We start from the raw sequence: 96,464 nt of genomic DNA on the forward strand, positions 1-96,464 counted from the left end.
TACATCGCTGCAGGAATATTAGGGCCTTTGTTTTTTTTCAGAGCACGCTAGAATGCGCCCCGAACGAGCGGAGAACTGTATGTGGCAACAGACTCTGATAACCCTGCGGGCAAGGCCCCGGGGCTTTCATCTGGTGACGGACGAGTTGCTCGCAGGCTTGCCTGAACTCAAGACCTGTCGGGTCGGTCTGTTGCATTTGTGGCTGCAGCACACGTCGGCATCGTTGACCATCAACGAGAACGCCGATCCGGCAGTTCGTCGCGACTTCGAACGATTTTTCAATCGTCTGATCCCACAAGGAACAGACGGCTACGAGCACAACGACGAAGGCCCGGATGATCTCCCGGCGCACTTCAAGGCCAGCGTGCTTGGTTGCCAGGTCAGTCTGCCGGTTGCGGCAGGGCGGCTGGCCCTGGGTACCTGGCAAGGGATTTATCTGGGCGAGCACCGTGATCATGGCGGTGCCCGTAAAGTCCTCGCCACCTTGCACGGTGAACAGGCATGAGCCGCTGCCGGGCAGCGGCAGAAGATTTTTCAACGGCGGCTTCGACAGCCGCCAAAGCTGGTCTATAACTAATCTGCTTTTGGCAAGTCATGAGGTAGAACATGAGCGACGATGATCTGGAAAACGACGACCTCGAAGTAGGCGACGAAGACGAGGCCGAGGAAGGCCTGGAAGCGGCAGCGGAAGACGTTGCCGAAGACGATGGCGGTGACGACACGCCGGCCCCGGCTGCCAAAGGCAAAGCCAAGGCTGCGGTCTCGGTCGACGAGTTGCCGAGCATCGAAGCCAAGAACAAGGAGCGTGACGCCCTGGCCAAGGCCATGGAAGAATTCCTTGCGCGCGGCGGCAAGGTGCAGGAAGTGGAGGCCAACGTGGTCGCCGATCCGCCCAAGAAGCCGGATAACAAGTACGGCAGCCGCCCTATCTGAGGCGCGTCGCTCGCTTGCTGAAAAAGCCCGCCGTCGCTGCGGGCTTTTTTATGCCTGAAATCAATCAGTTGAAAACAAATGCAGTCCCCTGTGGGAGCGAGCCTGCTCGCGAAGGGGGCATGTCAGCCGACATACATGTTGGATGACACACCGCATTCGCGAGCAGGCTCGCTCCCACAGGGCTGTAGATCAGTTCGAGGAGGCATTCCAGCGGGAGAGCACGGCGGGCAATTCGGTCAGGCTGCGAATCTCCGCATCCGGCAAGCGCTCCGCTTCCCAGATCTTGCTCGTCGGGTTGAACCACACCGCGCGCAAGCCTGCCTGCTGAGCGCCGGCAATGTCATCGCCAGGATGATCGCCGACATGCACCGCCGCTGCGGGGCTTACACCGCCGCGCTGCAACGCTTCATGAAACAGCCGCGCATCCGGTTTGGCGATGCCGATGTCTTCGGCGCACAAGGCGAACTTGAAGTAATCCGCCAGCCCCAGCCGACGCACGTCGGCATTGCCATTGGTGACCACGCCGAGGGCATAGTGATTGGCGAGCAGCTCCAGCAGCGGCTCGACTTCGGGAAACACTTCGATCTGATGCCGCGCATGCAGGAACACTTCAAAAGCCTTGTCAGCCAGCTCCCACGCTTCGCCGTGGGCGTACCCGGCTTCCTCCAGCGCATGGAACAGCACACGTCGGCGCAGCGCGCTGATGCGGTGTTTGAGGCCCGGTTCGGCCGTCAGCACTCGCTCGCGAATCGACCACAAATGCTCCACCGGCACCGCGCCCAGGTTCGACGCATGCTCGCTCAGCCATTCGCGCAACACGGTTTCGGCGCTGGCGATCACTGGAGCGGTGTCCCACAGGGTGTCGTCGAGGTCGAAGGTGATCAACTGAATGCTCATGAATCATCGCCTTTCATGCGTTTGGCCCGGGGATGGGCGCTGTCGTAGACCGCCGCCAGATGCTGGAAGTCGAGGTGGGTATAGATCTGTGTGGTTTTGATATCAGAGTGACCGAGCAATTCCTGCACCGCGCGCAGATCCTGCGAGGACTCGAGCAAATGGCTGGCGAAGGAGTGCCGCAGCATGTGCGGATGCAGGTTCTGCCCCAGCTCGCGCTCGCCAGCCAGTTTGACCCGCACCTGAATCGCCCGGGGGCCGAGACGCCGACCTTGCTGGCTGACAAAAACCGCATCGTCCGCCGGGTTGGTCATGGCGCGAAGCGGCAACCAGTGTTCCAGGGCTTCGCGGGCCTTGGTGCCAACCGGCAACAGCCGGGTCTTGCTGCCCTTGCCGAGCACCTGAACCATGCCGTCGGCGAGGTCGAGTTGATCGAGATTGAGCCCGGTCAGCTCGGACAGGCGCAGGCCAGAGGAATAGAACAGCTCGAGAATCGCCTGATCGCGCCGGGCGAGAAAATCGTCCTCGACCGCACCTTCCAGCAGCTGCAATGCGCGGTCGGTATCAAGGGTTTTCGGCAGGCGCCGTTCGCCTTTCGGCGGGGCCAGGCCGGTGGCCGGGTCGTGGTCGCACAGGCCTTCGCGATTCAAGTAGTGATAGAGCCCGCGCACTGCCGAGAGCAGGCGGGCGAGGCTGCGCGAGGACTGGCCTTGCGCATGCAATCGGGCAATCAGGCTGCGCAGGCGCTGGATGTCCAGCGCGGCCCAGCTGCCGATGTTCTGCTTGACGCACCAGCCGAGGACTTTATCGAGGTCGCGGCGATACGCCGACAGGGTGTGCGGCGACACCTGTCGCTCACTGCGCAGATGTTCGCAGTAAGCGTCCAGTTGTCGTTCCATGGTCAGCGTACCGAGCGCAGCGAGCTGTTGACCCGTGGCAGCACGCGGCCCATGACCTCGGCGATGTAACTGAGGAACAGCGTGCCGACCGAGCTCTTGTAGTGCTGCGGGTCGCGGCTGGCGATGGCCAGAATGCCGTGAATGCCCTGATGACTGACGGCAACCACGGCGGTCGAGCCGATCTGCTGGCGCTGTTCTTCGCCGAAGAGGAAGTCCAGCTCATGTTCACGCAGGCTGCCGCTGACGCTTTTGCCTTCGGTGAGCAGGCCGCCAATCGCGGTTTGCGCATCGGCGTGGGTTACCCAGCGGCCGACCGGGGCCGGGTTGTCGCCGAGCAGGATCAGGCTGACGAAGGGCACCTGGAAATCCTGACGCAGGCTGTCTTCAACGCTGATGACCACGTCTTCCAGGGTCGATGCATCCATCAGCGCGAGAATCAGGCGGCGGGTCTTTTCGAACAGGCGATCGTTGTCGCGGGCCACGTCCATCAGATGCGAAAGGCGATGGCGCATCTCGATATTGCGGTCGCGCAGGATGGTCATTTGCCGCTCGACCAGCGACACGGTGTCGCCGCGTCGGTGCGGGATGCGCAACGACGGCAGCAGCTCTTCGTGCTCGACGAAGAAGTCCGGATGAGCCTCCAGGTAGGCGGCAACCGCGGCTGCCTCGAGGCTCTCGGACGCTGATTCGTCGACTGGTCGGGCGGGTACCTGTGGCTTGTCGGTCATGATTTCTGCTCGCTCAAAGACGCACTTGTCCTTCGTATACACGCACTGCCGGACCGGTCATCAACACCGGTTCGCCCGGGCCGGCCCACTCGATGGACAGACGTCCGCCGGGCAGGTCGATCAACAGCGGCGAATCCATCCACCCCTGACTGATGGCTGCCACCGCCGCCGCACAGGCGCCGGTGCCGCAGGCCTGGGTTTCCCCGGCGCCGCGTTCCCACACGCGCAATTGTGCGCGGTGGCGATCGATGACCTGAAGGAAGCCGACATTGACCCGCGCCGGGAAGCGTGGATGGTGTTCGATCTTCGGCCCTAACTCATGCACCGGTGCGCTGTTGATGTCGTCCACGCGGATCACCGCATGGGGATTGCCCATCGATACGGCGGCCAGTTCGACCGTGGTGCCATCGACATCCAGCTGATAACTGGTGGCCTGGGCGGGTGCCTGGAATGGAATGTCTGCCGGCACCAGGCGCGGCGCGCCCATGTTGACGCCGATCTGGCCGTCGTTACGCACGTCCAGCTCGATGATGCCGCCCTTGGTCTCGACCCGGATCTGCCGCTTGGCAGTCAGACGCTTGTCGAGCACGAAGCGGGCGAAGCAGCGCGCACCGTTGCCGCATTGCTCCACTTCCGAGCCGTCGGAGTTGAAGATCCGGTAGCGGAAATCCACATCCGGGTTGCTCGGCGCTTCGACGATCAGCAACTGGTCAAAACCGATACCGGTGTGGCGGTCGCCCCATTGCTTGGCGTGTTTGGGCTGAATGTGCGCGTGCTGGCTGACCAGGTCGAGGACCATGAAGTCGTTGCCCAGGCCGTGCATTTTGGTAAAACGCAGCAGCATGGGTTACTCCGGCAGCAGGCTTTCGCCGGCAAACAGCTCGGCCACGGTTTCGCGGCGACGCACTTCAAAAACCTGATCACCATCCACCAGCACTTCAGCGGCACGGCCGCGAGTGTTGTAGTTGGAGCTCATGACAAAACCGTAGGCACCGGCCGAATGCACTGCCAGCAAGTCGCCTTCTTCCAGCGCCAGCTCGCGGTCCTTGGCGAGGAAGTCGCCGGTTTCGCAGATCGGGCCAACGATGTCGTACTTGCGTGCAGCGCTGTCGCGCGGTTTCACCGCGGTGACGTCCATCCACGCCTGATACAGCGCCGGGCGGATCAGGTCATTCATCGCCGCGTCGACGATGGCGAAATCCTTGTGCTCGGTGTGCTTGAGGTATTCGACCTGCGTCAGCAACACGCCGCCATTGGCAACGATGAAGCGACCCGGTTCGAACACCAGCGCCAGATCACGCCCGTCGAGACGCTCGCGCACGGCTTTGATGTAGTCGGCAGCCAGCGGCGGCTCCTCATCGCGGTAACGCACGCCCAGGCCGCCACCGAGATCGATGTGGCGCAGGTGAATGCCGCAATCGCCGAGGCGGTCGACCAGATCCAGCAGGCGATCGAGTGCATCAATGAACGGCGGCAGGGTGGTCAGTTGCGAACCGATGTGGCAGTCGACACCGACCACTTCCAGGTTCGGCAGATGCGCGGCGCGCACGTACACGTCTTCGGCGTCGGCAATGGCGATGCCGAACTTGTTCTCTTTCAGACCGGTGGAAATGTACGGGTGGGTGCCGGCATCGACGTCCGGGTTCACGCGCAGCGAAACCGGGGCGCGAACACCCAGCTCGGCGGCGACCACTTGCAGGCGCTCGAGCTCGTCGGTGGATTCGACGTTGAAGCAGTGCACGCCGACTTCGAGGGCGCGGCGCATGTCGTCACGGGTCTTGCCGACGCCGGAGAAAACGATCTTGTCGGCGCTGCCACCAGCGGCCAGTACACGTTCCAGCTCACCACGGGAAACGATGTCGAAACCGGCGCCGAGACGGGCCAGGACATTCAGTACACCGAGGTTGGAGTTGGCTTTGACTGCGAAGCAGACCAGATGCGGCATGCCGGCCAGCGCATCGGCGTAGGCCAGATACTGCGCTTCGATGTGGGCGCGCGAGTAGACATAGGTGGGCGTGCCGAAGCGGTCGGCGATGGCGGACAGCGCCACACCTTCCGCGAACAGCTCCCCGCCACGGTAGTTAAAAGCGTCCATGGCGATCCCTTAGTAAACGTCGTGCTTGTGAGCCTTGGATGGCTGCTTCTGCGAAGACTGGGCTTGTTCGGCCGGGTCCTGGTCGTCATCGGGCAGGTACAGCGGGCCTTTTTGACCACAGGCCGAAACCAGGCAGGCAACCGCGACGAGCGCAGCAAGGGAAGAGATCAGGCGCTTCATGGCGAAATCCTTGAAAATGCGTTAATTGCGCCGGAGTATACCGGCCACCCGGCAGCTTGCCTATGCGAGGGGGTTCCCGTCCGGCGGGGCTCCTGTGATGCGCATCATCCCTGTGGGAGCGAGCCTGCTCGCGAAGGCGTCGGCAAATTCAACAGGCTCGTTGCCTGACACACCGCTTTCGCGAGCAGGCTCGCTCCCACGGGGGGCGGTGTTGGATGGGCCGACAGGTGCTTGGTCGTTAATCTTTGCAATCGGCCGGCAGCGTCCGTATCTTTCGGCGCTTGAGCCTGATCAGACATTTTTGAGGTTGCCGCAATGAGTTTGTCCGAAGCCCGTTTCCACGATCTGGTCGATGAAACCCAGGAAAAACTGGAAGACATATTTGACGAAAGCGATCTGGACATCGATCTGGAAAGCTCGGCAGGTGTCTTGACCGTCAAGTTCGAAAACGGCTCGCAGCTGATCTTCAGCCGCCAGGAGCCATTGCGTCAGCTGTGGCTGGCCGCTGTGTCCGGTGGTTTCCACTTCGACTATGACGAAGAAAGCGAGCGCTGGATGTGCGACAAGAGCGAAGAGCAATTGGGCGAAATGCTCGAGCGCATCGTCAAACAGCAGGCTGGCGCCGAATTCGATTTCGAAGGTCTGTGATTCGTGACTGATGCCGCGCCTGTTCGCCCGCCGAAACCGCTCTACAGCAACGTCAGCCCGGCGGTGCCTTCGCCGTGCACGGGCGTATGTCGATTGGACGAACAGAAAGTCTGTCTAGGCTGCGCGCGTCACGTCGAAGATATTCGCGAATGGCGTTCGGCGGATGATCAACGGCGCCGGGTGATTTGCCAGCAGGCTGCCGCACGAAAATCCCAAGCCTGTTGATATCGTGGCGAGGGGATTTATCCCCGTTGGGTCGCGTAGCGGCCCCAAAATCTATACGGCTGCTGCGCAGCCGAACGGGGATAAATCCCCTCGCCACAAGGGTTTCACCCGGGCAAAAAGTGGGTGACTTGTATATTTTTTGAGCTGTGATAGTGTCCGCGAACGCCTCAAACCACCGAGGCACGGTGAAAACCCCGTCTTTTTTGGCGGGGTTTTGCTTTTTTTGTGCAGAAGAAAGGAGTCTGCCTGGATCATGACCGCACCTTCCATCACCCTTACCCGTCTGGACGTGCAACGTCTGGAGCGCCTGATCGACAGCCTGAGCGAGAAAGACCAGGCAGCGCCGGGCGTGATTGCGCTGCAAACCGAGCTGGACCGCGCCGATACCGTGGTCGGCCACGATGAAGTGCCCGCCGATGTCGTGACCATGAATTCCCGCGTGCATTGCCGCGAAGAAGGCAGTGGCAAGGATTACCACCTGACGCTGGTCTATCCCAAGGACGCCAACGCCGATGAAGGCAAGATTTCCATTCTGGCGCCGGTCGGCAGTGCGCTGCTGGGCCTGAAGGTCGGCCAGCACATCGACTGGCCGGCGCCGGGCGGCAAGTCGCTGAAGCTGACCTTGCTGGAAGTGGAATCGCAACCGGTCAACGGTGGCGCCTTTCCCGAATAAATCCCCGCTTCAAACCTGTTCGAGCGCTTCATTCAACGAGCGCTCCAGGTCCGCCTTGTAGCGCAGATACAGATTGCTTGAACTGTGCCCGTCACCGAGCAGCCCCGAGAGATCGAGGTCGGTGATGTAGCAGCGATAGCGTTCGGTCTCGCGGCGCTGCTCGACGATCTCCCGGGCGACCACGCTGAACAACTGGTCGCCATGCTCCAGCTCGCTGAATTCGCGCTGATTGCAATACAGGGTGACCTGCACTTCGCCGGGTGCGGCTTTGCCGATGATTGCCTGTACGTCATAGAACGGTTTGTTCACCGGGGTCTGCGGTGCCGAGCGGGTTTCGACCCTGCGCGCGCGTCCCGGGCCTGACGGCAACAGCTGGTAATACAAAGTCTCGGGGCTGCCCGCAGGGCCACCGTCCATCGGCAATTGCGCTTCACGGCGGTACTGGATCGATTGCAGAAAACGCTGCAGCGGTACCAGCAGACTCTGCTCGTCGTGGTACGGCAGTTGCTGCTGCCACAGCGCATTGAATTCATCCAGCACGTACAGCTCGGCCTGCTGCTCGCTGATGCGGTAGAACACCTGAATGCACTCCGGCTGACCCATCGGCAGGATCAGCGCCAGGTCGTGATCTTCGAGTGCCATCGGGTCCAGGTGCAGCGGGCTGTAGCGCGGTTGTTCTTCGCCCAGATAGTCGAGCAGTGCCGGCAGAGTGGCGAGGGCGACATGGTTGACCTGACCCGGCACCAGCTCCAGCACGTGATAGTGCTGCTGCACTTGAATCAGGTAGCGATGATTCAAATTGCTGAGCAACAGGGTCTGCGCGGTGTCGACGATTTCCTCGACGCGGCGGGCAATGAACTGCGCGCGGTTGTGGCAGAAGCAGCGTACTTTCAGGGATGGCTGCACAGGCCCGCGCGGCAGGTTGTTGAGGTAATCGCGCAGGCAATCGAGCAGCGCATGCGGGCCGTCGAAACGATTGACCAGCACTTCGTTCCAGCTGTTGAGCGTGACCTGATCGAGGGTCAGCACCAGGTTTTCGCGCACGCCGGCATAGCTCAGCGAGTCGGTGCGCTCGGTGGTCATCAGGATGTTCAGATCGCGATGATGCTTGAGCGGGTCGACGCCGACGTTGATCAGCAGCAGCACTTCGCTGGGTACGGCAGCACGCAGCAATGGCTCTTCGGCAACGGTGGGCAAGGGCAGAGCGATGCACTGCTGCAGGCTGCCGAGCAGGTTGAACAGCTCGAACTCGCTCAAGTCGCTGGTGCCCGGATGCAGGGCCAGGCGGGTGCTGCTGTCGATCACGCCGTTGCGGTGGCACCAGGTCAGCAGTTCAAGCAGTTCGCGACTGCGCTTGATCGGCGCAAAGTTTTCCCACTCCAGCGCCGTCAGGCTGCCGTTGTACAGTCCCCACTGGGTCTGCCCCGGCTCTTTTTTGTTCGGGGACTGCACCAGGGTCAGGGTGTCTTCGGCCAGGTCCGGGGCGATGCCCGGATTGATGAACTCGACCTTGTCGGCCTTGCGCTCGAATGCCGCGTAGAGTCGACGGCCGAGCACATTGAGGTCGCGCTTGTTGATCAGGCTGACAGTCTGTTCGCTGCGAGCGAACTGGGTCAGGAAGCGATAGCTGTAGTTGAGTTCATTGACCAGCGCGCGGCGCTCGGCGCTGACCTGGCGGACTTTCCACTGACTGCGGCTGTCGAGCAACGCCAGTTGCCGCTGATCCCAGTGCCACTCGCCGGCCAGGCGTTCAAGCAATGTGCGTTGCCAGCCCTGGCTGCGGCTGTTGCCGGTGAGCTTGCGGTTGACCTTCAGATACAGCGCGCGGCGCACCAGCTCAAGACGTTCCGGTTCGTTGCGGGCAATCAGGTATTCCTCGATACGCCGGTAAACGACCATGTACGGGTCCAGCTCATCGAGATCGAGCTGATTGGCGAACACGGCTTTCTTGAAGCGCAGGCTCAGGCACTGCACCTGCGGGTGTTCGCTGGCGTACACCTCGGTCAGCAGCAGTTTGAGCACCGACTTATAGGGCGACTCGATGCCTTTGAACAACTGCCACAACCCGGCGCCGATGAATTCTCCGGGCGGAATGGTTGCCATCGGCCCGAGATCGAGGGTTTCGTCGGCGCGAATAAAGCGTTTGGACAGCAGGGTGTGGGTGTAAGCGTCGTAGGCCGTTTCTTCATAGACCGGCACCAACCACCAGATCGGCGTGCGCCCGGCCAGCCAGATCGCCGTGCGATAAAACTCGTCGAGCAGCAGATAGTGCTGGGTGCTGCCGCAGTTGTCCGAACTGAGCTTGGAATCGCGTTCGCCTTTGACAAAGCGCGCCGGGTCGATCAGGAAGAAATGCGCTTCGGCACCCTGGCTCGCAGCCCAGGCTTCCAGCACTTGGCACTTCTTGCTCAGCTCGGCGAGCTCGCTTTCGCTCAGATCCGGCCCATGGCAGACCCACACGTCCATATCGCTCTGATCGGCCTGGGCCAGCGTGCCGAGGCTGCCCATCAGGAACAGGCCGTGGATCGGTCGCGGCGGGTTGCTGCCGTGGCGCGGCCTGTAAGAGAACGAGCGAGTCAGGCGCTGCGCCTCGGTCAGCGCATTGGCGTCCGGCTCATAATTCGAGAGACCCGCCGGCGTACTGCCCGAGACATAGCCGGGCAGCAACGGATGATTGACGTGAAAGAACAGCGGCAACAGCGTCAACACGCTTTGCTGGCGCGTCGACAAGCCTTCGAGGGCGCGGCCGAGGCGGCCTTCATTGAGTTTGAGAAAACGTGCGCGCAGTTGGCTGAGAACCTTGCGGTCGATGCCTTCGTCCAGGTCGGGGCGGATTTCGTGGGTGCGGGTCATGTCAGCTCAAACCGGCTTGCAGGCTCGGACGTAGAGGGTCTCGGAATGGCCGCAGTTTAGCCGCTGCGCGGCAGGACGTTTAAGCTGAATTTGTTTTTTGCCGTCAGTTTTTTATCGACAGCGATCGGGCGGGCCCGCGGAAATCCCGTGGCAGGAGTTCCCGTGGGCAAAGTCAGAGAAATCAGGCGGTTTCCTGTTCTTTCAAAATCGTCAGTACGGTCTGCACGTTTTGCGCGGCATCGCGACCGAGGCTGGTCAGATAACCGCCATCGGGCTGGTCGGTGAGTTCTTTTTCAAAGAGGCGCTGGGCAGCAGCGATGTGTTTCGGGGCAGCGGTCTGGTGAATTTTCAGACCTTCCTGGGAACTGTCCAGGTTGAAGAGTGCAAGGACTTCCAGTTCGGCAACCAACTCAGGGGTAAGCGACATAAGGACTCCAGACTTTCTAGGAATTGGACGACAGCGCCTCTAAGGTGAACCCGCTGGTGCAGCATGTCCAGTGCTCGGATCAGGGGATTTTGTCTTGAGGCGAATTCCAGTGTAGTCGGGCGGCAGCAGATGGCTGGATGGATGCGTAACAAACCCTGTGGGAGCGAGCCTGCTCGCTCCCACAGGAATGATGTGGTTACTGCTTTTCCGGTGGCAGCTCTGGCAAAGCGCGCAGTGCTGCTTCGTACCACTGGGTGTCGAACGGGCGATCTTCATCGAGCATCGCGTCAATTTCAAAAGCCAGCACGTGGGCCATCAGATTGAGGATCTCCTCACGGTCCATGCCGACCAAAGTCAGCTTGTTCAACGTCGCCTTGGCCGCCGGCGGGTTGTCGCTTTCAATCTGGTTCTCGATGGCTTCGATCAGCGTCGCTTCGGTGAATGCTTCTTCGTCGTCATCGTTGACGATATCTGTCGGCTCGCTCATGGCAGGCTCCTCAGGGAAAGGCGCCAGTTTACCCGCATTCAGCGGCGTGATGCTGCTGGCGGGAAACGCCGCGGCGATCTATAAACAGGCACTGCCCACCCCGCACGGCCTGGAGGCTCTGTGATGTTCAAGCTCTACGGATTTGCTGTCAGCAACTACTACAACATGGTCAAACTGGCGCTGCTGGAAAAAGGCCTGCCCTTCGAAGAGGTGACCTTCTACCCGGCGCAAACCCCGGAGTCACTGGCGATCAGCCCGCGCGGCAAGGTCCCGGTACTGGGCGTCGACGCCGGTTATATCAACGAAACCGCGATCATCCTCGAATACCTCGAACAAGCACAAAAGGGCACGCCGCTCCTGCCCAGCGATCCGTTCGAGCGCGCGCAGGTATTGGCGATTGCCAAGGAGATCGAGTTGTACATCGAGTTGCCGGGGCGTGCCTGCTATGGCGAGGCGTTTTTCGGTGTGACATTGCCGGAGGCTATCAAGGAGAAGACCCGGACCGAGCTGCTGCTGGGCTTCGCCGCGCTGGGCCGTCATGGCAAGTTCGCCCCTTATGTGGCGGGTGACAGCCTGAGCATTGCCGACTTGTATTTCCTCTACAGCGTGCCGCTGGCCTGTGCGGTCGGGCAGAAGCTGTTCGGGATTGATCTGCTGGCCGAGATGCCGCAGGCGAAAGCCTTGCTGGAGCGGCTTGAGCAGAATCCGCATGTGCAGAAGATCGCGGCGGACAAGGACGCGGCGATGCCGGCGTTTTTGGCGATGATTGCTGCCAAGAAGTGAATTTTGTAGCGCTCTGAAGGAAGCCTTCGCGAGCAGGCTCGCTCCCACATTGGGCCGGTGGTGAACACAAATTTTGTGAACATCCAGAATCCCTGTGGGAGCGAGCCTGCTCGCGAAGCTCTTGGCTTTTAGCGGCTGGCGATCAGGGCCTGACCGCGCGCCACCGCAGCCTTGACCTGCGCCGGCGCAGTCCCGCCGATATGGTCGCGGGCATTCACCGAGCCTTCGAGGGTCAGCACGGCAAACACGTCCTGCTCGATCTGATCACTGAACTGACGCAGTTCTTCCAGGCTCATCTCCGCCAGATCCTTGCCGCTGTCGACGCCGTATTTCACTGCGTGGCCCACGATTTCGTGGCAATCACGGAACGGCAGACCACGGCGCACCAGATAATCCGCCAGGTCAGTCGCAGTGGAGAAACCGCGCAGTGCCGCTTCACGCATGATCGCGTGTTTCGGCTTGATCGCCGGGATCATGTCGGCGAACGCGCGCAGCGAGTCGCGCAGGGTGTCGGCGGCGTCGAACAGCGGTTCCTTGTCTTCCTGGTTGTCCTTGTTGTAGGCCAGCGGCTGGCCTTTCATCAGGGTCAGCAGGCCCATCAGCGCGCCGAAGACGCGGCCGGTCTTGCCGCGCACCAACTCAGGCACGTCGGGGTTTTTCTTTTGCGGCATGATCGAGCTGCCGGTGCAGAAGCGATCCGGCAGATCGATGAACTGGAACTGCGCGCTGGTCCACAGCACCAGCTCTTCGGAGAAGCGCGACAGGTGCATCATCGCGATGCTCGCGGCCGAGCAGAATTCGATGGCGAAGTCGCGATCGGAAACGTTGTCCAGCGAGTTGCCGCCGACGGCGTCGAAGCCGAGCAGTTGCGCGGTGTATTCGCGGTCGATCGGGTAGGTCGTGCCGGCCAGCGCGGCGCTGCCCAGCGGCATGCGGTTGGTGCGCTTGCGGCAGTCGACCAGACGCTCGTAGTCGCGGCTGAGCATTTCGAACCAGGCCAGCATGTGGTGCCCGAAAGTCACTGGCTGCGCGGTCTGCAAGTGGGTAAAGCCCGGCATGATGCTCGCGGCCTCACGCTCGGCTTGCTCCAGCAGGCCTTTTTGCAGGCGGGTGATCTCGGCGAGGATCAGGTCGATTTCATCGCGCAGCCACAGGCGGATATCGGTGGCGACCTGGTCGTTGCGGCTGCGCCCGGTGTGGAGCTTTTTACCGGTGACGCCGATGCGGTCGGTCAGGCGCGCTTCGATGTTCATGTGCACGTCTTCGAGGTCGACGCGCCAGTCGAACTGGCCGGCCTCGATTTCGCCCTGAATGGTCTTCAGGCCATCGATGATGCTGTCGCGCTCGGCATCGGTCAGCACGCCGACCTTGGCCAGCATGGTGGCGTGGGCGATCGAGCCCATGATGTCGTGGCGATACAGGCGCTGGTCGAAAGTGACGGAGGCGGTGAAGCGGGCGACGAAGGCGTCGACGGGTTCACTGAAGCGGCCGCCCCAGGACTGATTGGTCTTGTCAGTGCTCATGAATTCGCTCGTATCGGCTTGAAGAAATGGCGTGAAACGCTGGCGCGGATAATAACAGGGTTGCCAATCCTGTCGCTGACACCGGTCGATACGTTTTTTCGCGGATGTGTCAGGCATGTCCGGCGCGGTCTGCAGGGAATTTACAAAAGGATATTTTTTGATTGAGCAATATCGTTCCGACGAACGTCTACAGTGGACATAAGGGTCAGTGCGAATGCGGATCATGCAAAGGTCCGGCCACTGGCTATAAGAAAGAGGGGGCGGGTGAGTTGTACAACGGTCACCCACCGTGAGAAACGCAGGAAACACTGGGCTCCGCGCGGTACGACCCGGACGCTGGCAAATATTGCTGGCCGACGTACGGCACTTTTTGGCGCTCGGGCTAGTCTTAGCGTGGATCGCGGTGACGGAGGTCACTACACCTGTCTACGCTATCCTTGTGCGAGACTCACGCAGGAATCCAGCGCAATATGAATGTCCTGATCGTTGATGACGAACCCTTGGCTCGCGAGCGCCTAAGCCGTATGGTGAGCGAGCTCGAGGGTTACACAGTCCTGGAGCCCAGTGCCACGAATGGCGAGGAGGCGTTAGCGCTGATCGACAGCCACAAGCCGGATATCGTGCTGCTCGATATCCGCATGCCGGGCCTCGATGGCCTGCAGGTTGCTGCCCGACTGTGCGAACGAGAGACCCCGCCGGCCGTGGTGTTTTGCACCAGTCCCGATGAATTTGCCGTGGAAGCCCTGCAGGCCAGCGCCGTGGGCTATGTGGTGAAACCTGTGCGAACCGAACACTTGAATGAAGCCCTGAAGCGGGCTGAACGTCCCAACCGGGCGCAACTCTCGGCCCTGACCCGTCCCGCTGCCGAAAGTGGCAACGGCCCACGCAGCCACATCAGCGCACGGACCCGTAAAGGCATCGAGCTGATTCCGCTGGATCAGGTGGTCTACTTCATCGCCGACCACAAGTACGTGACCCTGCGTCACGAAGCCGGCGAGGTGCTGCTCGACGAACCCCTCAAAGCCCTTGAAGACGAATTCGGCGAACGCTTTGTGCGTATCCACCGCAACGCGCTGGTCGCTCGTGATCGCATCGAGCGATTGCAACGCACGCCACTGGGACATTTCCAGTTGTTCCTCAAAGGCCTCAATGGCGATGCGCTGATTGTCAGCCGGCGGCATGTTGCCGGTGTGCGCAAGATGATGCAGGGGCTTTGACCCGGGTCTCACCGGTCTTTTCGTGTTCTTTTATCCGGCATGGCAGGCCAGGGAGGCCGCGCCGGTTCTGATTCAGGTCAAAGCGAAATTGACTGAGCTGTTATTATCCGCCGTATCTATTCAGTACGGATTGTTCCATGTCCCCTCGCGAAATCCGCATCGCCACCCGTAAAAGTGCGCTGGCCCTCTGGCAGGCCGAATACGTCAAAGCCCGTCTCGAGGCGGCCCACCCGGGCCTGCTGGTAACGCTGGTGCCCATGGTCAGTCGCGGCGACAAGCTGCTCGACTCGCCACTGTCGAAGATCGGCGGCAAGGGGCTGTTCGTCAAGGAACTGGAAACCGCGCTGCTTGAAAACCAAGCCGATATCGCCGTGCATTCGATGAAAGACGTGCCCATGGACTTCCCGCAAGGCCTGGGTCTGTTCTGCATCTGCGAGCGTGAAGACCCGCGCGATGCATTCGTTTCCAACACCTACGCCAGTCTTGAAGCGCTGCCTGCCGGGGCCATCGTCGGCACCTCGAGCCTGCGTCGGCAGACGCAATTGCTGGCGCGGCGTCCCGATCTGCAGATCCGTTTCCTGCGCGGCAACGTCAACACCCGTCTGGCCAAACTCGACGCCGGCGAGTACGACGCGATCATCCTCGCCGCGGCCGGTCTGATCCGCCTGGGTTTCGAAGAGCGCATCACATCGGCGATCAGTGTTGATGACAGCCTGCCGGCCGGTGGCCAGGGCGCGGTCGGCATCGAATGCCGCAGCGCCGACCACGAAATCCACGCCTTGCTCGCGCCTTTGCATCACGCCGATACCGCTTCGCGGGTGAACGCCGAACGCGCCCTCAACAAACATTTGAACGGCGGCTGCCAAGTGCCGATCGCCTGCTACGCCGTGCTTGAAGGCGAGCAGTTGTGGTTGCGCGGTCTGGTCGGCGAGCCGAGTGGTGGCAAGCTGCTCAGCGCCGAAGCCCGGGCGCCGCGTGCCGACGCGGAAACCTTGGGTGTGCAGGTCGCTGAAGACCTGCTCAAGCAAGGCGCCGATGACATTCTCAAAGCGGTGTACGGCGAGGCGGGTCACGAGTGACGGCCTGGCGCCTGCTGCTGACTCGCCCGGCAGACGACTGCGCGGCGCTGGCCGAACAGTTGGCCGGGCACGGGATTTTCAGCAGTTGCCTGCCGCTTCTGGACATTGTTCCGCTGCCGCTCTCTGACACTATTCGCCAAGCGATTTCGCGATTGCCCGCCTGTAGCGCAGTGATTGTGGTCAGCAAACCGGCGGCGCGGATTGCGGTGGATCTGCTCAAGTCCGAAGGCACGGCGCCATTGAGCATGCCGTGGTTCAGCGTCGGTGCGGCGACCGCAGGCATTCTTCGCGAACACGGGCTCGATGTCAGCTTCCCGGCTGACGGCGATGACAGTGAAGCCCTGCTGCAATTGCCGCGTCTGCGCGAGGCGCTCGACCAGTCCGGCGCGCAGGTGATGATCCTGCGCGGCGAGGGCGGTCGTGAACTGCTCGCCGAGCGCCTGCGCGCGCTTGGTGCTAGTGTCGAGTATCTGGAGTTGTATCGCCGCGATCTGCCAGCCTACCCGTCAAACGAGCTGCCACGGCGGATCGAAGCGGAACGCTTGAACGGGCTGGTGGTCAGCAGTGGACAGGGTTTCGAGCACCTGCGGCAGATGGCCGGCGATGCCTGGCCGAAGATCGCGCAGTTGCCGTTGTTTGTTCCAAGCCCGAGGGTCGCCGAGCTGGCACGTGCCGCCGGGGCTCAAACAGTTGTGGATTGCCGCGGCGCGAGTGCCGCGGCTTTGCTGACGGCGTTACGGGAATATCCCGTGCCGTTTTCTAATGCAAAGGATGGATACGTGAGCGAAACAGCCTTGCCAAAAGATGACGTCCAGCCTGCGCTCGATGCCCAGGTTGAAACTCCACCACCGGCCAAAGAGCCGCGCCGAGGCAATGGACTGGCGATTGTCGCCCTGCTGCTCGGTGCCGCCGGTGTCGCCATCGGCGGCTGGGGTGTCTGGCAGGTGCGCCACCTGCAGAACAACACGCAGCAACAGTCGAGTCAGGTGCAGGCATTGAACGATCAGGCACAGAGTCTGAAGCTCAACGAACAGCGTCTGACCGAGCGTCTTGCACAGTTGCCCGGTGCTGACGAGCTCGCCGAGCGCCAGCGTCTGGTGACGCAATTGCAGGGCGATCAGCAGCGCCTCAATCAGCGTCTGGAAACCGTCCTCGGCGCCAGCCGCAAGGACTGGCGTCTGGCCGAGGCCGAACACTTGCTGCGTCTGGCCAGCCTGCGTCTCTCGGCATTGCAGGACATCAGCAGTGCGCAGGCGCTGGTGCAGGGCGCCGATGAGATTCTCCGTGAACAGAACGATCCGGGTTCCTTCGCCGCGCGCGAGCAAGTGGCGAAAACCCTGGTCGCCCTGCGCAGCACCGAACAGCCGGATCGCACCGGGCTGTTCCTGCGTCTCGGCGCGCTGCGCGATCAGGTCATTGACCTCACCGAGCTGGCGCCGGAGTACAAGGATCGCGGCGAGTCACTGCTGGGCCTGACCAGCGATGGCGATGGCGCCAGTCGCTGGGCGCAATGGTGGGACAAGGTGTCGCGCTATATCCGCATCGATTTCAACGCTGACAAGAACGTCAAACCGCTGCTGGCCGGGCAAAGCCTGAGCCAGGTGCGCCTGGCCCTGAGTCTGGCGCTGGAGCAGGCGCAGTGGGCGGCGCTCAACGGTCAGGCGCCGGTGTACACCCAGGCGCTGGCCGAGGCACGCGATGTACTCAAGGGCAATTTCAACCCGGACAATCCGCAAAGCAAAGTCATGCTTGAACAGGTCGCCGAGCTGAGCAAGGAACCGGTCACCGTCAAGACGCCGGATCTGGCCGGCACCCTGAGTGCGGTGCAGGGATATCTGGAGCGACGTAACGTCAATGCCGAGGAATCGGTGAAACCGTTCGCCAAGCCTGCCGCCAATGCTGCGCAGGAGGCGACTCCATGAAGCGCCTCTATGTAATCGTGTTTCTGGTCATCGCCGCGACGGCAGCGCTGGGCCTGGCGATTGCCGAGCATTCCGGTTACGTGCTGGTGGCGTACAAGAGCTTCCGCTACGAATCGAGCCTGTGGGCGACACTCGCGGTGATCGCGGTGCTGTGGCTGCTGTTCTGGGGCATCAAGGTGCTGGTCGAGCTGGTGATGACCTCCACCGGCGTGGTCAATCCGTGGTCGCGACGCAATCGCAGCCGCCGCGTGCAAGTGGCGATCGAACACGGACAACTGGATCTGGCTGAAGGTCGCTGGGCCAGCGCGCAGCGGCACTTGACCCGCGCAGCGGAAGCCGAGCGTCAGCCACTGCTGTATTACCTCGGCGCCGCCCGTGCGGCGAACGAGCAGGGTCAGTACGAAGAAAGTGATCGTTTGCTCGAACGCGCGCTGGAGCGTCAGCCGCAAGCCGAATTGGCGATCGCCCTGAGTCACGCACAATTGCAGACCGATCGTGGCGACACCGACGGTGCGCTGGTGACCTTGCAGGCAATGCATGAACGGCATCCGCGCAGCGTTCAGACACTGCGTCAATTGCAGCGTCTGCATCAGCAACGTGGCGAATGGTCGGCGGTGATTCGTTTGCTGCCTGAGTTGCGCAAGGACAAAGTGCTGCCGCCGGCAGAACTGGCCGAGCTCGAACGGCGCGCCTGGGGTGAGAACCTGTCCTTGGCAGCGCATCGCGAAGAAGACGGTACGGTGGGTCTGCAATCGCTCAAGCGGGCGTGGGAACAGCTGACTTCGGCGCAGCGTCAGGAAGCACCTTTGGTACTGGCCTATGCCGAGCAACTGCGCCAGTTGGGCGCTCAGGTCGAAGCCGAAGAAGTGCTGCGCACAGCGCTCAAACGCAAGTACGACAGCCATCTGGCGCGGCTTTATGGTCTGGTTCGTGGCAGTGATCCTGCGCGTCAGTTGCAGATTGCCGAAGGCTGGCTCAAGGAGCACCCCGCCGATCCGAGTCTGCTGCTGACCCTCGGGCGGTTGTGTCTGCAAACCAGTCTGTGGGGCAAGGCTCGCGACTATCTGGAAAGCAGTTTGCGTGTGCAGCGCAATCCGGAGACCTGTGCGGAGTTGGCCCGTCTGCTTGCACAGCTTGGCGATACCGAGCGCAGCAATCAGTTGTTCCAGGAAGGTCTGGGGCTGCTGGACGAGCGTCTGCTGGCGGCACCTTTACCGGTTGCGGCAAAGGTCTGAAGGGCGGGGGAGGATGCTCCCTCGTGAACCTCGATGACCGAAAATTCCCCTTCTTCGCGCTCTGGAGACAAAGTCCTACAGAGCGCTTCACCGTTTCCTATCGAGCCTGTCGGGTTTTCCCTACACCTGCGGTGAACTGTCGGCAGGCCCTTGCCTTGAAAGGCTGACACGCTTTCCTCTACCGTAACCGTCTGTCTCTACTGTTACGGAAAAGCCATGTCGTTGGCCTGCTCACGCTCCTTGTTCTTCATGGCTTTCATTGCGGGGGCCTTTGCTCTGGGAGCTTCCTATTACCTCGAATACGCGGTCGGCCTGACGCCTTGCAGTCTGTGCCTGGTGCAGCGGTTGTTCCTCACATTGCTGTGCATTGGCTGCGGCGTGGCGGCGGTGCATGGCCCCCGGCGTGTTGGCTTATGGTGGTACTGGCTGTTTGCGCTCGGCGCCAGTCTGGGGGGAACCACCGCTGCGTGGCGGCAGGTGTTGATCCAGAGTGACTCGATGCTGCAACTGGTCAAATGCTCGCCAACCGTGGAATCACTGTTCAGCGACCTGCCGTGGATTTGCGCCTTGCAACGGATGTTCAACGGCGGCGCTGATTGTGCGGACATCTCCTGGACACTGTTCGATTTGAGCATCCCGGAATGGAGCCTGCTGTTTTTTGTCGGCGTGTCGATCCTTGCGGTTTATCAGTTGTTGCGTCTGATCTGGAGCGCTCTGCAACGACCGGTCAGCGACGAAGCGTCGCACCACCTGCTGGTCAGGGATTAAACACTTGTATGAACTTTATCTCCTGCGTACCTTGAAGCCATAGGCGTGCGGGCATAATCTGGCCGGCACGTGTCATTGGATTTATGTTGCTCGATGACGCTCTGCCCGATCGTCCACCAGTCAAATCAGAACAGGGGCGCGGGTGTAGAGCAGCATGACCCACAAGGGAAGAGAGATCGCCATGCTCGAAAGTTGTCAGAATGCTCAGGAACGTTGGGGTGGGGTTCATCTGCTGATCGACCGCTGGTTGCAGGAGCGTGAAGAGCTGATCGGCGCCTACGACAAGCTCGGTGCGCAGCCTGAGTCGCTGTCCGAGAGCCGCAAGCCTTTGCAGGAATTCTGCGGCGTGCTGGTCGATTACGTATCGGCGGGGCACTTCGAAATCTATGAACAGCTGACTGGCGAAGCCAAGGCGTTCAACGACAAGCGCGGTCTGGAACTCGCCGAGACCATATACCCGCGCATCGACGTCATTACCGAGAAGCTGCTCGCGTTCAACGACCTGTGCGACGAAGGCAAATGCGTTGCGGAGAAATTCAAGGAGTTGGGCGGCTTGTTGCACGAGCGCTTTGAACTTGAAGATTGCCTGATCGAAGTGCTGCACACGGCACACAAGGCAGAAGATCCGGTTCAGGCCTGATCCACGTCCTTCATGAAAAACGGTGCGCCCGAAAGCGCACCGTTTTTTTATGCCTGATCAGCTCGTCGCGCCACGCAATTCCACTTCGAAAACCAGAGGTGTGAACGGCGCGATCAGGTCGCCGGCACCGTCGGCGCCATAGGCCTGATCCGATGGAATCACCAGCCGCCATTTCGCCCCCACCGGCATGTTCTGCAAGGCGGTGCGCCAACCGGCGATCACGCTGTCGAGGTTGAACCATTGCGGCTGGGTGTTCTGATCGAACACGGTGCCATCCGGCAGCTTGCCGACATACAGCACCTGCACTTTGCCGTCCGGGCCGGCCTTGGCGCCGGAGCCTGGAACCAGTTCAGTCAGGAGGATGCCATCGGCCAGTTCCTTCACCCCCGGTTTGGCTTTTTCCGCACTGAGAAAGCGTTGCTCGTTTTCCATCGCAGCATCGCTCGACTGCCGTGAAGCCTGCTCGGCGTTGCGCGATTCGTGGTCGGCCAGAATCTGTTCGATACGCGCTTCACTCAGCGCCAGTGGCTTGCCCTGATACGCCTGCTGCAGACCTTCGATCAGCGCCTGGATCTGCAACTGCGGCACCTCCTGACGCAGCCGTTCGCCGAGGCTGGCACCGAGGCTGTAAGCCAGATCATGAGCATCGTTCGCCGTGTTTTTTTCATCGGCATACGCCGTCGAAAAAAACACGCAGAGGGACAAAATAAAGTAGCGCGACATGGGCACTCTCCGACCTGGGATGCGGGGGATTATGCCAGTGCAAACGTCTGCATCGGTGAACTGCTTTTTCCCGCGCGCAGAACATTTCGGCTTCGGTGCAACGCAACGGTGCAGATACTGTCAACATGCCCTAGCGGCGGTATCAGCAGAGGTCTAGTATGAGCCGCACTCACGTCAGCCAGGAGGTAAACCATGTCGGCCACCAAGAAGCCTGTAAATACTCCGTTGCACTTACTCCAACAGTTGTCGGGCAGCCTGCTCGAGCATTTGGAAAACGCTTGCTCGCAAGCCTTGGCTGATGCTGAAAAACTGCTCGCCAAGCTGGAAAAGCAACGCGGCAAGGCGCAGGAAAAACTGCATAAATCGCGCACCAAATTGCAGGACGCCGCCACCGCCGGCAAAGCCAAGGCACAGAACAAAGCCAAGGCTGCCGTGAAAGAACTCGAAGACCTGCTGGACGCTTTGAAAGATCGTCAGTCCGAAACCCGCAGCTACATTCTGCAACTCAAGCGCGATGCCCAGGAAAGCCTGAAACTGGCCCAGGGTGTCGGCCGCGTTCAGGAAGCAGTGGGCAAGGTTCTGTCGTCGCGTTCGGCCAAACCGGCAGCAGCACCAGCGAAGAAAGTCGCTGCCAAGCCTGCTGCAAGCAAAGCCCCGGCGAAGACCGCTGCGGCGAAACCTGCTGTTGCGAAAACCGCCGCCAAACCAGCGGCCAAGGCGCCAGTGAAAGCGGCTGCCAAACCAGCGGCGAAAACTGCAGCGAAGAAGCCGGCGGCGAGCGCGGCAAAACCGGCGGCTAAAACCACCGCAGCCAAACCTGCTGCAGCCAAGCCAGCAGTGAAAGCCACCCCTGCCAAAGCCGCTGCAAAACCGGCCGCGAGCAAAGCTGCACCGGCGAAAACCGCAGCCGCCAGACCTGCTGCCAAAGCAGCAGCGAAACCAGCAGCGAAACCAGCAGCAAAACCTGCTGCGAAGACCGCCGCTGCGAAGCCTGCTGCCAAGACTGCGGCCAAGCCGGCCGCCGCCAAACCTGCTGCGAAAGTGGCGGTAAAACCGGCTGCCAAACCAGCCGCAACATCGGCAGCAAAACCTGCGGCAAAAACCGCTGCGAAACCGGCCGCCAAGCCAGCTGCGAAACCCGCTGCTGCAAAGCCGGCCGCCAAGCAAGTCGCAAAACCAGCGCTGAAAAAGCCCGCAGCTGCCAAGCCAGCCGCGACCAAACCGGCTGCCGCTCCAGCAGCCAAGCCTGCACCTGTGGCGACCCCGGCTGCTCCAGCTGCCTCGGCACCGTCGTCCGCCAATCACTCGACCCCTTCGACTGCGCCAGCGCCAGCCGCTTCGTCTAACGTCAGCAGCACCCCGACCAGCGCTTCCTAAGTGCCGGTTGCCGCGACGCGCAGCACTTGCAGCGCGTCGCGGTTCAGGCTGGCGGCATTGCCGGCCAAGCCCTCAAGCCAGGTCACCGAACCTGCATCGTTGCGCGTCCACTCCTGCGCCACACCTTCGAGCCGTGACAGCAAGGTGCGCTCAGCTTCAAGCTCCAGTGATTTGATCTGCTCGCGCATGCCGGCCACCACCGCATCGTCGACGGCCCGCGCTCTCCATTGCATGCGCAGGGTCCGCAGCGGCTGCACCACTTCGATATCCCACGGCGCGGTCAAGGCCTTGAGCAGACGTATGCGCGGTTCATCGCAGGCCACCGCGCGCTGCTCCAGCCATAAACCGCAGAGCAGCAGGCAGACATTGGCGCCCGCCGTTTGCAATTGCAGGCAGGCATCTTCCACGCCCGGCCGGGCGTAGACATCAAGGGCAAAGCTCCACAGGTCAGAGGACATCGTGCTACTCGCGCCAGTTGTGAGCGAAGCTGGTAGACTCCGCCGCCATTATGATCCGACTTCAGAACCTGACTTTACAGCGTGGCCCGCAACGTCTGCTAGAAGACGCCGAGCTGACCCTGCACGCCGGCCACAAAGCCGGCCTCATCGGCGCCAACGGTGCCGGCAAATCCAGCCTGTTCGCCCTGCTGCGCGGCGAGTTGCACCCGGACTCGGGCGACTGCCTGCTGCCGGCCGACTGGCGCATCGCGCATATGCGCCAGGAGGTCGACACCCTCGAACGCCTGGCGGTCGATTATGTGCTCGATGGCGACCTGCGTCTGCGCGAGGTGCAACGCGAGCTTGCCGCCGCCGAAGAGGCCCATGACGGCACCGCACTGGCGCGCCTGCACGCCGAACTCGACAGCGCCGACGGCTACACCGCCGATGCGCGGGCGCGCAAGCTGCTCGCCGGTCTTGGTTTCACCAATGAGCAGATGGACCGTCAGGTAGGAGATTTCTCCGGTGGCTGGCGGATGCGTCTGAATCTGGCGCAGGCACTGATGTGTCCGTCGGATCTGCTGCTGCTCGACGAACCGACCAACCACTTGGATCTCGACGCGATCATCTGGCTCGAAGAGTGGCTGAAGAGTTATCCGGGCACCTTGCTGCTGATTTCCCACGACCGGGATTTCCTCGACGAAGTGGTCGATCACGTCGCCCATGTCGATCAACGCAAACTGACCCTTTACCGGGGCGGCTACACCGCGTTCGAGCGCGCCCGTGCCGAGCGTCTGGCCCAGCAGCAACAGGCCTACGAGAAGCAGCAGGCGCAGCGTGCGCACATGGAAAGCTACATCGCCCGCTTCAAGGCGCAAGCGACCAAGGCCCGTCAGGCGCAGAGCCGGATCAAGGCACTGGAGCGCATGGAAGAATTGTCGGCGGCCCACGTCGATTCGCCGTTCGACTTTGTTTTCCGCGAGTCGACCAAAATCTCCAGCCCGCTGATCGACCTGTCTGATGCGCGTCTGGGCTATGGCGACAAGACCATCCTCGAGAAGGTCAAGTTGCAACTGACCCCGGGTGCGCGGATCGGCCTGCTTGGGCCGAACGGTGCGGGTAAGTCGACGCTGATCAAGAACCTCGCCGGCGAGCTCGAACCGCTGGCCGGGCGCCTGACCCGTGGTGAAAACACCGTGGTCGGCTACTTCGCCCAGCATCAGCTCGACTCGCTGGACTCCAAGGCCAGTCCGTTGCTGCACTTGCAGCGCTTGGCGCCGGGCGAGCGCGAGCAGACCCTGCGCGACTTCCTCGGCGGCTTCGACTTCCGGGGAGCGCGCATCGATGAGCCGGTGCTGAATTTCTCCGGTGGCGAGAAGGCCCGTCTGGCTCTCGCGTTGATCGCCTGGGAGCGGCCGAACCTGTTGCTGCTCGACGAACCGACCAACCACCTCGACCTGGAAATGCGTCTGGCGCTGACCATGGCGCTGCAGGAATTCAGCGGCGCGGTGCTGGTGGTCTCTCACGATCGGCACTTGCTCAAGAGCACCACCGACAACTTCTATCTGGTTGCCGACGGCAAAGTCGAAGAGTTCGATGGCGATCTCGAAGACTACGCACGTTGGCTGGTGGAATACCGTCAGCGCAATGCGCCGGTCAGCAACACGCCGGTCAACCCGGACAAGACCGACAAGAAAGCGCAACGCCAAGCGGCGGCAGCGTTGCGTCAGCAACTGGCGCCACACAAGCGCGAGGCCGATAAGCTCGAAGCCGAACTCGGCAAGCTGCACGAGAAACTGGCCAAGGTCGATGCCAGCCTCGGTGACAGCGATATCTACGAGCCGGCGCGCAAGAATGAATTGCGTGACCTGCTCGCCGAACAGGCCAAATTGAAGGTTCGTGAAGCCGAGCTGGAAGAAGCCTGGATGGAAGCCCTGGAAACCCTGGAAAGCATGCAGGCGGAGCTGGAGGCGTTGTCCTGATGGAAGCCTTCAAGCTGCCCTTTGCGGCGGTGTGGGTCGAACCGTTGTGGTTCACCGCGCAGATTCTGCTGATTCTGCTGGCCGGTTACCTGACCCAGCGTTTCGTTGCCAAAGGCCTCACTCGCCTCGGTGAGCGCTATCCGTTCCCACCGCAGTTGCTGATGCCGCTGCGTGGCGTGTTGCGCTGGCTGATCATGGGCAGCGCGCTGCTCTTCGTGCTCGAGCGCCTCGGCGTCTCCGCCACGGTGCTGTGGACGGCGCTGTCGGGATTTGTCGCGGTGGCGGCGGTGGCGTTCTTCGCCATGTGGAGCGTGCTGTCGAACCTGCTCTGCGCCATTCTGATCTTCACCGTCGGGCCGTTCCGCCTCGGCGACGTGGTCGAGCTGGTCGACACCACCGACAAGCCTGGCGTCAAAGGCCGGGTGATCGCGATCAATCTGCTCTACACCACGCTGGTCGAGGCTGAAGAACTCGGCACCGGCAGCGCCATGGTGCAGGTGCCGAACAGCCTGTTCTTCCAGCGATCGGTGCGGCGTTGGCGCGGGACCGATGTGTTGCCGTCGAGCGGGTTCGAGAAGTAGCTTTTTCAGCAAGATCGCAGTCTTCGGCAGCTCCTGCATTTGGAATACGATCCCTGTAGGAGCTGCCGAAGGCTGCGATCTTTTGCTTTTAGCCCCAAACGGCATTAGTTTTGACGACTTGTCACAAGCATCAGCCGAGGTATGCGATGGAGCTTCAAACATGGCTGGCATTTTTTGCCGCCTGCTGGGTGATCAGCCTGTCCCCGGGCGCGGGCGCCATCGCGTCGATGTCCAGTGGTCTGCAATACGGGTTCTGGCGCGGTTATTGGAACGCGCTGGGCCTGCAGATCGGTCTGGCGGTGCAGATCGCGATTGTCGGCGCGGGGGTTGGCGCTGTGCTCACCGCTTCGGCCACAGCATTCCATGCGATCAAATGGTTCGGCGTTGCCTATCTGGTTTATCTGGCGATCAAGCAATGGCGGGCGCTGCCCATGGACATGAGCGATGACGCTGCAGTGCGGCCGATCGGCAAGCCACTGGCCCTGGTGTTTCGCGGCTTTCTGGTGAACATCAGCAACCCCAAGGCGTTGGTGTTCATGCTTGCGGTGTTGCCGCAGTTCATCAATCCCCATGCGCCGCTGCTGATTCAGTATGTGGTGATCGGCGTGACCATGGTGGTCGTCGACCTGATTGTCATGGCCGGCTACACCGGGCTGGCGTCGAAGGTGCTGCGCCTGTTGCGCACGCCCAAGCAGCAGAAACGCATGAACCGCACCTTTGCCGGGTTGTTCATCGGCGCAGCGGCATTCATGGCGACGTTGCGCAAAGCGGCGGCGTAAAACGCTCGGGCAAGAAAAAAGGCGACCTCAAGAGGTCGCCTTTTTCATTTCTACCGAGACATCGGGGCAAGCGAGCTTTTCTTGAATCAATAGCGAGGGCCGCTTCGCGACCCAACGGGGATAAATCCCCTCGCCACAGAGCTCTTCGCCACAAAAGTCCTCAGATCCGGCTCAGCGTAAAATCACCGGCGCCGTATCACGCGGCAGATTGTTACGCTGCGGCGCTTCACGCGGCTGCTCATAACCGTCACCACCACCGAGCTGCATGCTCAGCTGCCCGGCCACGTCTTCGCCCAAGGCCTTCGACACCTCACGCACCACCCGCGGACGATTCAGCGAGATCTTGATGTCGCGATGGTTCACCAGTTTGGTGTCCTGCGCTTCGCCCATCGCCGTGAAGGCCGAGGTGATCTCGTAGGTCTTGGTGTTGATCAGACTGAAATCCGCCACCAGCGTCAGGCCCAGCACCGCCGAATAGCTGTCGGTGTGCGCCAGCTCGTTGATGTCCTGGGTGAAGTCGATGTCGGACACAGTGCCGAACAGCACGTAGTCGGCGCCTTTGAAGTTGCCGGCCTTGATGCGCTTGATCACGTCATACACATCGCCTTTGGATGAGGCGGTATACGGCGTGCCCTGCACCAGCTGGAACATGCCGGTACGCAGGATTTCACCCTTGATGTCGCCGGTGAATTTGCGCAACTCGCCCTGTTCGATGTAGCTGGTGGTCGCTTCGATCTCGTTGTAGCTCGAAGAGCCGCTGGCGCTGTAGTAACTCTCGCGGTGATTGCTCTGCGCCGAAACGATGTGGATGTATTGCTCCACGCGCTCCTGATACGCCAGATCCGTCACCGCCACTTTCGGGGCCGCCTGCGCGCTGAACGCGCAAGCCAGGGCCATCATGCCAATCCATGTGCGCATCAATCAACGCTCCGTGGTTTTGCGGATCTCTTTTTCGTCCATCCACTCGGCCAGACCGCTTTCGACGTCGATCAACTGCAGGCTGAATTTGTAGAAGACGTCCTTGTAATCACTGCTGCGCTTGACGATCGAGCTGATCGAACCTTCGATGCGGTACTTGGCGGCGATCATGTTGCCGGTCTTGGCCACGGTGCTTTTTTTGTACAGGCCGCTTTGGTTTTGCAGCTTGAGCTGGTCAACCTGGCTCTGCATCGCATTGTTGTCGCTGGCGAAGCGCGCGACACCGGTCTTCATCAACTGAGTCTTGATGCTGGTGGTGATTTCGCGGGTGTCGATGTACTCGCTGGTCTTGTTCTTCACATCGTAGACCTGAACCACCGGACGGCCCTGCAGAATGCCGGACTGGGCCAGCGAGCGGGTCATCGACTCGGCGATCATTTGCAGGTCGGTCGAACCGAATTCGTTGGTCACGGTTTCAACCGCTTTGGTGTCGCCGTAGCTGATGTTCTTGCTGCCCAGGGTCGGCGAGGTGTTGGCGCAACCGGAGGCGAGCAGGGCGATGACGGCGATGCAGGAAAAGCGTGCAAACATGAGAAAGCTCTCTCAATCAGAAATAGGGTGGCGGGCTTAAGGCGTCTTGATTTCCAGACGGAAATCCACGGCTTTCGGGGTCGGCGCGATGGCCTGAATGAAGCTGGTCTGGGCGCCGTACATCATCTGGCTTTTCCACACTTCTTCTTCGGCAACCGGGAAACCTTCGGCGCCAAGCCAGGCGAAGCGGTAGTAGAAAATCTTGTTGCTGTTGAGGGTATTGCTCAACTGCACGTTGACGGTCATGAAGCCGTTTTCACGAGCCACGCGCATGGCGCCGACGACGATGTGTTTCTGCGGGCCCATGGCCACGACTTTGCTCGCGGCGCTGCCCGGCTCCGGCGGTGGCGGGGTGGCGCAGCCTGCCAGCAAGGCGAGGGCGGCGACGGCGATGATCTTCAAGCGCATTGCAAAGACTCCGTTCTTAAGGTTGTTTGAGGCTGGCGACGTTGGTCGCGGCAGCGCTCGGCATTACGTGAGCAGCGATGCCGCCAGCGAATACCTGGTTGCCTACGGCACGCAGGCTGATCACTTGGTAGCGCTGGTCGACGGTGACCTTGACCACCGAGCCGCCGACGGCGCTCGGCAGGGTAACCTGATGCTCACCTTTTTTCAGGCGCAGACGCACCACTTGGGTGTTGTCCGGCAGGGTGCGCCATGTACGGGTATCGGCACCTTCGAGCACTGCTGAAGAAATCCCCACGGCGAGACCGGCCAGCGGGTTGGTTTCGTTGATCTGCTTCTGCGCCACACCTTTGGTGATCGCGCGCACGGTGGTGCGCACGATGATCCCCGGCATGTCATCGCGCAGGGCGCGGCGGGACATGGCGGTGGTGCTGTTCAGCGCGGTCAGGTCGACCTGCTTGCCGTCGACACCGATCTGCGCAAACGGCGCGGTGGAGGTGTCCGGTTTGATGATCGGGAACGACAGCGGAGTGATCACCACGTTGTTGGAAATCGGCAGCGGCAGCGGCACGCGAATCGAGTCGCGGGCCGGGGCCAGACCGCTCTGCACGACGATGAGAATGTCGCTGTCATCGGATTTGGAAGGCTTGTCGAGATTGACCAGCGCCTGCTCGAGCAACGGCGTGTTCGGGCGCAGTTCGGCAGCCTTGCGATAACCCGGCGCGGCCAGATCCTTCTCGCCCAAAGCTTCGTAAACGAAACCGGCCAGGTAATGGCTGAACGCACTCTGGTAGCTGTTCTTCAGGCCGACCACTTCCGGCGCGTCGAGGCTGGCCACCGGATAACCCTGCAAATCCTTGTACTGGGTCTTGATGCCTTCTTTCTCGGCCTGTTCTTCGCTCTTGAGGTATTCCTTGTCGCGCAGGTCGGCGATCACTGCTTCGCGTTCGTGGGTCTTTTTGATCGCCGTGCGGGCGCCATCGAAATCGTTGACCGCCAACAGGTTCAGGGCCATCTGCGTGGTCAGCATGACTTTTTCGTAGTCATAGCCTTCGTAGCGACGCACCTTGTCGTTGACGATGAAGCTGCCGAACTGTGCCAGGTACTTGGCCGAGTCGAGCTTGACCGCGTCTTCCCACTGACCGACCACCTGATCGGCGCTGCCCCAGGCGTTCTGGCTGCCCGACAGGTCGCCCTTGGCGCGCAGCAGTTCACCTTTCTCGAAGTAATAGAGCAGGTCTTTGTCGGTGCCAGTGTTGTTCTTTTCCAGCAGGGTCAGCGCCGCGTCGACGTTGCCGGAAGCCAGTTGCTGATTGGTCTGGGCCAGTTCGGAGTCGTAGTTGCGAAACGCTGCGCAGCCGGACAACAGCGTGACAGCGCTGAGCGCGAGCAGCATGGGAGCGCGGAATGCCATGGGTACTTCTTCCCTGAGTAACAAAACTTGCAGCCGCGTGTGCTGGTCGGGCTGGTGTGACCTATCGACGGGGCGCTGGCCTCCTGCCAATTCCTCATGCGTGAGGAGCTTTTGATGCCGGCTCGCTGGGCGAGGGCGCGGCATTATAAGCGCGTGGTGATGGCGATGTAATGTCTTTTTAGTGGCCTGCCGAAAGGTCGTGCCATCATTTAGTCAAGTTGTTCACGACGCGTTCGGCCGCTATTTTGCCAGGCCCGAACGCGCTGCCATTGGCAAAAATCCGATCGCCGAGGGAACGCAGGGTAATGACCTGGCGGTTCTGATCAATCCGGATCTTCAGCGGCGCGGCGTTGTTGACGTGGGGCAGGGTGATTGCGTGTTCACCTTTCTTCAGGCGCAGGCGCAGTACCTGAGTCAGGTTGGGCAGTGTGCGCCACGTACGCGTATCGGCCTGTTCGAACCCATCCCAATGGGTCACGTACGATGCTTTGCTCGGGTCGCGGCGGTTGTCGGTGGCTTGCACATCGGCTGCCAGAAAGGCTCGGTAGGTGGTGCGCTGGATGATGCCGGGCATGTCATCGCGCAGCGTGCGCAAGGACATGTCGGTGATACTGTTGACCGGGATCAGTTTCTTCTGGCGTCCATCGATGCCGATCTGATTGAACGACGGCGTTGAAGTGTCGGGCACCATCACCGGGAACGAGATGTTGGCGACAATGACCTGACCGTCTGCCAGCTTCACCGGGTACGGCACACGCAGCGAACTGCGTGCAGGGGCGAGGCCGCTTTGCACGATGATCAGCACATCGCTTTCGTCACCCTTGAGGCCGGGACTGTCGAGGTCACGCAATGCCTGCTGAAAGAACGGCAAGTCCGGGCGCAATTCGATGGCCTGGCGATAGCCGGGCGCGGCGAGATTCTTTTCCCCTAGCGCTTCATAGGTAAAGCCCGCGAGGTAGTGACTGAACGCGCTTTGGTAGCCGTTCTTCAAGGCGATCACCGCCGGCGCGTCCAGCATGACTACCGGATAGCCCTGCAGATCCTTGTAGTGCACACGCACGCCCTGCTTTTTCGCTACCTCTTCGACGCGCTCATATTCGAACTCGCGCTGCCGGGCGATCAGCGCTTCGCGCTCATGGGTTTTCTTGATGTCGGCGCGGGCGCCGTCGAAATCATTCACGGCCAGTTGGTTGAGGGCCATCTGCGTGGTCAGCATGACTTTTTCGTAGTCATAGCCATCGTAGCGGCGCAGCTTGTCATTGATGATGCTGCCCCAGTGATTACCCATGGCAGCCAAGAGTTTGTCGCCGGTGGTTTCAATGGTGTCCTGGCGCTCGACCACCATTTGCTCGGCACTGCGCCATGCCGCCTGACTCTGCGGCAGTTCGCCGCCCGCACTCAACACCGCGCCTTTTTCGAAGTAATAGAGCAGATCCTTTTGCTCGTCCGGGTTATGCGCTTCGATCAAAGCCAGTGAGCCGGCGACATTGCCTTGCTTCAATTGCTCGGTGGTCTGTTCCAGCTCCAGATCGTAATTGCGATAAGCCGCGCAACCCGCCAGTTGCGTAATAGCGGTCAGCAGCAGGGCAAGCAGAAGGCAAGGGCGCATTGAGTGGGGTCTTCCTTGAACAAAGCGAGAACATTTACGTTATTGGAGCTGATGGTGGCACATCGCTTCAGCGATATGAATCATTCCCTGCAGGCACCGACAAAGCTTGAGAGAAACGTCTGCGAAGTGAACAATATGTAACTTCGCATTTCCATTTGAGATTCGTTCATGACTGCCTCGTCCCGATTGCTGGCCTGGCTGCTGTTCCCGTTATTGTCCCTGAGCAGCCTGCCGCTGCTGGCCGATACCGTGGAAGGCGCGCCGCAAGCGTTGCACCTGCTCGATTACATCAGTGCCGATTACCCGCCAACGGTCGCGGCAGGCAAAGTCATCGACGATGGCGAATACCGCGAACAGCTGGAATTCACCCAGGCTCTGCAAGGCTTGATCACTGCATTGCCAGCCAAACCGGAAAAAGCCGCGCTGGAACACGGCGTCGAGTCTTTGCACGCCGCCATCAGTGCGAAGCAGAACGGTGCCGATGTCGCCCGTCAGGCTCGACAGCTGGGGGCGAAACTGGCGGTGGCTTATGAAGTCAGCCAGGCACCGATCATCACCCCGGACCCGACACGCGGTGCGCCGTTGTATGCGCAGAACTGCTCGGTGTGCCACGGCGACACTGGCGCTGGCGACGGCCCGGCCGGTGTCGGTCTGACCCCTGCGCCAGCCAACCTGCGCGACGCTGCGCGCATGGATCACCTGAGCCTGTACGCGATCTACAGCACCCTCGGCCAGGGTGTCGAAGGCACCGACATGCCGGCGTTTGCCGATCAGCTCGATGATCGCCAGCGCTGGGATCTGGCCACCTACATCGCCGGCTTCAGTGCCGATGCGGCGGCCGCCAAGTCCGACAAGGTCTACAACATCGCCGACCTGGCCCGGCAGACCCCGGCCGAGGTGCAGGCGGCGGAGGGCGCAGAGGTCGCGGCAACGTTCCGTGCCCAGCGCGCACAACCGCCGCAGGTCAAACGCGGTCCGGCACAGTTGCTCGATTACACCGCCGCCACGCTGGACAAGAGCCTCGCGGCCTACCGCGCCGGGGAACATGATCAGGCCTATGACCTGTCGGTAGCGGCATATCTGGAAGGCTTCGAGCTGGTCGAAAGCTCGCTGGACAACGTCGATGCCAACGTGCGCAAGGACACCGAAAAATCGCTGATGGCGTACCGGCAGTCGCTGCAGGACGGTCTGCCGGTCGAACAGGCCGAACAGCGTCTCGACGCGGCCAAGGCCAAACTCAAGGAATCCGCCGGCCTGCTGGGCAGCGACGGCCTGAGCTGGTCGCTGAGTTACATCTCCGGTCTGCTGATTCTGCTGCGCGAAGGTCTGGAAGCGATTCTGGTGCTGGCGGCGATCCTCGCCTTCTTGCGCAACACCGGCCAGCAATCGGCCGTTCGCAGTGTCAACGTTGGCTGGGGCCTGGCCTTGCTGGCGGGCTTGGGCACCTGGGCGCTGGCGGCGTATGTGATCGACGTCAGCGGTTCGCAGCGTGAGTTGCTGGAAGGCGCCACCGCGCTGTTTGCCAGCGTCATGGTGCTGTGGCTCGGCGTGTGGATGCATGACCGCCGTCACGCGGCGGCCTGGCAGGATTACATCAAAAGCAGCCTGGTCGGCGGCGGTGGACGTTTCGGCTTTGCGATCCTGGCGTTCTTCTCGGTCTATCGCGAGTTGTTTGAAGTGATCCTGTTCTACGAAACCCTGTGGCTGCAGGCCGGGCCTGCCGGGCACAACGCCGTGTTGGCCGGCGGTGCGACGGCGCTGGTGCTGCTGGTCGGTCTGGCGTGGGTGATCCTGCGCGGCTCGGCAAAACTGCCGCTGACGCTGTTCTTCAGCATCAACGCCGCGCTGTTGTGCGCGTTGTCGGTGGTATTTGCCGGGCATGGTGTGAAGGCCTTGCAGGAAGCCGGGATCTTCGGCACACGGCCGGTGGCGTTCTTTGAATTCGACTGGCTGGGGATCCATGCCGATGCCTATTCGCTGACCGCGCAGGTGGTGGCGATTGTGGCGATTGCTGTGCTGTATGGGCGCAGTTGGGTGGCGGAGAAGCGCCGGGTTTCGGCTGCATAAAGGCATTCGCTGCGCTCATATTCGCGAGCAGGCTCGCTCCCACAGGTTCGGTATGTATCCTGTGAGAGCGAGCCTGCTCGCGAATTTTTTGGAGGCAAGAACATGCGTGTATGGATCGATGCCGACGCCTGTCCGCGGGCGGCGAAGGATCTGGTGGTGAAGTTCGCGTTAAAGCGCCAGTTCGAAGTGGTGCTGGTGGCCGGGCAGCCGCAGATCAAACCGGGGCTGGCGATCGTCAAATTGATTGTCGTGCCGAGCGGGCCGGATGCGGCAGATGATTATCTGGTCGAGCATGCGGTGCCGGGCGAACTGGTGATCTGCAGCGATATTCCGCTGGCCGATCGGCTGGTGAAGAAGGGCGTGGCGGCGCTGGATCCGCGCGGCAAGGAGTTCGATGCGCAGAACATGGGCGAACGCCTGGCGGTGCGTAACCTGTTCACCGATCTCAGAGAGCAGGGCCAGATGAGCGGCGGGCCGGCGCCGTTTGGCGAGCGGGAGAAGCAGGCGTTTGCCAATGCGCTGGACCGGATTCTGACCCGGCTCACCCGCAAGCCCTGAAAAGATCGCAGCCTGCGGCAGCTCCTACAGGGGCGGTGTATGCCGCAATATCACGGCGCGACACGAAACCTGTAGGAGCTGCCGAAGGCTGCGATCTTTTGATTTCAAGCGTCGTTTTCGTGAGTCAGTTCGAGCACGCGGTCGACCAGTTTGTTGATCCCCGAAGCCGCTTCACTGATGGTCTGCGCCAGCATGTACGCTGGGGTGGTGACCAGTTTGCGCGCCTTGTCTTCGACGATTTCGGTCACAGCGCACTCTTCGTGGGTGGCGCCCATCTTGTTCATGGCCGCAGCGGTGTCGGCGTCGTTGCCGATGGTGCAGGTCACGCCCGGGCCATAGATTTTTGCCGCCAGCGCAGGGGAGATGCAGATCAGTCCGACCGGCTTGCCCGCTTCGGCAAATGCTTCGGCCAGGGCCAGCACTTCGGGTTGCACGGTGCAGCCGGCGCCTTCGATGGCGAAGTTCGACAGGTTCTTCGCTGCGCCGAAACCGCCGGGCACGATCAGCGCATCGAAGTCTTCGACGTCGGCGTCGCGGATATCCTTGACGTTGCCCCGGGCAATGCGCGCCGATTCCACCAGCACGTTGCGCGATTCCGGCATTTCTTCGCCGGTCAGGTGGTTGATCACATGCAATTGCGCGATGTTCGGCGCGAAGCACTGCACCTGTGCGCCGCGCTGGTCGAGGCGCAGCAGGGTGATGACACTTTCCTGGATTTCGGCGCCGTCGTACACGCCACTGCCGGACAGGATCACTGCAACTTTTTTGCTCATGGGCTTCTCTCCAGATTCATGGCGCTCAATGTCCCTCAAATCGTCGCGCGTGGCCATAGGGGCATGGCTGACGCACGCGGGTGCAGAGCGCTCTCTCAATGGATCGCAACGGCGGCGGGGTGTTCATTATTTGCCTGGACTGCGTGTGGCAGCCGCCAGCGAATGGCTTATTCGGCTGGCGTTTTCGGCTCGGCAGGAGGGGTCGTTTCGGCCTGGCGCAACTGCTCTGCCTCGGCGGCCTTGGCGAGTTGCTCGTCCTGATAGATTTTCTTCGCCAGTTGCGCATTCTTGAAGCGGCGTCGTAGCCACAGGCCCAGGCCGAGGATCAGCAAGGCGCCGAGCACCCACAGCTCGTACTTCTTGATGCTGCCGAGCATGCCTTCCAGCACTGCGCCGAAGTGATAAGCCGCCGCAGCCAGGGCGGTGGCCCAGATTGCCGCGCCGATGCCGTTGAGCAGCAGATAACGCCCCGGCGGATAACCGGACAGGCCGATCGCCACCGGCATCACCGTGCGCAGGCCGTAAACGAAGCGGAAGCTCAGGACCCAGATGTCCGGATGTTTGCGGATGTGCTCCAGCGCGCGGTCGCCCATCATCTGCCAGCGCGGTTTGCGCGCAAGCAATTTGCGCCCGTGCTTGCGCCCCAGGAAGTACCACAGCTGATCGCCGGCATAACTGCCGAAGAACGCCACGACCACCACCAGATTGATGTCCATGTATCCACGGAACGCAAGGAAGCCTGCGAGCACCAGAATGGTTTCGCCTTCGAAGAACGTGCCGAGAAACAAGGCAAAGTAGCCAAAGTCGTGCAGAAATTGTTGGAGCATTGTCTGGGTGCTGGCGAAATGAACGCGCAGCCTAACCCTTCGGGCACATTCATGAAAGTGTCCAAATGTGTCTCGACGTGAACATTTCCTGCATCGACAATGGATTGCGGCTACCTGTCACAGAGCACACATAACTGTCATCTGTTGGTCATAATGGCCGTCTATAACTGTCACGCTCGCCCGTTTGCCCGGGCTCAGGAGTCTGCCGTGAGCTTTACCCCCGCCAATCGTCTGTTCCCTGCCACTCGTCTGCGCCGCAATCGTCGTGATGATTTTTCGCGGCGGCTGGTGCGTGAAAACGTATTGACGGTCGATGACCTGATCCTGCCGGTGTTCGTGCTCGACGGTGAAAACCGCCGCGAAGCCGTGGCCTCGATGCCGGGCGTCGAGCGACTGACCATTGATCTGCTGCTTGAAGAAGCGGCGAAATGGGTCGAGCTGGGCATTCCGGCGCTGGCTCTGTTCCCGGTCACCCCGCCTGAGCTGAAATCCCTCGATGCCGCCGAAGCCTGGAATCCCGAAGGCATCGCCCAGCGCGCCACTCGCGCCCTGCGCGAGCGTTTCCCGGAGCTGGGCGTGATCACTGACGTCGCGCTGGACCCGTTCACCACCCACGGTCAGGACGGCATTCTCGACGAAGACGGCTACGTGCAGAACGACATCACTGTCGATGCGCTGGTGCGTCAGGCGTTGTCCCACGCCGAAGCCGGCGCGCAGGTGGTGGCGCCTTCGGACATGATGGACGGCCGCATCCAGGCGATTCGTGAGGCGCTGGAAATTGCCGGCCACGTCAACGTGCGCATCATGGCCTACTCGGCCAAATACGCCAGCGCCTACTACGGCCCTTTCCGCGATGCCGTGGGTTCGGCGTCGAACCTGGGCAAGGCCAACAAGGCCTCTTATCAGATGGACCCGGCCAACAGCGACGAAGCGCTGCACGAAGTCGGTGCCGACTTGTCCGAAGGTGCGGACATGGTCATGGTCAAGCCGGGCATGCCCTACCTGGACATTCTTTTTCGCGTCAAAGATGCCTTCAAGGTGCCGACCTTCGTCTATCAGGTCAGTGGCGAATACGCCATGCACATGGCCGCTATCCAGAATGGCTGGTTGAGCGAAGCGGTGATCCTCGAGTCACTGACCGCCTTTAAACGTGCCGGTGCAGATGGCATCCTGACTTACTTTGCCGTTCGTGCCGCTCAATTGTTACGAGAGCAGAAATAGCCCTCCCAGGAACATTCCATGAATACCGAAGGACTCACTGAAGTTGCCGTAAAAGAAGCTCAGCCGGTGGTCGAGCAAATCACCGAAACCCCGCCGGAACTGGAGCCTGCGCCACCCGCGCCGGTTGCCGAAACCGCTGTGGCGGTACCGGCGATCGCCATTCCCGGCCTGGATGACAGCAGCCTGTACATCCACCGCGAGCTTTCGCAATTGCAGTTCAACATCCGCGTGCTGGAACAGGCGCTGGACGAGTCCTACCCGTTGCTGGAGCGTCTGAAGTTCCTGCTGATCTTCTCCAGCAACCTCGACGAATTCTTCGAAATCCGCGTCGCCGGGCTGAAAAAGCAGATCACTTTTGCCCGCGAACAGGCCGGCGCTGACGGCTTGCAGCCGCATCAGGCGCTGGCGCGGATCAGCGAACTGGTCCACGGTCACGTTGACCGCCAGTACGCGATCCTCAACGACATCCTCCTGCCGGAGCTGGAAAAGCATCAGGTGCGCTTCATCCGTCGGCGCAACTGGACGACCAAGCTCAAGACCTGGGTCCGCCGCTATTTCCGCGACGAGATCGCGCCGATCATCACCCCGATCGGCCTCGACCCGACGCACCCGTTCCCGCTGCTGGTGAACAAGAGCCTGAACTTCATCGTCGAGCTCGAAGGCATCGACGCCTTCGGGCGCGACTCCGGTCTGGCGATCATTCCGGCGCCGCGCCTGCTGCCACGGATCATCAAGGTGCCGGAAGAAGTCGGCGGCGCCGGCGACAACTATGTGTTCCTGTCGTCGATGATCCACGCCCACGCCGATGACCTGTTCCAGGGCATGAAGGTAAAAGGCTGCTACCAGTTCCGTCTGACCCGCAACGCCGACCTGGCGCTCGATTCCGAAGACGTCGAAGACCTCGCCCGCGCCCTGCGTGGCGAGTTGTTCTCGCGGCGTTACGGTGACGCGGTGCGTCTGGAAGTCGCCGACACTTGCCCGAAACACCTCTCGGACTATCTGCTCAAGCAGTTCAACCTGAGCGAGACCGAGCTCTATCAGGTCAACGGCCCGGTCAACCTGACGCGCCTGTTCAGCATCACCGGTCTGGACAGCCATCCGGAGCTGCAATACACGCCGTTCACCCCGCAGATCCCGAAACTGCTGCAAAACAGCGAAAACATCTTCAGTGTGGTCAGCAAGCAGGACATCCTCTTGCTGCACCCGTTCGAGTCGTTCACCCCGGTGGTCGACTTGCTGCGTCAGGCCGCGAAAGACCCGCACGTGCTCGCCGTTCGCCAGACCCTGTACCGCTCCGGCGCCAACTCCGAGATCGTCGATGCGCTGGTGGATGCCGCGCGTAACGGCAAGGAAGTCACCGCGGTGATCGAGCTGCGTGCGCGCTTCGACGAAGAATCCAACCTGCAACTGGCCAGCCGTCTGCAAGCGGCCGGTGCGGTGGTGATCTACGGCGTGGTCGGCTTCAAGACCCACGCCAAGATGATGTTGATCCTGCGCCGTGAGGCTGGCGAGATCGTCCGTTATGCGCATCTCGGTACCGGCAACTACCACGCCGGTAACGCCAAGCTTTACACCGACTACAGCCTGCTGACCTCCGACGACGCTTTGTGCGAAGACGTCGGCAAACTGTTCAGCCAGTTGATCGGCATGGGCAAGACGCTGCGCATGAAAAAGCTGCTGCATGCGCCGTTCACCCTGAAGAAGGGCATGCTCGACATGATTGCCCGCGAAACCCAGTTCGCCCTCGAAGGCAAACCGGCGCACATCATCGCCAAGTTCAACTCGCTGACCGATCCGAAGATCATCCGCGCGCTGTACAAGGCCAGCCAGTCCGGCGTGCGCATCGATCTGGTGGTGCGCGGCATGTGCTGCCTGCGTCCGGGCATCGCCGGGGTCTCGCACAACATTCATGTGCGCTCGATCATTGGCCGCTTCCTCGAGCACACGCGGGTGTTCTACTTCCTCAACGGCGGCGACGAGCAGATGTTCCTTTCCAGTGCCGACTGGATGGAGCGCAACCTCGACAAGCGCGTCGAGACTTGCTTCCCGGTGGAAGGCAAGAAGCTGCTGACCCGCGTCAAGAAGGAGCTGGAGCTGTACCTGACCGACAACACCCACAGCTGGAGCCTGCAGTCGGACGGCCGCTACATCCGCAACACGCCAACCGGCAACCAGAACCCGCGCAGTGCGCAGGCGACTTTGCTGGAGCGGTTGGGCAGCCCGATACTGCCTGTCAGCAGTTAAGTGCCGAAGGTCAAAAGCCCCTCACCCTAACCCTCTCCCGGAGGGAGAGGGTTAGGGTGAGGTGTCTTGCGTCATACACTGACCTGAAATACCTGATCGAACTCTGGCCTCAACGCTAGTACAAATCGGCTCCCTCTCCCTCGGGAGAGGGCTGGGGTGAGGGGAGAGCTACACCGCCGCTCTCAAACCAAACCCAATAAAAAGGCGATCCTAACGGATCGCCTTTTTTGTGCCAGCCAGTTACTCAGTGCACCGTGAGAACAATCCCCACCCGCGTCAACCAGTCCGCCTCCAGCCCGAAATCCGCCTGGGTCAGCTGATTTTCGTCCAGCCAGTTCTCCGGGAATTCCACATCGAGATGATCGCCATTGGCATGCAGCACCACCTGCGGCATCGCCTGGGTTCCGCGAATGTGATGGAACAGAATGGCGAACCGCAGCAGCACGCACAGGCGAATCAGCTTGATGCCTTCATCCCCGAATTCGGCAAACTTGTCCTTGGGAATATTGCGCCGGTGCCCGCGCACCAATAGCGCGAGCATCTGCTGATCCTCGCGGGAGAAGCCGGCCAGATCGGAGTGCTCGATCAGGTAGGCACCGTGCTTGTGGTAGTGATAGTGAGCGATGTCGAGGCCGACTTCGTGGACCTTCGCCGCCCAGCCGAGCAGTTCGCGCCAGATGCCGTCATCCAGCTCCCAGTCGACGGCAACCTGATCGAAGGCGTGCAGGGCCTTGCGCTCGACCCGCGCCGCCTGTTCCAGATCGACGTGATAGCGCTCCATCAGCGAGGTCAAGGTGCGTTCACGCACGTCTTCGTGATGATGGCGGCCGAGCAGGTCGTAGAGCACACCTTCACGCAGCGCGCCTTCGCAATGGTCCATGCGTTGCAGTTCGAGGGCATCGAAAATCGCTTCGAGAATCGCCAGGCCCGCCGGGAAGATCGCGCGGCGGTCAGGCTTGATGCCTTCGAAATCGATCTTGTCGGCGTCGCCGAGCTTGAACAGCTTGCGCTTGAGCCATGCCAGACCTTCGGCGTTGACCTCGCCGCTGCCGTGGCCGCCAGCCTTCAGGGCCAGGCCGATGGCGCGAATCGTACCGGAGGAGCCGATGGCTTCATCCCAGGTCAGGCGATGCAGGGCGTGCTCGATGCTCATGATTTCCAGGCGCGCCGCCGTGTAGGCCTGGGCGTAGCGCGCCGGGGTGATCTTGCCGTCCTTGAAGTAGCGCTGGGTGAAACTCACGCAGCCCATTTGCAGGCTTTCGCGCAGCAACGGCTCGAAGCGCTGGCCGATGATGAATTCGGTACTGCCGCCGCCGATATCGGCGACCAAACGTTTGCCCGGGGTGTCAGCGAGTGTGTGCGAAACCCCGAGATAAATCAGGCGCGCTTCTTCACGGCCGGAGATGACTTCAACCGTGTGGCCGAGGATTTCCTCGGCGCGGCGGATGAACTCGCCACGGTTGCGCGCTTCACGCAGGGCGTTGGTGCCGACGATGCGCACGGCACCGAGCGGCATACCGTTGATCAGTTGCGCAAAGCGCTTGAGGCAATCGAGGCCGCGCTGCATCGATTCTTCGTTGAGCTGGCGCGCGTCGTCGATGCCGGCGGCCAGTTGCACCTTCTCGCCGAGGCGCTCGAGGATGCGGATTTCGCCGTTCTGGGCCTTGGCCACGACCATGTGAAAGCTGTTGGAGCCCAGGTCGATTGCGGCGATCAGGGACAGATTCTTGGCTTGGGATTGCGGCATGGTCAGGGGGTCTCGGTCGATAACCCCGACATCGTGCCACGATCAAACGCTGGCGCCAACGCGCATGGTTCAAACCGTTGATTCAGCGCAGAAAGTCTGGGGATCGCGACGCGGCCATTCGCGAGCAGGCTCGCTCCCACAGGTGACCGCATTCCCATGTGGGAGCGAGCCTGCTCGCGAAAAGGGCATCACTGCCTCAGAAAATCTTCAGGCTGTCGCCTCCACCGTGCCAATAAAGTTCGCCAGCTCGGCCGTCTGCGGATTGGCAAACAACACCTTCGGATCGCCCACCTCATGGACTTTACCGTGGTGCATGAAGACCAATTTATCGCCGACTTCCCGGGCAAAGCGCATCTCGTGGGTGACCATGATCAGCGTCATGCCTTCCTTGGCCAATTGCCGCACCACGCTGAGCACTTCATTGACCAATTCCGGGTCCAGTGCCGAAGTGATTTCATCGCACAGCAACACCTTCGGCGACATCGCCAAAGCCCGGGCGATCGCCACCCGCTGCTGCTGACCGCCGGACAAGCGGTCCGGAAAGGCATCGAATTTCTCCCCGAGCCCGACTCGCTCGAGCATTTCCCGCGCCAGTTCGGCAGCCTTGGCCTTGGGTACTTTTTGCACCACTTGCGGCGCGAGCATGACGTTCTCCCCGACGGTCAGGTGCGGGAACAGGTTGAATTGCTGGAAGACCATGCCGACCTTCTGCCGCAGGCTGCGCAGATCAGCGCGGGCGGCGTCGAGGTATTCGCCGTCGACTTCGATCACGCCGTCGTTGATCGACTCCAGGCCGTTGAGTGTGCGCAACAGAGTCGATTTGCCCGAGCCGCTGCGGCCGATGATCGCCACGACCTGGCCTTCCTCGACGCTGAGGTCGATGCCTTTGAGTACGTGGTGATCGCCGTAATATTTATGCAGGGCGGAAATTCTAAGCAGAGGCATGCAGTCTCCTTTCCAGGTAGCGCGCACTGAGGGACAAGGGGTAGCAGAGCAGGAAGTAGCCGAGGGCGACGAGGCCGTAGACCATGAACGGTTCGAACGTGGCGTTGGCGAGCATGCCGCCGGTCTTGGTCAGTTCGGTGAAGCCGATGATCGAGGTCACCGCTGTGCCCTTGACCACTTGCACCGAGAAGCCCACGGTCGGCGCCACGGCGATGCGCAGCGCTTGCGGCAGAATCACGTAGCGCAATTGCTCCAGCGGATTGAGCGCCAGGCTCGACGAGGCTTCCCACTGACCGTGGGGAATGGCCTCGACGCAACCGCGCCAGATCTCCGCCAGATAGGCGCTGGTGAACAAGGTCAAAGCGATCGCGGCGGCCATCCACGGCGAAATCTCGATCCCGGCCAGCGCCACACCGAAGAACACCAGAAACAGCTGCATCAACAGCGGCGTGCCCTGAAACAGCTCGATCCAGGTGCGGGCGATGCTGCTGGGCAGGGTGTTCTTGGAGATGCGCATCAGCAGAATCAGCAGGCCGACGAGGCCGCCGCCGATGAATGCCACCAACGACAGCGCCAGCGTCCATTGCAGGCCGGTGAGCAGGTTGCGCAGGATGTCCCAGAAAGTGAAATCGCTCATTGGCTGCTCCTCGCAATGAACCGCCGGCCGAACCAGTTGAGCAATTGGCGGATCAGCAGCGCCATGCACAGGTAGATCAGGGTGGTCAGCGCGTAGGTTTCAAAGGCGCGGAAGTTGCGCGACTGAATGAAGTTGGCGGCGAAGCTCAATTCTTCCGTGGCGATCTGCGAACACACCGCCGAACCGAGCATGACAATGATGATCTGGCTGCTCAGCGCCGGCCAGACCTTGCCCAGCGCCGGCAGCAGGACGACGTGGCGGAACGCTTCGAAGCGGGTCATCGCCAATGCCGCAGCCGCTTCCAGCTGCCCGCGCGGAATCGCTTGGATGCCGGCGCGGATGATTTCGGTCGAATAGGCGCCAAGGTTGATCACCATCGCCAGCACCGCCGCCTGCCACTCGGAGATCTGCATGCCGAGCGATGGCAGGCCGAAGAAGATGAAGAACAGTTGCACCAGAAACGGCGTGTTGCGGATCAACTCGACGTAGACGCCGAAGATCGCCGAGAACGGGCGGATCTGCCACGCCCGCACCAGCGCCCCGACAATCCCGACGCCAACCCCGAGCAGCGCGCCGATGGCGGTCAGCTCAAGGGTGAACAGCGCGCCGCGCAGCAGCAGGTCGGTGTTTTCCACCACCGGCAAAAAATCGAACTGATAAGCCATGAAGGTCTCCCGCGCAGTCGATCAGAGATCGGCCGGCAGCGGCTCTTTCAGCCAGGTCTGCGAGTTCTTTTCCAGCGCGCCGTCAGCTTTTGCGGTGTTGAGGATGTCGTTGACCTTGGTCAGCAGCGCCGCTTCGTTCTTGTTCACACCGACGTAGACCGGCGAATCCTTGAGCTTCACTTTCAACGCCGGTACGCGCTTGGGGTTCTTCTCGCTGATCGCGACCATGACCACGTTGCCGCTGGCGATCAGATCGACCTGGCCTGCCAGATAAGCGGCGATGGTCGAGTTGTTGTCTTCGAAACGTTTGATGGTCACGCCTTCGGGGGCGACTTTGCTCAGCTCGATGTCTTCGATGGCGCCACGGGTGACGCTGATGGTCTTGCCCTTGAGGTCGTCGAGGCTGGTGATCGCAGCGTCGGGCGGGCCGAACACGGCGAGGTAGAACGGCGCATAGGCGCGGGAGAAGTCGATGACCTTCTCGCGCTCGGCGTTTTTGCCGAGGCTGGAAATCACCAGATCAACCTTGCCGGTGGTAAGGAACGGGATACGGTTGGTGCTGTTGACCGGGGTCAGTTCGAGTTTGACCTTGAGTTGGTCAGCGAGCAGTTTCGCCGTGTCGATATCCAGGCCGCGCGGCTTCATGTCCGGGCCAACCGAGCCGAATGGCGGGAAGTCCTGGGGCACGGCGACTTTGAGCGTGCCGCGTTTGACCACGTCGTCCAGACCGTCGGCGTGAGCGGGGGCCTGGCACAGCAGCAGGCCGGCAAACAGGGAAGCGAGGAGGGCGCTGTAACGCTGGGTCATGGACAATCTCCGGATCGGCGGGAAGTGGTTGCTGCGATCGGACAGAGCATGGGCCGTGCCAACAGGCGGATTTCGCCCCGGCAGGCCGCAGTAGCAACGGCTTCGTTCGGTCTTACTGGTCTGAACAGTCAACTCGGTTTTCGCACTGCGATGGCGCATCGGCTGCACGCGCCGAACCCCGCTGGGGCACGACTTGCCGGACTCGACGAATAGCTTTACAACTAGCCGCACCTTGGCCCTGACGCGTCCGCACATCATGAATTCGATCTCCCGCGCCGTACCCGAAGTGGCGCTGCAAGCGATCCGCAAACTGATCACCGAACAGGGCTTCGGTGCCGGCGACGCGTTGCCTTCGCAACGGGATCTGGCGCTGCAACTGGGCGTCAGCCGGGCATCGTTGCGTGAAGCGCTGTCGTCGCTCAGTGCACTGGGCGTGGTCAGCATTCAGCCGGGCAAAGGCGTGTTCGTGCAGGCGCCGGTCGAATTGTCGCGCGGCGACAACGCGCCAGGCTGGTCGTTTGCGGCGCAGGCCTCGCCGCTGGACATCTTCCAGTTGCGCTACGCGCTGGAAGGCTTTGCCGCCGGGCTCGCCGCGACAACCTTGAGCACGTTCGATCTGGATGCACTGGAAGACAACGTCGCGGCGATGCGTGAGCACTTGCGCGGCGGCGACTTCGAAGCGGCGGCGAAACTCGACTTCGAATTTCACCGGCGCATCCTCCTCGCCAGCGGCAATCAGGCGATGCTGAGCATCCTCACCGCCAGCGCCGAGATCTTCCTCGAGAGCCAGAAACTGCCGTTCATCCGCGCCGAGCGCGCCATGGAAACCTGGCAGGAACACCGCAAGATTCTCCGTGCCCTGGCCCGCCGTGCGTCGGGAGCAGCGCAAAAAGCCATGCAGGAACATGTGCGCAACGCCGCCCTGCGCACCGGAATCGCCTTCATCGCTCCCGCCACGGCGTGAGTTGAGCTATACCCAAACTCATCAAGGGCCATAGCAACACTCAATCATCTGCGGCTTCCTGAACAAGGGAAGGGCGGCTATGATGGGCCACGTTTTTTTGCTTACAACCTGGAGAATTCCATGAGCAGCGATCTGATCAAACACGTTAGCGACGCTAGCTTCGAAGCCGACGTACTCAAGGCCGAAGGCGCTGTCCTGGTCGACTACTGGGCTGAATGGTGCGGCCCTTGCAAAATGATCGCACCGGTTCTGGACGAGATTGCCGAGACTTACAAAGGCAAGCTGACCGTCGCCAAACTGAACATCGACGAAAACCAGGAAACCCCGGCCAAGCATGGCGTGCGTGGGATCCCGACGCTGATGCTGTTCAAGAACGGCAACGTTGAGGCGACCAAGGTCGGCGCACTGTCGAAGTCGCAACTGGCGGCTTTCCTCGACGCCAACATCTGAGCGTCGCAGTAAAACGCTGAAAAAAAGCCCCGCAAATCGCGGGGCTTTTTGCGTATTCAGGGCTAGACGCTCCGAAACTCAGGTGGTACATTCGGCCCCGCACTGGTTTCTCCAATGCCCCCTGCTAGCCGTCGCCGACGCACTCCTTTTCGAATTAGTTCGCGATCCTGTCGCCTTCTCCGCGGCGCGGCCTCATTAAGCCAAAAGCTTAATTTCCCCCCCTCCATAAATGATTACGTCATTCCTATATGAATCTGACTGAACTCAAGCAAAAGCCGATTACCGAACTGCTCGAATTGGCCGAACAGATGGGCATAGAAAATATGGCCCGTTCGCGCAAGCAGGACGTGATTTTCTCCCTGCTGAAAAAGCACGCGAAAAGCGGCGAGGAAATCTCCGGTGATGGCGTGCTGGAGATTCTCCAGGACGGCTTCGGCTTCCTGCGCTCCGCAGACGCTTCCTACCTCGCCGGCCCTGACGACATCTACGTCTCGCCGAGCCAGATCCGCCGCTTCAACTTGCGCACCGGTGACACCATCGTTGGCAAGATCCGCCCTCCGAAGGAAGGCGAGCGGTATTTCGCCCTGCTCAAGGTCGACACGATCAACTTCGATCGTCCGGAGAACGCGAAGAACAAGATTCTCTTCGAGAACCTGACGCCGCTGTTCCCGACCGTGCGCATGAAGATGGAAGCCGGCAACGGTTCCACCGAAGATTTGACCGGTCGCGTGATCGACCTGTGCGCACCGATCGGCAAAGGCCAGCGTGGCCTGATCGTCGCACCGCCGAAAGCCGGTAAAACGATCATGCTGCAGAACATCGCAGCGAACATCGCCCGTAACAATCCTGAAGTTCACCTGATCGTGCTGTTGATCGACGAGCGTCCGGAAGAAGTGACCGAAATGCAGCGCACCGTGCGTGGCGAAGTGGTTGCCTCGACCTTCGACGAGCCGCCGACCCGTCACGTGCAGGTTGCTGAAATGGTGATCGAGAAGGCCAAGCGTCTGGTCGAACACAAGAAAGACGTGGTGATCCTGCTCGACTCCATCACCCGTCTGGCCCGTGCCTACAACACCGTGATCCCGAGCTCCGGCAAGGTATTGACCGGTGGTGTCGATGCCCACGCCCTCGAGAAGCCAAAACGCTTCTTTGGTGCCGCGCGTAACATCGAAGAAGGTGGCTCGCTGACCATTATCGCCACCGCGCTGGTTGAAACCGGCTCGAAGATGGACGAAGTGATCTACGAAGAGTTCAAGGGGACCGGCAACATGGAACTGCCTCTGGATCGCAAGATCGCCGAGAAGCGTGTGTTCCCGGCCATCAACATCAACCGCTCCGGCACCCGCCGCGAAGAGTTGCTGACCGCCGACGACGAACTGCAGCGCATGTGGATTCTGCGCAAGCTGCTGCACCCGATGGACGAAGTCGCCGCCATCGAGTTCCTGGTCGACAAGCTGAAAACGACCAAGACCAACGACGAGTTCTTCTTGTCGATGAAACGCAAGTAGTACGCAGCTGATAAAAGGAGCGCTCCGCAAGGGGCGCTTTTTTTTGTCGGCGATTTATTTGTATCTGGATTGAAGTATGCGCGGCTGCTAACGTCGCGCCTTCAAGGGATTCTGTATCCAGAACAGGTAAGGTTTTTCATGCACACGTTTGGCAATCGCCGTGATATCGACGGCTTACGCGCGCTCGCGGTACTTCCCGTCGTGCTGTTTCATTTCGGATTCAATACATTCAGCGGCGGTTTTGTCGGCGTGGATGTTTTCTTCGTCATCTCCGGATTTCTGATCACCTCGATCCTGTTCCGCGAAATCAGCGCCCAGCGCTTCAGTTTTCTCGATTTCTGGGGCCGCCGTGCCCGGCGCATCCTGCCTGCGCTTACCTTGGTCGTTGTGGTGACACTGGCGCTTGGCTGGTTACTGCTGACCGCCAAGGACCTGTCAGACCTGGGGCGAACGATTCGCTACCAGTCGCTGTTCATATCCAACATCCTGTTCATGCGCGAGGACGGCTATTTCGCGCCGGCCTCCGATCTCAAACCCTTGCTGCATACCTGGTCGCTGGCCGTGGAGGAGCAGTACTACATCTTCTTCCCGCTGATGATGGTGCTGTTGATGCGGTACGTCCGGCATTGGCGCTGGATGCTCTTCGCCGTGCTGCTGGTGTCGTTCGGGCTGAACATCGTTTACATCGAGCGTCGGCCTGAATTCGCTTTCTTCTCCCTGCCGACCCGCGCCTGGGAATTGCTCTGCGGCGCCATGCTCGCAGTGTTGCCGGCAGCGAAGCACGCGCCGCGGCTTTGGGTTCGGCAGACGGTCGGACTGGCTGGCTTGGCAGCGGTGCTGCTGGCGGTATTCACTTTTGACAAAACCACGGTGTTCCCGGGCTGGGCGGCATTGGTACCAGTGCTTGGTACGACTGCGTTGATCTGGTCGGGCGCGCGCGGCCCGACCCTGGCTGGCCAGTTGTTGAGCCTGCGGCCAATGGTATGGGTCGGTCTGTTGTCCTATTCGCTGTATCTGTGGCACTGGCCGATCTACGTGTATGCCAATGCCATCTCCATTGATGGCATCCAGCCGCCTGAAGCGCTGGGCTGGATCGCTCTGGCGGTCACTCTGGCGTGGCTGAGTCTGCGCTTTGTCGAACTGCCGTTTCGCGAGAAGCGTGTGTTCGCCAGCCGTAACTCGGTATTGGTCGGCGGCCTGGCGTCGATTGCCGTCCTGGCGGTGGTCGGTTCGGCCATCCGTTCGGCGGACGGCGTACCCGAGCGCCTGAGCGGCAAAGCTCTGGAATACGCCCAGTCGCAGGAATGGAACGCCGGGCAGATGCAATGCATGCACATGAGCAAGGACAAGACGCTGGATAAGGCGTGTCGCGTGGGCGGCGATCAGAAAATTGCGCCGACGAAAATGTTCTGGGGTGATAGCCACACCGCCGCGCTGCTGCCCGCCATCGAAGGCAATAGCCAGCGTGACAGTCAGCCAGTCTGGCTATACAGCCTCACTGGATGCCCACCGATCATTGATGACGCCTTGCGCGCGCAGTGCAAGCAGTTCAACCAGCGCAATATGCAGCTGGTCCGCGATCTGGGCATCAAGGATGTGGTGTTGGCGGCGAACTGGAGTCTGTATGTCTACGGGCGTGAGGACGGTGACGGCGACAAGCAATTCCTGCTCGACCCTTCGCGCAATGTAGTGCAATCGGAGAAGCGCATGGCAGCGGCAATCAAGGCGCAAGTCAGCGAACTGCGCCAAGCGGGTGTACAGGTCTGGCTGTTCAAGGAGGTCCCGCTGCAGCACAAGAGTTACATCAGCCGCCTGACCAGCCTGGCGCGGATTGGTCGCTCGGCCGAAGGGCTCGGTCGCCCGCTTGGCGAGCATCTGGCGCGGCAGCAGTTTTTCACCGGCCTGTTCGGCTCAATGAGCGCTGCCGATTCCGGCGTGCATGTCATCGACCCGACGCCGCTGATGTGCAAAGACGGCCTGTGCATGATCGATGTCGATGGCCACTCGCAGTACAAGGATGCCGACCATCTTTCTGACGCCGGCAGCGCCCGGTTGAGTCCGTTGTTTGCGCCGATGCTGTTGGGCGCAAGCCACAATTGAGCGATGGGGGGCTCTGACGGGCTGCTGTTTGCCCCTCAGAGCAGGTAGGATGTACGCCTATTTTGAGGGTGCCATCGTCAATGAAATTCAAGGATCTTCGGGATTTCGTGCAGCAGCTTGAGCAGCGCGGAGAGTTGAAACGCATCCAGATTCCCGTCTCGCCGGTGCTGGAGATGACTGAGGTGTGCGATCGCACGCTGCGGGCCAAAGGCCCGGCGCTGCTGTTCGAAAAACCTACCGGTTATGACATTCCGGTGCTCGGCAACCTGTTCGGCACCCCTGAGCGGGTAGCGATGGGCATGGGCGCCGAGTCGGTCAGCGAACTGCGCGAAATCGGCAAGCTGCTGGCCTTTCTCAAGGAGCCGGAGCCGCCGAAGGGCTTGAAGGACGCGTGGTCGAAACTGCCGATCTTCCGCAAGATCATTTCGATGGCGCCAAAAGTCGTCAAAGACGCGGTGTGCCAGGAAGTGGTCATCGAAGGCGACGACGTCGATCTGGCGATGTTGCCGGTGCAGACCTGCTGGCCCGGCGACGTCGGTCCGCTGATCACTTGGGGCCTGACGGTCACCAAAGGTCCGAACAAGGAACGCCAGAACCTCGGTATCTACCGCCAGCAAGTGATCGGCCGCAACAAGGTGATCATGCGCTGGCTCAGCCATCGTGGCGGTGCTCTCGACTTCCGCGAGTGGTGCGAGAAGCATCCGGGCCAGCCGTTCCCGGTGTCCGTGGCCCTTGGCGCCGATCCGGCAACGATTCTCGGTGCCGTGACGCCGGTACCTGACAGCCTCTCCGAATATGCTTTCGCAGGGCTCTTGCGCGGCAATCGCACGGAACTGGTCAAGTGCCGTGGCAACGATCTGCAAGTGCCGGCCACCGCCGAAATCATTCTTGAAGGCGTGATCCATCCCGGCGAAATGGCCGACGAAGGCCCGTATGGCGACCACACCGGTTACTACAACGAAGTCGACAGCTTCCCGGTGTTCACCGTCGAGCGCATCACCCACCGGATAAAGCCGATCTATCACAGCACTTACACCGGCCGTCCGCCGGATGAGCCGGCGATTCTCGGCGTGGCGCTGAACGAAGTGTTCGTGCCGATCCTGCAGAAGCAGTTCCCGGAAATCACCGACTTCTACCTGCCGCCGGAAGGCTGCTCGTACCGCATGGCCGTGGTGACGATGAAGAAGTCGTATCCGGGGCATGCCAAGCGCGTGATGCTCGGCGTCTGGTCGTTTTTGCGACAGTTCATGTACACCAAGTTCGTTATCGTCACTGACGACGATATCAACGCCCGCGACTGGAACGACGTGATCTGGGCCATCACCACGCGCATGGACCCCAAGCGCGACACGGTGATGATCGACAACACGCCGATCGACTACCTCGACTTCGCTTCGCCGATTTCCGGCCTGGGCTCGAAAATGGGCCTGGATGCCACCCACAAGTGGCCGGGCGAAACCACTCGCGAGTGGGGCCGCGTGATCGTCAAGGACGACGCCGTCACCCAACGGATCGATGCCATCTGGAATCAGTTAGGAATAGATTGATGCGTGTAACCCTGCAGCCTTCCGGAGCAGTGCTCGAGATACAGCCCGGTGAGCGGATTCTCGACGGTGCGCGGCGCCTGGGCTATGACTGCCCGCAAAGCTGCCGCAACGGCAATTGCCACGTGTGTGCAGCGCTGCTGGTCGAGGGCCGCGTCGAGCAGGCCGGCAAAGTCCACGATCATGGCGAGTTCTACACCTGCATCGCCGCACCGCTGGAAGACTGCGTGCTGCTGTGGGATGGCGTGCTCGCACTCGGTGAGCTGCCGGTGCGCAGCCTGTCGTGTCAGGTCATCGAGTGCCGCGAGGTCGGCGGCGACACCTGGCGCGTGCGCCTGCGGGCACCGGCGGGCAAGCCGCCGCGCTATCACGCCGGGCAATATTTGATGATCGAGCGTGAGAGCGGCGAGAAATCGGCGTTCTCCATGGCTTCGGCACCCCACGGCGGGCGTGACCTGGAAATCCATGTGCTGGCGCGCGAAACCAGTGCGTTAAGCCTGATCGAGCAGTTGCAACGCAACCCGATGGTGCGTGTCGAGCTGCCCTTTGGCGACACTCATCTTGCGGAACTGCCCGATGGCCCGCTGGTGCTGATCGCCGCGGGCACAGGCATGGGCCAGATTCACGCCTTGATCGAACATTGCCGCGCTGAAGGTTTCAAGCATCCGGTGCATCTGTACTGGGGCGTGCGCCGCCCGGAAGATTTTTATCAGATCGAGCACTGGGACGAATGGCTGAAGCTGCCCAATCTGTTCCTGCACAAAGTGGTCAGCGACCAGTGCGGCTGGGAAGCGCGCTGCGGGATGTTGCACGAGGCGGTTTGCGAAGATTTCCCCGATCTGAAGCCGCTGCACGTCTATGCCAGTGGTTCGCCGGCGATGGTCTACGGCACGCTGGACGCGCTCGTCGAGGCGGGGATGGATGCGCATCAGATGCGCGCCGATGTATTCGCCTACGCGCCGCGCTCCTGATACTTATAACTTGGCATATAGCCGATCGGTATTTATCTAATTAGGCAAATACCGCTAGGTTATATATCAATCAGGCAATTAAGCAGTGGCACTTAATTTGCCTTAAAACATATGTGCCTTATTGTTACAGCGGTGCGTTCTATTAAGTAATTCTTCACCCGCGGGGAGCTGAACGCTATTCGCCATGAGCGCCATTGAAAACGCAATTCTGAACCTGGCTTACCCTCCTCGGCTCGATCTTGGGCCGCAGCTGACGCACGAACAACTTCTCGCTTCCATGCAATCGACCATGGCGCGCCACAAGGGTGGGCCGGTGTGGCTGTTCGCGTATGGTTCGCTGATCTGGCGCCCGGAATGCACGGCAGTCGAGCGCATGCGCGGTCGCGTGCATGGCTACCATCGCGGCTTGTACCTGTGGTCCCACGAGCATCGGGGTACGCCGGAAATGCCCGGCCTGGTGTTCGGTCTGGATCGTGGCGGTTCATGCAGTGGCTTTGCCTACCGCTTGCCGGAAGACAATCTCGATACCGCGCTGTATGCGCTGTGGAAACGTGAGATGCCGTTTCCGTCGTATCGCCCGCACTGGCTCAATTGCCGGCTCGAAGATGGCACTCAGGTGCAGGCCTTGGGATTCGTTCTGGAGCGCCACCTGCCGAGCTATGCCGGCAACTTGCCGGATCATGTGCTCAGCCAGGTCTTCGCCAGCGCCAGCGGGCGTTACGGCACCACTCGCGATTACGTCGAGCAGACCGTTCACGCCCTGCGCAGCCACGCCATGCCGGATCGAAATCTGGAGGCGCGGCTCAAGCGCTGTAAATCACACAGCGATCAGGCGACCGCTTCACGGCTCTGACTGGCGACTTGCTTGTGCCACAGCGTTGGCGCAAGGAAGGCCATCGCCAGCAGGCAAGCGCCGACCAGTAGCACGAACCCGCCATCCCAGCCGAAGTGGTCAACGGTGTAGCCCATCGCCGCACTGGCCGCGACCGAACCACCCAGATAACCGAACAGACCGGTGAAGCCCGCTGCGGTACCGGCGGCTTTCTTCGGCGCCAGCTCCAGCGCTTGCAGACCGATCAGCATCACCGGACCGTAGATCAGGAAGCCGATCGACAACAGTGCGATCATGTCGATCATCGGGTTGCCGGCGGGATTCAGCCAGTAAACCAGGGTTGCCACGGTCACCAAGGCCATGAACACCATGCCGGTCAGGCCGCGGTTGCCACGGAAGATCTTGTCCGACATCCAGCCGCACAGCAGCGTGCCCGGAATCCCCGCCCACTCGTAGAAGAAATAGGCCCACGAGGTTTTATCCACGGTGAAACCCTTGGCTTCCTTCAGGTACGTCGGCGCCCAGTCCAGCACGCCGTAGCGCAGCAGGTAGACGAAGACGTTGGCCATGGCGATGTACCAGAGCATTTTGTTGCGCAGCACGTATTTGACGAAGATTTCCTTGGCGCTGAATTCGTCTTCGTGGCTGGCGTCGTAGCCTTCCGGGTAATCGTTCTTGTACTGCTCGATTGGCGGCAGGCCGACCGATTGCGGGGTGTCGCGCATGGTGATGAAGGCGAACACCGCCACGCCCAGCGCGACCGCCGCCGGGACGTAGAACGCGGCGTGCCAGTCATTGAACAGGCCCATGCCGATCAGGAACAGCGGGCCGATCAGACCGCCGCCAACGTTGTGCGCCACATTCCACACCGACACCACGCCGCCGCGTTCCTTCTGCGACCACCAGTGCACCATAGTCCGCCCGCTCGGCGGCCAGCCCATGCCCTGCGCCCAGCCGTTGATGAACAGCAGAATGAACATCATCGTCACGCTGGACGTTGCCCACGGCGCGAAACCGAAAATGAACATCACCCCGGCCGAGACCAGCAGACCGAACGGCAGGAAGAAGCGCGGGTTGGAACGGTCGGACACCAGGCCCATGAGGAACTTCGACAGACCGTAAGCGATGGCGATCGCCGACATCGCCAGACCGAGGTCGCCACGGCTGTAACCTTCGTCGATCAGGTACGGCATGGCCAGGGAGAAGTTCTTGCGCAGCAGGTAGTAACCGGCGTAGCCGATAAAGATACCGGCGAAGATCTGCCAGCGCAGGCGGCGGTAGGTGCTGTCTATTTTTTCTTCAGGCAATGGAGCCTGATGTGCGGCAGGACGAAAGAAAGCAAACATTCAAGAGCTCCAGTTTTCTTGTTTTGACTGCGGATGCGAATGTTACAGTTTCGTTACCGAAAATAGCATCGCTTCACGTCGGCAAAACAGCGGAAATTTGGACAGATGAGCGTTCCTTTATGAACATGTCGCTCTGAGATAAGAAGGCGGCGCTGAGGGGATGGTGGCTCGGGTGGGTTTCTGCGGTTTAGCGCAGGGAAGAGGCAGACCTCAAAGGTAAAGCAATCCGGATTGCTCCTCCGGATCGCTCCGTGTTTCAACGAACCTGAACAACAACCTTGCCCACAGCCTTGCGCTGGCCGAGATCATCGATCGCCTGCGCGGCATTGCTCAGCGGATACACCTGCGATACCAGCGGTTTCAGCTTGCCCTCGGCAAACCAGGCGAACAGCTGCTGAAAGTTGGCTGCGTTGTCCTGGGGCTGGCGCTGGGCAAAGGAGCCCCAGAACACGCCGAGCACCGCCGCGCCTTTGAGCAGTGCGAGGTTGACCGGCAGTTCCGGGATGCGTCCGCTGGCGAAGCCGACTACGAGCAGGCGGCCGTTCCAGGCGATGGCGCGGATGGCCTGGTCGAACAGGTCGCCGCCGACCGGGTCGTAGATCACGTCGGCGCCCTGGCCGTCGGTGAGGCGTTTGATCTCGTCCTTGAGGCTGGCTTCGCTGTAGTTGATCAGTTCATCGGCGCCGGCAGCCTTGGCCACCGCGAGTTTTTCGGCGCTGCTGGCGGCGGCGATCACCCGGGCGCCCATGGCTTTGCCAATCTCCACGGCGGCGAGGCCGACGCCGCCCGATGCGCCGAGCACCAGCAGGGTTTCGCCCGGCTGCAGTTGGGCGCGTTGCTTGAGCGCGTGCATCGACGTGCCGTAGGTCATGCTGAATGCAGCGGCAATGTTGAAGTCCATCGACGGCGGAATCGGCAGGACGTTGTAGCCCGGCACCGCAACCTGCTCGGCAAAACTGCCCCAGCCAGTCAGGGCCATGACCCGGTCGCCGACTTTCAGATGGCTGACCTTTTCCCCGACTTCGCGCACCACGCCCGCCGCTTCACCGCCCGGCGAGAACGGGAAGGGCGGTTTGAACTGGTACTTGCCCTCGATGATCAGCGTGTCCGGGAAGTTGACCCCGGCGGCGTGCACGTCCAGCAGGATTTCATTCTTCTTCAGGGCGGGGCTGGCGACGTCTTCCAGCACCAGCGATTCGGCAGGGCCGAAGGCTTTGCACAGCACGGCTTTCATCAGGGCTATTCCTTTGGGAGTGATGGCCGATAAGTGTAGGTGTGTGAATCAACGGGTCAACGAGCATGCCCGGCCCTGATAGTCAGCCATAAGCTTGTGCTTGCGCGGCGGGTCGTTATGCTAGGCCGCAAACCGGATAAGGAGCGAATTGTGAAAGCGTGGATCATGTTGTTGCTGGCCCTGTCTCTGCCTGTGGCAGCACTGGCCGAAGAAGCCAAAGAAGGCGAGGCGCCGAAGGTCAATTACATCACTCTGAGCCCGCCGTTCGTCGGCAATTACGGCCTCGACGGCACCGCCAAACTCAAGGTCTACAAGGCCGATGTGGCCCTGCGCGTAACCGGCGAAGAGGCGACCAAACTGGTCAAGGCCAACGAGCCGCTGATCCGCAATCAGCTGGTGGCGCTGTTCACTCAGCAGACCACCGAGGCGATGGGCAGCATTGAAGGCAAGGAAAAGCTCCGTCAGGAAGCGTTGAAGCAGACCCAGCAGGTCATGAATGACGAGACCGGCAAGCCTGTTGTTGAGGATCTGTTGTTCAACAACCTGATCATTCAGTAAGTCATTCGCTGTCCGGGCAGGCCTCTTCGCGAGCAGGCTCGCTCCCACATTGGACTGCATGTTCCTGTGGGAGCGAGCCTGCTCGCGAAAGCTATTTATCAGGCAAAAATGAATCAGGGTTTGAGCCCGATAACCGCCGCCCACTGTTCTGGTGTAACCGGCATCACCGACAACCGCGAGCCCTTCTGCACCAGCGGCAGCTCCGCCAGCGCCGTCTGCTGCTTCAGATAATCCAGCTTCAACACCCGTTTGAACGTCTCGACATGCACGACATCGATCGCGCTCCAGGCATTTTTTTCTGCTGTAGCCTTCGGATCGAAGTAATGACTGTCGGGCTCCAGCGCCGTCGGATCGGGATACGCTGCTTCAATAATTTTGCCGATCCCGGCAATCCCCGGCTCGGGGCAGCTGGAATGGTAGAAAAAGAACTCGTCACCAACGGCCATCGCCCGCAGGAAGTTGCGCGCCTGATAATTGCGAACCCCGTCCCAGCGCGCCTTGCCGAGCTTTTCCAGACCCTTGATCGAAAGCTCGTCCGGCTCTGATTTCATCAGCCAATAGGCCATGTCTTGTGCTCCTGAAAAGGTCATTGGGCAGGTTGTCGGGCAATTTTATGACAAACCGACAGTCGGTTGACGTCAGCGTTTGCGCACAGGTTCACGTTGCCGCAAAATGCCGGCCTTTAAAGCTTGACGCTGCTGCACGGCCTACGAACGGAAACCGCTGCTGTCATCGTGATGATGTGCCTTGAGGGGGGCAATCGATGAAACGCAAACCGGATTTGCTATGGACTTTGGTAATTTTGTTTGGCCTGGGCGTGGTAACCACCGGTTACGCGCAGAGCCTGTGGGCGAACAAGGCCGACGCGCCGATTGAAGTGGCGCAACAGGTGCAACAGTCGACCGCTTTCAAACGCTGAACCTGTCTCTTCGACGCCGCTGGTCCCTGCGGCGTCTACTCTGCGAAATACCACGCCTTGTCGGTGACCGTGCCTTGTAACGGCACATCCCAGCTCGCCTGCGCCAGACGTTCTACCTTCTGACACTCATGGGCCAGGCCCAGCAGCGTCGGCTTGCGCCAGTTCTTGCGCCGGGCCAGATAGGCGAGGCTGCGATCATAAAATCCGCCGCCCATGCCCAGGCGCCCACCGACATCGTCAAACCCTACCAGCGGCAACAGCACCAGATCCAGCGCCCAGACCTTGCGTTGCCGAGCCAGATTGGCCCGGGGCTCGAGGATGCGGAAGCGATTGGGGGTCAGCTTTTCGCCAGGACGAATACGCTGGAAGACCATTTTCGTTCGTGGCCATGCGCTGAGTACCGGCAGATAAGTCGCCTTGCCGCGACGCTGGGCTTCGCGCAGCAGCAGGCGCGGATCGATTTCACCGTCGGTGGGCAAATACAGAGAGATATGTTTTGCCCGGCGAAAGTGCGGGTCGTGGGCCAATTGCCGGAACAGGCCTTTGGCAGCCTGGCGTTGTTCGCCCGGCGTCAGTGCGCGGCGCGCCTTGCGCAGCAGGCGGCGGAGTTGCGGGCGGGGCAGCAGCGCGGGTTCGGTCATGGTTCGGCTTCGGCAGGTGGATGCAAAAACGTACGCATAAAAAATCCGATGTCGGCATACACCGACATCGGATTCGAATCAGGCTCCCCGGATGAACCGCTGTCAACTCAGCCCTTGAACCCGAAAGTTCAAGGTGGAAGAAGCAGTAGACTTTAAGGCTTTCCGTCTAGCGGACATGCACACCAGCCCAACGTGCAACTTCCAGGGTAGTGCGAATCGGCTCCGGGACATCGTCAACTGGCAAGCACCCCAGGGAGTGCCGCGAGTATACCTCAAGCTGTCAGGCGAATCAGCCCTTGGCGGTGTTCTGATCGTCGGCCAGGACCAGATCGACACGATCGAGCAAGTCGCGTACCTGTTCGCGGGTCGAACCGCTGGCCTGGATGTCCGGGCGCTCTTCTTTGTGCAACAGGTCGTGGGTGATGTTCAGCGCGGCCATCACGGCAATGCGGTCGGCGCCGATGACTTTGCCGCTGCTGCGGATCTCGCGCATCTTGCCGTCCAGGTAGCGGGCGGCACTGACCAGATTGCTGCGTTCTTCCGGCGGGCAGATGATCGAATACTCTTTGTCGAGGATCTGCACGGTAACGCTATTGCTTGAACTCATGAGTCTTGCTCCAGGGCCTTGAGGCGCGAAATCATCGATTCGACCTTACGCCGGGCGATTTCGTTTTTTTCAATGAGGTGAGCGCGTTCCTCGCGCCAGGTTTTTTCCTGAGCTAGTAAGAGTGCGTTTTGACTCTTAAGTTGCTCGACTCGGCCAATCAGCAGTTCGAGTCTGGCCATCAGCGCTTGCAGGTCGGTGTCTTCCATTGGGTCCACGTGTTCGTCTGATGGGTGGTAACTGGCGGACAGCCTTTAATGGTCTTGGCGGGGCTGTCGATGTAGGATACAAGGCCTTCATTCTAGACATAGCGCCGTCTGGCGCCTAGCTGCCCATGACCATTGCGAATTCCCCGTACCAAGCCTTTGCCACCCTGCTGACTGCCAGCGGCCACAACGTCTCGCCTGCCGAACTGCACGGCGTGCTGCTCGGGCGCAGTTGCGCCGGGGCCGGCTTCGATAACGACGGCTGGCTGATCGACGCCGCCGAACTGCTCGAAGGCGAGATCCAGGACAACGTCCGCAACGCCCTGATCGGCCTGCAGGAGATGGTCAAAGGCGAGCTGACTGGCGACGACGTGACCGTCGTTCTGCTGCTGCCGACCGACGATGCACCGCTGGCCGACCGCGCTGCCGCACTGGGCGAGTGGTGCCAGGGTTTCCTCAGCGGTTTCGGCCTGAACTGCCGCGACAGCAGCATGCTCAGCACCGAAGCCACCGAAGTGCTGCAGGATCTGGCAGCCATTTCCCAGGTGCAGGACGCGCTGGAAGAATCCGAAGACGGCGAATCCGACTACATGGAAGTCATGGAATACCTGCGCGTCGCGCCGTTGCTGCTGTTCTCGGAAACCAAAAAAGCCGATGTGCCGCCAGCCGCCAAGCCGTCGCTGCATTAATCGCGTGCCAGGGAAAGCCATCTGCCCATGACCCACATCCCCAAAGCGGAATACAGCCGTCGCCGCAAGGCCCTGATGGCGCAGATGGAACCCAACAGCATCGCGATCCTGCCCGCCGCCGCGGTGGCCATCCGCAACCGCGACGTCGAGCATGTCTACCGTCAGGACAGCGACTTCCAGTACCTCAGCGGTTTTCCCGAGCCACAAGCCGTCATCGTTCTGATGCCCGGTCGCGAGCACGGCGAGTACATCCTGTTCTGCCGTGAACGCAACGCCGAACGCGAATTGTGGGATGGCCTGCGCGCCGGGCAGGAAGGCGCGATCCGCGAATACGGCGCCGACGACGCCTTTCCGATTACTGACATCGACGACATTCTTCCCGGCCTGATCGAAGGCCGCGACCGGGTGTATTCGGCGATGGGCAGCAACCCTGAATTCGATCGGCACCTGATGGACTGGATCAACGTGATCCGCTCCAAGGCGCACCTCGGCGCGCAGCCGCCGAATGAATTCGTTGCCCTGGATCATCTGCTGCACGACATGCGCCTGTATAAATCGGCGGTAGAAGTGAAGGTGATGCGCGAAGCCGCGCGGATCTCCGCGCAAGCGCATATCCGCGCGATGCAGGCCAGTCGTCCGGGGCTGCATGAATACAGCCTCGAAGCCGAACTGGATTACGAATTCCGCAAGGGCGGGGCGAAGATGCCGGCCTACGGTTCGATCGTCGCCGCCGGGCGCAACAGCTGCATCCTGCATTACCAGCAGAATGACGCGTTGCTCAAGGACGGCGATCTGGTGTTGATCGACGCCGGTTGCGAGATCGACTGCTACGCCAGCGACATCACCCGCACGTGGCCGGTCAACGGCAAGTTTTCGCCGGAGCAGAAGGCGATCTACGAGTTGGTGCTGGCTTCGCAGGAAGCGGCATTCGCCGAGATCGCACCGAACAAGCACTGGAATCAGGCGCACGAGGCCACGGTGCGGGTGATCACCGCAGGTCTGGTCAAGCTTGGTTTGTTGCAGGGCGAGGTTGACGAGTTGATCGCCAGCGAAGCCTACAAGGCTTTTTATATGCACCGTGCCGGCCACTGGCTGGGTATGGATGTGCATGACGTCGGCGAGTACAAGGTCGGCGGCGAATGGCGCGTGCTGGAGGTCGGCATGGCGCTGACCGTGGAGCCGGGCATCTACATCGCCGCGGACAATCAGAACGTGGCGAAGAAATGGCGCGGCATTGGCGTGCGCATCGAGGATGACGTGGTCGTAACGCGATCCGGTTGTGAAATTCTCACCAGCGGTGTGCCAAAAACCGTTGCCGAGATCGAAGCGCTGATGGCACAAGCAAGGACACACGCAGCATGAGTCGAGTCAATCTGGCAATCATCGGTGGCGGTCTGGTCGGCGCCAGTCTGGCGTTGGCGTTGCAGGCCGGGGCCAAGGCGCAGGGCTGGAAAATCGTCCTGATCGAACCGTTCGCTCCCGGCGACAGCTGGCAGCCGAGCTACGACGCCCGCTCTTCGGCGCTGTCGTTCGGCTCGCGGCAGATTTATCAGCGCCTGGGCGTGTGGCAGGAAATTTCCCGCCGCGCCGAGCCGATCAAACAGATTCATGTCTCCGACCGTGGCCGTTTCTCCACCGCGCGCTTGTCGGCGATGGAAGAGGGTGTGCCAGCGCTCGGTTACGTGGTGGAAAACGCTTGGCTCGGCCAGTGCCTGTGGCAACACCTCGATAAAGACGTGATCACGTGGCGCTGCCCGGCGGAAGTCACGCGCATGGAGCCGTTGGCCGATGGCTACCGCCTGACCCTCAACGATGAAACCACGCTGGAATGCGACCTCGCGGTGCTCGCCGATGGCGGCCGGTCCGGGCTGCGCGAACAGTTGGGCATCAACGTGCGCACGCGCCCGTACAACCAGAGCGCGCTGATTGCCAACATCACCCCGAGTGAAGCGCACAACGGCATGGCTTTCGAGCGCTTTACCGATGAGGGGCCGATGGCCCTGCTGCCGTTGCCGGACAATCGCTGCGCACTGGTGTGGACGCGGCTGGGCATGGATGCGCAGCGTCTGACTGAATTGAGCGAGCGTGATTTTCTCAGCGAGCTGCAAGGCGTGTTCGGTTACCGCCTCGGCACTTTGAAACAGGTCGGCGCGCGGCATCTTTATCCGCTGGCACTGATCGAAGCTGAAGAACAGGTGCGCTCGCATCTGGCCGTGCTCGGCAACGCCGCACACAGCCTGCACCCGATCGCCGGCCAGGGCTTCAACCTTTCGCTGCGTGACGCCGATGCCTTGGCTGCCGCGCTGCTTGCGAGTGATAAGCCGCTGGGCGACTTCGCTACGTTGCAGGCCTATCGCGAGCGGCAGCGCCTTGATCAGGACCTGACGGTGGGCTTCTCCGATCAGGTCACGCGCCTGTTCGGCAGCAGCCAGCCGCTGGTGTCGCTGGGGCGCAATCTCGGCCTGCTCGGCCTCGACCTGCTGCCGCCAGCCAAACGCTGGTTCGCCCGGCAGGCGATGGGCCTGGGAACCCGTCCGGATGCTTGAGTGGCTGAGCAAAAAAATCGGCAAGGCACGATTGATGCTCTGGGTAATGACCTTCTACCCGCCGTATCTCGGCGCCGGAGTGCGCGTTCGGCACATCAGTGACGACTTTCGCGATGTGCAGGTGTCCATGGGTTTGGGTTGGTACAACCGCAACTACGTCGGCACCCAGTTTGGCGGCAGTCTGTATTCGATGGTCGACCCGTTCTTCATGTTGATGCTGATGGAAAACCTCGGCCCGAAATACATCGTCTGGGACAAAGCCGCCGACATCGATTTCATTGCGCCGGGCAAAGGCCCGGTGTTCGCCCGGTTCAACATCGACCAGACTCTGCTCGACGAGATCCGCCGGCAGACCGCCAACGGCGAGAAATACCTGCCGCAGTTGCAGGTCGACATTCATGACGGCGCCGGCAACCTTGTGGCGCGGGTCGGTAAAACCCTTTACGTGCGGCTCAAGCCGCAAGCGAGACAGGCCTAAAGCATGGAAATGCGCGCAGATCTGCTGATTGTCGGAGCCGGAATGGTCGGCAGCGCCTTGGCGCTGGCGCTACAGGACAGTGGGCTGGAAGTGCTGCTGCTCGACGGCAGCCCGTTGAGCGTGAAGCCGTTCGATGCCGAAGCGGCGTTCGAACCGCGCGTCAGTGCATTGTCGGCGGCGAGCCAGCGCATTCTCGAACGCCTCGGTGTCTGGGACGGCATCGCCCAGCGGCGCAGCAGCCCGTACACCGACATGCACGTCTGGGACGGCAGCGGCACCGGACAAATTCATTTTTCGGCGAGCAGCGTACATGCCGATGTGCTCGGCCACATTGTCGAAAACCGCGTGGTGCAGGATGCGCTGCTCGAGCGTTTGCATGATTGCGACCTCGGCATGCTGGCCAATGCGCGGCTGGAACAGATGCGTCGCTCCGGCGATGACTGGCTGCTGACCCTGGCCGATGGCCGCACCTTGCGCGCGCCGCTGGTGATCGCGGCGGACGGCGCCAATTCTGCTGTGCGCCGTCTCACTGGGGTGGCGACCCGCGAGTGGGATTATCTGCATCACGCCATCGTCACCAGCGTGCGCTGCAGCCAGCCGCACCGCAAAACCGCCTGGCAGCGCTTTACCGATCACGGGCCATTGGCGTTTCTGCCGCTGGAACGTGATGGTCAGCAGGACTGGTGCTCGATCGTCTGGTCGACCACACCGGCTGAAGCCGAGCGCTTGATGGCGCTGGAGGAGACTGCGTTTTGCGCTGAGCTGGAGCGAGCCTTCGAGGGGCGCCTCGGTGAAGTGATCAGCGCCGACCCGCGTCTGTGCGTGCCGCTGCGTCAGCGTCACGCCAAACGTTATGTCGCTGAAGGCCTGGCGTTGATCGGTGATGCGGCGCACACCATTCACCCGTTGGCGGGGCAGGGTGTGAACCTTGGTTTCCTCGATGCAGCGGTGCTGGCGGAAGTGCTGCTGCAAGCGCATGAGCGTGGTGAGCGACTGGCGGATGTCAAAGTATTGAGCCGTTATGAGCGCCGGCGCATGCCACACAATCTGGCGCTGATGGCGGCGATGGAAGGCTTCGAGCGGTTGTTCCAGGCCGACCCGCTGCCACTGCGCTGGTTGCGCAATACCGGGTTGAAACTGGTCGAGCAGATGCCCGAGGCGAAGGCGTTGTTTGTTCGCGAGGCGCTGGGGCTGACCGGGGATCTTCCAGCACTGGCAAAGCCCTGACCGCCTCATTGAGGCTGATGGCCCCTTCGCGAGCAGGCTCGCTCCCACAGTTGAGATGCATTCCAATGTGGGAGCGAGCCTGCTCGCGAAAGCGTCCGCCCACTTACCGCAGTTTTGAGTCGTGCAACATCTGGTAACGCCTTCCCCCAGTGTTCGATTGTGGTGGTAAATGTGAGTCCTTATCATTTGGCCCACCTTTCCCGACCGTGAGACCACTCCCATGTTGGCACCCAAGCGTCTTCTGACCGCACTGGCCTTGACCCTGATCGGCAGCACCACTGCCCAGGCCGCCGATGAGGTGGTGGTTTATTCGTCGCGTATCGATGAGCTGATCAAACCGGTATTCGATGCCTACACCGCCAAGACCGGGGTGAAGATCAAGTTCATCACCGACAAGGAAGCGCCGCTGATGCAGCGCATCAAGGCCGAAGGTGAAAACGCCACAGCCGATCTGCTGCTCACCGTCGATGCCGGCAACCTGTGGCAGGCCGAGCAGATGGGCATCCTCCAGCCATTCACCTCGAAAACCATCGACGCCAATATTCCTCAGCAATATCGCTCGTCCACCCACGCCTGGACCGGCCTGAGCCTGCGCGCGCGGACCATCGCCTATTCCACCGAGCGGGTGAAGCCGGGCGAACTGACCACCTATGAAGCGCTGGCCGACAAGAATTGGGAAGGTCGCCTGTGCCTGCGCACGGCGAAGAAGGTCTACAACCAGTCGCTGACTGCGACCATGATCGAAGTCCACGGCGCCGAGAAGACCGAGAAAATCCTCAAGGGCTGGGTCAACAACCTGTCCACTGACGTGTTCTCCGATGACGTTGCGGTGCTGGAAGCGATCAACGCCGGGCAGTGTGACGTTGGCATCGTCAACACCTACTACTACGGTCGCCTGCACAAGCAGAAGCCTGAATTGCCGGTGAAGCTGTTCTGGCCGAACCAGGCTGATCGTGGTGTGCATGTGAACCTGTCGGGCATCGGCCTGACCAAACATGCACCGCACCCGGAAGCGGCCAAGGCCCTGGTCGAATGGATGACCACGCCTGAGGCGCAGAAGATTTTTGCCGACGTGAATCAGGAATTCCCGGCCAACCCGGCGGTGGCGCCTTCGGAAGAAGTGGCGGCATGGGGCAAGTTCATTGCTGATACCTTGCCGGTAGAAGTGGCGGGCAAACGTCAGGCCGAGGCGATCCGGATGATGGATCGGGCGGGGTGGAACTGAGGCGTTTCGTGTAACTGTTGATCTTTCAAGATCGTTCCCTCACCCCAGCCCTCTCCCGGAGGGAGAGGGAGCCAACTTGTGTTGTTTTCGAAACTTGAGTTCGACTCAATATCTCAGGTCGATGTAGTTTGCATGAGCACCTCGGTCAGTTCCCTCTCCCTCCGGGAGAGGGCTAGGGTGAGGGCAGCAATCCCAACCTGAAATACGCAATCCAAGAACACCCCAATCCCTCCAGAGACCCAAAAGTGGCCCACCCCGCCCAACGCCGCTGGTACCCCATCGTCTTCGCCATCGCCGCGCTGGTGCTGTTGCCGCTGAGCGTGCTGTTGTTGTCGTGGCAGACCATCGATCAGCAGATCTGGTCGCACCTGTGGCAAACCCAGATGCCGCGTCTGCTCGGCAATACCCTGACGCTGATCCTCGGCGTCGGTGTCGGCGTGACGCTGCTGGGTGTCAGCCTCGCGTGGCTGACCAGTCTCTGTGAATTCCCCGGTCGGCGCTGGCTCGACTGGGCGCTGATGCTGCCCTTCGCCATTCCAGCGTATGTACTGGCGTTCGTTTTCGTCGGCCTGCTCGATTTCGCCGGCCCCGTGCAAACCCTGCTGCGCGAATGGTTCGGCACGGGTCTGCGCCTGCCGCGAGTGCGTTCCACCGGCGGGGTGATCGTGGTGCTGGTGCTGGTGTTTTATCCCTACGTTTATTTGCTGGCGCGCACCGCGTTCCTGGCTCAGGGCAAAGGTTTGATGGAAGCGGCGCGGGTGCTCGGGCAGTCGCCGTGGCAGGCGTTCTGGCGGGTTGCGCTGCCGATGGCGCGCCCGGCGATCGGCGCGGGCGTGGCGCTGGCGCTGATGGAAACCCTCGCCGATTTTGGCGCGGTATCGGTGTTCAATTTCGACACCTTCACCACGGCAATCTACAAGACCTGGTACGGCTTCTTCAGCCTGCCCAGCGCCGCACAACTGGCCAGTCTGTTGCTGCTGGTAGTGATGCTGGTGCTGTACGGCGAGCGCCGGGCACGCGGGGCGAATCGGGCCAGCAATGAGCGGCCACGGGTGAAAGCGCTGTATCACCTGCGCGGGCTCAAGGCTTTGGCGGCGACAGGCTGGTGTGGAATGGTATTCGCCTGCGCCTTCGTCATCCCGGTGCTGCAACTGGTCGTCTGGTTCTGGCAGCGTGGGCGGTTCGATCTTGATGAGCGTTATGCCGGGCTGATTTTGCATACGCTGTATCTGGGCGCGATGGCGGCGCTGATCACCGTCAGTGTTGCGCTATTGCTGGCGTTTGCCCGGCGCCTGGCACCGACCCCAGCCATCAACTCCGGCGTCGGTCTGGCCAATCTCGGCTACGCCTTGCCCGGTTCGGTGCTGGCAGTGTCGATCATGCTTGCCTTCAGTTATCTGGATCGTGAACTGGTGATTCCGCTCTCCGCCTGGCTCGGTGGTGCCGGCAAACCGTTGCTGCTCGGCAGCCTCGCGGCGTTGCTGATGGCTTATCTGGTGCGCTTCATTGCCGTCGCCTATGGGCCGCTGGAAAGCAGTCTGGCGCGTATACGGCCCTCTTTGCCTGAAGCGGCACGTAGCCTGGGTGTCAGTGGGCCGCGACTGTTTTTCAAAGTGTATCTGCCGCTGCTGCTGCCCGGCACCTTGAGCGCCGCGTTGCTGGTGTTCGTCGATGTGCTCAAGGAAATGCCTGCGACCCTGCTGATGCGCCCGTTTGGCTGGGACACGCTGGCGGTGCGCATCTTTGAAATGACCAGCGAAGGCGAGTGGGCGCGCGCTTCGTTGCCGGCATTGACGCTGGTGCTGGTCGGCCTGTTGCCGGTGATCGGATTGATTCGACGTTCGGCGCACCGAAACACTTAGTCGTCAGTCCTACATCATGCGGCTACAATGCGCGGCATTCGGTGCGGTTCGTCTGACAGACCCGTGCGCTGGAATCGGCTGCAAGCCTTACTTATCAAGGCTTTCAGCCGTATAGCGGCGGTCCGCACCCTCGCCACGCCCGGAAGGAGAAACCCATGGGACAGCGTACGCCTCTGTATGACCTGCACCTCGCGCTCGGCGCGAAGATGGTCGATTTTGGCGGTTGGGACATGCCACTGCATTACGGCTCGCAGGTCGAGGAGCACCACGAAGTGCGCCGCGATTGCGGGGTGTTCGATGTTTCCCATATGACCGTGATCGATGTCAACGGCGCCCAGGCCAAAGCCTGGCTCCAGCATTTGCTGGCCAACGACGTCGAACGTCTGCACCGCCCCGGCCGGGCGTTGTACAGCACCATGCTCAACGAGCGTGGCGGCATCGTCGACGACATGATCGTCTATCGCCTCGACGACGCCTACCGGCTGGTGTTCAACGCCTCGACCCGCGATCAGGATCTGGCCTGGATGAACGCCCAGCTCGGCGCCTACGACGTGCAACTGCACGAGCGCGCCGAGCTGGCGATGCTCGCCATCCAGGGCCCGCAGGCCCGGCACAAGATTGCCGAACTGGTCACCCAGTCCCGCGCCACGCTGATCCAGCAACTCAAACCTTTCGAAGGCGCCATCGACGGCGACTGGTTCATCGCGCGCACCGGTTACACCGGCGAGGATGGCCTGGAAATCTGCCTGCCGGCGAATCAGGCGCCGGGCTTCTTCAACGATCTGGTCGGAGCCGGTATTTCCCCGATCGGCCTTGGCGCTCGCGACACGTTGCGCGTCGAGGCCGGCATGAACCTGTACGGTCAGGATATTCATCAGGACGTTTCACCGCTGGCCTCGAACATGGCCTGGAGCATCGCCTGGGAGCCGGCCTCGCGGCAGTTCATCGGCCGCGCGGCGCTGGAGGCGGAAAAAGCCGCCGGTGTGGCGCACAAGCTGGTCGGTCTGGTGCTGGAAGAGCGCGGGGTTTTGCGCGCTCACCAAGTGGTTCGCATCGCCGATGTTGGCGAAGGGGAGATCACCAGTGGTAGTTTCTCTCCTACGCTGAGCAAATCGATTGCCCTGGCGCGTGTACCGATGGCAACCGCCGACCGCGCCGAAGTGGAAATCCGTGGCAAGTGGTATCCGGTGCGAGTGGTCAAACCGACCTTCGTACGCCATGGCAAAACCTTGATCTAACCTTTTCTGGCGGGCATGACCGCTGACCAATTTCCGAGGAACCGAAGATGAGCGATATCCCTGCCGAACTGCGTTTTGCCGAAAGTCATGAATGGGCGCGTCTGGAAGCTGACGGCACTGTCACCGTGGGCATCAGCGATCACGCGCAGGAAGCGCTGGGCGACGTGGTGTTCGTCGAGCTGACCGAAGTCGGCAAGGTGTTCGCCGCCGGTGATCAATCCGGCGTGGTCGAGTCGGTGAAAGCCGCCTCCGACATCTACGCCCCGGTCAGCGGTGAGGTCATCGCGATCAACGAAGACCTGGGCGGCTCGCCCGAGCTGCTGAACTCCGACCCGTACGGCGCGTGGATCTTCAAGCTCAAGCCAAGCGACAAGGCCGAGCTGGACAACCTGCTGGATGCTGCTGGGTACAAGGCTGCAATCGGCGAGTAAGTCGCCGGCAACACTCAAAGCCCCGATTCGTCGGGGCTTTTTTATGGGCGCCGAATATCCCTTTGTGGGAGCGAGCCTGCTCGCGAAAGCGCCATATCAGTCAATGCCAAGGTTTCTGAAACACCGCTTTCGCGAGCAGGCTCGCTCCCACAGGGGCGGCGTGATCTTGAAAATTCGCCTGCTATGCTGGTTTGACCGTGTCGATTGACGCCAAGCGCCAGCCAGGAGAGCCCGTCATGTCCCAGTCGCCGTCCCTGAGCCAGTTACGCGATCCCGAAGCCTTTCTGCGCCGCCACCTCGGCCCGGATGCCGCCGAGCAGCAAGCGATGCTCGACAGCCTCGGCCTGGGCAGTCGCGCCGAGCTGATCGAGCAGACCGTGCCGCCGGGCATTCGCTTCAATCGCGCACTGGATCTGCCGCCGGCCCTCGACGAACAGGCTGCACTGGCGAAGCTGCGCGGTTATGCCGAGCAGAATCAGCTGTTCACCAGCCTGATCGGTATGGGCTACCACGGCACCGTCACGCCAACCGTCATTTTGCGCAACGTGCTGGAAAATCCCGGCTGGTACACCGCGTACACCCCATACCAACCAGAAATCGCTCAAGGCCGGCTTGAAGCGCTGCTGAATTTTCAGCAACTGACCATCGACCTCACCGGCCTGGAACTGGCCAACGCCTCGCTGCTCGATGAGGCTACCGCAGCGGCCGAAGCCATGGCTTTGGCCAAGCGCGTGGCGAAGTCGAAGAGCAATCTGTTTTTTGTGGATGAAAATTGCCATCCGCAAACTCTCTCCGTGGTACAGACCCGCGCCGAAGGTTTCGGCTTCGAGCTGATCGTCGACGCGGTGGATAACCTGGCGCAGCACGAGGTGTTCGGCGCGCTGCTGCAATATCCGGACACCCACGGCGAAATCCGCGATCTCAAACCCTTGATCAACCACCTGCACGCGCAACAGGCCCTGGCCTGTGTCGCCACCGATTTGCTCAGCCTGCTGGTGCTGACGCCGCCGGGTGAGTTGGGGGCCGATGTGGTGTTCGGTTCGTCCCAGCGTTTCGGTGTGCCGATGGGGTATGGCGGGCCGCACGCGGCGTTCTTCGCCAGCCGCGAAGAGTACAAGAGGGCGATTCCGGGGCGGATCATCGGTGTGTCGAAAGATGCTCGCGGCAACGTCGCGCTGCGCATGGCCCTGCAGACCCGCGAGCAACACATCCGCCGCGAGAAAGCCAATTCGAACATATGCACAGCGCAGGTACTGCTGGCCAATATCGCCAGTTGCTACGCGGTGTATCACGGCCCCGAGGGCTTGAAGCGTATCGCCCAGCGCGTGCATCGCCTGACCTGCATCCTCGCCGCGGGACTCGAGCGCAACGGCATCAAACGGCTCAACAGGCAGTTCTTCGACACGCTGACTCTGGAGGTCGGCGGTGCGCAAACGGCGATCATCGAAAGTGCTCAGGCAGCGCAGATCAACCTGCGCATTCTTGGTCGCGGCCGCGTCGGTCTGAGTCTGGACGAGACCTGTGATGAACACACCGTGGCGAAACTGTTCGATGTGCTGCTCGGCGCCGATCACGGCCTGAGCGTTGATGCGCTTGATGCGCAGGACATCGCCTCGGGAATTCCCGACGAACTCCAGCGCAGTACGCCGTACCTGCAACATCCGGTGTTCAACGCTCACCACAGCGAAACCGAGATGCTGCGTTACCTCAAACAGCTGGAAAACAAGGATCTGGCGCTCAACCAATCGATGATCCCGCTAGGCTCGTGCACGATGAAACTCAACGCCACCAGCGAGATGATCCCGATTACCTGGCCGCAGTTCGCCCATCTGCATCCGTTTGTGCCGAGGGAGCAGGCTGTCGGTTACACGCTGATGATCGAAGAGCTTGAGCGTTGGTTGTGTGCGATTACCGGTTTCGATGCGATCTGCATGCAGCCCAACTCCGGCGCGCAGGGCGAGTACGCCGGGCTCCTGGCGATCCGTAAATATCACGAGAGCCGGAAGGAAGGCGCGCGGGATATCTGCCTGATTCCGTCCTCGGCCCACGGCACCAATCCAGCGTCGGCGCAGATGGCCGGGATGCGTGTGGTGATTGTTGAATGCGATGAGGCGGGCAATGTCGATCTGGAGGATTTGAAAGCAAAAGCCGCCGAGGCTGGGGATAAGTTGTCATGCCTTATGGCGACCTACCCATCGACCCACGGCGTGTACGAAGAAGGCATCAGCGAGATCTGCGAGGTTATCCACAAGCACGGCGGTCAGGTGTACATGGACGGCGCCAACCTCAATGCGCAGGTCGGGCTGGCACGGCCGGCGGACATCGGTGCCGACGTGTCGCACATGAATTTGCACAAGACCTTCTGCATTCCCCATGGCGGCGGCGGGCCGGGCATGGGCCCGATCGGGGTTCGCGCGCATCTGGCGCCGTTCGTCGCCAACCATCCGGTGGTGCCGATTGACGGGCCGCTGGCACAGAACGGCGCAGTCAGCGCAGCGCCGTGGGGCAGTGCGAGCATTTTGCCGATCAGCTGGATGTACATCGCCATGATGGGGCCGCAACTGGCGGACGCCAGCGAGGTGGCGATTCTGGCGGCGAATTATCTGGCGCAGCATTTATCCGGCGCGTTTGCGGTGCTGTATACCGGGCGCAATGGCCGGGTGGCGCATGAATGCATTCTTGATCTGCGCCCGCTGAAGGCGCAGACCGGCATCAGCGAGGAAGACGTCGCCAAGCGTCTGATGGATTACGGCTTCCACGCGCCGACCATGTCCTTCCCGGTGCCAGGGACGTTGATGGTCGAGCCGACCGAGAGCGAGTCCAAGGCAGAGCTCGACCGCTTCATCGCGGCGATGCTGAGCATTCGCGCCGAGATCAATGAAGTGCAGAAGGGCAACTGGCCGGGCGAAGACAACCCGCTCAAACGCGCGCCGCATACCTTGGCCGATGTCACTGGGATCTGGGAGCGACCCTACAGTGTCGAACAGGCCATCACCCCGGATGCGCACACACGCTTGCACAAATATTGGCCGGCGGTGAATCGGGTGGATAACGTCTACGGCGATCGCAACCTGTATTGCGCGTGTGTGCCGGTGGATGATTACCGCTGATCTCTAAATCCACCACCGCCCCTGTGGGAGCGAGCCTGCTCGCGAAAGCAATCGTCCAGCCAGCGTTTTCGGTGACTGGCTCACCGCTTTCGCGAGCAGGCTCGCTCCCACCGGGTTTTGTATTGGGTTCAGAAGACAGGCAAAAAAATGCCGCTCGTTTGAGCGGCATTTTTGTTACTCGGAAGCCACGGCGTTCTTCGCCAGAATCGCGTTCGCCAGTTCCATGTCCGAAGCCTGGAGGCCAGGGTTGTCGGCGCGGACTTTCTGCATCGCTGCTTCCAGATACGGGCCACGGATGCCGCCGTCGCTGGCGACGAAGCTGCCGGCGTCGTCCTGGGCGGCGACGATCAGCTTGTGATCCTTGAACGTCAGGTAGGTCGAACCGGTGGTGGCGCCGGAGGAGATGACGTTACGCCAAAAGCTGTCCGCCATGGCCGAACCAACGGGAAGCGACAGCAGGGCCAAGGTGGCGACAGCGAGTTTGAGACGCATGATGAGGTGACTCCTGGGATTGACTACGGCGTTGGATAGCCGATCCCCGATCCAGTTCCGTGCTGAATTATTTCAACTCACTTTGCGGTGTCACCCGCAGCACTTCCTCCACCGTGGTCAGCCCCGCCGCAACTTTCTGCGCACCGGACAGGCGCAGGCTGCGCATGCCTTCCTTGAAGGCCTGACGCCTGATCGCGGTGAGGTCGGTATCCGGGGTGATCAGCGCTTTGAGGCTGTCGCTCAGCTGCATGATTTCGTACACGCCGGCGCGGCCGCGATAGCCGGTGTCGCGGCATTCCAGGCAACCGATCGCTCGCTGCGCATTGCTCGGCAGCGGCGCCTGCCAGGGCCGGGTCAGGGTTTGCCAGTCTTCATCCTCGAGCGTCAGCGGCGCCTTGCAGTGCGGGCACAAGGTTCGCACCAGACGCTGAGCCATCACGCCCAATACGGTCGCTTTGATCAGGTAATGCGGCACGCCGAGTTCGAGCAAACGGCTGATGGCGCTCGGCGCATCGTTGGTGTGCAGCGTCGATAGGACCAAGTGCCCGGTGAGCGCGGCCTGAATCGCCATTTCCGCAGTTTCCAGATCGCGGATCTCGCCGATCATGATGATATCCGGGTCCTGCCGCATCAGCGCGCGCACCCCGGCGGCGAAAGTCAGCTCAATGTTGTGCTGCACCTGCATCTGGTTGAAGGCCGGCTCGACCATTTCGATCGGGTCTTCGATGGTGCAGAGGTTGACCTCCGGCGTCGCCAGTTTTTTCAGCGTGGTGTACAGGGTGGTGGTCTTGCCCGAACCGGTCGGCCCGGTGACCAGAATGATGCCATTGGGCTGGCGGGTCATATCCTGCCAGCGGCGCAGGTCGTCGGCGCTGAAACCCAACTGGTCGAAATTCTTCAGCAGCACTTCCGGATCGAAAATCCGCATGACCATTTTTTCGCCGAACGCTGTCGGCAAGGTCGACAGCCGCAACTCCACTTCGCCGCCGTCCGGGGTCTTGGTCTTGACCCGGCCATCCTGGGGTTTGCGCTTTTCCGCGACGTTCATGCGGCCAAGACTTTTCAGGCGGCTGACGATCGCCATGGTCACCTGCGGCGGGAATTGATAGACGTTGTGCAGCACGCCGTCGATGCGAAAGCGCACGGTGCCGTGCTCGCGGCGCGGTTCGATGTGGATATCGCTGGCGCGCTGCTGGAAGGCGTACTGGAACAGCCAGTCGACGATGTTGACGATGTGCGCGTCGTTGGCGTCCGGCTCCTGGTCGCTGGCGCCGAGGTTGAGCAGTTGTTCGAAGTTGCCGAGGTTGCCGCCCTGGGCGTCGGCATTGCTGGCGCCGCTGACCGATTTGGCCAGCCGGAAAAACTCGACGCTGAAGCGCTGGATGTCCACCGGGTTGGCCACGACACGTTTGATCGGCAGCTTCAATACGTGGGTCAGGTCGGCTTCCCAACCGCTGACGTAGGGCTGAGCGCTGGCCACGGTGACCGAGTCGCGGTCCACGGCGACGGCGAGAATCTTGTGGCGCTGGGCGAAGGCGTAGGACATCAGCGGCGTGATCGCCGCGACATTGATTTTCAGCGGATCAATGCGCAAGTACGGCTGACCGGCCTGTTGCGCCAGCCACAGGGTCAGGCTTTCCAGATCCAGATGTTTGCCCGGACGGCTGAGGTCGTCGAGTTGCTGGCTGGCGATGAATTCCAGCGGATGCATCTGCCCGTGAGCCGCATGGCGACGGCGGGCATTGAGCGCCTGTTCCGCCGCGTCCTGGCAGATGAAGCCTTGGGCGACCAGTTCTCGCAACACATCGTTGAGGTCCAGCCAGCGGTCCTGAGTGACAAATTGAACGGACATGCGGCTTTCCTTTTTGAGCGTCATGCGCAAAAGGATAGTCGTGGCCCCGCTGACCGTTGGGCCACTACCCGACGAAGCCGTTGCCGGATTTGTCAGCCGGCAGCCTGGGCGGGCGCCTGCCACGCCGCGTCGGCGTTGTGCAGGTCCACCGCGCAGACGCTGATCAGGTTGCGCAGTTTTTCCGCGATCACTTGCGCGCGATGCCAACTCAGGCCGCTCATGAGCAGATCGATCGACAGCAGATCGTCCTGGCGCTGGACGTTGACCTGCTCCGGGGTCAGAAACTGCAAAGCGAACAGATTCAGCACGCGCACCAGCAGATCCGGCTCGGCCTCGGCGAGGATTTGATATTGCGCCAGGCAGTGGGCGTTGTTGACGTTCCAGACATCAGCGCGGGCGGCGGGGCTGTTTACGGCTTCAAGGTGCGGCATGGCGAGTCTCCAAAATCACTGGAGAAATTTTTACATTCGGTGCGGGGTATTTCTTGGCTATGATCGGCGTCTGAGCGGGTTTATCGAAAGAGTTGATTCGTGAAAGCTGATCTTTGAGGATTTTTTATGCACAGCGAGCTGGACGCCTACGACCGCAAGATCCTCGCCTTGCTGCAGGAAGACGCTTCACTGTCGAGCGCGCAGATCGCCGAGCAGGTGGGCCTGTCGCAATCGCCGTGCTGGCGGCGGATTCAGCGGATGAAGGAGGAGGGCATCATTCGCGGCCAGGTGACCTTGCTGGATCGCAAGAAGATCGGCCTGAACACGCAGATCTTCGCCGAAATCAAACTCAACGCCCACGGCCGCTCGAACTTCACCGAGTTCACCGAGGCGATTCGCGGCTTTCCGGAAGTGCTGGAGTGTTATGTGCTGATGGGGGCGGTGGATTTCATGCTGCGCATTGTCGCGGCGGATATCGAGGCGTACGAGCGGTTCTTTTTCGAGAAGCTGTCGCTGGTGCCGGGGATACAGGAAGTGAATTCGATCGTGGCGCTGTCGGAGATCAAGTCCACCACCAGCCTGCCGGTCTAGTGCGGATGGCCTTTGTGGCGAGGGGATTTATCCCCGCTGGGCTGCGCAGCAGTCCCCGCTTTTTTAAGAACGGGGCCGCTTTGCGACCCAGCGGGGATGAATCCCCTCGCCACAGGGTCATCACATGCGCAGCAGGATTTTCCAGGCGCGATTCTGGTACACCGCAATCGCCTGATGCTTGCGTGCATCGAGCAGTTCGTCGGTGATGGTCGGCTCGTTGGCCAGTTGCGCCAGTTTGTTCAGCTCACCGTACAGGCGATCCATTTCCGGGATGTCCAGCACGTTGCGCGCATGGTGCAACCAGACCTGAATGCGTTCGATACGCGGCAGTTGTTCAGCAAGATCTTCCGGCTGCTGCTGATAGCGTTGCAGCTGCAGAGCAGTGGCTTCTTCGCCCAGCAGACGCGGCAACCAGCTGTGCAGTTGCGCGTCACCCTGACGGTTGCCACGGGTGTTGCGGTCGGCAGTCCAGGTGCGGGCCAGCAGCCAGCGTGAAGCGTTCAGCGAGAACTGGCCCCAGCGCGGGTCTTCCAGCTCTTCGAGGAACTGCTCAGGCGCGGCTTTGCGCACGTCTTCGTCTTCGATGCCGACCTGCACCAACGGGCGCCAGTCTTCCAGCAAGGCATCGAGGGCCACGCGCAAATCGTGGGTCGACTGACGCGGCGCCGCCTGGCCGAGGCTGCTGAGCAGGGCGCGCATTTCCGCGAGGTTCTCGACCCAGTCCTGCAGCAGACGCCAGTGGCCGTTGAAGCGATATTGTTCGGCCAGACGCTGGCTGCTGCCGAGCAGATGCCAGCTCAGCGCGGCGAAGGCGTCGTCGAGACGGGTTTCAGTGGTCAGCTGCGGCGCTGGCAGGCTCAGCGAGTAGCTGTTGGCGTCGTGCAGGCGATAACCACGCTCGGCCTTGCTGATATCGCATGGCATCAGCGCCAGGGTTTCGGCCAGTTCGGCAGCCAGTTCCAGCAGCGCCGCAGGCTCGCCTTCGCGCAGCTCCAGTTCCAGCTCGCAGATTTCTTCCTTCTGCTTGCCAACCACCACGTGACCGAGGTCCAGCGCGGCTTCGATGACCACTTTGGTCTTGCCACGGCCCCAGGCGATTTCGGCGCGCTCGCGGACGAAATCGGTGGTGAAGATCGGCTTGAGGGTTTTCTTGTCCAGCTCGGCCAGTGCCTCGGGCCAGCATTCGCCGTCGAGTTTCTTTACGTCGAGCTTGGCTTTCGGGAGTTTCCAGTCGTACTCGTTACGCTCGGACAGACCGGCGACGCTCTGGCCACGGGTCTTGAGGGTCTGAATCACTTCGTCACCGTCCTTGCGCAGGCGCAGTGCGACTTTGGCCTGGGCGAGGTCGCGCTCGGGGGTGTCGAAGTACTGGTTCATCAACTCACGGCGTTCCCAGCCACTTTTGTTGCGTTTCTTCAGCAGCGGGTGCTCGCGCAGGGCAGCGAGGGTTTCGCGGCTGACGCGGAGTTTGATTTCAGTTTCTTTTTGCATGGCCGGAACATCCAGAATCGGGAGCGCAGCCGGGGGAATGTGTGGCTGCCAAGGCCGTGCAGTGTACAGGAGTCAAACTTCCTACGCCCTGCGGCGGTTTATTCCGCGCGCCGGATGGTTCTATAGTGGGCCTCAATCCGGGACCTGGAGTCAGTGATGCCATTGCCGTCCATGCAAGACCAGTTCGCCGCGCTGATTGCCGCGCCATCGGTCAGCTGTACCCAACCGAACCTGGATCAGTCCAACCGCGCCGTCATCGATCTGCTGGCGGGCTGGCTCGGTGACCTGGGTTTCAGCTGCGATATCCAGCAGGTCAGCCCCGGCAAATTCAATCTGCTCGCCAGTTTCGGCAGCGGCCCCGGCGGCCTGGTGCTGGCCGGGCACAGCGACACCGTGCCTTATGACGATGCGTTGTGGCAGACCGATCCGCTGAAGCTCACCGAAGTCGACGGTCGCTGGGTCGGGCTGGGCAGTTGTGACATGAAGGGCTTCTTCGCGCTGATCATCGAAGCCGTGCGGCCGCTGCTCGATCAGCCGTTCAAGCAACCGCTGCTGATCCTCGCCACCTGCGACGAAGAAAGCTCGATGTCCGGCGCCCGCGCACTGGCCGAGGCCGGGCAACCGTTGGGCCGCGCGGCGGTGATCGGCGAGCCGACCGGGCTCAAGCCGATTCGCATGCACAAAGGCATCATGATGGAGCGCATCGACATCCTCGGGCAGAGCGGCCACTCGTCTGATCCGCGTCTGGGCCACAGCGCGCTTGAAGCGATGCACGATGCCATCGGCGAACTGCGTGGTTTGCGCCTGTTGTGGCAGCGCGAATTCAGCAATCCACAATTCAGCGTGCCGCAACCGACGATGAACTTCGGTTGCATTCATGGCGGCGACAATCCCAATCGCATCTGCGGCCAGTGTTCGCTGGAGTTCGACCTGCGGCCGCTGCCGGGCATGGACCCGAACCTGCTGCGCGCGGAAATCCTGCGCAAGCTCAATCCGGTGGCCGAGCGGCATAAGGTGAAGATCGATTACCGACCGCTGTTCCCGGAAGTACCGCCGTTCGAACAGTCCGAGGATGCCGAACTGGTGCGCATCGCTGAAAAGCTCACCGGCCATTGCGCCGAAGCAGTAGCGTTCGGCACCGAAGCGCCTTATCTTCAGCGCCTCGGCTGCGAAACCATCGTCCTCGGCCCCGGCGACATTGCCTGCGCGCATCAACCCGGCGAGTACCTTGAAATGTCACGTTTGCAGCCTACCGTGCATCTGATTCGGCAGTTGATTGAACATTACTGCCTGACGACAGACGAACGATGACGGCCCTATGTGGGAGCGAGCCTGCTCGCGAAAGCGTTTTGTCAGTCGCCACAGATGAACCTGATCCACCGCTTTCGCGAGCAGGCTCGCTGCCACTGGGTTAAATGTCTTGCATCAACCCGGTAAATTGCCTGCACCACAACCCGTATTCATGAGGAGAGCGCGCGTGTCGCCAAGCCTGTTCCGACGATAACCATCAGCCCGCTGTGCGTTTTTCGTTTCGCCCCTTTTTTCGGCTGCTCTTTATTACAGGCCCAGGTTCATGCCCGAATACGTCAATTGGCTTCGCCACGCGTCTCCATACATCAATGCCCACCGCGATTGCACCTTCGTCGTCATGCTGCCCGGCGACGGCGTCGAGCATCCGAATTTCGGCAACATCGTCCACGACCTGGTCCTGTTGCACAGCCTCGGCGTGCGTCTGGTGCTGGTGCACGGCTCGCGCCCACAGATCGAAACCCGCCTCGCCGCTCGTGGCCTGACCCCGCATTACCATCACGGCATGCGCATCACCGATGCCGCGACCCTGGAATGTGTGATCGACGCGGTCGGCCAGTTGCGCATCGCTATCGAAGCGCGCCTGTCGATGGACATGGCCTCGTCGCCGATGCAGGGCTCGCGCCTGCGCGTGGCCAGCGGCAACCTCGTCACCGCTCGGCCGATCGGTGTGCTGGAAGGTGTCGACTATCACCACACCGGTGAAGTGCGTCGGGTTGACCGTAAGGGCATCAATCGCCTGCTCGATGAACGCTCGATCGTATTGCTGTCGCCGCTGGGCTATTCGCCGACCGGCGAAATCTTCAACCTTGCCTGCGAAGACGTCGCCACCCGCGCCGCGATTGATCTGGGCGCGGACAAGCTGCTGTTGTTCGGCGCCGAGCTCGGCCTGATCGACGAGAACGGCAAACTGGTGCGCGAACTGCGCCCGCAACAAGTGCCGGCACATTTGCAGCGCCTCGGCATGAGCAATTACCAAGCGGAGTTGCTCGATGCCGCCGCCGAAGCCTGCCGTGGCGGCGTGGCGCGCAGTCATATCGTCAGTTACGCCGAAGACGGCGCGCTGCTGACCGAGCTGTTCACCCGTGACGGTGGCGGTACGCTGGTGGCGCAGGAGCAGTTCGAACTGGTGCGCGAAGCAGCGATTGAAGACGTCGGCGGTTTGCTCGACCTGATCAGTCCGCTGGAAGAGCAGGGCATTCTGGTGCGCCGCTCGCGGGAAGTGCTGGAGCGCGAGATCGAGCAGTTCAGCGTGGTCGAGCGCGAAGGCATGATCATCGCCTGTGCGGCGCTGTATCAGATTGCCGACTCCGATGCTGGTGAACTGGCGTGTCTGGCGGTGAATCCGGAATACCGCCATGGCGGACGCGGCGACGAATTGCTCGAACGCATTGAAACCCGCGCGCGGGCGCAGGGTTTGAAAACCCTGTTCGTACTCACCACGCGCACCGCGCACTGGTTCCGCGAGCGCGGATTCGAGCCGAGCAGCGTCGAACGCCTGCCAGCGGCACGGGCGTCGCTGTACAACTATCAGCGTAATTCGAAGATCTTCGAAAAGACCCTCTGAACAACAGCGAGGTCTGTGGCGAGGGGATTCATCCCCGTTGGACTGCGCAGCAGTCCCCTTGCGTTTCCAAGTGAAAACATAGGGGGCCGCTACGCGACCCAACGGGGATGAATCCCCTCGCCACAGGTTCTGCATTCAGTCAGTGATGAATTTGGCGCTGACGTACGGCGAATAATCCGCCAGCACCGTCTCGACCTTGCCCTGTTCCTTCAAGAACTTCGCCGTTTCGGCAATGGCCTTAGCGGTGCCGCCGTCCAGCAGCGCCGTGGTTTGCTGCGCCTTGGCATCCGGGAACGCCGAACCGGCCAGCAGATCCGGCACGTCCGTCGCGTTGGCACCGGTCAATTTGGCGATTTTCTGCACAGGCACCGAGTCGGCCGTCCAGCTGTCTTTGTGCGCGGCGTAGTCAGCGAACGAGTCCAGGGTGACCTTGGCAAACCTGGCCACGACCTCGGGATGCTTCTCGGCAAAGTCCTTGCGCGCCACCCAGACTTCGAAAGTCGGCGCACCCCACTGGCCGACCTGGGCGGCGTCGGTCAGGGTCTTGCCGGTCTTGCGGATCTCGCCCAGCGCCGGCGACCAGACAAAGGCCCCGTCAATGTCGCCACGCTTCCACGCGGCGGCGATTTCCGCCGGTTGCAGGTTGACCACTTTGACTTGCGAGGTATTCAGGCCCCAGTGCTTCAGCGCCCCAAGCAGACTGTAGTGCGAGGTGGACACGAACGGTGTGGCGATGGTTTTACCGATCAGGTCCTGCGGTTTGTCGATGCCGCTGCCGTTGCGCACCACCAATGCTTCGGCGGCATTGATCTGTGCCGAAACGATGAACGCCACGATCGGCAGATTGCGTGAAGCAGCTGCTGCCAGGGGACTTGAGCCAAGGTTGCCTATCTGTACGTCGCCAGAAGCAATGGCAGTGACGACTTCCGGGCCGCTGTTGAAACGACGCCAGTCGATCTTCTCGCCGATGGTTTTTTCATAGACACCATCGGCCTGCGGCACTTTGCTCGGATCGATCCCGGTCTGGTAGCCGACCGTCAGACCGGCGGCATGTGCGGAAAAAGAAAACAGTGCCGACACACAAACTGTAACAAATTGACTTGATAGTGCGCGTTTCGCCATGATGCGTCGCCTTTTCGATGGGATTTGCCGTGTTGGGAGTACGGCAAAGCTAATCGATCTAAAAAAAGGTCAGCAAATACCATTTAGGAATGAGCTTAGGCGCCGATACGCTGTTTCCCGGCGCGGATGGCCATTAATGGGCCATATGCCTGAATGGCATGAAAAAGGACGAATAAATTCTTTTTGGGATTATCAGGAAGTCTTTACGCTGCAGGGACCCAATCACTCGCGATTAGACGATGGTCGTAGACATACAAGGTTACGATTGACTTGGCAGTCACGGTCTGGCGCTAATCGCGAATCTTAGGATTCAGGGCAAATCGACCCCGAACCAGGAACACAAGAATTAGAACGAGAGGAGCGATACATGAACAAGTCCACCTTGGCCCTGGCTGTGGCCGTTGGGGTTATGGCGCAGCAGGCAGGCGCCGCCGGTTTCATCGAAGACAGCAAGGCTACTCTGGGTCTGCGTAACTTCTACATCAACACTGACAACCGTAATGGCACTGGCGCCAACAAGAACGAAGAGTGGGGCCAAGGCTTCGACCTGCGTTTCATCTCCGGTTACACCCAAGGCACCGTCGGTTTCGGTCTCGACGCGATCGGCCTGCTCGGCATCCGTCTTGATTCGGGCGGCGGCACCAACGGCAACAGCGGCACCGCCTACGGCGGCACCGTGTTCCCGAGCGAGTCCAACGGCAAAGCCGTAGACAACTTCTCCAGCCTGGGCCTGACTGCCAAAGCCAAGATCTCCCAGACTGAACTGAAGCTGGGTACCTTGCAGCCGAAGAACCCGGTCATCGTCACCAACGACGGTCGTCTGCTGCCGCAAACCTGGCAGGGTGGCCAGATCACATCCGGCGAGATCAAGGACCTGACTCTGGTCGGTGGTCAGATCGAGCACGTCAAAGGCCGTAACTCCAGCAACAATGAACAGCTGAGCATTGGCGGTGCCAACTCTCGCGGTCCGAACTTCCGCGATAGCAACAAATTCATTTACGCCGGTGGTGACTACAAGATCACCAAAGATCTGACTGCCCAGTACTACTACGGCAACCTGGAAGATTTCTACAAACAGCACTTCCTTGGGCTGGTTCACAACTGGTCCATTGGTCCAGGCGTGCTGAAGTCTGACTTCCGTTACTTCAACAGCTCCGACGACGGCGCGAACGGCCACGACCCAGCGTACTTCAGCTCTGGTGCTTACAGTCACGCGGCAAACGGCAAAGGCAAAGTCGACAACAACCTGTACAGCGGCCTGTTCCTGTACACCGTTGCCGGTCACACCTTTGGTGGCGGCTATCAGGTGAGCAACGGTAGCAGCGACTTCCCTTGGCTGAACCAAGGTGACGGTTCGTCGAACTACACCATCACCGACATGCAGATCCAGAAGTTCAACCGTGCCGGCGAGCGCACCTGGCAAGCACGCTACTCCTATGACTTCGCCAAGGTGGGCGTGCCTGGCCTGACAGCTGGCATGGTGTACCTGCGTGGCGATAACATTGACACTTACAACGCTCGTCGCGTCCAGACCTCGAATGGCGCTTCCGAATGGGAACGTGATTTGACCGTGGCGTACGTTGTTCCGGAAGGCCCGTTGAAAAACGTTGGCGTAATGTGGAAAAACGCTACCTGGCGCACCGACATCGCCGGTCAACGCGACCAGGACGAAAACCGCCTGATCCTCAGCTACTCGATCCCGCTGCTGTAATAGCGCACGAGCAACTGAAGCAAAAAAAGCCCCGTCCGGCATCGCGCCGGACGGGGCTTTTGCGTTTCGAGTCAGGCTCACCCCCGTAAGCCCTTCTCGATTTCCCTCTTTGCTGCAACTCAAGGCCTTCTCGAACCTTGCGTTGGATGTTCGTCGCGATGCCGGCCGGTGTCCAATGAACAGATGTTTAATATTCTCAAATCATCTAGATATCTAGTTATTTATTCTTTTTCACACTGATCGATCCCGAGCTAAAGTTGTTGTCTCCCATCCCTCATCAGGAGCAGCACCATGAGCCTCAGACTCGGCGACATCGCCCCCGATTTCGAACAAGACTCCAGCGCCGGCAAGATTCGTTTCCACGAATGGCTGGGCGATAGCTGGGGCGTGCTGTTTTCTCATCCGGCGGACTTCACTCCGGTGTGCACCACTGAGTTGGGTTTCACTGCCAAGCTCAAGGATGAATTCAGCCAGCGCGGCGTCAAGGCCATCGCGCTGTCGGTCGACCCGGTGGACTCGCACCACAAGTGGATCGAGGACATCAACGAAACCCAGAACACCACCGTCAACTTTCCGATTCTGGCCGATGCCGATCGCAAGGTCTCCGATCTCTACGATCTGATCCACCCGAACGCCAATGACACGCTGACCGTGCGTTCACTGTTCGTCATCGATCCGAACAAGAAGATCCGCCTGACCATCACCTACCCGGCGAGCACCGGGCGTAATTTCCACGAGATTCTGCGGGTGATCGACTCGCTGCAGCTCACCGACAACTACAAAGTCGCCACCCCGGCCAACTGGCAGGACGGTGAAGAAGTGGTGATCGTGCCGTCGCTCAAGGATGAGGACGAGATCAAGCAGCGCTTCCCGAAAGGCTATCGCGCGGTGAAACCGTACCTGCGCCTGACGCCGCAGCCGAACAAGTAAGATTTGCGGTGTAGTCACCGCCGCTTTCGCGAGCAGGCTCGCTCCCACATTTGCAATGCATTCCCCTGTGGGAGCGAGCCTGCTCGCGAAGGCGTCAGCCCAGGCACTTGAGAATCCAGAATCACAACGCAGGGGAATTTCGGCCGTTTCGACGGCCTTTTTTTTCGCCTGGATTCTGCTCAGCGGTATATCTCTTAAGCGCATAACCAAATGAATAAATATGATTTATGGATATATAAATCAGCTGGTAAGGTCACTGCCATTGAAGCGAGATCGCAGCCTGCGAATCGCCTGTAACGCTTAAAGGAATCTGCAATGCTGGTCGTCTCACTCGGTGGCAGCCCCAGCCTGCGCTCCCGTTCCGGAGTGCTGCTGGAGCGTTCGCAACGCTGGTTGCAACAGCAAGGGGTGGAAGTGGTGAGTTATCAGGTACGGGACTTCCCGGCCGAGGATCTGCTCCACGCGCGCTTCGACAGCCCGAAGGTCCTCGACCTGCTGCAACAGATTGAAAACGCCGATGGCCTGCTGATCGCCACCCCGGTGTACAAGGCCTCGTTTTCCGGAGCGCTGAAGACCCTGTTGGATCTGCTGCCGGAGCGTGCCTTGAGCCACAAGGTTGTCTTGCCGATGGCCACCGGCGGCAGCATCGCCCACATGCTGGTGGTCGATTACGCCCTCAAGCCTGTGCTGTCGGCACTCAAAGCCCAGGAAATGCTTCAGGGCATTTTCGCCGAGGACAGCCAGATCGCTTACGGCGAAGGCAGTGCCGCCGCGCAACTGGCGCCGGCCCTGGAGCAGCGCTTGCACGAGGCCCTGGACCAGTTCATCGGCGCCATGGCACGCCGGCCGAAACCGCTGGAGCCGGGCCTGCTGAACGAACGTTTGTTGAGTGCTCGCTGGAGCATTTAAGCCTCATCGAAATTTGAAGTACTGGCCTTACTCGCCCGCCAACGGGCAAGCAGGTGCAGCCAAAACCCAACAGCAAAAAGGAGAGCGCTATGCGCACTGTATTTTTGCGTCGTGGTCTGGTCGCTCTGTTTGCTGCGGCTGTCACCTTCGGCGCCATCACTCAAGCACAAGCCGAGACATTGCGGATCGGTTATCAGAAGTACGGCACGCTGGTGCTGCTCAAAGCCAAAGGGGCGCTGGAAAAACGCCTCGCCGCGCAAGGCGTCGACGTGCAATGGACTGAGTTTCCCGGCGGCCCGCAACTGCTTGAAGGCCTCAACGTTGGCTCGATCGATTTCGGCGTGACCGGCGAAACCCCGCCGGTTTTCGCCCAAGCCGCTGGCGCCGATCTGCTCTACGTCGCCTATGAACCACCAGCGCCGAACAGCGAAGCGATCCTCGTGCCGAAGGACTCGCCGATCAAATCGGTGGCCGATCTCAAAGGCAAGAAAGTCGCCCTGAACAAAGGCTCCAACGTGCACTACCTGCTGGTGCGTGCACTGGAAGACGCCGGCCTCAAGTACAGCGATATTCAGACCGTGTTCCTGCCGCCGGCCGATGCCCGCGCTGCGTTCGAGCGTGGCAGTGTCGACGCCTGGGTCATCTGGGATCCGTACCAGGCCGCTGCCGAGAAACAACTGCAAGCGCACACCCTGCGTGACGGCAAAGGCATCGTCGACAACCACCAGTTCTATCTCGCGACCAAACCTTACGCGCAGAAAAATCCCGAGGTGATCAAGACCCTCATCGAAGAGGTGCGCGCGGTTGGTGAATGGTCGCAAGCCAATCCCGAAGACGTGACGCAAAAAGTCGCGCCGCTGCTGGGCCTGCCGGCGGACATCACCCTGACCTCGGTGAAACGCCAGGGCTACGGCGCGCTGTTCGTAACTCCGGAAGTGGTCGCCGCGCAACAGAAAATCGCCGACACGTTCTACCAGCTCAAGCTGATTCCCAAGCCGTTGAGCATCAAGGATGTGATCTGGACCCCGCCGGCCGCTGTGGCCCAAAGCTCCCCAGCCCAGTAATTCGAATCGACAAGGAGACCACTCCATGAGCCTCAACATCTTCTGGTTCCTGCCTACCCACGGCGACGGCCATTACCTTGGCACCGCCGAAGGCGCCCGCGCGGTTGATCACGGTTACCTGCAACAGGTCGCGCAAGCGGCGGATCGTCTGGGTTTTGGCGGGGTGCTGATTCCTACCGGCCGTTCCTGCGAAGACTCGTGGCTGGTGGCGGCCTCGCTGATTCCAGTGACCCAGCGTCTGAAATTCCTCGTTGCCTTGCGCCCCGGGATCATTTCCCCGACGGTCGCGGCGCGCCAGGCAGCGACGCTGGATCGTTTGTCCGGCGGGCGTGCGTTGTTCAATCTGGTCACCGGTGGCGATCCGGAAGAACTGGCCGGCGACGGTCTGTTCCTCAATCACGAAGAACGCTATCAGGCCTCGGTGGAATTCACCCGCATCTGGCGCCGCGTGCTGGAAGGCGAAACCGTCGATTACGACGGCGAGCACATCAGCGTGAAGGGCGCCAAGCTGCTGTATCCGCCGATCCAGCAACCGCGTCCGCCGCTGTATTTCGGTGGTTCCTCGGAAGCGGCGCAGGATCTGGCCGCCGAACAAGTGGAGATGGTCCTGACCTGGGGCGAACCGCCGGCAGCGGTGGCCGAGAAGATCGCACAAGTCCGGGCCAAAGCCGCCAAACTCGGCCGTACCGTGCGCTTCGGCATTCGTCTGCATGTGATCGTGCGTGAAACCAGCGCCGAAGCCTGGCAGGCGGCGGATCGGCTGATCTCGCACCTGGACGACGACACCATCCAACGTGCGCAGGCTTCGCTGGCGCGCTTCGATTCGGTCGGCCAGCAACGCATGGCCGCGCTGCACGGCGGCAGCCGCGACAACCTCGAAGTCAGCCCCAACCTCTGGGCCGGCGTCGGTCTGGTACGTGGCGGTGCCGGTACTGCGCTGGTCGGCGATGGCCCGACCGTGGCAGCGCGGGTCAAGGAATATGCCGATCTTGGTATCGACACCTTCATCTTCTCCGGTTATCCACACCTTGAAGAGTCGTATCGGGTGGCCGAGCTGCTGTTCCCGCACCTCGACGTCGAGCGCCCGGAACTGCCGAAGAGCGCCGGTTATGTCAGCCCGTTTGGCGAGATGGTCGCTAACGACATCTTGCCCAAAGCCGCATCGCAGAGCTGAGGCGCGGCCATGAACAAATTTATCCACAGCCTCGCGCCTTGGGCGTTGCCGGTGTTGCTGCTGGCGGTGTGGCAGTTGTCGGTGTCGGCGGGCTGGTTATCGACACGGATTCTGCCGGCACCGGTGGCAGTGATCGAAGCCGGTGTCAGTCTGGTACGCAGCGGCGAGATCTGGACGCACCTGGCGATCAGCGGCTGGCGCGCGGCACTCGGGTTTACCATCGGCGGCGGCATCGGCCTGGTGCTGGGCTTCATCACCGGCCTGTCGAAGTGGGGTGAACGCCTGCTTGACAGCTCGGTGCAGATGATCCGCAACGTGCCGCATCTGGCGCTGATTCCGCTGGTGATCCTGTGGTTCGGCATCGACGAATCAGCGAAGATTTTTCTGGTGGCGCTGGGCACCTTGTTTCCGATTTACCTGAACACGTATCACGGCATCCGCAACGTCGACCCGGCGCTGGTGGAGATGGCGCGCAGTTATGGCCTGAGCGGTTTCAGCCTGTTCTGGCAGGTGATTCTGCCGGGTGCGCTGCCGTCGATTCTGGTTGGCGTGCGCTTCGCGTTGGGCTTCATGTGGCTGACGCTGATCGTCGCTGAAACCATCTCGGCCAGCTCCGGTATCGGTTATCTGGCGATGAACGCCCGCGAGTTCTTGCAGACCGACGTGGTGGTGCTGGCGATCCTGCTTTACGCGGTGCTCGGCAAACTCGCCGACCTCGCCGCCCGTGGACTTGAACGTGTGTGGCTGCGCTGGCACCCGGCCTATCAGGTTGCCAAGGGAGGTGCGGCATGACCGCTCAACAACCTCCACGCCTGTTGCGCGGGATTCCGCTGGCGGTGCGCAACCTGCAGAAAACCTTCGGCGCGCGCCAGGTGCTGCGCGACATCGATCTGCACATTCCGGCGGGGCAGTTTGTCGCCGTGGTCGGGCGCAGCGGTTGTGGCAAGAGCACGTTCTTGCGCTTGCTCGCCGGCCTCGATCAACCCACTGGCGGCGAGCTGCTGGCCGGCTCCGCGCCGCTCAGCCAGGCGCGCGACGATACGCGGCTGATGTTCCAGGAAGCGCGGCTGCTGCCGTGGAAAAGGATCATCGACAACGTAGGTCTCGGCCTCAAGGGCAACTGGCGCCAGCAAGCGCTGGATGCACTGGAAGCCGTGGGTCTGGCTGATCGCGCCAATGAGTGGCCGGCGGCATTGTCCGGTGGCCAGAAGCAGCGCGTGGCGTTGGCCCGGGCGCTGATTCACCAGCCGCGTCTGCTGCTGCTCGACGAACCACTCGGCGCACTGGATGCGCTGACCCGCATCGAGATGCAGCAACTGATCGAACGGCTGTGGCAGCAACACGGTTTTACCGTGCTGCTGGTGACCCATGACGTTAGTGAAGCGGTGGCGATCGCTGATCGGGTGATTTTGATCGAGGACGGCGAAGTCGGCCTCGACCTGCACGTCGAACTGCCGCGCCCCAGGGTGCGTGGCTCGCATCGCCTCGCCGCACTGGAAACCGAAGTGCTCAACCGTGTTCTGTCCCTGCCCGGCGAACCGCCGGCGCCGGAACCCGTTTCACCCCTGCCTACGCAATTGCGTTGGGCGCAGTGACGCAGCTGCAAGCTACAAGCTGCAAGCTGCAAGTAGAAGCACTGTGCTTTTACTTGCCGCTTGTAGCTTGCCCCTTGCAGCTTATTTCGACCTCAGGAGAAATATCATGACTATCAAAGCCATCAACGTGCGCAACCAGTTCAAAGGCTCGATCAAGGAAATCGTCCTCGGCGACGTGCTGTCGGAAATCGACGTGCAGACCGCTTCGGGCATCGTCACTTCGGTGATCACTACCCGCTCTGTGAAAGAGCTGGAGCTGGTGGTCGGCAGTGAGGTAATCGCCTTTGTGAAATCCACCGAGGTGTCGATCGCCAAGTTGTAAGTCGGTGAGCAAAAAACAACCCCGGAGGGTGTGAGCCCTGCGGGGTTTTTTGTGCCTGTCGCGGATTCGGCGGCGCGGCTTTCGCGAGCAGGCTCGCTCCCACAGGGGAACGCATTTCAAATGTGGGAGCGAGCCTGCTCGCGAAAGGGCCGGCGCATGCGCTAGAGATTTCTTTTGGGTAAATATGGCGGCAGATACAACCCGATATAGGCATCAAACACGCGCATCCCTTCCTCAGCCATGCGCGGGGTGATCTGCCCGTGCTGCTGCACCGAACGCGCATACACGCGGTCGCCGAGCTCCATCGCCAGGGCAAACACATCGACATCGTCCGGCAGCCTTGGCAACTCGAAATGCTGGTCGAACAGCTTGTGCATCAGGTCGCCCAGTTCCAGATCGTGCTGGCGGTCGGCCTGGGTCACTTCGGTCAGGCCGTGTTGCGCCAGGATCAATTGCCGTGCGGCTGCATCCTGGTCGTAGATCTCGAGCATGCGCTGTTCGACCAGTCGCGACAGGTCTCGCCAGTCACGTAACGCGTCGTGATCGATCGGCGCTTGCAGGCAGGCGCGGAAGGCTGCGTGGACATCGGCGGTCAGGGCTTCAAGCAGCGCCGGGACGCTGGCGAAGAAGTGATACACGGAGGAGGGCGGAATCTGCGCGCGCTCGGCGACGCTGTAGATCGACAGACTGGCCACGCCCTCGGCCGCCAGCAGCGTGCGCGCGGCATCGAGGATCGAATCGATCCGCGCCTGACTGCGGGCACGGGGTTTGCGGACGGTGGCGGGTCGCGTCATGGAAGTCTCCTGCGGGGCAGCGGGCATTGTACGAGGCGGTTCAGGTGTTGTCTGCCAGTACCCTGTGGCGAGGGGATTTGTGTTCGGCCATAAAAAACGCCGCTGGCTGAATCAGCCAACGGCGTTTTTTTGAAGCTGCAAACCATTTAAACGGTATGCAGATACCAGTTGTACTCAAGGTCGGAGATGGAGTGTTCGAACTCCTCCAGCTCGCTTTCCTTGCAGGCGACGAAGATATCGATGTACTTCGGATCGATGTACTTGGCCATCACCTCGCTGTCGTCCAGCTCGCGCAGGGCATCGCGCAAGTTGTTCGGCAGGCTCTGTTCGTTCTGCTCGTAGCTGTTGCCTTCGACAGGCGCGCCCGGTTCGATCTTGTTGACCAGGCCGTGGTGCACGCCGGCCAGTACCGAAGCCATCAGCAGGTACGGGTTGGCGTCGGCGCCGGCCACGCGGTGCTCGATACGTACGGCATCGGCAGAGCCGGTCGGTACGCGAATCGCCACGGTGCGGTTGTCCAGGCCCCAGCACGGCGAGTTCGGTACGTAGAACTGCGCGCCGAAGCGACGGTAGGAGTTGACGTTCGGGCAGAGGAAAGCCATCTGCGCCGGCAGGGTCTCGAGCACACCGCCGATCGCGTGACGCAGCGCGGCGTTCTGCTCGGGATCCTCGCTGGCAAAAATGTTTTTGCCGGCTTTGTCCAGAATCGAAATGTGTACGTGCAGACCATTGCCCGCCTGGCCCGGATACGGCTTGGCCATGAAGGTGGTGTCCATTTCATGGTCGTAGGCGATGTTCTTGATCAGACGCTTGAGCAGGACGGCGTAGTCGCAGGCCTTGATCGGGTCGGCGACGTGGTGCAGGTTCACTTCGAACTGCGCCGGGGCACTTTCCTTGACGATCGCGTCGGCCGGGATGCCTTGCTCTTTGGCACCTTCCAGAATGTCCTGGAGGCAGTCGACGTATTCGTCGAGGTCGTCGATCAGGTAGACCTGCGTCGAGTGCGGGCGTTTGCCGGAGATCGGCGAGCGTGGCGGCTGTGGACGGCCGTTCACGTTTTCCTGGTCGATCAGGTAGAACTCGAGTTCGAAGGCGGCGCAGATGGTCAGGCCGAGCTCGTCGAACTTGGTCACCACCTGGCGCAGCACTTCACGGGGATCAGCGAAGAACGGATCGCCTTCGAGTTCGTGCATGGTCATCAACAGCTGCGCGGTCGGGCGCTTCTGCCATGGCTCGTTGCACAGGGTATCGGGGATCGGATAGCAGATACGATCGGCATCGCCGATGTCCAGGCCCAGACCGGTGCTTTCCACCGTGGAGCCGTTGATATCCAGAGCAAATAGAGAGGCCGGCAGGTTGATGCCTTTCTCGTAAACCTTGTGGAGGCTGGTGCGTTCGATGCGCTTGCCGCGCACCACACCATTCATATCCGCAATCAGAAGGTCAACGTACAGAACCTCAGGATGTTCCTTAAGGAACGCGTTCGCTTCGTTAAGCTGAACGGCACGCGGGGGTACCGACATGATGCAACACCTTTGTTGTTAAAAATATCAATCATTGATCTTTTCTGGTTTCAGTCAACCCGAACGGCCTGCCGAAGTCAAGCGAGGCCTTTTTTGCCCCGAAAAAGCGCTTGAAGGGCATTTATGGGGCACTTTGGGGCGTTTTTTCAAACCTTGAACGTTGCTCAACTGCGGGCTTGAGCAGGCCGTGTTGTATTTTTTACGGGGGTGTTGTGTAAAAAAATGAACAAGGCTAAGCTCCGGTCAAACCCATAACAGCAATAATACCGGGGTGCTTCATGTCTCGCCTGCCGTTAATCGGCATCACCGACTGCTCGCAACAGTCCGGTCTGCATGCTCATCACATCAGTGGCGATCAGTCCGTCCGTAGCGCAGCCAGCAAGGCGCGCAGCCTGTTGACGACACGCTCGTCAACATCCGGCAAAACGGCAGCGTCCGATATTCTGGACGTCGGGCACAGCATCCGCTTTATGGCGTCTCCTTTCACTATAGAACTCTTTCCCTCCCAAAGCCCGTGCCGCACTCAGCGTCATGCTTGTGATTCTGCACGTTTGCAAAGTGCACGGGAAATGCAACGCCAGCGTCAAGGGCAGGTAAGCTCCTCTTTCATTGTCTATGCGCGGTGCCAGGCGTAAGCCGGCACTGCGCGAGCAAGCCCCCTTTAACGCGACGCCGCAAGCGTCAAAATTGCCTGACATCGCGTCAGGAGACTCAGCCCAGAGGCATTTATGAGTAACAACCTCGACCAGCTCACCGATTGGTTGAAAGACCGCAAGATCACAGAAGTCGAATGCATGATCGGCGACTTGACCGGTATTACCCGGGGCAAGATTTCGCCGACCAACAAGTTCATCGCCGAGAAAGGCATGCGTCTGCCGGAGAGCGTGCTGCTGCAGACCGTGACCGGCGACTACGTCGAAGACGACATCTATTACGAACTGCTCGACCCGGCCGACATCGACATGATCTGCCGTCCCGACCAGAACGCCGTGTACCTGGTGCCGTGGGCCATCGAGCCGACCGCGCAGGTGATCCACGACACCTACGACAAGCAAGGCAACCCGATCGAGCTGTCGCCGCGCAACGTTCTCAAGAAGGTCTTGAAGCTGTATGCCGACAAGGGCTGGCAGCCAATCGTGGCGCCGGAAATGGAGTTCTACCTGACCAAGCGCAGCGACGACCCCGACTATCCGTTGCAGCCGCCGATCGGCCGCTCGGGCCGTCCGGAAATCGGTCGGCAGTCGTTCTCCATTGAAGCGGCGAACGAATTCGACCCGCTGTTCGAAGATGTCTACGACTGGTGCGAATTGCAGGAGTTGGACCTCGACACGCTGATCCACGAAGACGGCACGGCGCAGATGGAAATCAACTTCCGTCACGGTGACGCGCTGTCGCTGGCCGATCAGATTCTGGTGTTCAAGCGCACCATGCGCGAAGCCGCGCTCAAGCACGACGTGGCCGCGACATTCATGGCCAAGCCGATGACCGGCGAGCCGGGCAGCGCGATGCACCTGCACCAGAGCATCATCGACATTCAGACCGGCAAGAACGTCTTCTCCAACGAAGACGGGACCATGAGCCAGTTGTTCCTGCACCACATCGGTGGTCTGCAGAAACTGATTCCCGAGCTGTTGCCGCTGTTCGCGCCGAACGTCAACTCGTTCCGCCGCTTCCTCCCAGACACATCGGCACCGGTGAACGTCGAGTGGGGCGAAGAGAACCGTACCGTCGGCCTGCGCGTACCGGATGCCGGCCCGCAGAACCGCCGCGTGGAAAACCGCCTGCCGGGCGCCGACGCCAACCCGTACCTGGCGATCGCCGCGAGTCTGCTCTGCGGCTACATCGGCATGGTCGAGGGCCTGAACCCGAGCGCGCCAGTGGTCGGCCGTGGTTACGAGCGCCGCAACCTGCGCCTGCCGCTGACCATCGAGGACGCGCTGGAGCGTATGGAAAACAGCGCGACCATCGAGAAGTATCTCGGCAAGACCTTCATCACCGGCTACGTCGCGGTCAAGCGGGCCGAGCATGAAAACTTCAAGCGCGTGATCAGTTCGTGGGAGCGTGAGTACCTGCTCTTCGCCGTCTGATACGCCGGGCGCGGCGGCCAGCCGTCGCGCCTTCACCGATAACAAGGAGAATTGGCATGACCAGCAACAACCCGCAAACCCGTGAGTGGCAAGCGTTGAGCAGCGATCACCACCTGGCCCCGTTCAGCGACTTCAAGCAACTGAAAGAGAAGGGCCCGCGGATCATCACCAACGCCAAGGGCGTTTATCTGTGGGACAGCGAAGGCAACAAGATCCTCGACGGCATGGCCGGCCTCTGGTGCGTGGCGATCGGTTACGGTCGCGATGAACTGGCCGATGCCGCCGCCAAACAGATGCGCGAACTGCCTTACTACAACCTGTTCTTCCAGACCGCACACCCGCCGGCGCTGGAACTGGCCAAGGCGATTGCCGACGTGGCGCCGGAAGGCATGAACCACGTGTTCTTCACCGGTTCCGGCTCCGAAGGCAACGACACCATGTTGCGCATGGTCCGTCACTACTGGGCGATCAAAGGCCAGCCGAACAAGAAAGTCATCATCAGTCGCAAGAACGGTTATCACGGTTCCACCGTGGCCGGCGCGAGCCTGGGCGGCATGACCTATATGCATGAGCAGGGCGACTTGCCGATCCCGGGCATCGTCCACATCGCCCAGCCGTACTGGTTCGCCGAAGGCGGTGACATGTCGCCGGAAGAGTTCGGCATCTGGGCGGCCAACCAGCTCGAAGAAAAGATTCTCGAAGTCGGCGTCGACAACGTCGGTGCCTTTATTGCCGAGCCGATCCAGGGTGCCGGCGGCGTGATCATCCCGCCCGATACCTACTGGCCGCGCATCAAGGAAATCCTCGCCAAGTACGACATCCTCTTTGTTGCCGATGAAGTGATCTGCGGTTTCGGCCGTACCGGTGAGTGGTTCGGTAGCGATTTCTACGACCTCAAGCCGCACATGATGACCATCGCCAAGGGCCTGACCTCCGGCTACATCCCCATGGGCGGGTTGATCGTGCGTGACTCGGTGGTGGCCGTGCTCAATGAAGGCGGCGATTTCAACCACGGCTTCACTTACTCCGGCCACCCGGTGGCAGCCGCGGTGGGCCTGGAAAACATCCGTATCCTGCGCGACGAAAAAATTATCGAGAACGCCCACAACGAAACGGCACCGTATTTGCAGAAACGTCTGCGCGAGCTGAACGATCACCCGTTGGTGGGTGAAGTTCGCGGCGTCGGTCTGCTGGGGGCGATCGAGCTGGTGCAGGACAAGGCCACGCGCAAGCGTTACGAAGGCAAGGGCGTGGGCATGATCTGCCGGCAGTTCTGCTTCGACAATGGCCTGATCATGCGCGCGGTAGGCGACACCATGATCATTGCGCCGCCGCTGGTGATCAGCAAAGCGGAGATCGATGAGCTGGTTACAAAGGCACGCAAGTGTCTGGACCTGACCCTCGGTGCGCTGCAGGCCTAGGTGCTAGGCTTTGGGCGGGGGAGCTGCGGCGCACTCGCTCAAAGCTGTCAGAAAGGCTGGTCTTTTGTTGAAAGACCGCCTCGGATCTTGCCAGACTAGCCGCGGTTCCAGTTGTCCGGGTTCGGCCGCTGAACAAAGTGGTTCAAAAAAGAAAAATTTGGAGCATGACGCATGAAGGCATTAGGTAAAAAGCTAGCTGGCAAGACTCTGCTCGCGCTGTCCATGGCGGGCATGATGGCAGGTGCGGTGCACGCGGACGACAAGGTACTGCACGTCTACAACTGGTCCGACTACATCGCGCCGGACACCGTGGCCAACTTCGAAAAAGCCACCGGGATCAAAGTCGTCTACGACGTCTTCGACAGTAACGAAACCCTGGAAGCCAAGCTGCTGGCCGGCAAGTCCGGTTACGACATCGTGGTGCCTTCCAACAATTTCCTCGCCAAGCAGATCAAGGCCGGGGTTTATCAGGAGCTGGACAAGTCCAAGCTGCCGAACTGGAAAAACCTCGACGAAGACCTGCTCAAGGCCGTTGGCGATGCCAGCGACCAGGGCAACAAGCACGCCTTCCCGTACATGTGGGGCTCGATCGGCATCGGCTACAACCCGGCCAAGGTCAAGGCTGCGCTGGGCATCGACAAGATCGATTCCTGGGACGTGGTGTTCAAGCCGGAAAACATCGAGAAACTCAAAAGCTGCGGCGTGAGCTTCCTCGATGCCCCGACCGAAATGATTCCGGCGGCATTGCACTATCTGGGCAAGCCGACCAACAGCAAGGACAAGGCTGATCTGAAGGCCGCCGAAGACCTGTTCCTGAAGATCCGTCCGTCGGTCGCCTACTTCCACTCTTCCAAGTACATCTCCGACCTGGCCAACGGCAACATCTGCGTCGCCGTCGGTTACTCGGGTGACCTGGAGCAATCCAAGACCCGCGCTCAGGAAGCCGGTGACAAGGTCAAACTGGCCTACACCATTCCGAAAGAAGGCGCCGGTACTTTCTATGACATGGTCGCCATTCCCAAGGATGCCGAAAACGTCGAAGCCGCCTACAAGTTCATGAACTACCTGATGGAGCCGCAAGTGATGGCCGGCATCACCAACGCCGTGCGTTTCCCGAACGGCAACAAGGCGGCGACGCCTATGGTGGACAAGGACATCACCAGCGACCCGAGCATCTACCCGTCGGCTGAAGTGAAGAAGCAGCTCTATGCGATCAGCGATCTGGACGCCGCCACACTGCGTCTGATCACCCGCAGCTGGACCAAGATCAAATCGGGCAAATAAGCCGGTTTGTCGCCACAACCACTGGCCGTCGTCGTCGCGACGGCGGCCAGCGGATAATTAAATGACAGAAAGTTTTGCTGGATCGGTTTTTCGAGGGTAAGTTGCGCGCCGGTTTTGTTGTCGGGCAGCCATGGCTGTCATGCAGCGCGGGGCAACTTGGGCCCAATCAATTTAGAGGACCTCCACTTGCCTGTATTTTCTTCTTTGCGCAAAGCCCTGCTGGCCGCTGCCGGCCTGACAATCGCTGTCGGAGCCCAGGCCGCCGGTACGGTGCATATTTATAACTGGTCCGATTACATCGGCGAGTCGACCCTGGCCGACTTCGAGAAAGAGACCGGGATCAAACCGGTCTACGACGTTTTCGACTCCAACGAAACCCTGGAAGGCAAGCTGCTCGCCGGGCGCACCGGTTATGACGTGGTCGTGCCGTCGAACCACTTCCTTGGCAAGCAGATCAAGGCGGGCGCGTTCCAGAAGCTCGACAAGGCGCAACTGCCGAATTATTCCAACCTCGACCCGGTGCTGCTCAAGCGCCTGGAGCAGAACGACCCCGGCAACCTCTACGCCGTGCCGTATCTGTGGGGCACCAACGGCATCGGCTACAACGTCGACAAGGTCAAGGCCGTGCTCGGTATCGACAAGATCGATTCCTGGGCCGTGCTGTTCGAGCCGGAAAACATCAAGAAGCTGCACAGCTGCGGCGTTGCGTTCCTCGATTCGGCTGATGAAATGATGCCGACCATGCTCAATTACCTGGGCCTGAACGCCAACAGCACCAACACCAAAGACTACGAAAAGGCCACCGCCAAGTTGCTCGCGGTGCGTCCATACGTTACCTATTTCCATTCCTCGAAGTACATCGGCGATCTGGCCAACGGCGACATCTGCGTGGCCATCGGTTTCTCCGGCGACATCTTCCAGGCGAAGAACCGTGCCGAGGAAGCCAAGAAGGGCGTCAACATCGCCTATTCGATTCCGAAAGAGGGCGGCGCGCTGTGGTTCGACATGCTGGCGATCCCCAAGGATTCGTCCAACGTCAAGGAAGCCCACGCCTTCATCAACTATTTGCTGAAACCTGAGGTGATCGCCCAGGTCAGTGATTACGTCGGTTACGCCAACCCCAACCCGGGTTCGGACAAGCTGATGGAACAATCCATTCGCACCGATGAAGCGGTTTACCCACCGCAAGCAGTCCTCGACAAGACCTACGTGTCGACCGAGTTGCCAGCCAATATTCAGCGTTTGATGACCCGCAGCTGGACCAAGGTCAAGTCGGGCAAATAACGCACAAACTATCCAGGGTTCGTCTTGCGGGGCGAACTGCTGCTTCTGTTGGGAGTTTCGTAAATGGCAGTTGCCTCCGGCGCCTACAAGAAAGCCCTCGAGGGCGACCAGACACCAAAACAGGTGCTGGTCAAAATCGACCGGGTCACGAAGAAGTTCGACGAGACGATTGCCGTGGACGACGTGTCCCTGGAAATCAAGAAAGGCGAGATTTTCGCCCTGCTCGGCGGTTCGGGATCGGGCAAATCCACCCTGCTGCGCATGCTCGCAGGGTTTGAACGGCCCACGGAGGGGCGCATTTTCCTCGACGGCGTCGACATCACCGACATGCCGCCGTACGAACGCCCGATCAACATGATGTTCCAGTCGTACGCCTTGTTTCCGCACATGACCGTGGCGCAGAACATCGCCTTCGGCCTGCAACAGGACAAGATTCCCAAGGCCGAGATCGACGCCCGCGTGGCCGAGATGCTCAAGCTGGTGCAGATGAGCCAGTACGCCAAGCGCAAGCCGCATCAACTCTCCGGCGGCCAGCGTCAGCGCGTGGCACTGGCGCGTTCGCTGGCCAAGCGACCGAAACTGCTGCTGCTCGACGAGCCGATGGGCGCTCTGGACAAGAAACTGCGTTCGCAGATGCAACTGGAACTGGTGGAAATCATCGAGCGCGTTGGCGTGACCTGCGTGATGGTGACCCACGACCAGGAAGAGGCCATGACCATGGCCGAGCGCATCGCGATCATGCACCTGGGCTGGATCGCGCAGATCGGCAGCCCGATCGACATCTACGAAACCCCGACCAGCCGTCTGGTCTGCGAATTCATCGGCAACGTCAACATCTTCGAAGGCGAAGTGATCGACGACGCCGAAGGCCACGCGACCATCACCTGCAAGGACCTCGACCGGCAGATCTACGTCGGTCACGGCATCAGCACCTCGGTGCAGGACAAGTCGGTCACCTACGCGATTCGTCCGGAGAAGCTGCTGGTCACCGCCGACATGCCGACCTGCGAGTACAACTGGTCGAGCGGCAAGGTCCACGACATCGCTTATCTGGGCGGACACTCGGTGTTCTACGTCGAATTGCCGAGCGGCAAACTGGTGCAGTCGTTCGTCGCCAACGCCGAACGTCGCGGCGCGCGTCCGACCTGGGGCGATCAGGTCTACGTGTGGTGGGAAGACGATAGCGGCGTGGTACTTCGCTCATGAACATGCGCAAATTCAAACGCCGTATAAACCGAATCATCCCCAATGGCCGGCAGATGGTCATCGGGGTGCCGTTCATCTGGCTGTTCCTGTTCTTCATGCTGCCGTTC

92 protein-coding genes, 1 other RNA gene and 3 pseudogenes are annotated in these 96,464 nt (G+C 61.1%); 58 read left to right on the forward strand and 38 right to left on the reverse strand.

The window, feature by feature from the left end:
• The first annotated feature begins 79 nt into the window (after nt 1–79).
• Together KVG85_RS21325 and sutA are read left to right on the forward strand one after the other, a co-directional pair.
• The gene (locus KVG85_RS21325; protein WP_073470955.1) at nt 80–505 is read left to right on the forward strand and encodes a secondary thiamine-phosphate synthase enzyme YjbQ; all 426 of its coding nucleotides are present in this window, start codon (nt 80–82) and stop codon (nt 503–505) included.
• A gap of 101 nt (nt 506–606) precedes the next feature.
• Entirely contained in the window at nt 607–933 is a 327-nt protein-coding gene (gene sutA, locus KVG85_RS21330; RefSeq protein ID WP_016772583.1) for a dormancy-specific transcriptional regulator SutA, read from the forward strand.
• A 189-nt stretch (nt 934–1,122) separates the two neighbouring features.
• Here the strand turns inward: sutA and KVG85_RS21335 are convergent, their stop codons facing one another.
• From KVG85_RS21335 to lptM, 6 genes are read right to left on the reverse strand one after another with little or no spacing between them, the layout of a single operon-like run.
• The gene (locus KVG85_RS21335) at nt 1,123–1,830 is read right to left on the reverse strand and encodes an HAD family hydrolase (protein WP_217864883.1); all 708 of its coding nucleotides are present in this window, start codon (nt 1,828–1,830) and stop codon (nt 1,123–1,125) included.
• Nucleotides 1,827–2,726, reverse strand: a complete 900-nt coding sequence (gene xerC, locus KVG85_RS21340) for a tyrosine recombinase XerC (protein ID WP_217864884.1) — start codon at nt 2,724–2,726, stop codon at nt 1,827–1,829. Before xerC ends, KVG85_RS21335 begins: the two co-directional genes overlap by 4 nt.
• A 2-nt stretch (nt 2,727–2,728) precedes the next feature.
• A complete protein-coding gene (locus tag KVG85_RS21345; RefSeq protein ID WP_024014772.1) occupies nt 2,729–3,454 on the reverse strand; it encodes a DUF484 family protein in 726 nt (241 codons plus the stop codon).
• Nucleotides 3,455–3,467: 13 nt separating this feature from the next.
• Entirely contained in the window at nt 3,468–4,298 is an 831-nt protein-coding gene (gene dapF / locus KVG85_RS21350) for a diaminopimelate epimerase (protein WP_122506201.1), read from the reverse strand.
• A gap of 3 nt (nt 4,299–4,301) precedes the next feature.
• Nucleotides 4,302–5,549, reverse strand: coding sequence for a diaminopimelate decarboxylase (lysA, locus tag KVG85_RS21355; protein ID WP_056791636.1), 1,248 nt, complete (start codon nt 5,547–5,549; stop codon nt 4,302–4,304).
• A gap of 9 nt (nt 5,550–5,558) precedes the next feature.
• Nucleotides 5,559–5,729: an LPS translocon maturation chaperone LptM gene (gene lptM / locus KVG85_RS21360; protein ID WP_016772589.1), complete on the reverse strand. Its 171-nt coding sequence runs from the start codon at nt 5,727–5,729 to the stop codon at nt 5,559–5,561.
• 315 nt (nt 5,730–6,044) lie between these two features.
• Here lptM and cyaY point away from each other — a divergent pair, with 315 nt between their 5' ends.
• The 3 genes from cyaY (at nt 6,045) to rnk (ending at nt 7,275) form a co-directional block, all read left to right on the forward strand.
• On the forward strand, nt 6,045–6,377 hold the full coding sequence (cyaY, locus tag KVG85_RS21365) for an iron donor protein CyaY (protein WP_077575013.1): 333 nt from the start codon (nt 6,045–6,047) through the stop codon (nt 6,375–6,377).
• Between the two features lie 3 nt (nt 6,378–6,380).
• The gene (locus tag KVG85_RS21370) at nt 6,381–6,602 is read left to right on the forward strand and encodes a DUF1289 domain-containing protein (protein ID WP_110599860.1); all 222 of its coding nucleotides are present in this window, start codon (nt 6,381–6,383) and stop codon (nt 6,600–6,602) included.
• 253 nt (nt 6,603–6,855) lie between these two features.
• The gene (gene rnk, locus KVG85_RS21375; RefSeq protein ID WP_039757397.1) at nt 6,856–7,275 is read left to right on the forward strand and encodes a nucleoside diphosphate kinase regulator; all 420 of its coding nucleotides are present in this window, start codon (nt 6,856–6,858) and stop codon (nt 7,273–7,275) included.
• Between the two features lie 9 nt (nt 7,276–7,284).
• Here rnk and KVG85_RS21380 read toward each other — a convergent pair whose 3' ends face one another.
• From KVG85_RS21380 to KVG85_RS21390, 3 genes are all read right to left on the reverse strand, one after another.
• Entirely contained in the window at nt 7,285–10,128 is a 2,844-nt protein-coding gene (locus KVG85_RS21380) for a class I adenylate cyclase (RefSeq protein WP_217864885.1), read from the reverse strand.
• A gap of 181 nt (nt 10,129–10,309) precedes the next feature.
• Nucleotides 10,310–10,555, reverse strand: coding sequence for a TIGR02647 family protein (locus KVG85_RS21385; RefSeq protein WP_016772594.1), 246 nt, complete (start codon nt 10,553–10,555; stop codon nt 10,310–10,312).
• A gap of 196 nt (nt 10,556–10,751) precedes the next feature.
• The gene (locus tag KVG85_RS21390; protein ID WP_122698690.1) at nt 10,752–11,042 is read right to left on the reverse strand and encodes a hypothetical protein; all 291 of its coding nucleotides are present in this window, start codon (nt 11,040–11,042) and stop codon (nt 10,752–10,754) included.
• A 123-nt stretch (nt 11,043–11,165) separates the two neighbouring features.
• Here KVG85_RS21390 and KVG85_RS21395 point away from each other — a divergent pair, with 123 nt between their 5' ends.
• Entirely contained in the window at nt 11,166–11,825 is a 660-nt protein-coding gene (locus KVG85_RS21395) for a glutathione S-transferase family protein (protein WP_217864886.1), read from the forward strand.
• 128 nt (nt 11,826–11,953) lie between these two features.
• On the opposite strand, the gene argH is transcribed toward KVG85_RS21395, so the two are convergent.
• Nucleotides 11,954–13,348 (reverse strand): argininosuccinate lyase, encoded by a 1,395-nt coding sequence (gene argH / locus KVG85_RS21400; RefSeq protein WP_110599872.1) that lies wholly within the window; start codon nt 13,346–13,348, stop codon nt 11,954–11,956.
• Between the two features lie 312 nt (nt 13,349–13,660).
• Between argH and KVG85_RS26005 the strand changes: the two are divergent.
• The 8 genes and pseudogenes from KVG85_RS26005 to KVG85_RS21430 all read left to right on the forward strand — a co-directional run.
• Nucleotides 13,661–13,822 (forward strand): annotated as a pseudogene (locus tag KVG85_RS26005) (sensor histidine kinase); the annotation flags it as partial.
• On the forward strand, nt 13,819–14,565 hold the full coding sequence (locus KVG85_RS21405) for a LytR/AlgR family response regulator transcription factor (protein WP_016772598.1): 747 nt from the start codon (nt 13,819–13,821) through the stop codon (nt 14,563–14,565). The pseudogene KVG85_RS26005 and the gene KVG85_RS21405, both read left to right, overlap by 4 nt.
• 137 nt (nt 14,566–14,702) lie before the next feature.
• Nucleotides 14,703–15,644, forward strand: coding sequence for a hydroxymethylbilane synthase (hemC, locus tag KVG85_RS21410; RefSeq protein WP_016772599.1), 942 nt, complete (start codon nt 14,703–14,705; stop codon nt 15,642–15,644).
• A pseudogene (locus KVG85_RS26010) lies at nt 15,641–16,387 on the forward strand (uroporphyrinogen-III synthase); the annotation flags it as partial. The gene hemC and the pseudogene KVG85_RS26010, both read left to right, overlap by 4 nt.
• Nucleotides 16,388–16,423: 36 nt before the next feature.
• Complete coding sequence (locus tag KVG85_RS26015) at nt 16,424–17,566, forward strand: uroporphyrinogen-III C-methyltransferase (protein WP_367615320.1); 1,143 nt, start codon at nt 16,424–16,426, stop codon at nt 17,564–17,566.
• Nucleotides 17,563–18,801, forward strand: a complete 1,239-nt coding sequence (locus KVG85_RS21420; RefSeq protein ID WP_217864888.1) for a heme biosynthesis protein HemY — start codon at nt 17,563–17,565, stop codon at nt 18,799–18,801. Before KVG85_RS26015 ends, KVG85_RS21420 begins: the two co-directional genes overlap by 4 nt.
• Nucleotides 18,802–19,017: 216 nt before the next feature.
• Entirely contained in the window at nt 19,018–19,569 is a 552-nt protein-coding gene (locus KVG85_RS21425) for a disulfide bond formation protein B (RefSeq protein WP_016772601.1), read from the forward strand.
• A gap of 181 nt (nt 19,570–19,750) precedes the next feature.
• A complete protein-coding gene (locus KVG85_RS21430) occupies nt 19,751–20,209 on the forward strand; it encodes an Rsd/AlgQ family anti-sigma factor (RefSeq protein ID WP_016772602.1) in 459 nt (152 codons plus the stop codon).
• A 57-nt stretch (nt 20,210–20,266) separates the two neighbouring features.
• Here the strand turns inward: KVG85_RS21430 and KVG85_RS21435 are convergent, their stop codons facing one another.
• Nucleotides 20,267–20,932 (reverse strand): FKBP-type peptidyl-prolyl cis-trans isomerase, encoded by a 666-nt coding sequence (locus KVG85_RS21435; RefSeq protein ID WP_217864889.1) that lies wholly within the window; start codon nt 20,930–20,932, stop codon nt 20,267–20,269.
• 192 nt (nt 20,933–21,124) lie between these two features.
• Here KVG85_RS21435 and KVG85_RS21440 point away from each other — a divergent pair, with 192 nt between their 5' ends.
• Nucleotides 21,125–22,309: an AlgP family protein gene (locus KVG85_RS21440; RefSeq protein ID WP_217864890.1), complete on the forward strand. Its 1,185-nt coding sequence runs from the start codon at nt 21,125–21,127 to the stop codon at nt 22,307–22,309.
• Here KVG85_RS21440 and KVG85_RS21445 read toward each other — a convergent pair.
• Nucleotides 22,306–22,767 carry a TIGR02444 family protein gene (locus KVG85_RS21445; RefSeq protein WP_129997908.1) on the reverse strand — a complete coding sequence of 154 codons (462 nt, stop codon included), beginning with the start codon at nt 22,765–22,767 and terminating at the stop codon, nt 22,306–22,308. The two genes, KVG85_RS21440 and KVG85_RS21445, sit on opposite strands and share 4 nt — an antisense overlap.
• Before the next feature lie 50 nt (nt 22,768–22,817).
• Between KVG85_RS21445 and KVG85_RS21450 the strand changes: the two genes are divergently transcribed.
• From KVG85_RS21450 to rhtB, 3 genes are all read left to right on the forward strand, one after another.
• Nucleotides 22,818–24,728 (forward strand): ATP-binding cassette domain-containing protein, encoded by a 1,911-nt coding sequence (locus KVG85_RS21450; protein ID WP_016772606.1) that lies wholly within the window; start codon nt 22,818–22,820, stop codon nt 24,726–24,728.
• Complete coding sequence (locus tag KVG85_RS21455; protein WP_101161538.1) at nt 24,728–25,309, forward strand: mechanosensitive ion channel family protein; 582 nt, start codon at nt 24,728–24,730, stop codon at nt 25,307–25,309. Before KVG85_RS21450 ends, KVG85_RS21455 begins: the two co-directional genes overlap by 1 nt.
• Before the next feature lie 146 nt (nt 25,310–25,455).
• The gene (rhtB, locus tag KVG85_RS21460) at nt 25,456–26,088 is read left to right on the forward strand and encodes a homoserine/homoserine lactone efflux protein (protein ID WP_217864891.1); all 633 of its coding nucleotides are present in this window, start codon (nt 25,456–25,458) and stop codon (nt 26,086–26,088) included.
• Nucleotides 26,089–26,259: 171 nt separating this feature from the next.
• Here rhtB and KVG85_RS21465 read toward each other — a convergent pair whose 3' ends face one another.
• From KVG85_RS21465 to KVG85_RS21485, 5 genes are all read right to left on the reverse strand, one after another.
• Nucleotides 26,260–27,006 (reverse strand): hypothetical protein, encoded by a 747-nt coding sequence (locus KVG85_RS21465; protein WP_016772609.1) that lies wholly within the window; start codon nt 27,004–27,006, stop codon nt 26,260–26,262.
• 3 nt (nt 27,007–27,009) lie between these two features.
• Nucleotides 27,010–27,597 carry a penicillin-binding protein activator LpoB gene (gene lpoB / locus KVG85_RS21470; RefSeq protein ID WP_039757415.1) on the reverse strand — a complete coding sequence of 196 codons (588 nt, stop codon included), beginning with the start codon at nt 27,595–27,597 and terminating at the stop codon, nt 27,010–27,012.
• Nucleotides 27,598–27,633: 36 nt separating this feature from the next.
• Entirely contained in the window at nt 27,634–28,005 is a 372-nt protein-coding gene (locus KVG85_RS21475) for a YcfL family putative periplasmic lipoprotein (protein WP_016772611.1), read from the reverse strand.
• Between the two features lie 16 nt (nt 28,006–28,021).
• The gene (locus KVG85_RS21480; RefSeq protein ID WP_056791673.1) at nt 28,022–29,416 is read right to left on the reverse strand and encodes a COG3014 family protein; all 1,395 of its coding nucleotides are present in this window, start codon (nt 29,414–29,416) and stop codon (nt 28,022–28,024) included.
• A 205-nt stretch (nt 29,417–29,621) separates the two neighbouring features.
• Entirely contained in the window at nt 29,622–31,025 is a 1,404-nt protein-coding gene (locus KVG85_RS21485) for a COG3014 family protein (RefSeq protein WP_217864892.1), read from the reverse strand.
• A gap of 168 nt (nt 31,026–31,193) precedes the next feature.
• On the opposite strand from KVG85_RS21485, the gene KVG85_RS21490 reads away from it, so the two are divergent.
• Both KVG85_RS21490 and KVG85_RS21495 read left to right on the forward strand, forming a co-directional pair.
• The gene (locus tag KVG85_RS21490; protein ID WP_217864893.1) at nt 31,194–33,092 is read left to right on the forward strand and encodes an FTR1 family protein; all 1,899 of its coding nucleotides are present in this window, start codon (nt 31,194–31,196) and stop codon (nt 33,090–33,092) included.
• A 102-nt stretch (nt 33,093–33,194) separates the two neighbouring features.
• Nucleotides 33,195–33,650: a YaiI/YqxD family protein gene (locus tag KVG85_RS21495; protein WP_042607095.1), complete on the forward strand. Its 456-nt coding sequence runs from the start codon at nt 33,195–33,197 to the stop codon at nt 33,648–33,650.
• A 104-nt stretch (nt 33,651–33,754) separates the two neighbouring features.
• Here KVG85_RS21495 and elbB read toward each other — a convergent pair whose 3' ends face one another.
• Entirely contained in the window at nt 33,755–34,423 is a 669-nt protein-coding gene (gene elbB / locus KVG85_RS21500; protein WP_016772616.1) for an isoprenoid biosynthesis glyoxalase ElbB, read from the reverse strand.
• 167 nt (nt 34,424–34,590) lie between these two features.
• Nucleotides 34,591–35,250 carry a DedA family protein gene (locus tag KVG85_RS21505; RefSeq protein WP_217864894.1) on the reverse strand — a complete coding sequence of 220 codons (660 nt, stop codon included), beginning with the start codon at nt 35,248–35,250 and terminating at the stop codon, nt 34,591–34,593.
• A 207-nt stretch (nt 35,251–35,457) separates the two neighbouring features.
• Between KVG85_RS21505 and hemB the strand changes: the two genes are divergently transcribed.
• Nucleotides 35,458–36,471, forward strand: coding sequence for a porphobilinogen synthase (gene hemB, locus KVG85_RS21510; protein WP_041476908.1), 1,014 nt, complete (start codon nt 35,458–35,460; stop codon nt 36,469–36,471).
• 18 nt (nt 36,472–36,489) lie between these two features.
• Entirely contained in the window at nt 36,490–38,715 is a 2,226-nt protein-coding gene (gene ppk1, locus KVG85_RS21515; protein ID WP_016772619.1) for a polyphosphate kinase 1, read from the forward strand.
• Between the two features lie 244 nt (nt 38,716–38,959).
• Here the strand turns inward: ppk1 and ppx are convergent, their stop codons facing one another.
• The 5 genes from ppx to KVG85_RS21540 all read right to left on the reverse strand — a co-directional run bounded on the left by ppx (nt 38,960) and on the right by KVG85_RS21540 (nt 43,516).
• The gene (gene ppx / locus KVG85_RS21520; protein ID WP_217864895.1) at nt 38,960–40,462 is read right to left on the reverse strand and encodes an exopolyphosphatase; all 1,503 of its coding nucleotides are present in this window, start codon (nt 40,460–40,462) and stop codon (nt 38,960–38,962) included.
• A 207-nt stretch (nt 40,463–40,669) separates the two neighbouring features.
• Complete coding sequence (locus tag KVG85_RS21525) at nt 40,670–41,407, reverse strand: amino acid ABC transporter ATP-binding protein (RefSeq protein WP_007911148.1); 738 nt, start codon at nt 41,405–41,407, stop codon at nt 40,670–40,672.
• Nucleotides 41,394–42,044 (reverse strand): amino acid ABC transporter permease, encoded by a 651-nt coding sequence (locus KVG85_RS21530; protein ID WP_133335760.1) that lies wholly within the window; start codon nt 42,042–42,044, stop codon nt 41,394–41,396. The genes KVG85_RS21525 and KVG85_RS21530 overlap by 14 nt, the downstream gene beginning before the upstream one ends.
• Nucleotides 42,041–42,709, reverse strand: a complete 669-nt coding sequence (locus KVG85_RS21535) for an amino acid ABC transporter permease (RefSeq protein ID WP_016772622.1) — start codon at nt 42,707–42,709, stop codon at nt 42,041–42,043. The genes KVG85_RS21530 and KVG85_RS21535 overlap by 4 nt, the downstream gene beginning before the upstream one ends.
• 21 nt (nt 42,710–42,730) lie before the next feature.
• Nucleotides 42,731–43,516, reverse strand: a complete 786-nt coding sequence (locus tag KVG85_RS21540) for a transporter substrate-binding domain-containing protein (protein ID WP_076564506.1) — start codon at nt 43,514–43,516, stop codon at nt 42,731–42,733.
• Between the two features lie 256 nt (nt 43,517–43,772).
• Here KVG85_RS21540 and KVG85_RS21545 point away from each other — a divergent pair, with 256 nt between their 5' ends.
• The 7 genes from KVG85_RS21545 (at nt 43,773) to KVG85_RS21575 (ending at nt 51,906) form a co-directional block, all read left to right on the forward strand.
• Complete coding sequence (locus KVG85_RS21545; protein WP_217864896.1) at nt 43,773–44,480, forward strand: FadR/GntR family transcriptional regulator; 708 nt, start codon at nt 43,773–43,775, stop codon at nt 44,478–44,480.
• Nucleotides 44,481–44,600: 120 nt separating this feature from the next.
• Nucleotides 44,601–44,930 (forward strand): thioredoxin TrxA, encoded by a 330-nt coding sequence (trxA, locus tag KVG85_RS21550; RefSeq protein ID WP_003206727.1) that lies wholly within the window; start codon nt 44,601–44,603, stop codon nt 44,928–44,930.
• 248 nt (nt 44,931–45,178) lie between these two features.
• Nucleotides 45,179–46,438, forward strand: a complete 1,260-nt coding sequence (gene rho / locus KVG85_RS21555) for a transcription termination factor Rho (RefSeq protein WP_003229334.1) — start codon at nt 45,179–45,181, stop codon at nt 46,436–46,438.
• A gap of 138 nt (nt 46,439–46,576) precedes the next feature.
• Complete coding sequence (locus KVG85_RS21560) at nt 46,577–48,538, forward strand: acyltransferase family protein (RefSeq protein ID WP_217864897.1); 1,962 nt, start codon at nt 46,577–46,579, stop codon at nt 48,536–48,538.
• Nucleotides 48,539–48,618: 80 nt separating this feature from the next.
• Nucleotides 48,619–50,085 carry a 4-hydroxy-3-polyprenylbenzoate decarboxylase gene (gene ubiD, locus KVG85_RS21565; protein WP_039757427.1) on the forward strand — a complete coding sequence of 489 codons (1,467 nt, stop codon included), beginning with the start codon at nt 48,619–48,621 and terminating at the stop codon, nt 50,083–50,085.
• A complete protein-coding gene (locus tag KVG85_RS21570) occupies nt 50,085–51,053 on the forward strand; it encodes a CDP-6-deoxy-delta-3,4-glucoseen reductase (RefSeq protein WP_217864898.1) in 969 nt (322 codons plus the stop codon). The genes ubiD and KVG85_RS21570 overlap by 1 nt, the downstream gene beginning before the upstream one ends.
• Nucleotides 51,054–51,237: 184 nt before the next feature.
• Complete coding sequence (locus KVG85_RS21575; protein ID WP_042607082.1) at nt 51,238–51,906, forward strand: gamma-glutamylcyclotransferase; 669 nt, start codon at nt 51,238–51,240, stop codon at nt 51,904–51,906.
• Here KVG85_RS21575 and glpT read toward each other — a convergent pair.
• Nucleotides 51,882–53,231, reverse strand: coding sequence for a glycerol-3-phosphate transporter (gene glpT, locus KVG85_RS21580; protein WP_217864899.1), 1,350 nt, complete (start codon nt 53,229–53,231; stop codon nt 51,882–51,884). The genes KVG85_RS21575 and glpT overlap by 25 nt on opposite strands.
• A 256-nt stretch (nt 53,232–53,487) precedes the next feature.
• Nucleotides 53,488–54,465 carry an NADPH:quinone oxidoreductase family protein gene (locus KVG85_RS21585; RefSeq protein WP_217864900.1) on the reverse strand — a complete coding sequence of 326 codons (978 nt, stop codon included), beginning with the start codon at nt 54,463–54,465 and terminating at the stop codon, nt 53,488–53,490.
• Nucleotides 54,466–54,615: 150 nt separating this feature from the next.
• Between KVG85_RS21585 and KVG85_RS21590 the strand changes: the two genes are divergently transcribed.
• Nucleotides 54,616–55,023 carry a flagellar basal body-associated protein FliL gene (locus KVG85_RS21590; RefSeq protein ID WP_039757432.1) on the forward strand — a complete coding sequence of 136 codons (408 nt, stop codon included), beginning with the start codon at nt 54,616–54,618 and terminating at the stop codon, nt 55,021–55,023.
• 113 nt (nt 55,024–55,136) lie between these two features.
• Here the strand turns inward: KVG85_RS21590 and KVG85_RS21595 are convergent, their stop codons facing one another.
• Entirely contained in the window at nt 55,137–55,589 is a 453-nt protein-coding gene (locus KVG85_RS21595) for an EVE domain-containing protein (RefSeq protein WP_217864901.1), read from the reverse strand.
• A gap of 197 nt (nt 55,590–55,786) precedes the next feature.
• On the opposite strand from KVG85_RS21595, the gene KVG85_RS21600 reads away from it, so the two are divergent.
• Nucleotides 55,787–55,942, forward strand: a complete 156-nt coding sequence (locus KVG85_RS21600; protein WP_007911192.1) for a hypothetical protein — start codon at nt 55,787–55,789, stop codon at nt 55,940–55,942.
• Nucleotides 55,943–55,977: 35 nt separating this feature from the next.
• Here KVG85_RS21600 and KVG85_RS21605 read toward each other — a convergent pair whose 3' ends face one another.
• The 4 genes from KVG85_RS21605 to KVG85_RS21620 all read right to left on the reverse strand — a co-directional run bounded on the left by KVG85_RS21605 (nt 55,978) and on the right by KVG85_RS21620 (nt 57,396).
• Nucleotides 55,978–56,583 (reverse strand): 5-formyltetrahydrofolate cyclo-ligase, encoded by a 606-nt coding sequence (locus KVG85_RS21605; RefSeq protein ID WP_217864902.1) that lies wholly within the window; start codon nt 56,581–56,583, stop codon nt 55,978–55,980.
• Between the two features lie 80 nt (nt 56,584–56,663).
• A non-coding RNA gene (gene ssrS / locus KVG85_RS21610) (6S RNA) lies at nt 56,664–56,842 on the reverse strand.
• Between the two features lie 30 nt (nt 56,843–56,872).
• On the reverse strand, nt 56,873–57,190 hold the full coding sequence (locus KVG85_RS21615) for a cell division protein ZapA (protein ID WP_016772632.1): 318 nt from the start codon (nt 57,188–57,190) through the stop codon (nt 56,873–56,875).
• The gene (locus tag KVG85_RS21620; protein ID WP_007911197.1) at nt 57,187–57,396 is read right to left on the reverse strand and encodes a TIGR02449 family protein; all 210 of its coding nucleotides are present in this window, start codon (nt 57,394–57,396) and stop codon (nt 57,187–57,189) included. The genes KVG85_RS21615 and KVG85_RS21620 overlap by 4 nt, the downstream gene beginning before the upstream one ends.
• A 125-nt stretch (nt 57,397–57,521) precedes the next feature.
• Here KVG85_RS21620 and KVG85_RS21625 point away from each other — a divergent pair, with 125 nt between their 5' ends.
• From KVG85_RS21625 to gcvP, 10 genes are all read left to right on the forward strand, one after another.
• A complete protein-coding gene (locus KVG85_RS21625) occupies nt 57,522–58,082 on the forward strand; it encodes a YecA/YgfB family protein (protein WP_217864903.1) in 561 nt (186 codons plus the stop codon).
• A 27-nt stretch (nt 58,083–58,109) separates the two neighbouring features.
• Complete coding sequence (gene pepP / locus KVG85_RS21630; protein ID WP_217864904.1) at nt 58,110–59,444, forward strand: Xaa-Pro aminopeptidase; 1,335 nt, start codon at nt 58,110–58,112, stop codon at nt 59,442–59,444.
• The gene (gene ubiH, locus KVG85_RS21635) at nt 59,441–60,628 is read left to right on the forward strand and encodes a 2-octaprenyl-6-methoxyphenyl hydroxylase (protein ID WP_217864905.1); all 1,188 of its coding nucleotides are present in this window, start codon (nt 59,441–59,443) and stop codon (nt 60,626–60,628) included. The genes pepP and ubiH overlap by 4 nt, the downstream gene beginning before the upstream one ends.
• Nucleotides 60,621–61,106, forward strand: a complete 486-nt coding sequence (locus tag KVG85_RS21640; RefSeq protein ID WP_217864906.1) for a DUF4442 domain-containing protein — start codon at nt 60,621–60,623, stop codon at nt 61,104–61,106. The genes ubiH and KVG85_RS21640 overlap by 8 nt, the downstream gene beginning before the upstream one ends.
• 9 nt (nt 61,107–61,115) lie before the next feature.
• Complete coding sequence (locus KVG85_RS21645; RefSeq protein ID WP_217865012.1) at nt 61,116–62,333, forward strand: 2-octaprenyl-3-methyl-6-methoxy-1,4-benzoquinol hydroxylase; 1,218 nt, start codon at nt 61,116–61,118, stop codon at nt 62,331–62,333.
• Between the two features lie 220 nt (nt 62,334–62,553).
• Nucleotides 62,554–63,558 (forward strand): extracellular solute-binding protein, encoded by a 1,005-nt coding sequence (locus tag KVG85_RS21650; protein ID WP_041476889.1) that lies wholly within the window; start codon nt 62,554–62,556, stop codon nt 63,556–63,558.
• A 245-nt stretch (nt 63,559–63,803) separates the two neighbouring features.
• The gene (locus KVG85_RS21655; protein ID WP_217864907.1) at nt 63,804–65,420 is read left to right on the forward strand and encodes an ABC transporter permease; all 1,617 of its coding nucleotides are present in this window, start codon (nt 63,804–63,806) and stop codon (nt 65,418–65,420) included.
• A gap of 155 nt (nt 65,421–65,575) precedes the next feature.
• Complete coding sequence (gcvT, locus tag KVG85_RS21660) at nt 65,576–66,658, forward strand: glycine cleavage system aminomethyltransferase GcvT (RefSeq protein WP_130889093.1); 1,083 nt, start codon at nt 65,576–65,578, stop codon at nt 66,656–66,658.
• Between the two features lie 47 nt (nt 66,659–66,705).
• A complete protein-coding gene (gene gcvH / locus KVG85_RS21665; protein WP_217864908.1) occupies nt 66,706–67,089 on the forward strand; it encodes a glycine cleavage system protein GcvH in 384 nt (127 codons plus the stop codon).
• Nucleotides 67,090–67,325: 236 nt separating this feature from the next.
• Complete coding sequence (gene gcvP / locus KVG85_RS21670; RefSeq protein WP_217864909.1) at nt 67,326–70,199, forward strand: aminomethyl-transferring glycine dehydrogenase; 2,874 nt, start codon at nt 67,326–67,328, stop codon at nt 70,197–70,199.
• Nucleotides 70,200–70,373: 174 nt separating this feature from the next.
• On the opposite strand, the gene KVG85_RS21675 is transcribed toward gcvP, so the two are convergent.
• The 3 genes from KVG85_RS21675 to KVG85_RS21685 all read right to left on the reverse strand — a co-directional run bounded on the left by KVG85_RS21675 (nt 70,374) and on the right by KVG85_RS21685 (nt 72,974).
• Nucleotides 70,374–70,694, reverse strand: a complete 321-nt coding sequence (locus tag KVG85_RS21675; protein ID WP_172667868.1) for a DUF2388 domain-containing protein — start codon at nt 70,692–70,694, stop codon at nt 70,374–70,376.
• A 64-nt stretch (nt 70,695–70,758) separates the two neighbouring features.
• Nucleotides 70,759–72,543, reverse strand: coding sequence for a type IV pilus assembly ATPase TfpB (gene tfpB / locus KVG85_RS21680; RefSeq protein ID WP_024014732.1), 1,785 nt, complete (start codon nt 72,541–72,543; stop codon nt 70,759–70,761).
• 92 nt (nt 72,544–72,635) lie between these two features.
• On the reverse strand, nt 72,636–72,974 hold the full coding sequence (locus KVG85_RS21685; RefSeq protein WP_071172164.1) for an ACT-like domain-containing protein: 339 nt from the start codon (nt 72,972–72,974) through the stop codon (nt 72,636–72,638).
• A gap of 126 nt (nt 72,975–73,100) precedes the next feature.
• Between KVG85_RS21685 and KVG85_RS21690 the strand changes: the two genes are divergently transcribed.
• The gene (locus KVG85_RS21690) at nt 73,101–73,565 is read left to right on the forward strand and encodes an Lrp/AsnC family transcriptional regulator (protein ID WP_024014730.1); all 465 of its coding nucleotides are present in this window, start codon (nt 73,101–73,103) and stop codon (nt 73,563–73,565) included.
• A gap of 120 nt (nt 73,566–73,685) precedes the next feature.
• On the opposite strand, the gene KVG85_RS21695 is transcribed toward KVG85_RS21690, so the two are convergent.
• Nucleotides 73,686–75,056 carry a CYTH domain-containing protein gene (locus KVG85_RS21695; protein WP_039757448.1) on the reverse strand — a complete coding sequence of 457 codons (1,371 nt, stop codon included), beginning with the start codon at nt 75,054–75,056 and terminating at the stop codon, nt 73,686–73,688.
• Between the two features lie 156 nt (nt 75,057–75,212).
• Between KVG85_RS21695 and argE the strand changes: the two genes are divergently transcribed.
• Nucleotides 75,213–76,367 carry an acetylornithine deacetylase gene (argE, locus tag KVG85_RS21700; RefSeq protein ID WP_122506174.1) on the forward strand — a complete coding sequence of 385 codons (1,155 nt, stop codon included), beginning with the start codon at nt 75,213–75,215 and terminating at the stop codon, nt 76,365–76,367.
• Nucleotides 76,368–76,629: 262 nt separating this feature from the next.
• Nucleotides 76,630–77,931: an amino-acid N-acetyltransferase gene (gene argA, locus KVG85_RS21705; RefSeq protein ID WP_016772647.1), complete on the forward strand. Its 1,302-nt coding sequence runs from the start codon at nt 76,630–76,632 to the stop codon at nt 77,929–77,931.
• Between the two features lie 135 nt (nt 77,932–78,066).
• Here the strand turns inward: argA and tauA are convergent, their stop codons facing one another.
• The gene (tauA, locus tag KVG85_RS21710; protein ID WP_217865013.1) at nt 78,067–79,056 is read right to left on the reverse strand and encodes a taurine ABC transporter substrate-binding protein; all 990 of its coding nucleotides are present in this window, start codon (nt 79,054–79,056) and stop codon (nt 78,067–78,069) included.
• Between the two features lie 364 nt (nt 79,057–79,420).
• Between tauA and KVG85_RS21715 the strand changes: the two genes are divergently transcribed.
• From KVG85_RS21715 to KVG85_RS21750, 8 genes are all read left to right on the forward strand, one after another.
• Nucleotides 79,421–80,764, forward strand: coding sequence for an OprD family porin (locus tag KVG85_RS21715; RefSeq protein ID WP_042607063.1), 1,344 nt, complete (start codon nt 79,421–79,423; stop codon nt 80,762–80,764).
• 291 nt (nt 80,765–81,055) lie between these two features.
• Entirely contained in the window at nt 81,056–81,694 is a 639-nt protein-coding gene (locus KVG85_RS21720; RefSeq protein WP_123441780.1) for a peroxiredoxin, read from the forward strand.
• Between the two features lie 315 nt (nt 81,695–82,009).
• A complete protein-coding gene (ssuE, locus tag KVG85_RS21725) occupies nt 82,010–82,603 on the forward strand; it encodes an NADPH-dependent FMN reductase (protein ID WP_217864910.1) in 594 nt (197 codons plus the stop codon).
• An 89-nt stretch (nt 82,604–82,692) separates the two neighbouring features.
• Nucleotides 82,693–83,667: a sulfonate ABC transporter substrate-binding protein gene (locus tag KVG85_RS21730; protein WP_217864911.1), complete on the forward strand. Its 975-nt coding sequence runs from the start codon at nt 82,693–82,695 to the stop codon at nt 83,665–83,667.
• A gap of 25 nt (nt 83,668–83,692) precedes the next feature.
• Entirely contained in the window at nt 83,693–84,841 is a 1,149-nt protein-coding gene (ssuD, locus tag KVG85_RS21735) for an FMNH2-dependent alkanesulfonate monooxygenase (protein ID WP_217864912.1), read from the forward strand.
• Nucleotides 84,842–84,850: 9 nt separating this feature from the next.
• Entirely contained in the window at nt 84,851–85,633 is a 783-nt protein-coding gene (ssuC, locus tag KVG85_RS21740) for an aliphatic sulfonate ABC transporter permease SsuC (RefSeq protein ID WP_056786226.1), read from the forward strand.
• Complete coding sequence (ssuB, locus tag KVG85_RS21745; RefSeq protein ID WP_016772655.1) at nt 85,630–86,436, forward strand: aliphatic sulfonates ABC transporter ATP-binding protein; 807 nt, start codon at nt 85,630–85,632, stop codon at nt 86,434–86,436. The genes ssuC and ssuB overlap by 4 nt, the downstream gene beginning before the upstream one ends.
• 106 nt (nt 86,437–86,542) lie before the next feature.
• The gene (locus KVG85_RS21750; RefSeq protein ID WP_003229256.1) at nt 86,543–86,758 is read left to right on the forward strand and encodes a TOBE domain-containing protein; all 216 of its coding nucleotides are present in this window, start codon (nt 86,543–86,545) and stop codon (nt 86,756–86,758) included.
• Nucleotides 86,759–86,919: 161 nt separating this feature from the next.
• Here the strand turns inward: KVG85_RS21750 and KVG85_RS21755 are convergent, their stop codons facing one another.
• Entirely contained in the window at nt 86,920–87,552 is a 633-nt protein-coding gene (locus tag KVG85_RS21755; RefSeq protein ID WP_095181294.1) for a TetR/AcrR family transcriptional regulator, read from the reverse strand.
• Between the two features lie 146 nt (nt 87,553–87,698).
• Complete coding sequence (locus KVG85_RS21760) at nt 87,699–89,075, reverse strand: glutamine synthetase family protein (protein ID WP_016772657.1); 1,377 nt, start codon at nt 89,073–89,075, stop codon at nt 87,699–87,701.
• Between the two features lie 728 nt (nt 89,076–89,803).
• On the opposite strand from KVG85_RS21760, the gene KVG85_RS21765 reads away from it, so the two are divergent.
• The 6 genes and pseudogenes from KVG85_RS21765 to KVG85_RS21790 all read left to right on the forward strand — a co-directional run.
• A complete protein-coding gene (locus tag KVG85_RS21765) occupies nt 89,804–91,162 on the forward strand; it encodes a glutamine synthetase family protein (protein WP_016772658.1) in 1,359 nt (452 codons plus the stop codon).
• Between the two features lie 56 nt (nt 91,163–91,218).
• Nucleotides 91,219–92,583, forward strand: a complete 1,365-nt coding sequence (locus KVG85_RS21770; RefSeq protein ID WP_016772659.1) for an aspartate aminotransferase family protein — start codon at nt 91,219–91,221, stop codon at nt 92,581–92,583.
• Nucleotides 92,584–92,754: 171 nt separating this feature from the next.
• Nucleotides 92,755–93,867, forward strand: a complete 1,113-nt coding sequence (locus KVG85_RS21775) for a polyamine ABC transporter substrate-binding protein (protein WP_016772660.1) — start codon at nt 92,755–92,757, stop codon at nt 93,865–93,867.
• Nucleotides 93,868–94,053: 186 nt separating this feature from the next.
• Nucleotides 94,054–95,151: a polyamine ABC transporter substrate-binding protein gene (locus KVG85_RS21780; RefSeq protein WP_038860901.1), complete on the forward strand. Its 1,098-nt coding sequence runs from the start codon at nt 94,054–94,056 to the stop codon at nt 95,149–95,151.
• Between the two features lie 63 nt (nt 95,152–95,214).
• Nucleotides 95,215–96,357, forward strand: a complete 1,143-nt coding sequence (locus KVG85_RS21785; protein ID WP_186530788.1) for an ABC transporter ATP-binding protein — start codon at nt 95,215–95,217, stop codon at nt 96,355–96,357.
• A pseudogene (locus KVG85_RS21790) lies at nt 96,354–96,464 on the forward strand (putrescine ABC transporter permease PotH); the annotation flags it as partial. The gene KVG85_RS21785 and the pseudogene KVG85_RS21790, both read left to right, overlap by 4 nt.

It is taken from the genome of Pseudomonas triticicola, assembly GCF_019145375.1.
In the GTDB taxonomy this organism is placed as follows: Bacteria; Pseudomonadota; Gammaproteobacteria; order Pseudomonadales; family Pseudomonadaceae; genus Aquipseudomonas; species Aquipseudomonas triticicola.

What these genes read in the sequence shown, in the direction of transcription:
- argH (WP_110599872.1), bottom strand. Translation starts at nt 13,348, where the DNA reads ATGAGCACTGACAAGACCAATCAGTCCTGGGGCGGCCGCTTCAGTGAA.
- KVG85_RS21345 (WP_024014772.1), bottom strand. Translation starts at nt 3,454, where the DNA reads ATGACCGACAAGCCACAGGTACCCGCCCGACCAGTCGACGAATCAGCG.
- KVG85_RS21750 (WP_003229256.1), top strand. Translation starts at nt 86,543, where the DNA reads ATGACTATCAAAGCCATCAACGTGCGCAACCAGTTCAAAGGCTCGATC.
- argE (WP_122506174.1), top strand. Translation starts at nt 75,213, where the DNA reads ATGCCATTGCCGTCCATGCAAGACCAGTTCGCCGCGCTGATTGCCGCG.
- KVG85_RS21715 (WP_042607063.1), top strand. Translation starts at nt 79,421, where the DNA reads ATGAACAAGTCCACCTTGGCCCTGGCTGTGGCCGTTGGGGTTATGGCG.
- KVG85_RS21600 (WP_007911192.1), top strand. Translation starts at nt 55,787, where the DNA reads ATGAAACGCAAACCGGATTTGCTATGGACTTTGGTAATTTTGTTTGGC.
- KVG85_RS21775 (WP_016772660.1), top strand. Translation starts at nt 92,755, where the DNA reads ATGAAGGCATTAGGTAAAAAGCTAGCTGGCAAGACTCTGCTCGCGCTG.
- KVG85_RS21525 (WP_007911148.1), bottom strand. Translation starts at nt 41,407, where the DNA reads ATGCCTCTGCTTAGAATTTCCGCCCTGCATAAATATTACGGCGATCAC.
- ssuB (WP_016772655.1), top strand. Translation starts at nt 85,630, where the DNA reads ATGACCGCTCAACAACCTCCACGCCTGTTGCGCGGGATTCCGCTGGCG.
- xerC (WP_217864884.1), bottom strand. Translation starts at nt 2,726, where the DNA reads ATGGAACGACAACTGGACGCTTACTGCGAACATCTGCGCAGTGAGCGA.
- KVG85_RS21380 (WP_217864885.1), bottom strand. Translation starts at nt 10,128, where the DNA reads ATGACCCGCACCCACGAAATCCGCCCCGACCTGGACGAAGGCATCGAC.
- KVG85_RS21645 (WP_217865012.1), top strand. Translation starts at nt 61,116, where the DNA reads ATGCGCGCAGATCTGCTGATTGTCGGAGCCGGAATGGTCGGCAGCGCC.
- KVG85_RS21490 (WP_217864893.1), top strand. Translation starts at nt 31,194, where the DNA reads ATGACTGCCTCGTCCCGATTGCTGGCCTGGCTGCTGTTCCCGTTATTG.
- KVG85_RS21720 (WP_123441780.1), top strand. Translation starts at nt 81,056, where the DNA reads ATGAGCCTCAGACTCGGCGACATCGCCCCCGATTTCGAACAAGACTCC.
- KVG85_RS21560 (WP_217864897.1), top strand. Translation starts at nt 46,577, where the DNA reads ATGCACACGTTTGGCAATCGCCGTGATATCGACGGCTTACGCGCGCTC.
- KVG85_RS21440 (WP_217864890.1), top strand. Translation starts at nt 21,125, where the DNA reads ATGTCGGCCACCAAGAAGCCTGTAAATACTCCGTTGCACTTACTCCAA.
- KVG85_RS21485 (WP_217864892.1), bottom strand. Translation starts at nt 31,025, where the DNA reads ATGCGCCCTTGCCTTCTGCTTGCCCTGCTGCTGACCGCTATTACGCAA.
- KVG85_RS21405 (WP_016772598.1), top strand. Translation starts at nt 13,819, where the DNA reads ATGAATGTCCTGATCGTTGATGACGAACCCTTGGCTCGCGAGCGCCTA.
- ssuD (WP_217864912.1), top strand. Translation starts at nt 83,693, where the DNA reads ATGAGCCTCAACATCTTCTGGTTCCTGCCTACCCACGGCGACGGCCAT.
- ssuC (WP_056786226.1), top strand. Translation starts at nt 84,851, where the DNA reads ATGAACAAATTTATCCACAGCCTCGCGCCTTGGGCGTTGCCGGTGTTG.
- KVG85_RS21450 (WP_016772606.1), top strand. Translation starts at nt 22,818, where the DNA reads ATGATCCGACTTCAGAACCTGACTTTACAGCGTGGCCCGCAACGTCTG.
- KVG85_RS21455 (WP_101161538.1), top strand. Translation starts at nt 24,728, where the DNA reads ATGGAAGCCTTCAAGCTGCCCTTTGCGGCGGTGTGGGTCGAACCGTTG.
- ppx (WP_217864895.1), bottom strand. Translation starts at nt 40,462, where the DNA reads ATGCCGCAATCCCAAGCCAAGAATCTGTCCCTGATCGCCGCAATCGAC.
- KVG85_RS21390 (WP_122698690.1), bottom strand. Translation starts at nt 11,042, where the DNA reads ATGAGCGAGCCGACAGATATCGTCAACGATGACGACGAAGAAGCATTC.
- gcvP (WP_217864909.1), top strand. Translation starts at nt 67,326, where the DNA reads ATGTCCCAGTCGCCGTCCCTGAGCCAGTTACGCGATCCCGAAGCCTTT.
- KVG85_RS21765 (WP_016772658.1), top strand. Translation starts at nt 89,804, where the DNA reads ATGAGTAACAACCTCGACCAGCTCACCGATTGGTTGAAAGACCGCAAG.
- KVG85_RS21615 (WP_016772632.1), bottom strand. Translation starts at nt 57,190, where the DNA reads ATGAGTTCAAGCAATAGCGTTACCGTGCAGATCCTCGACAAAGAGTAT.
- KVG85_RS21575 (WP_042607082.1), top strand. Translation starts at nt 51,238, where the DNA reads ATGAGCGCCATTGAAAACGCAATTCTGAACCTGGCTTACCCTCCTCGG.
- KVG85_RS21605 (WP_217864902.1), bottom strand. Translation starts at nt 56,583, where the DNA reads ATGACCGAACCCGCGCTGCTGCCCCGCCCGCAACTCCGCCGCCTGCTG.
- rhtB (WP_217864891.1), top strand. Translation starts at nt 25,456, where the DNA reads ATGGAGCTTCAAACATGGCTGGCATTTTTTGCCGCCTGCTGGGTGATC.
- KVG85_RS21545 (WP_217864896.1), top strand. Translation starts at nt 43,773, where the DNA reads ATGAATTCGATCTCCCGCGCCGTACCCGAAGTGGCGCTGCAAGCGATC.
- KVG85_RS21595 (WP_217864901.1), bottom strand. Translation starts at nt 55,589, where the DNA reads ATGGCCTATTGGCTGATGAAATCAGAGCCGGACGAGCTTTCGATCAAG.
- argA (WP_016772647.1), top strand. Translation starts at nt 76,630, where the DNA reads ATGCCCGAATACGTCAATTGGCTTCGCCACGCGTCTCCATACATCAAT.
- KVG85_RS21430 (WP_016772602.1), top strand. Translation starts at nt 19,751, where the DNA reads ATGCTCGAAAGTTGTCAGAATGCTCAGGAACGTTGGGGTGGGGTTCAT.
- KVG85_RS21695 (WP_039757448.1), bottom strand. Translation starts at nt 75,056, where the DNA reads ATGCAAAAAGAAACTGAAATCAAACTCCGCGTCAGCCGCGAAACCCTC.
- KVG85_RS21760 (WP_016772657.1), bottom strand. Translation starts at nt 89,075, where the DNA reads ATGTCGGTACCCCCGCGTGCCGTTCAGCTTAACGAAGCGAACGCGTTC.
- KVG85_RS21785 (WP_186530788.1), top strand. Translation starts at nt 95,215, where the DNA reads ATGGCAGTTGCCTCCGGCGCCTACAAGAAAGCCCTCGAGGGCGACCAG.
- KVG85_RS21475 (WP_016772611.1), bottom strand. Translation starts at nt 28,005, where the DNA reads ATGCGCTTGAAGATCATCGCCGTCGCCGCCCTCGCCTTGCTGGCAGGC.
- lysA (WP_056791636.1), bottom strand. Translation starts at nt 5,549, where the DNA reads ATGGACGCTTTTAACTACCGTGGCGGGGAGCTGTTCGCGGAAGGTGTG.
- glpT (WP_217864899.1), bottom strand. Translation starts at nt 53,231, where the DNA reads ATGTTTGCTTTCTTTCGTCCTGCCGCACATCAGGCTCCATTGCCTGAA.
- gcvT (WP_130889093.1), top strand. Translation starts at nt 65,576, where the DNA reads ATGGGACAGCGTACGCCTCTGTATGACCTGCACCTCGCGCTCGGCGCG.
- KVG85_RS21435 (WP_217864889.1), bottom strand. Translation starts at nt 20,932, where the DNA reads ATGTCGCGCTACTTTATTTTGTCCCTCTGCGTGTTTTTTTCGACGGCG.
- rnk (WP_039757397.1), top strand. Translation starts at nt 6,856, where the DNA reads ATGACCGCACCTTCCATCACCCTTACCCGTCTGGACGTGCAACGTCTG.
- KVG85_RS21505 (WP_217864894.1), bottom strand. Translation starts at nt 35,250, where the DNA reads ATGCTCCAACAATTTCTGCACGACTTTGGCTACTTTGCCTTGTTTCTC.
- elbB (WP_016772616.1), bottom strand. Translation starts at nt 34,423, where the DNA reads ATGAGCAAAAAAGTTGCAGTGATCCTGTCCGGCAGTGGCGTGTACGAC.
- gcvH (WP_217864908.1), top strand. Translation starts at nt 66,706, where the DNA reads ATGAGCGATATCCCTGCCGAACTGCGTTTTGCCGAAAGTCATGAATGG.
- ppk1 (WP_016772619.1), top strand. Translation starts at nt 36,490, where the DNA reads ATGAATACCGAAGGACTCACTGAAGTTGCCGTAAAAGAAGCTCAGCCG.
- KVG85_RS21385 (WP_016772594.1), bottom strand. Translation starts at nt 10,555, where the DNA reads ATGTCGCTTACCCCTGAGTTGGTTGCCGAACTGGAAGTCCTTGCACTC.
- KVG85_RS21480 (WP_056791673.1), bottom strand. Translation starts at nt 29,416, where the DNA reads ATGGCATTCCGCGCTCCCATGCTGCTCGCGCTCAGCGCTGTCACGCTG.
- KVG85_RS21335 (WP_217864883.1), bottom strand. Translation starts at nt 1,830, where the DNA reads ATGAGCATTCAGTTGATCACCTTCGACCTCGACGACACCCTGTGGGAC.
- KVG85_RS21685 (WP_071172164.1), bottom strand. Translation starts at nt 72,974, where the DNA reads ATGCCGCACCTTGAAGCCGTAAACAGCCCCGCCGCCCGCGCTGATGTC.
- KVG85_RS21640 (WP_217864906.1), top strand. Translation starts at nt 60,621, where the DNA reads ATGCTTGAGTGGCTGAGCAAAAAAATCGGCAAGGCACGATTGATGCTC.
- ubiD (WP_039757427.1), top strand. Translation starts at nt 48,619, where the DNA reads ATGAAATTCAAGGATCTTCGGGATTTCGTGCAGCAGCTTGAGCAGCGC.
- KVG85_RS21650 (WP_041476889.1), top strand. Translation starts at nt 62,554, where the DNA reads ATGTTGGCACCCAAGCGTCTTCTGACCGCACTGGCCTTGACCCTGATC.
- pepP (WP_217864904.1), top strand. Translation starts at nt 58,110, where the DNA reads ATGACCCACATCCCCAAAGCGGAATACAGCCGTCGCCGCAAGGCCCTG.
- KVG85_RS21445 (WP_129997908.1), bottom strand. Translation starts at nt 22,767, where the DNA reads ATGTCCTCTGACCTGTGGAGCTTTGCCCTTGATGTCTACGCCCGGCCG.
- KVG85_RS21535 (WP_016772622.1), bottom strand. Translation starts at nt 42,709, where the DNA reads ATGGCTTATCAGTTCGATTTTTTGCCGGTGGTGGAAAACACCGACCTG.
- trxA (WP_003206727.1), top strand. Translation starts at nt 44,601, where the DNA reads ATGAGCAGCGATCTGATCAAACACGTTAGCGACGCTAGCTTCGAAGCC.
- ubiH (WP_217864905.1), top strand. Translation starts at nt 59,441, where the DNA reads ATGAGTCGAGTCAATCTGGCAATCATCGGTGGCGGTCTGGTCGGCGCC.
- KVG85_RS21530 (WP_133335760.1), bottom strand. Translation starts at nt 42,044, where the DNA reads ATGAGCGATTTCACTTTCTGGGACATCCTGCGCAACCTGCTCACCGGC.
- KVG85_RS21395 (WP_217864886.1), top strand. Translation starts at nt 11,166, where the DNA reads ATGTTCAAGCTCTACGGATTTGCTGTCAGCAACTACTACAACATGGTC.
- rho (WP_003229334.1), top strand. Translation starts at nt 45,179, where the DNA reads ATGAATCTGACTGAACTCAAGCAAAAGCCGATTACCGAACTGCTCGAA.
- KVG85_RS21465 (WP_016772609.1), bottom strand. Translation starts at nt 27,006, where the DNA reads ATGCGCACATGGATTGGCATGATGGCCCTGGCTTGCGCGTTCAGCGCG.
- KVG85_RS21730 (WP_217864911.1), top strand. Translation starts at nt 82,693, where the DNA reads ATGCGCACTGTATTTTTGCGTCGTGGTCTGGTCGCTCTGTTTGCTGCG.
- KVG85_RS21425 (WP_016772601.1), top strand. Translation starts at nt 19,018, where the DNA reads ATGTCGTTGGCCTGCTCACGCTCCTTGTTCTTCATGGCTTTCATTGCG.
- KVG85_RS21570 (WP_217864898.1), top strand. Translation starts at nt 50,085, where the DNA reads ATGCGTGTAACCCTGCAGCCTTCCGGAGCAGTGCTCGAGATACAGCCC.
- dapF (WP_122506201.1), bottom strand. Translation starts at nt 4,298, where the DNA reads ATGCTGCTGCGTTTTACCAAAATGCACGGCCTGGGCAACGACTTCATG.
- sutA (WP_016772583.1), top strand. Translation starts at nt 607, where the DNA reads ATGAGCGACGATGATCTGGAAAACGACGACCTCGAAGTAGGCGACGAA.
- KVG85_RS21540 (WP_076564506.1), bottom strand. Translation starts at nt 43,516, where the DNA reads ATGACCCAGCGTTACAGCGCCCTCCTCGCTTCCCTGTTTGCCGGCCTG.
- KVG85_RS21690 (WP_024014730.1), top strand. Translation starts at nt 73,101, where the DNA reads ATGCACAGCGAGCTGGACGCCTACGACCGCAAGATCCTCGCCTTGCTG.
- cyaY (WP_077575013.1), top strand. Translation starts at nt 6,045, where the DNA reads ATGAGTTTGTCCGAAGCCCGTTTCCACGATCTGGTCGATGAAACCCAG.
- KVG85_RS21420 (WP_217864888.1), top strand. Translation starts at nt 17,563, where the DNA reads ATGAAGCGCCTCTATGTAATCGTGTTTCTGGTCATCGCCGCGACGGCA.
- KVG85_RS21325 (WP_073470955.1), top strand. Translation starts at nt 80, where the DNA reads ATGTGGCAACAGACTCTGATAACCCTGCGGGCAAGGCCCCGGGGCTTT.
- KVG85_RS21585 (WP_217864900.1), bottom strand. Translation starts at nt 54,465, where the DNA reads ATGAAAGCCGTGCTGTGCAAAGCCTTCGGCCCTGCCGAATCGCTGGTG.
- tfpB (WP_024014732.1), bottom strand. Translation starts at nt 72,543, where the DNA reads ATGTCCGTTCAATTTGTCACTCAGGACCGCTGGCTGGACCTCAACGAT.
- lpoB (WP_039757415.1), bottom strand. Translation starts at nt 27,597, where the DNA reads ATGTTTGCACGCTTTTCCTGCATCGCCGTCATCGCCCTGCTCGCCTCC.
- KVG85_RS21755 (WP_095181294.1), bottom strand. Translation starts at nt 87,552, where the DNA reads ATGACGCGACCCGCCACCGTCCGCAAACCCCGTGCCCGCAGTCAGGCG.
- lptM (WP_016772589.1), bottom strand. Translation starts at nt 5,729, where the DNA reads ATGAAGCGCCTGATCTCTTCCCTTGCTGCGCTCGTCGCGGTTGCCTGC.
- hemC (WP_016772599.1), top strand. Translation starts at nt 14,703, where the DNA reads ATGTCCCCTCGCGAAATCCGCATCGCCACCCGTAAAAGTGCGCTGGCC.
- KVG85_RS21625 (WP_217864903.1), top strand. Translation starts at nt 57,522, where the DNA reads ATGACCATTGCGAATTCCCCGTACCAAGCCTTTGCCACCCTGCTGACT.
- KVG85_RS21620 (WP_007911197.1), bottom strand. Translation starts at nt 57,396, where the DNA reads ATGGAAGACACCGACCTGCAAGCGCTGATGGCCAGACTCGAACTGCTG.
- KVG85_RS21770 (WP_016772659.1), top strand. Translation starts at nt 91,219, where the DNA reads ATGACCAGCAACAACCCGCAAACCCGTGAGTGGCAAGCGTTGAGCAGC.
- ssuE (WP_217864910.1), top strand. Translation starts at nt 82,010, where the DNA reads ATGCTGGTCGTCTCACTCGGTGGCAGCCCCAGCCTGCGCTCCCGTTCC.
- KVG85_RS21495 (WP_042607095.1), top strand. Translation starts at nt 33,195, where the DNA reads ATGCGTGTATGGATCGATGCCGACGCCTGTCCGCGGGCGGCGAAGGAT.